102 protein-coding genes, 4 tRNA genes and 3 pseudogenes (2 of these 109 cut by a window edge) are annotated in these 115,343 nt (G+C 62.2%); 67 read left to right on the top strand and 42 right to left on the bottom strand.

Features of this window, described 5'->3' with window-relative positions:
• On the bottom strand, positions 1-62 hold the 5' portion of the coding sequence (locus ACTYOL_RS10460; RefSeq protein WP_444757882.1) for an FMN-dependent NADH-azoreductase. It extends 556 nt beyond the left edge of the window; 62 of the gene's 618 nt are visible here — the first part of the coding sequence; its start codon is at positions 60-62; its stop codon lies beyond the left edge, outside the window.
• Positions 63-152: 90 nt separating this feature from the next.
• The gene (locus ACTYOL_RS10455; RefSeq protein WP_444757881.1) at positions 153-584 is read right to left on the bottom strand and encodes a GNAT family N-acetyltransferase; all 432 of its coding nucleotides are present in this window, start codon (positions 582-584) and stop codon (positions 153-155) included.
• 93 nt (positions 585-677) lie between these two features.
• On the opposite strand from ACTYOL_RS10455, the gene pdxR (ACTYOL_RS10450) reads away from it, so the two are divergent.
• Both pdxR (ACTYOL_RS10450) and ACTYOL_RS10445 read left to right on the top strand, forming a co-directional pair.
• Entirely contained in the window at positions 678-2,135 is a 1,458-nt protein-coding gene (gene pdxR, locus ACTYOL_RS10450; protein ID WP_444757880.1) for a MocR-like pyridoxine biosynthesis transcription factor PdxR, read from the top strand.
• A 150-nt stretch (positions 2,136-2,285) separates the two neighbouring features.
• A complete protein-coding gene (locus ACTYOL_RS10445) occupies positions 2,286-2,774 on the top strand; it encodes a DUF1097 domain-containing protein (protein ID WP_112897971.1) in 489 nt (162 codons plus the stop codon).
• 33 nt (positions 2,775-2,807) lie between these two features.
• Here ACTYOL_RS10445 and ACTYOL_RS10440 read toward each other — a convergent pair whose 3' ends face one another.
• The 9 genes from ACTYOL_RS10440 to ACTYOL_RS10400 all read right to left on the bottom strand — a co-directional run bounded on the left by ACTYOL_RS10440 (position 2,808) and on the right by ACTYOL_RS10400 (position 14,267).
• Positions 2,808-5,483, bottom strand: coding sequence for a TonB-dependent receptor domain-containing protein (locus ACTYOL_RS10440; protein WP_444757879.1), 2,676 nt, complete (start codon positions 5,481-5,483; stop codon positions 2,808-2,810).
• A gap of 95 nt (positions 5,484-5,578) precedes the next feature.
• Positions 5,579-6,520, bottom strand: a complete 942-nt coding sequence (locus ACTYOL_RS10435; protein ID WP_444757878.1) for a DUF4880 domain-containing protein — start codon at positions 6,518-6,520, stop codon at positions 5,579-5,581.
• Positions 6,517-7,026, bottom strand: coding sequence for a sigma-70 family RNA polymerase sigma factor (locus ACTYOL_RS10430; RefSeq protein WP_125930204.1), 510 nt, complete (start codon positions 7,024-7,026; stop codon positions 6,517-6,519). The genes ACTYOL_RS10435 and ACTYOL_RS10430 overlap by 4 nt, the downstream gene beginning before the upstream one ends.
• Before the next feature lie 83 nt (positions 7,027-7,109).
• Entirely contained in the window at positions 7,110-7,988 is an 879-nt protein-coding gene (locus ACTYOL_RS10425; protein ID WP_444757877.1) for an alpha/beta fold hydrolase, read from the bottom strand.
• Positions 7,981-9,192, bottom strand: coding sequence for an LLM class flavin-dependent oxidoreductase (locus ACTYOL_RS10420; RefSeq protein ID WP_444757876.1), 1,212 nt, complete (start codon positions 9,190-9,192; stop codon positions 7,981-7,983). The genes ACTYOL_RS10425 and ACTYOL_RS10420 overlap by 8 nt, the downstream gene beginning before the upstream one ends.
• An 8-nt stretch (positions 9,193-9,200) precedes the next feature.
• Positions 9,201-10,820 (bottom strand): dipeptide ABC transporter ATP-binding protein, encoded by a 1,620-nt coding sequence (locus tag ACTYOL_RS10415; RefSeq protein ID WP_444757875.1) that lies wholly within the window; start codon positions 10,818-10,820, stop codon positions 9,201-9,203.
• Positions 10,817-11,665, bottom strand: a complete 849-nt coding sequence (locus ACTYOL_RS10410) for an ABC transporter permease (RefSeq protein ID WP_054892732.1) — start codon at positions 11,663-11,665, stop codon at positions 10,817-10,819. The genes ACTYOL_RS10415 and ACTYOL_RS10410 overlap by 4 nt, the downstream gene beginning before the upstream one ends.
• Positions 11,662-12,654: an ABC transporter permease gene (locus ACTYOL_RS10405; RefSeq protein ID WP_197891476.1), complete on the bottom strand. Its 993-nt coding sequence runs from the start codon at positions 12,652-12,654 to the stop codon at positions 11,662-11,664. The genes ACTYOL_RS10410 and ACTYOL_RS10405 overlap by 4 nt, the downstream gene beginning before the upstream one ends.
• On the bottom strand, positions 12,651-14,267 hold the full coding sequence (locus tag ACTYOL_RS10400) for an ABC transporter substrate-binding protein (RefSeq protein ID WP_197891475.1): 1,617 nt from the start codon (positions 14,265-14,267) through the stop codon (positions 12,651-12,653). The genes ACTYOL_RS10405 and ACTYOL_RS10400 overlap by 4 nt, the downstream gene beginning before the upstream one ends.
• Before the next feature lie 300 nt (positions 14,268-14,567).
• On the opposite strand from ACTYOL_RS10400, the gene ACTYOL_RS10395 reads away from it, so the two are divergent.
• Positions 14,568-15,932, top strand: coding sequence for a tetratricopeptide repeat protein (locus tag ACTYOL_RS10395; RefSeq protein ID WP_444757874.1), 1,365 nt, complete (start codon positions 14,568-14,570; stop codon positions 15,930-15,932).
• A gap of 52 nt (positions 15,933-15,984) precedes the next feature.
• Here the strand turns inward: ACTYOL_RS10395 and ACTYOL_RS10390 are convergent, their stop codons facing one another.
• Entirely contained in the window at positions 15,985-16,983 is a 999-nt protein-coding gene (locus ACTYOL_RS10390) for a P1 family peptidase (RefSeq protein WP_444757873.1), read from the bottom strand.
• A 362-nt stretch (positions 16,984-17,345) separates the two neighbouring features.
• Between ACTYOL_RS10390 and ACTYOL_RS10385 the strand changes: the two genes are divergently transcribed.
• The 7 genes from ACTYOL_RS10385 (at position 17,346) to ACTYOL_RS10355 (ending at position 26,311) form a co-directional block, all read left to right on the top strand.
• Positions 17,346-19,781: a TonB-dependent receptor plug domain-containing protein gene (locus ACTYOL_RS10385; RefSeq protein WP_054892728.1), complete on the top strand. Its 2,436-nt coding sequence runs from the start codon at positions 17,346-17,348 to the stop codon at positions 19,779-19,781.
• A 61-nt stretch (positions 19,782-19,842) separates the two neighbouring features.
• Positions 19,843-21,180, top strand: a complete 1,338-nt coding sequence (locus ACTYOL_RS10380) for an LLM class flavin-dependent oxidoreductase (protein ID WP_054892727.1) — start codon at positions 19,843-19,845, stop codon at positions 21,178-21,180.
• Positions 21,177-22,115, top strand: coding sequence for a 5'/3'-nucleotidase SurE (gene surE, locus ACTYOL_RS10375; RefSeq protein WP_444757872.1), 939 nt, complete (start codon positions 21,177-21,179; stop codon positions 22,113-22,115). Before ACTYOL_RS10380 ends, surE begins: the two co-directional genes overlap by 4 nt.
• Positions 22,112-23,125 (top strand): LLM class flavin-dependent oxidoreductase, encoded by a 1,014-nt coding sequence (locus ACTYOL_RS10370; protein WP_200603619.1) that lies wholly within the window; start codon positions 22,112-22,114, stop codon positions 23,123-23,125. The genes surE and ACTYOL_RS10370 overlap by 4 nt, the downstream gene beginning before the upstream one ends.
• Positions 23,122-24,153: an LLM class flavin-dependent oxidoreductase gene (locus ACTYOL_RS10365; RefSeq protein ID WP_444757871.1), complete on the top strand. Its 1,032-nt coding sequence runs from the start codon at positions 23,122-23,124 to the stop codon at positions 24,151-24,153. The genes ACTYOL_RS10370 and ACTYOL_RS10365 overlap by 4 nt, the downstream gene beginning before the upstream one ends.
• Before the next feature lie 36 nt (positions 24,154-24,189).
• Entirely contained in the window at positions 24,190-25,185 is a 996-nt protein-coding gene (locus ACTYOL_RS10360) for an LLM class flavin-dependent oxidoreductase (protein ID WP_444757870.1), read from the top strand.
• A 1-nt stretch (position 25,186) separates the two neighbouring features.
• Complete coding sequence (locus ACTYOL_RS10355) at positions 25,187-26,311, top strand: LLM class flavin-dependent oxidoreductase (RefSeq protein WP_054892722.1); 1,125 nt, start codon at positions 25,187-25,189, stop codon at positions 26,309-26,311.
• On the opposite strand, the gene ACTYOL_RS10350 is transcribed toward ACTYOL_RS10355, so the two are convergent.
• The gene (locus ACTYOL_RS10350; protein WP_444757869.1) at positions 26,289-27,365 is read right to left on the bottom strand and encodes a sigma-54 interaction domain-containing protein; all 1,077 of its coding nucleotides are present in this window, start codon (positions 27,363-27,365) and stop codon (positions 26,289-26,291) included. The genes ACTYOL_RS10355 and ACTYOL_RS10350 overlap by 23 nt on opposite strands.
• A gap of 146 nt (positions 27,366-27,511) precedes the next feature.
• On the opposite strand from ACTYOL_RS10350, the gene ACTYOL_RS10345 reads away from it, so the two are divergent.
• On the top strand, positions 27,512-27,889 hold the full coding sequence (locus tag ACTYOL_RS10345) for a hypothetical protein (RefSeq protein ID WP_444757868.1): 378 nt from the start codon (positions 27,512-27,514) through the stop codon (positions 27,887-27,889).
• On the opposite strand, the gene tssM is transcribed toward ACTYOL_RS10345, so the two are convergent.
• From tssM to vasI, 3 genes are read right to left on the bottom strand one after another with little or no spacing between them, the layout of a single operon-like run.
• Positions 27,813-31,421: a type VI secretion system membrane subunit TssM gene (gene tssM / locus ACTYOL_RS10340; RefSeq protein ID WP_444757867.1), complete on the bottom strand. Its 3,609-nt coding sequence runs from the start codon at positions 31,419-31,421 to the stop codon at positions 27,813-27,815. The genes ACTYOL_RS10345 and tssM overlap by 77 nt on opposite strands.
• Complete coding sequence (gene tssA / locus ACTYOL_RS10335) at positions 31,421-32,884, bottom strand: type VI secretion system protein TssA (RefSeq protein ID WP_153773058.1); 1,464 nt, start codon at positions 32,882-32,884, stop codon at positions 31,421-31,423. The genes tssM and tssA overlap by 1 nt, the downstream gene beginning before the upstream one ends.
• Entirely contained in the window at positions 32,872-33,447 is a 576-nt protein-coding gene (vasI, locus tag ACTYOL_RS10330; RefSeq protein WP_232233457.1) for a type VI secretion system-associated protein VasI, read from the bottom strand. Before vasI ends, tssA begins: the two co-directional genes overlap by 13 nt.
• 360 nt (positions 33,448-33,807) lie before the next feature.
• On the opposite strand from vasI, the gene tssB reads away from it, so the two are divergent.
• From tssB to ACTYOL_RS10200, 26 genes and pseudogenes are all read left to right on the top strand, one after another.
• Positions 33,808-34,311: a type VI secretion system contractile sheath small subunit gene (gene tssB / locus ACTYOL_RS10325; protein WP_197891451.1), complete on the top strand. Its 504-nt coding sequence runs from the start codon at positions 33,808-33,810 to the stop codon at positions 34,309-34,311.
• 16 nt (positions 34,312-34,327) lie between these two features.
• Positions 34,328-35,818 (top strand): type VI secretion system contractile sheath large subunit, encoded by a 1,491-nt coding sequence (gene tssC / locus ACTYOL_RS10320; RefSeq protein ID WP_153773055.1) that lies wholly within the window; start codon positions 34,328-34,330, stop codon positions 35,816-35,818.
• Positions 35,815-36,225 (top strand): type VI secretion system baseplate subunit TssE, encoded by a 411-nt coding sequence (gene tssE, locus ACTYOL_RS10315; RefSeq protein ID WP_153773054.1) that lies wholly within the window; start codon positions 35,815-35,817, stop codon positions 36,223-36,225. Before tssC ends, tssE begins: the two co-directional genes overlap by 4 nt.
• Positions 36,226-36,228: 3 nt before the next feature.
• Positions 36,229-37,995, top strand: coding sequence for a type VI secretion system baseplate subunit TssF (tssF, locus tag ACTYOL_RS10310; RefSeq protein WP_444757866.1), 1,767 nt, complete (start codon positions 36,229-36,231; stop codon positions 37,993-37,995).
• Entirely contained in the window at positions 37,959-38,975 is a 1,017-nt protein-coding gene (tssG, locus tag ACTYOL_RS10305) for a type VI secretion system baseplate subunit TssG (RefSeq protein ID WP_153773052.1), read from the top strand. Before tssF ends, tssG begins: the two co-directional genes overlap by 37 nt.
• Positions 38,972-39,529, top strand: coding sequence for an FHA domain-containing protein (locus ACTYOL_RS10300; RefSeq protein ID WP_153773051.1), 558 nt, complete (start codon positions 38,972-38,974; stop codon positions 39,527-39,529). The genes tssG and ACTYOL_RS10300 overlap by 4 nt, the downstream gene beginning before the upstream one ends.
• On the top strand, positions 39,526-40,320 hold the full coding sequence (gene tssJ / locus ACTYOL_RS10295) for a type VI secretion system lipoprotein TssJ (protein WP_444757865.1): 795 nt from the start codon (positions 39,526-39,528) through the stop codon (positions 40,318-40,320). The genes ACTYOL_RS10300 and tssJ overlap by 4 nt, the downstream gene beginning before the upstream one ends.
• Before the next feature lie 46 nt (positions 40,321-40,366).
• Positions 40,367-41,704 carry a type VI secretion system baseplate subunit TssK gene (tssK, locus tag ACTYOL_RS10290; protein WP_200603615.1) on the top strand — a complete coding sequence of 446 codons (1,338 nt, stop codon included), beginning with the start codon at positions 40,367-40,369 and terminating at the stop codon, positions 41,702-41,704.
• 1 nt (position 41,705) lies between these two features.
• Positions 41,706-42,554: a type IVB secretion system protein IcmH/DotU gene (gene icmH / locus ACTYOL_RS10285; protein WP_197891441.1), complete on the top strand. Its 849-nt coding sequence runs from the start codon at positions 41,706-41,708 to the stop codon at positions 42,552-42,554.
• 132 nt (positions 42,555-42,686) lie between these two features.
• Positions 42,687-43,202: an Hcp family type VI secretion system effector gene (locus ACTYOL_RS10280; RefSeq protein WP_153773047.1), complete on the top strand. Its 516-nt coding sequence runs from the start codon at positions 42,687-42,689 to the stop codon at positions 43,200-43,202.
• Between the two features lie 74 nt (positions 43,203-43,276).
• Positions 43,277-45,463 (top strand): type VI secretion system Vgr family protein, encoded by a 2,187-nt coding sequence (locus tag ACTYOL_RS10275; protein ID WP_444757864.1) that lies wholly within the window; start codon positions 43,277-43,279, stop codon positions 45,461-45,463.
• The gene (locus tag ACTYOL_RS10270) at positions 45,460-46,341 is read left to right on the top strand and encodes a DUF4123 domain-containing protein (protein ID WP_444757863.1); all 882 of its coding nucleotides are present in this window, start codon (positions 45,460-45,462) and stop codon (positions 46,339-46,341) included. The genes ACTYOL_RS10275 and ACTYOL_RS10270 overlap by 4 nt, the downstream gene beginning before the upstream one ends.
• A 9-nt stretch (positions 46,342-46,350) precedes the next feature.
• Complete coding sequence (locus ACTYOL_RS10265) at positions 46,351-48,960, top strand: T6SS effector BTH_I2691 family protein (RefSeq protein WP_444757862.1); 2,610 nt, start codon at positions 46,351-46,353, stop codon at positions 48,958-48,960.
• Complete coding sequence (locus ACTYOL_RS10260; protein ID WP_444757861.1) at positions 48,960-50,156, top strand: DUF6708 domain-containing protein; 1,197 nt, start codon at positions 48,960-48,962, stop codon at positions 50,154-50,156. Before ACTYOL_RS10265 ends, ACTYOL_RS10260 begins: the two co-directional genes overlap by 1 nt.
• The gene (locus ACTYOL_RS10255) at positions 50,128-50,385 is read left to right on the top strand and encodes a PAAR domain-containing protein (protein ID WP_444757860.1); all 258 of its coding nucleotides are present in this window, start codon (positions 50,128-50,130) and stop codon (positions 50,383-50,385) included. Before ACTYOL_RS10260 ends, ACTYOL_RS10255 begins: the two co-directional genes overlap by 29 nt.
• A 68-nt stretch (positions 50,386-50,453) precedes the next feature.
• A pseudogene (locus ACTYOL_RS10250) lies at positions 50,454-50,663 on the top strand (type VI secretion system Vgr family protein); the annotation flags it as partial.
• Between the two features lie 306 nt (positions 50,664-50,969).
• Positions 50,970-51,905, top strand: a complete 936-nt coding sequence (locus tag ACTYOL_RS10245; protein ID WP_444757859.1) for a DUF6708 domain-containing protein — start codon at positions 50,970-50,972, stop codon at positions 51,903-51,905.
• Positions 51,906-51,996: 91 nt separating this feature from the next.
• Positions 51,997-52,260: a PAAR domain-containing protein gene (locus ACTYOL_RS10240; RefSeq protein ID WP_444757858.1), complete on the top strand. Its 264-nt coding sequence runs from the start codon at positions 51,997-51,999 to the stop codon at positions 52,258-52,260.
• A 17-nt stretch (positions 52,261-52,277) separates the two neighbouring features.
• Positions 52,278-53,846: pseudogene (locus tag ACTYOL_RS10235) on the top strand (type VI secretion system Vgr family protein); the annotation flags it as partial.
• Positions 53,843-54,766: a DUF4123 domain-containing protein gene (locus ACTYOL_RS10230; protein WP_232233456.1), complete on the top strand. Its 924-nt coding sequence runs from the start codon at positions 53,843-53,845 to the stop codon at positions 54,764-54,766. The pseudogene ACTYOL_RS10235 and the gene ACTYOL_RS10230, both read left to right, overlap by 4 nt.
• Positions 54,759-57,749, top strand: a complete 2,991-nt coding sequence (locus ACTYOL_RS10225; RefSeq protein WP_444757857.1) for a T6SS effector BTH_I2691 family protein — start codon at positions 54,759-54,761, stop codon at positions 57,747-57,749. The genes ACTYOL_RS10230 and ACTYOL_RS10225 overlap by 8 nt, the downstream gene beginning before the upstream one ends.
• Position 57,750: 1 nt before the next feature.
• Positions 57,751-58,644, top strand: a complete 894-nt coding sequence (locus ACTYOL_RS10220) for a hypothetical protein (RefSeq protein WP_200603612.1) — start codon at positions 57,751-57,753, stop codon at positions 58,642-58,644.
• Positions 58,641-58,898 carry a PAAR domain-containing protein gene (locus ACTYOL_RS10215; protein ID WP_153773043.1) on the top strand — a complete coding sequence of 86 codons (258 nt, stop codon included), beginning with the start codon at positions 58,641-58,643 and terminating at the stop codon, positions 58,896-58,898. Before ACTYOL_RS10220 ends, ACTYOL_RS10215 begins: the two co-directional genes overlap by 4 nt.
• 608 nt (positions 58,899-59,506) lie before the next feature.
• Positions 59,507-59,992, top strand: coding sequence for an autoinducer binding domain-containing protein (locus ACTYOL_RS10210; protein ID WP_444757856.1), 486 nt, complete (start codon positions 59,507-59,509; stop codon positions 59,990-59,992).
• A gap of 269 nt (positions 59,993-60,261) precedes the next feature.
• Positions 60,262-60,563 (top strand): annotated as a pseudogene (locus ACTYOL_RS10205) (conjugative transfer ATPase); the annotation flags it as partial.
• A 248-nt stretch (positions 60,564-60,811) separates the two neighbouring features.
• Positions 60,812-61,498 (top strand): DsbA family protein, encoded by a 687-nt coding sequence (locus ACTYOL_RS10200; protein ID WP_444757855.1) that lies wholly within the window; start codon positions 60,812-60,814, stop codon positions 61,496-61,498.
• Between the two features lie 288 nt (positions 61,499-61,786).
• Here ACTYOL_RS10200 and ACTYOL_RS10195 read toward each other — a convergent pair.
• The 14 genes from ACTYOL_RS10195 to ACTYOL_RS10130 all read right to left on the bottom strand — a co-directional run bounded on the left by ACTYOL_RS10195 (position 61,787) and on the right by ACTYOL_RS10130 (position 71,114).
• Positions 61,787-61,862, bottom strand: a tRNA-Gly gene (locus tag ACTYOL_RS10195).
• A gap of 4 nt (positions 61,863-61,866) precedes the next feature.
• Positions 61,867-61,942, bottom strand: a tRNA-Glu gene (locus ACTYOL_RS10190).
• 92 nt (positions 61,943-62,034) lie between these two features.
• Positions 62,035-62,110: transfer RNA gene (locus ACTYOL_RS10185), tRNA-Gly, on the bottom strand.
• Positions 62,111-62,174: 64 nt separating this feature from the next.
• Positions 62,175-62,735, bottom strand: a complete 561-nt coding sequence (gene pgsA / locus ACTYOL_RS10180; RefSeq protein ID WP_054892720.1) for a CDP-diacylglycerol--glycerol-3-phosphate 3-phosphatidyltransferase — start codon at positions 62,733-62,735, stop codon at positions 62,175-62,177.
• Between the two features lie 33 nt (positions 62,736-62,768).
• The gene (gene uvrC / locus ACTYOL_RS10175) at positions 62,769-64,592 is read right to left on the bottom strand and encodes an excinuclease ABC subunit UvrC (protein WP_444757854.1); all 1,824 of its coding nucleotides are present in this window, start codon (positions 64,590-64,592) and stop codon (positions 62,769-62,771) included.
• 6 nt (positions 64,593-64,598) lie between these two features.
• The gene (gacA, locus tag ACTYOL_RS10170; protein ID WP_444757853.1) at positions 64,599-65,237 is read right to left on the bottom strand and encodes a response regulator transcription factor GacA; all 639 of its coding nucleotides are present in this window, start codon (positions 65,235-65,237) and stop codon (positions 64,599-64,601) included.
• Positions 65,238-65,300: 63 nt separating this feature from the next.
• Complete coding sequence (locus ACTYOL_RS10165; RefSeq protein WP_054892717.1) at positions 65,301-65,690, bottom strand: helix-turn-helix domain-containing protein; 390 nt, start codon at positions 65,688-65,690, stop codon at positions 65,301-65,303.
• Between the two features lie 143 nt (positions 65,691-65,833).
• Positions 65,834-66,292 (bottom strand): GNAT family N-acetyltransferase, encoded by a 459-nt coding sequence (locus tag ACTYOL_RS10160; protein WP_444757852.1) that lies wholly within the window; start codon positions 66,290-66,292, stop codon positions 65,834-65,836.
• Between the two features lie 7 nt (positions 66,293-66,299).
• Positions 66,300-66,698 carry a DUF488 domain-containing protein gene (locus ACTYOL_RS10155; protein ID WP_063544348.1) on the bottom strand — a complete coding sequence of 133 codons (399 nt, stop codon included), beginning with the start codon at positions 66,696-66,698 and terminating at the stop codon, positions 66,300-66,302.
• A 145-nt stretch (positions 66,699-66,843) separates the two neighbouring features.
• Complete coding sequence (locus tag ACTYOL_RS10150; protein WP_153773037.1) at positions 66,844-67,539, bottom strand: glutathione S-transferase N-terminal domain-containing protein; 696 nt, start codon at positions 67,537-67,539, stop codon at positions 66,844-66,846.
• A 112-nt stretch (positions 67,540-67,651) separates the two neighbouring features.
• The gene (locus ACTYOL_RS10145; RefSeq protein WP_153773036.1) at positions 67,652-68,425 is read right to left on the bottom strand and encodes an OmpA family protein; all 774 of its coding nucleotides are present in this window, start codon (positions 68,423-68,425) and stop codon (positions 67,652-67,654) included.
• A gap of 11 nt (positions 68,426-68,436) precedes the next feature.
• Positions 68,437-68,826: a DUF4398 domain-containing protein gene (locus ACTYOL_RS10140; RefSeq protein WP_063544344.1), complete on the bottom strand. Its 390-nt coding sequence runs from the start codon at positions 68,824-68,826 to the stop codon at positions 68,437-68,439.
• Positions 68,827-69,125: 299 nt separating this feature from the next.
• Positions 69,126-69,623, bottom strand: a complete 498-nt coding sequence (locus ACTYOL_RS10135) for a PaaI family thioesterase (protein WP_063544342.1) — start codon at positions 69,621-69,623, stop codon at positions 69,126-69,128.
• A 105-nt stretch (positions 69,624-69,728) separates the two neighbouring features.
• The gene (locus ACTYOL_RS10130; protein WP_112897967.1) at positions 69,729-71,114 is read right to left on the bottom strand and encodes an amino acid permease; all 1,386 of its coding nucleotides are present in this window, start codon (positions 71,112-71,114) and stop codon (positions 69,729-69,731) included.
• Between the two features lie 289 nt (positions 71,115-71,403).
• Between ACTYOL_RS10130 and gcvA the strand changes: the two genes are divergently transcribed.
• Positions 71,404-72,300, top strand: a complete 897-nt coding sequence (gene gcvA, locus ACTYOL_RS10125) for a transcriptional regulator GcvA (RefSeq protein WP_063544338.1) — start codon at positions 71,404-71,406, stop codon at positions 72,298-72,300.
• A 110-nt stretch (positions 72,301-72,410) separates the two neighbouring features.
• The gene (locus ACTYOL_RS10120; RefSeq protein WP_200603748.1) at positions 72,411-73,661 is read left to right on the top strand and encodes a 2-aminoadipate transaminase; all 1,251 of its coding nucleotides are present in this window, start codon (positions 72,411-72,413) and stop codon (positions 73,659-73,661) included.
• A 3-nt stretch (positions 73,662-73,664) separates the two neighbouring features.
• Here ACTYOL_RS10120 and ACTYOL_RS10115 read toward each other — a convergent pair whose 3' ends face one another.
• Positions 73,665-73,967 carry a hypothetical protein gene (locus ACTYOL_RS10115; protein ID WP_151923980.1) on the bottom strand — a complete coding sequence of 101 codons (303 nt, stop codon included), beginning with the start codon at positions 73,965-73,967 and terminating at the stop codon, positions 73,665-73,667.
• Between the two features lie 206 nt (positions 73,968-74,173).
• Between ACTYOL_RS10115 and ACTYOL_RS10110 the strand changes: the two genes are divergently transcribed.
• Both ACTYOL_RS10110 and fusA read left to right on the top strand, forming a co-directional pair.
• A complete protein-coding gene (locus ACTYOL_RS10110) occupies positions 74,174-74,602 on the top strand; it encodes a hypothetical protein (RefSeq protein ID WP_200603747.1) in 429 nt (142 codons plus the stop codon).
• Positions 74,603-74,673: 71 nt separating this feature from the next.
• Positions 74,674-76,785, top strand: a complete 2,112-nt coding sequence (gene fusA / locus ACTYOL_RS10105; protein WP_054892708.1) for an elongation factor G — start codon at positions 74,674-74,676, stop codon at positions 76,783-76,785.
• A 66-nt stretch (positions 76,786-76,851) separates the two neighbouring features.
• Here fusA and ACTYOL_RS10100 read toward each other — a convergent pair whose 3' ends face one another.
• Both ACTYOL_RS10100 and ACTYOL_RS10095 read right to left on the bottom strand, forming a co-directional pair.
• Positions 76,852-78,294: a SulP family inorganic anion transporter gene (locus ACTYOL_RS10100; RefSeq protein WP_153773032.1), complete on the bottom strand. Its 1,443-nt coding sequence runs from the start codon at positions 78,292-78,294 to the stop codon at positions 76,852-76,854.
• Between the two features lie 133 nt (positions 78,295-78,427).
• Positions 78,428-80,137, bottom strand: coding sequence for a S8/S53 family peptidase (locus ACTYOL_RS10095; RefSeq protein WP_444757851.1), 1,710 nt, complete (start codon positions 80,135-80,137; stop codon positions 78,428-78,430).
• A gap of 181 nt (positions 80,138-80,318) precedes the next feature.
• On the opposite strand from ACTYOL_RS10095, the gene ACTYOL_RS10090 reads away from it, so the two are divergent.
• The 15 genes from ACTYOL_RS10090 (at position 80,319) to nuoN (ending at position 98,557) form a co-directional block, all read left to right on the top strand.
• Positions 80,319-81,053: a secretin N-terminal domain-containing protein gene (locus ACTYOL_RS10090; RefSeq protein WP_153773030.1), complete on the top strand. Its 735-nt coding sequence runs from the start codon at positions 80,319-80,321 to the stop codon at positions 81,051-81,053.
• A 495-nt stretch (positions 81,054-81,548) separates the two neighbouring features.
• Positions 81,549-82,874 (top strand): isocitrate lyase, encoded by a 1,326-nt coding sequence (gene aceA / locus ACTYOL_RS10085; RefSeq protein ID WP_054892704.1) that lies wholly within the window; start codon positions 81,549-81,551, stop codon positions 82,872-82,874.
• A 707-nt stretch (positions 82,875-83,581) separates the two neighbouring features.
• The gene (locus ACTYOL_RS10080; protein ID WP_003251427.1) at positions 83,582-83,995 is read left to right on the top strand and encodes an NADH-quinone oxidoreductase subunit A; all 414 of its coding nucleotides are present in this window, start codon (positions 83,582-83,584) and stop codon (positions 83,993-83,995) included.
• A 10-nt stretch (positions 83,996-84,005) separates the two neighbouring features.
• Complete coding sequence (locus tag ACTYOL_RS10075; RefSeq protein WP_029614113.1) at positions 84,006-84,683, top strand: NuoB/complex I 20 kDa subunit family protein; 678 nt, start codon at positions 84,006-84,008, stop codon at positions 84,681-84,683.
• A gap of 79 nt (positions 84,684-84,762) precedes the next feature.
• Positions 84,763-86,544: an NADH-quinone oxidoreductase subunit C/D gene (nuoC, locus tag ACTYOL_RS10070; protein ID WP_054892703.1), complete on the top strand. Its 1,782-nt coding sequence runs from the start codon at positions 84,763-84,765 to the stop codon at positions 86,542-86,544.
• A 2-nt stretch (positions 86,545-86,546) separates the two neighbouring features.
• Entirely contained in the window at positions 86,547-87,044 is a 498-nt protein-coding gene (nuoE, locus tag ACTYOL_RS10065; RefSeq protein ID WP_012313767.1) for an NADH-quinone oxidoreductase subunit NuoE, read from the top strand.
• Entirely contained in the window at positions 87,041-88,405 is a 1,365-nt protein-coding gene (gene nuoF, locus ACTYOL_RS10060) for an NADH-quinone oxidoreductase subunit NuoF (RefSeq protein WP_054892702.1), read from the top strand. Before nuoE ends, nuoF begins: the two co-directional genes overlap by 4 nt.
• A gap of 132 nt (positions 88,406-88,537) precedes the next feature.
• On the top strand, positions 88,538-91,252 hold the full coding sequence (gene nuoG, locus ACTYOL_RS10055) for an NADH-quinone oxidoreductase subunit NuoG (RefSeq protein ID WP_200603745.1): 2,715 nt from the start codon (positions 88,538-88,540) through the stop codon (positions 91,250-91,252).
• A complete protein-coding gene (gene nuoH / locus ACTYOL_RS10050; RefSeq protein ID WP_016488222.1) occupies positions 91,249-92,256 on the top strand; it encodes an NADH-quinone oxidoreductase subunit NuoH in 1,008 nt (335 codons plus the stop codon). The genes nuoG and nuoH overlap by 4 nt, the downstream gene beginning before the upstream one ends.
• 11 nt (positions 92,257-92,267) lie before the next feature.
• On the top strand, positions 92,268-92,816 hold the full coding sequence (gene nuoI, locus ACTYOL_RS10045) for an NADH-quinone oxidoreductase subunit NuoI (protein WP_011534620.1): 549 nt from the start codon (positions 92,268-92,270) through the stop codon (positions 92,814-92,816).
• Between the two features lie 10 nt (positions 92,817-92,826).
• Positions 92,827-93,327 (top strand): NADH-quinone oxidoreductase subunit J, encoded by a 501-nt coding sequence (nuoJ, locus tag ACTYOL_RS10040; RefSeq protein ID WP_054892700.1) that lies wholly within the window; start codon positions 92,827-92,829, stop codon positions 93,325-93,327.
• Positions 93,328-93,330: 3 nt separating this feature from the next.
• Complete coding sequence (gene nuoK, locus ACTYOL_RS10035; RefSeq protein ID WP_023631349.1) at positions 93,331-93,639, top strand: NADH-quinone oxidoreductase subunit NuoK; 309 nt, start codon at positions 93,331-93,333, stop codon at positions 93,637-93,639.
• Positions 93,636-95,489: an NADH-quinone oxidoreductase subunit L gene (nuoL, locus tag ACTYOL_RS10030; RefSeq protein WP_054892699.1), complete on the top strand. Its 1,854-nt coding sequence runs from the start codon at positions 93,636-93,638 to the stop codon at positions 95,487-95,489. The genes nuoK and nuoL overlap by 4 nt, the downstream gene beginning before the upstream one ends.
• A gap of 58 nt (positions 95,490-95,547) precedes the next feature.
• Positions 95,548-97,080, top strand: coding sequence for an NADH-quinone oxidoreductase subunit M (gene nuoM / locus ACTYOL_RS10025; protein WP_054892698.1), 1,533 nt, complete (start codon positions 95,548-95,550; stop codon positions 97,078-97,080).
• A gap of 7 nt (positions 97,081-97,087) precedes the next feature.
• Complete coding sequence (gene nuoN / locus ACTYOL_RS10020) at positions 97,088-98,557, top strand: NADH-quinone oxidoreductase subunit NuoN (protein WP_054892697.1); 1,470 nt, start codon at positions 97,088-97,090, stop codon at positions 98,555-98,557.
• Positions 98,558-98,635: 78 nt separating this feature from the next.
• Here nuoN and ACTYOL_RS10015 read toward each other — a convergent pair whose 3' ends face one another.
• Complete coding sequence (locus ACTYOL_RS10015) at positions 98,636-100,432, bottom strand: glycoside hydrolase family 15 protein (protein ID WP_444757850.1); 1,797 nt, start codon at positions 100,430-100,432, stop codon at positions 98,636-98,638.
• A gap of 162 nt (positions 100,433-100,594) precedes the next feature.
• On the opposite strand from ACTYOL_RS10015, the gene ACTYOL_RS10010 reads away from it, so the two are divergent.
• Complete coding sequence (locus ACTYOL_RS10010) at positions 100,595-102,427, top strand: SLC13 family permease (RefSeq protein ID WP_054892695.1); 1,833 nt, start codon at positions 100,595-100,597, stop codon at positions 102,425-102,427.
• Positions 102,428-102,573: 146 nt separating this feature from the next.
• Complete coding sequence (locus ACTYOL_RS10005; protein ID WP_444757849.1) at positions 102,574-103,992, top strand: diguanylate cyclase; 1,419 nt, start codon at positions 102,574-102,576, stop codon at positions 103,990-103,992.
• A gap of 1 nt (position 103,993) precedes the next feature.
• Here the strand turns inward: ACTYOL_RS10005 and ACTYOL_RS10000 are convergent, their stop codons facing one another.
• Positions 103,994-104,752: a sulfite exporter TauE/SafE family protein gene (locus ACTYOL_RS10000; protein ID WP_054892693.1), complete on the bottom strand. Its 759-nt coding sequence runs from the start codon at positions 104,750-104,752 to the stop codon at positions 103,994-103,996.
• 100 nt (positions 104,753-104,852) lie between these two features.
• Between ACTYOL_RS10000 and ACTYOL_RS09995 the strand changes: the two genes are divergently transcribed.
• A complete protein-coding gene (locus ACTYOL_RS09995; RefSeq protein ID WP_054892692.1) occupies positions 104,853-105,752 on the top strand; it encodes a LysR family transcriptional regulator in 900 nt (299 codons plus the stop codon).
• Positions 105,753-105,878: 126 nt separating this feature from the next.
• Here ACTYOL_RS09995 and ACTYOL_RS09990 read toward each other — a convergent pair whose 3' ends face one another.
• From ACTYOL_RS09990 to ACTYOL_RS09980, 3 genes are all read right to left on the bottom strand, one after another.
• Positions 105,879-106,073: a hypothetical protein gene (locus tag ACTYOL_RS09990; protein ID WP_063544312.1), complete on the bottom strand. Its 195-nt coding sequence runs from the start codon at positions 106,071-106,073 to the stop codon at positions 105,879-105,881.
• A gap of 466 nt (positions 106,074-106,539) precedes the next feature.
• Positions 106,540-106,905: an SH3 domain-containing protein gene (locus tag ACTYOL_RS09985; RefSeq protein WP_200603743.1), complete on the bottom strand. Its 366-nt coding sequence runs from the start codon at positions 106,903-106,905 to the stop codon at positions 106,540-106,542.
• 42 nt (positions 106,906-106,947) lie between these two features.
• Positions 106,948-107,439: a GNAT family N-acetyltransferase gene (locus tag ACTYOL_RS09980; protein WP_200603742.1), complete on the bottom strand. Its 492-nt coding sequence runs from the start codon at positions 107,437-107,439 to the stop codon at positions 106,948-106,950.
• 251 nt (positions 107,440-107,690) lie between these two features.
• Between ACTYOL_RS09980 and ACTYOL_RS09975 the strand changes: the two genes are divergently transcribed.
• Positions 107,691-108,722 carry an alpha/beta fold hydrolase gene (locus ACTYOL_RS09975; RefSeq protein ID WP_444757848.1) on the top strand — a complete coding sequence of 344 codons (1,032 nt, stop codon included), beginning with the start codon at positions 107,691-107,693 and terminating at the stop codon, positions 108,720-108,722.
• Positions 108,723-108,874: 152 nt separating this feature from the next.
• Here the strand turns inward: ACTYOL_RS09975 and ACTYOL_RS09970 are convergent, their stop codons facing one another.
• The 3 genes from ACTYOL_RS09970 to ACTYOL_RS09960 are packed head-to-tail and all read right to left on the bottom strand — an operon-like array spanning position 108,875 to position 109,867.
• The gene (locus ACTYOL_RS09970) at positions 108,875-108,976 is read right to left on the bottom strand and encodes an NAD-dependent epimerase/dehydratase family protein (protein WP_444757847.1); all 102 of its coding nucleotides are present in this window, start codon (positions 108,974-108,976) and stop codon (positions 108,875-108,877) included.
• Positions 108,973-109,434: a carboxymuconolactone decarboxylase family protein gene (locus ACTYOL_RS09965; protein ID WP_444757846.1), complete on the bottom strand. Its 462-nt coding sequence runs from the start codon at positions 109,432-109,434 to the stop codon at positions 108,973-108,975. The genes ACTYOL_RS09970 and ACTYOL_RS09965 overlap by 4 nt, the downstream gene beginning before the upstream one ends.
• Position 109,435: 1 nt before the next feature.
• Complete coding sequence (locus ACTYOL_RS09960) at positions 109,436-109,867, bottom strand: cupin domain-containing protein (RefSeq protein WP_197891406.1); 432 nt, start codon at positions 109,865-109,867, stop codon at positions 109,436-109,438.
• Positions 109,868-109,992: 125 nt separating this feature from the next.
• Between ACTYOL_RS09960 and pdxR (ACTYOL_RS09955) the strand changes: the two genes are divergently transcribed.
• Both pdxR (ACTYOL_RS09955) and ACTYOL_RS09950 read left to right on the top strand, forming a co-directional pair.
• A complete protein-coding gene (gene pdxR, locus ACTYOL_RS09955) occupies positions 109,993-111,420 on the top strand; it encodes a MocR-like pyridoxine biosynthesis transcription factor PdxR (RefSeq protein WP_444757845.1) in 1,428 nt (475 codons plus the stop codon).
• A gap of 98 nt (positions 111,421-111,518) precedes the next feature.
• Entirely contained in the window at positions 111,519-111,755 is a 237-nt protein-coding gene (locus tag ACTYOL_RS09950) for a hypothetical protein (RefSeq protein ID WP_232233450.1), read from the top strand.
• Between the two features lie 285 nt (positions 111,756-112,040).
• Here ACTYOL_RS09950 and ACTYOL_RS09945 read toward each other — a convergent pair.
• Positions 112,041-112,128: transfer RNA gene (locus ACTYOL_RS09945), tRNA-Ser, on the bottom strand.
• 124 nt (positions 112,129-112,252) lie between these two features.
• On the opposite strand from ACTYOL_RS09945, the gene ACTYOL_RS09940 reads away from it, so the two are divergent.
• From ACTYOL_RS09940 to tusB, 5 genes are all read left to right on the top strand, one after another.
• Positions 112,253-112,924 carry a Bax inhibitor-1/YccA family protein gene (locus tag ACTYOL_RS09940; RefSeq protein WP_054892316.1) on the top strand — a complete coding sequence of 224 codons (672 nt, stop codon included), beginning with the start codon at positions 112,253-112,255 and terminating at the stop codon, positions 112,922-112,924.
• Between the two features lie 186 nt (positions 112,925-113,110).
• Positions 113,111-114,490, top strand: a complete 1,380-nt coding sequence (locus ACTYOL_RS09935; RefSeq protein WP_197891402.1) for a nucleobase:cation symporter-2 family protein — start codon at positions 113,111-113,113, stop codon at positions 114,488-114,490.
• 86 nt (positions 114,491-114,576) lie between these two features.
• Entirely contained in the window at positions 114,577-114,969 is a 393-nt protein-coding gene (gene tusD / locus ACTYOL_RS09930; protein ID WP_200603739.1) for a sulfurtransferase complex subunit TusD, read from the top strand.
• 1 nt (position 114,970) lies between these two features.
• Positions 114,971-115,330 (top strand): sulfurtransferase complex subunit TusC, encoded by a 360-nt coding sequence (tusC, locus tag ACTYOL_RS09925; RefSeq protein ID WP_065864358.1) that lies wholly within the window; start codon positions 114,971-114,973, stop codon positions 115,328-115,330.
• A protein-coding gene (gene tusB, locus ACTYOL_RS09920; RefSeq protein ID WP_153773019.1) for a sulfurtransferase complex subunit TusB crosses the window boundary here: on the top strand, positions 115,330-115,343 show its 5' portion. The gene runs 283 nt beyond the window's last position; only the first 14 of its 297 coding nucleotides appear in the window; the start codon lies at positions 115,330-115,332; its stop codon lies beyond the right edge, outside the window. Before tusC ends, tusB begins: the two co-directional genes overlap by 1 nt.

Raw genomic sequence — 115,343 nt, 5'->3', positions numbered from 1 at the left:
GCCGAAAGCGCCCGGCTGTAGGAGCCGGCCCTGGTGCTGCAATCGATATGCAGAATATTCATGCGAGGGTTCCGAACAGGGGCTTGCGGATGCAGGCCAGTGGACACGGGCTCATCGGTAGTCTCCGGGAGAGGGAAAAGCGAAACGCCGGGCTACAGGGCCTGGCTGAAGTGCAAGGCCTTGGCCAGCAGGCCCTGGCGGAAATAGAAACGCTGACCCAGGGCGTTGCCCAGCGCGGTATCGAGCACCAGGTGCGCGCAGCCCTGTGCCCGGCCCTCCTCGCGCAAGGCATCGATCAGGGCCGCGCCCAGGCCGTGGCAGCGGGCCTCGGCGCTGGCGACCAGGTCATCGACATACAGGAAGCGTCCGTAGAGCAGGTTCTCCTGCAACCGGTAACCGGCCAGCGCCTTGGCCTCCTCGCCCTGCCAGGCCGCCAGCAGGCGATAGTTCTGGCCGGCCTGGCGGCGCACCTGGTCGATGAACGCGGCGGTATCGACAAGATGAGGTCGCAGTTCGCTCATCACTGCAAAGCAGGCTTGCAACTGCGCGTCGGTTTCAGCGTGGGCCAGGCGAAAGGTGTTCATGGCATGTGTCTCTTGAGGTCTGGCCGCCACTCTAGGAAGATCATGACCTACCTCACAGGTGCAAGAATCGCTCAATTGAATGGGACATGCCCCATGGACCTGCAACAGCTCAAACCCAGCCGCGAACACACCGCGCCCATCTACCTGCAGCTCTACCAGCGCTATCGCGAAGCGATTGCCAAAGGCAAGCTGCGAGCGGGTGACCGGGTGCCCTCGGTGCGCAGCCTGGCCAGTGAGCTGAATCTGGCCCGGGGCACGGTGGAGATGGCTTACCAGATGCTGGTCGGCGAAGGCTATTTCATCACCCGCGGAGCGGCGGGCACGGTGGTTGCGCCAGGGCTATGCAAACTGTCCGGCGGCGCCCAGGTCAACCTCGAGCAGGCTGCACCCTCGCCGCAGCAGAAACAGGACCCACGCACCGAGCTGCCGCCCTTTCGCCTCGGGTTGCCAGCCTTGGATGCGTTCCCACGCAAGACCTGGGCACGTCTGGCAGCGCGTCACCTGCGCGGCCTCGACAATCCGGCCATGACCACACCACCGCCCGCCGGCCATACGCACTTGCGGCGTGCCATCGCCACCTACCTGGGCATTTCCCGCGGCATCAACTGCAGCCATGAGCAGGTGTTCGTCACCAATGGCTACCGTGGCGCGCTCGACCTGGTATGCCGAACCCTGCTGCGCCCCGGCGACCTGGGCTGGTACGAAGACCCAGGCTACCTGCACGCGCGCCAGTGTCTGGAGCACCTCGGCATGCGCCTGCAACCGGTGGCGGTGGACCGCGACGGCCTGGATGTCGCGCAAGGTCGGCGCCTGGCGGCGCAGGCGCGGTTCGCGGTGGTCACACCGACCCACCAGAGCCCGATGGGCGTGGCACTCAGCCTGCAGCGGCGACTGGACCTGCTGGACTGGGCCATGGGCGCCGATGCCTGGATCGTGGAGGACGACTACGACAGTGAATTCCGCTATCACGGCCGCCCCCTGCCTGCGCTCAAGAGCCTGGACCGCGAAGGGCGCGTGCTCTACACCGGCACCTTCAGCAAAGTGCTGTATCCCGGCCTTCGCCTGGCCTATCTGGTGGTGCCGATTTCCCAGGTCGAGCGCTTCAACGACAGTGCCTGTCACCTGCCAGGCCCTGGAGCCGTCGCGCCGCAGGCGACCGTGGCGCAGTTCATGGAGCAAGGCCACTTCGCCCGTCACCTGAACAAAATGCGCAAGCTGTACGCCACCCGCCGCGGCTACCTGGTCGATGCCTTGCAGGAACGCCTGGGCACACGCCTGAGCGTGCAACAGCAGGCCGGAGGCATCCATGTGCTGGCGCATATCCTGGATGCAACCGACGAGCGCCTGCTCGCCTCTCGCGCTCGAGCCGAGGGCATGGCGCTGCTTGCGCTGGGCGAATGGCGGGCACAGCCCTCGCCAGAGCAAGGGCTGCTGATGGGCTTTGCTAACTTCATCTGCGCCGAAGACGCGATGGCAGCGGTAAGCCAGCTGGAAGCGGTGTGGAAGGCGCTGGACGACACCGCAACGGCTAAAACACGCGGAAACAAATGAACATCTTTTGTTTCAATTTCAAAACACAAACAAATTATTACAATTACTTTGTTAATTTAAATGGAATTAACAAGCTCTTGCTCAGGTGATTATCCCGCTGGGGAATCGGACCAGAATCCGGCCGTCAACCCACCCCAGAGGAACCACACGATGAGCAACCTTCCCGTTTCCCGCAGCCACTACCTGACCGTCACCCTGGTCGCAGCGGTCACCGCCGCCGCCGCCTCCGCCACAGCCCTGGCCATGCAAGTGCCGGTCTGGGCCATGTTCATCGGCTGGATCGCTTTCTTCACACGCGGCCTGACCACTCGCTCGACATTGGAGAACCTGGGCTGCGTCTGGCTCGGCCTGGTCTTCGGCGCGTTGGCGGCAGCCGGCGTGGGCCTGCTCGCACCCAGTGTCGGTGCATTGCTGGCAATCCCGATGGTGGTGTTCCTGGTGGCAGTCATCGTGGTCAGCCTGCGCGGCCTGCCGGTGATGAACAACCTGCTGTGCTACTTCCTGGGCCTGGTGGCCTGGTTCGCCGCGCACCTTGAGCCTTCGCTGGAGAGCCTGGCGCACATGGCCGGCGCCAGTACCCTCGGTTCGCTGGCAGGCTGGATCTCGCACTACAGCCCACGCAAGATCTTCGTGGCCTGATCTGACCCCGCAGTGGGTTCGTGCTGGCAGGCCTCACCATGCATAGGTCAGGCGCGCATAGTAGAAGGCCCCGCTGTAGCCATACGGCGAGAACGTCGAGTACTTGAGGTTGCCACCCGAGCTGTTGGCGAAATCCAGCTTCTCGGGTACCTGGTTGGTCACGTTGTCGCTGCCCACGGTGAACAGCCAGTTGTCATGGCTGTAGTCCAGCGCCAGGTCCAGCACCCACTGCGCGTCGAAGGTCTGGTCCGGGAAGCTGGTGTCGTTCTGGTAGCTGGTATAGCTGCCATAGCGCACCAGGTTGCTGCGCAATGTCCAGTTGCCAAGGTTGAAGTCGTTGCCCAGGGTCAACTTGTGTTCGGGCGTGGTATCGCCCAGCAGGCCAAGGCGCTCGCGACGCTCCAGCAAGGAGGTGGTCGGCAGCCCCAGTTGGGCGAGGATGGCCGGGTCTTCCTTGGTGTCGGTGACCTTGGTGTGGTTGTAGTTGTAGCCCGCCGTGGTGTTCCAGCGCACACCGTTGTCGAACTGGTAGCGATAGCTGGCCACCAGGTCCACGCCGGTGGTGCGGGTATCCGCGCCATTGGTGAAGTAGCGGGCGCTGGTGTAGTTGATATCGCCCACACCACCGGCCCGTAGGTAGTCGATGGCCGTCTGGTTCAGGCGCAGGTTCGACGACAAGGTGATGCGGTCGCGGATATCGATCCGGTAGACGTCGGCGGTGATCTGCAGGTCGTCGGCCGGGCGCAGGACCAGGCCGAGGCTGTAGTTACGCGACTTTTCCGCCTTCAGTTCGTCTGCCCCGAGCAGGCGCGAAACCGGCGCATCCACCGGGAAGATCCCTGCCTCCTGAATCACCCCGTCGACCAGTTGCGAGGAGGTCGACGCGAAGTGCTGCTGGGCCAGTGACGGTGCGCGAAAGCCCGTGGACAGGCTACCGCGCACCGCCACCGCCGGGGTGAAGTCGTAGCGCGCCGAGAGCGAGCCACTGACGTTCGAGCCGAAGTCACTGTAGTCCTCGTGACGGGCGGCGGCGGAGACACCGAGCTTGTCGCTGAACTTGGTTTCCAGGTCCAGGTACTGGGCGAAGTTCTGCCGGGTCCAGTGCCCGGCATCGGCATCGCGGAAACCGGCGTAGCCCTGGCTGCCGCTCTTGTAGTAGGAGGCCGGCTCCCCGGCGTTGACCTCGTAGCCCTGGTGCAGGTACTCGGCCCCCACCGCCACCGACACCGGATAAGGCAGCCAGCCCAGTTCGACATCGCGGGCCAGGTCCAGGGTCACTTGTTTCTGCTCGCTGGTCAGGCGGCCATTGTCGAAACTCAGCGGGGTGCTGCCGGTGTCGTTGAACAGCGCGCGGTTGAGCGTGCGGGTATTGATGCCGTAGTCGTTGCGACCGTAGCTGGCCGAGAGATCGTAGCGCCAGTCCTGGCCCAGGTCGCCGCGCAGGCCGGTGGTCAGCGAGGAATCCTCCAGCGTGCCGTTGATCAAGGGCAGGAAGCCATTCGGGTAGAGGCTCTGCACGTTGCCGGAGTTGTTGCTGGCGCGGTAGAAGGCCGCCGTCTGGCCGTGGGTCTTGCGGTAGCCGCCAAAGGCATAGAGCTGGGCCTGCTCGTTGAGGTCGAGCTGGCCATTGAGGAAGAACTTGAGGTTGTCGTTGGCCGGCTCGCCCTGGCGGAACACCTGCTGGCCGTAGGTCGTGGAGCCGAGGCTGCCGGGGCGCAGGTCATCACCGGCGCGGTTGGTGTAGTCGTTGTCGCTGCCCTCGGCGGACAGGTTCAGCCAGCCCTTGTCGCCCAGCGCAAGACCGGTGTTGGCCGACGCCTGGCGCTGGATACCATCGCCCTTGTTGTATTGACCGAAGCGGGTACTGACCGAACCTCCGCTGGCATCGTGCTTGAGGATCACGTTGATCACCCCGGCGATGGCGTCGGACCCGTAGCGCGCCGACGCACCGTCGCGCAGCACTTCGATATGGTCGATCGCCGAGATCGGGATGGCGTTGAGGTCCACCGGCGCCGAACCGCGCCCAGCGGCGCCGCCGAGGTTGACGAACGCCCCGCTGTGCCGGCGCTTGCCGTTGACCAGCACCAGCACCTGGTCGGGCGACAGACCGCGCAATTGCGCCGGCCGCGCCAGCTCGGCACCGTCGACCAGGCTCGGCCGCGGGAAGCTGATCGAGGGAATCAACCGCGCCAGCACTGCGCCCAGTTCCTCGGAGCCGGTGGCGCCCAGGCTTTCGGCGGAAATGATGTCGATCGGCGACAGCGACGCGCTGGCCGTGCGCTCCTGGGCACGGGTGCCCGTGACGATCACCTGCTCCAGGCGGACGTCCTGGCTGGCACCCTGAGCGCGGGCTTTACCTGCCGCAGCGGAGGCGGCAGGTGCAGCGGAAATCACCACGCCGTCCTCGCCCTGGCGATATTCCAGGCCACTGCCCTGGAGCACCTGTTCCAGCGCCTGGTCACTGCTGTAGCGCCCTTGCAGTGAGGGTGCGCGCTGGCCGGCGACATGCTGCGGGTCGAAGGCAATCGGTACGCCGCTCTGGCGTGAGATCTGCACCAGGGTCTGGCCCAGGTCGCCAGCCGGCAGGGCGTAGTCGACCAGGGGCTCGGCAGCCAGTGCGTGGCTGCCAGGCGCCAGCAGGCTACTGCCCAAGGCGACGGCGAGGGCAAGGCAGGAGTGGCGGAACGTGGCGTGAATCGGGTTGGGCATGGCGGGCCTTTTCTGCAGTGGGGTTTGCGCTAATGAGCAACCAGCGGGCGAAACCTGCAGAAAAGGCTTGGATCGATTGGTGCTTAGCTTATGCATCACGCGAGGTCGATACTCACCCACAGCGCCCCTACGCTCGCCAGCCGAATCGGCAAGGCGGCGGCGATCAGACGCAGTGCCCGCGCGCTGTCATCCAGTGGAAACAACCCGCTGATCTTCAACTTCGCCGCCTCGGGTGTAATCCTGAGCACGCCGTGCCGGTAGGCACGCAAGGCCTCGACCACCTCACCCAGCGTACTCTCGCGCGCCTCGTACAGCCCGCTGAGCCAGGCACTCGCCGCAGGGTCCGCACGCCCCAGCCAGAGCGCCTGCCCGGCGATCAGCCGTGCCTGTTGCCCCGCCCTCACCCGCAGCGCATCGCCCTGGCGCGTGCGCACCACGCTCTGGCGCGCAAGCACGGTGAGCCTGACCTCGCCGTCGAAACGCTGCGCAAGCAGCAGCGTGCCGCCCTGCTCCACCTCGATGTCGGCACGCGCAGTCTCCAGGGTGAGGGACGGGCCGCTGCACTCGAGTTGCAAGGCGCCCTGGTGCACGTAGAGGGTGCTTGGGGGGCGCGGGCTCACCCGCGTCTGCGCATCGAGGGTAAGGCGGCTGCCGCCGTCGAGTACGAAGCTGCGGCGCTCTGCGGTCAAAGTCAGCAGATCACCCGGCGCCCAGATGCGCTCGCCAACGGTCTTGCCTGCCAGTGCCGCCACACCGAGGCCCCCCAGCGCACCCAGGCTGTTCCTGAGAAACCGGCGGCGCCCGGAGGGAAGCTGCAATGCCGCGATCACCTGCTCTTCGGGCAGGCGCTGCAAGCCTGGCCGCTTGGCCTCGCCCAGCCCCTGGCTCATGCGGCGAAATACCTGGGCATGCATGGCATCGCCGTCGTGCCAACGCTGGAAGGCGGCGGCATCCTCCTCGCTCAGGTGCCCCGAATGCAGCAGCGCCATCCACTGCGCCGCCTCGTCGATCACCTGGGCCATGGGCTGCTCGCTCATGTGTCCAGCGCCTGGTAGCACAGGCGAAACGCTTCGCTCATGTACTGCTGTACGCGGCTGACGGAAATACCCAGCCGATGGGCGATATCGCTGTAGGTCATGCCACCGAGCTGACTGTGGATGAACGCCGCCTTGCCCTGGCCGGGCAAGCCGTCGAGCACACGGTCCAGGTGCAGCAGGCTGTCGATTACCAGGTGCGCCTCTTCCGGAGAAGGCTGCACCTGCGCTGGCAGGTCGCGAACCCAGCGCACATAGGCACGTTCGAGGTCGCGGCGGCGCCAGCTCTCTTGCAGCAGGCGCTGGGCAATGGTCGTGAGCATCGCCCGCGGCTCGCGAATGGCCGCCGGATCCGGCAGGCCGAGGATGCGCACGAAGGCTTCCGAGGCGATGTCTTCGGCGCTGTGCGGGCACGCCATGCGGCTGCGCAGGCGAGCGCAGAGCCAGGTGTAGTTCTGCACGAACAACTGCCCGAGCAGCTGTTGGGTCGATGACGGCCGCAAATCCATATCCAACCTGCCAAGCTAAAGGCTGGCACTGTGCCTCAAAGTGGAAATCCGAAAAAGGAATATAAAATTAGATAAATATTCCTTTATGAAATAACCAGCTTGTCGTCACGCTTCACCTCCCTCAACAGACGCTCAAACGCCTCCAGCACCTGTGCCGGACGCTCCAGCATCAACTGATGGCCGCACTGGGCCAGCACCTGGAACTGTGCGCGCGGCAACTGTCGCGCCAGGGCTTCTCCGCCACTGGCGGGCGTCAGCCCATCACTGTCGCCAGACACCACCTGTACCGGCAGGTCGAGCCCGGCAAGCGCCTCGGGCTCAGGCCAGCTCGCGCTGTTCATCAGCGCCTTGAACACATCCAGGCGGTTGCGCTGGGCCAGGCCCTCCTCGTACTCGATCAGCGCCGGGTCGGCCAGCGGATGCCAGGCCCGCGCACGAAAGTCCTTGGCCAGGATCGGCCGCAACAGCTTCAACAACCAGGTCGGCAGGCCCAGCAAGCCACCGCGCCCCGCAGGCCGCTGCAACAGGCTGCCCAGCAACAACGCGCCGTCGATACGCACGTGCGGCAGCTGACGCGGCAGCTCGAGCAACGTGCTCATGGCCAGGCCGCTGCCATAGGAGTGCCCCACCAACAGGTTGCGCCGCCCGGCATGGCGCTGCAGCAATGCCACCTGGTCGGCCACCAGCGCCTCCCAGGCATAGGCGCTGGTGTCATGCGGCTTGTCGCTGTCGCCGTGGCCGAGCAGGTCCCAGGCCACCAGGGTGTAACCCTGCTCGCGCAGGCTTGGCCACAGCTCGCGCCACTGATCCTTGTTGCCACCACTGCCATGCCCGAGAAAGACCACGGTGTCGGGTTCGTGGCTGCCGGGCTGCACAGCCACGCTCAGCCGTCGTCCGGGGCGCACTTCGATGAGTTGGCCGCGCACCCGCGGCAAGTCGGCGAATCGGTTCGGGTCAGCCATGGGCACCTAGGGCCTCCTTACAGGCAAATGAATCGGGACGGGCCAAGCCCAGGTGGTCGCGCAAGGTGCTGCCCTGATAGGCACGCCGGAACAGCCCTCGGCGCTGCAGCTCAGGTACCACCTTGTCGACGAAGGCCCCCAGGGCATCGGGCAGATACGCCGGCATCACATTGAAACCATCTGCGGCGCCCTCGGTAAACCATTGCTCCATCTGGTCGGCAATCTGCCGGGCGTCGCCTACCAGCACCAGATGGCCACGTGCTGCGGCCATGCGCAAGTACAGTTGACGGATGCTCAGCCCCTCCTCACGGGCCACGCAGATCAACAGCTCACGGCGGCTGACGCCGGACTCGGTGCCCGGCAGATCCGGCAACGGCCCGTCGAGAGGATACGCCGAAAGATCGACACCCCCGGCAATATCGGCCAGCAACGACAAGCCGACTTCAGGCTGCACCAGTGCCTGCAACTGCTCGAACAACGCTTGGGCCTCGGCGCGCGAGTCGGCCACGATCGGCAGCACCCCCGGCATGATTTTCATCTGCTCGGCACTGCGCCCGAAGCGCGGTAGCAGCGCCTTGAGTTCGCGATAGAAACGCTGGGCACCGGCCAGTTCCGGCTGTGCGGTGAACACCACCTCGGCATGGGCTGCCGCCAGCTCGCACCCTGCCCGTGAAGCGCCGGCCAGTACTTGCACGGGCGTCACCCCAGCGCTTGCCCAATGACGCTGCAACTGTTCGAGAAAACGCCGGGCCAGCTCATAGCGCCGGGCGTGTTCGAAGTGCCCGTCACGCCCGAAGTTGAACGCTTCCTGGGCATTGCTCGACGTCACCAGGTTCCAGCCGCTGCGCTGTCCACTCAAGGCCTCGAGCGAAGTGAAGGCCTGCGCCAGGGTCTCGACCTGGTTGTAGGAGGTGGTCACCGTCGCCACCAGGCCGATGCGCTCGGTAACTGCTGCCAGCGCTGCCAGCAGGGTCAGCGGCTCGAAATGCTCGGTGCGTGCCATGCGGCTCAACGCCTCGCGATCGCCGGGCAGCATGGCCAGGGTGTCGGAGAGGAACAGGGCATCGAAGCAGCCGCGCTCGGCGGTACGTGCCAACTGCCTGTAATGGGCAAAGTCCAACCCGCCATCGGCCTGGGCATCAGGGTGACGCCAGCCCGCGACATGGTGCCCGGTGGCCATGAGAAAGGCGTTCAGGCTCATCATCCGCCGGCTCATGGGGTGGCCTCGGCCACTGGCGCCTGCACCGCGAAGTCCTGCAACAGCCTGCGCGTGTAGGGATGCGCTGGCCGTTCGAGCACGTTGCGGGTCGCGCCCTGCTCCACCACTTGGCCAGCCTGCATCACCGCGATGCGGTCGCACAGCCGCGCCGCCACCCGCAGGTCGTGGGTGATGAAGACGATGCTCAGCTTCAGGCGCCGCTGCAGGTCTTCGAGCAGTTCGATGATCTGCACCTGGATCAGCGCATCGAGTGCCGACACACACTCATCGGCAATCAGCACCTTTGGCTCCACCGCCAGCGCCCGGGCAATGCCGATACGCTGGCGCTGACCACCGGAGAATTCATCGGGGTAGCGTGCCAGCGCGGTGGCCGGCAGCCCGACCAGGGCCAACACTTCGCGCGCCTTCTGCGCCGCCTCTGCCTGGCTGCGCCCCTGGGCCAACGGCCCGGTCATCAATTGCGTGCCGATACGCTGGCGTGGATTGAGCGAGGCGAAGGGATCCTGGAAGATCATCTGCACCTGGCCACGCAAAGGCCGTAGCTGCGTCTCGGGCAACCCTGTCACATCACGTCCGTGCCACTGCAGGCTGCCAGCATCGCTGCGCAGCAGGCGCACCAGGCAGCGGCCCAGGGTCGACTTGCCCGAGCCGGACTCGCCGACGATCCCCAGGGTTTCGCCCTCGCCCAATTGCAGGTCGACACCCGCCAACGCCTGGGTCGTGCGTCGGCCCCACCAGCCGATGCGGCGGCTGAAGTGTTTTTCCAGTTGTCGTGCCTGCAACGCCAGCGCCCCTTGCCCCAACGGCGGCCGTGGATGGGCCGGCAGGGCACCGGCGGCAGCGATCAGTTGTCGGGTATAACGCTGCTGCGGCGCGCTCAGCACCTGGGTACAGCTGCCTTGTTCCACCACATGGCCCTGCTGCAGCACCAGCACGCGATCGGCGATGGCCTCGACCACGGCAAAGTCGTGGGTGATGAACAGCATGGCCATGCCGTGCTCGCGCTGGATACGGCGCAGCAGGTCGAGGATCTGCCGTTGCGTGGTCACATCCAGCGCCGAGGTCGGCTCATCGGCGATCAGCAGCTTCGGCGCGAACGCCAGGGCCATGGCAATCACCACTCGCTGGCGCTGCCCGCCAGACAACTCGAAGGGGTAGGCATGACGCAAGCGCGCGGGATCGGGCAGCCCCACATAGCCCAGCAGCTCGATAACCCGCGCGCGACGCTGGGCAGCGTTCTTCATGCCGTGGGCCTGGAGTGTCTCGTCGATCTGTCGGCCCACGCCGAGCAGCGGGTTGAGTGCACTCATCGGCTCCTGGAAGACCATGCTGATGTCGCGCCCGCGCAGCGCGCGCATGGCCGCATCGTCCAGTGTCGCAAGGTCATCGCCGCGCCAGCGCAGCGTGCCCTGCTCCACCTGCACAGGCGTCGGCAGCAGGCGCAGCAGGGCCTTGGCCAGCATCGACTTGCCCGAGCCGGACTCGCCTACCACGCACAGGCACTCGCCTTCGCGCACCTGCAACGACAGGTCGTGAAGCGCATGGCTGCGATCACCGCCTGCTGGCAGTGCGATACGCAGGTGCTCGATATCGAGCAGGATCGGCTGGCTCATGACGACACTCCTGTTCGGCGGGCAGGTTCGAATGCGATACGCAGGCCTTCACCGACGCGGTTGACCGCCAGCACGCTGAGCAGGATCGCCAGCCCCGGCAACAGGCTCATCCACCAGGCCTCGCGCAATACACCACGCGAGGCGTTGATCATGTAGCCCCAGCTCATCGCCTCTGGATCGCCCAGACCGAGAAACGCCAACGCCGCCTCGGTGAGAATCGCCGTGGCCATGACGAAGCTGAGCGTCACCAGCAGCGGCGCCAGGGCATTGGGCAGGATCTGCCGGAACACGATCGCCAGCGGCGACTGCCCCAGCACCCGCGCAGCCTGGACGAACTCACGCTGGCGCAGGCTGAGGAATTCGCTGCGCACCAGGCGCGCCACACCCGGCCAGGCGACCAGGGCGATGGCCAGCACGATGGTGCCCAGCGACGGCTCCAGTACCGCCACCAGGATCACCGCCAGCACCAACTGCGGAATGATCTGGAAGAACTCGGCCACGCGCATCAACAGCGCATCCAGCCAACCGCCGAAGTAACCCGCGAGAGCACCGACCAGCAAGCCGACAAGCAACGTGGCCAGGCTCGCCAGCGCCCCCACCGCCAGTGACACCCGGGCGCCATACAGCAGCCCCGTGGCCAGGTCGCGCCCCAGCAGGTCGCTGCCCAACCAGTGCTGGGCTTGCGTGAAGGGCGCGAGCATCGGCGTGGTGTTCATTTCCCAGGGAGACCCCTGGCCGATCCAGGGTGCCGCCAAGGCCAGCAGCCCCAACAGCAGCAGGAACACCGCGCCAGCCAGTGCCGCGGGTTGCCCGAGAAAACGTTGCCACACGCTTGAATCCCTCATCGTACTGCCCCTCCCGCTGCGATCCGCGGGTCGAGCAGACGGCAGGCCAGGTCAGTGAGCAGGTTGAAGCCGACCACCAGGATCGAGATCAGCAGAAAGCCGCCCAGCAACACGCCGTAGTCGCGCTGGGACAGGGCGTCGTACATCAGTCGGCCGATGCCCGGCCAGGAATACACCACCTCGATCAGCAAGGCGCCGCTTGCCAGTTGCCCCAGTTGCAGCCCGGCGAAGGTCACCACCGGCAGCAGCGCGTTGCGCAGCACATGGGCGAAGACGATGCGCGCCGGATGCAGGCCCTTGGCGCGCGCCGTATAGACATGCTCCTGGCGCAGTGCTTCAAGGGTGGACGCGCGGGTCAGGTGCACGTAGAGGGCGAGGAACAGAAAGCTCAGCGACAGGCATGGCAGCACCAGGTGACGCAGCCGGTCCGCCAGCCAGGGGACGCCATGCAGGTCGCGGGCAACGGTCTGCATGCCGAACGCCGGCAGCCAGTCGAGGTGGACCGAGAACAACAGGATCAGCAGCATCGCCAGCCAGAACGGCGGCGTGGCGAACAACAGCAACGCACCATTGGCGATCAGCCCGTCCAGCCAGGGTCGGCGCTGGCGGTTGAACGCTGCCAGCGCGCCCAGGCCGACCCCGAGCACCGACGAGACGAGAAACGCAGCGCCCATCAGGCTCAGGGTGGCGGGCAGGCGCTCGGCGAGCAGGTCCCACACCGGTGCCTGGTTGCGGTAGGAATAACCCAGGTCCAGGTGCGCCACCTGGCCCAGGTAACGCCACAACTGCTGTGGCAGTGGCTGGTCCAGGCCCATGTCGCTGCGCAGCTTGGCAACGTACTCGACATCGTCGATCCCGGCCTCGCCGGCCATCAGCAATGCCGGGTCGCCAGGCGCCAGGCGCACCAGCAGAAAGCTCAATACCAGCACCCCAAGGATCATCAGCAGCGCACGCCCCAGACGCCCACCGAAAGACCTCAAGCCGCTCATGGCGCCGGGGCGTCCAGGTAGACGCTCTCATAGTCTTCGTTGAGGCTGGTGGCCGTCTGCAGCAGGTTCTTCACCTGGCTGTGGAACAGCGTCGGGTAGCGCATCTCGAAGATCGGCGCGACCGGCAGCTCGTCGTTGAGCAAGTGCTCGAGCTGGCTGTACAGGCGGGTGCGCTCCGCGCCCTCGGGCGTATCGGCGACCTGGTTCCACAAGCGGTCGGCATCGGCATTGCGGTAGCCGCCGACGTTGGCGAAGGGCGACGTCTTGACGATGTAGTCGGAGCGGTACAGGTAGGCATTGACCAGATAGGGATCGCCGATCTGGAAAATGAAATTGTAGGTCAGGTCGAAGTCCCAATCGCTGACACGCTGGAACCAGGTGGCCGCATCGGAGGTCACCACTTGCACCTTGAAGCCCAGCGGCTGCAAGGCCTGACGGGTGTATTCGGCAAGCCGTTCCCAGGCCCCGCCCTTCTCGCCGTTGAGCAGGCGGATCCGCACGGCGCCCACATCCACCCCGGACTCGGCGATCAGCGCCTTGGCCTTGGCAAGGTCGTAGCCGTACTGCGGCAGTTGCGGGTCGTGGTAAGGCGAACTCGAAGCGAAGGCGCCCGGCGCGACCTTGCCGGCACCGAAGAAAATGTTGTCGACGATGAACGGGCGGTTCAAGGCATAGAGGATCGCCTGGCGCACCTTGGGGTTGTCCAGTGGCGCTTTGCGCGTGTTGAACTGCAGGAAGGCCAGGCCCGAATACAGCTCCCAGCCCTGCTCGGAGGCTTGTACCCCCGGTAACGCTGCGAGACGTTTGAGGTCGGCATAGTCGGCATCGCCGCTGCGCAGCACCTGCACGTCATCGCGCTCGAAAGCGGCCGCGCGCGATGAGCCATCGGGGATCACGTGGAAGACGATGGCATCCAGGTGCGGCAGGCCCTTTTTCCAGTAGTCGGGGTTTTTCACCAGCTTGATGTAGGCGCCTCGCTTCCACTCCTGGAACACGAAGGGCCCGGTGCCCACGGGCTTGAGGTTATAAGGGTTGCTGCGAAAGTCGGTGCCGGCATACAGGTGCTCGGGCACCACCGGGCGCAGGCCGCTGCCGAGCAACGAAAGGAACGGAGCGAAAGGCTTCTTCAGGTGAAAGACCACCTGTTGCGGATCACTGGCGTCGATGCTGTCGACGTACTCGGCGAACACGCTGCCGACGCGCTTGTCGACTTCCGGGTAGAAGGTGCCAAAGCTGAACTTCACATCGGCTGCCGTGAAGGGTTGGCCATCATGCCAGTGCACATCGGGTTGCAGCGTGAAGCGGTAGGTCAGGCCATCCGGCGTAACGCTCCAGCTACGCGCCAATACCGGTTGGGGCTTGAGCGTGGTGTCGAAGGTCAACAACCCTTGCAGGATCTTGCCGCTGACGTACTGGGTGGAAACGTGGGTGACCACCCCGTGCATCAGCGACGGCGGCTCAGGTTGGGCGATCAGGTTCAGCACGCCACCGTCGCGCGGCGCGGCATGGACGCTGGCGGCAAGAAGCGCGGCACCGGCCAGCAGGCCCAGGCGTTTCAGGGCAAGACGCAGCGGCCCGGGGTGAGGCGGACGGCGGTGGGCTTGATGGGGCATGCGGACTCCTTGGCGATGATTGCACGGGGCACAGGCCCCTCTGCAGGGCATTTTTGCAAGGGGTGTGCCACTGCGCGCAACGCCTGCCCACGGGCACCGCAGGGGCTCGTGACGCAACTTCACTGATGAAAAATCCACAGCGCGCGGCGTGAGTGTGGAAAAAGCAACAGTGTGCCCGGCGATGCATCGCTTTCCACGGCTGCGTCCAGCCGCGCCGCACCGCGCATGAGGTGCGCGCAAGCCAACTGGCACAGCCCTTGCCCTGCTTGTCAGATCGACAATCCACCGGACACTCGACCCATGTCACAGGACTACCTCGGCAACCCTCTCGATACCGAACACCCCCAGGCCCGCAAGGCACTGGACGATTTCATCGGTGGCTTTCTCGGCTACCACCCGCGCGCCGAAGCCATCCTCGCCAGCGCCGAGCGCCACCCCGAATCAGCGCTGAGCAATGCCCTGGCCGGCATCCTGCTGATGTTCAGCGAATCGCCCGAAGGCCCGGCCCTCGCCGAGCGCTATCGGCAGGTCGCCGCTCGGGTGAACGCACCGCATCCGCGGGCGGCGTTGTACCTGGCGCTGCTGCAGGCCTGGATGGACGAGGACCTGGACCAGGTGCTGCAGCTCAGCGAAACCCTGCTCGAGCACTACCCACGCGACCTGTTCGCCGCCAAGCTCAACCAGTATGTGCAGTTCAATCGCGGCAACTGGCCGGCCTTGCTGCGCATCGCGCTCAAGGCGGTCGATGGCTGCGGGGATGTCGCCCAGAGCCACGGCATGCTGGCCTTCGCCTACGAGCAGTGTCATTTGCTCGAGGAAGCCGAGGCCAGCGCACGCCAGGCCCTGGCACTGCAGCACGACGAACCCTGGGCGCAGCATGCGCTGGCCCATGTGATGCTGACCCAGGGGCGAATCGAGGAAGGTATCGCCTTTCTTGAGCGCGTCAGCCCACATTGGCAAGTGCTCAATTCGTTCATGTACACCCACAACTGGTGGCACCTGGCGCTGTTCTACCTCGGGCGTGGCGACCAGGCGCGGGTGCTGGAGATCTATGACCGGCATGTGTGGGGTGTGCTGCCCGCCTACTCGCAGGACCAGGTCGGCGCCGTGTCGTTGCTGGCCCGGCTGGAACTGGCGGGCGTCGACGTGGGCGAGCGCTGGCAAGCGTTGGCGCCCTACCTGCAACAGCGCCACGACGACACGGTGCAGCCGTTTCTGAGTGTCCAGTACCTGTATGGGCTGGCGCGCGCCGACAAGCCCGAGGCACAAAGGCTGCTGCAGGCACTGCGCGAACGCGCACGCGAGGCACCGCCGTTCAGCCGGGCGGTCTGGGCCGAGGTGACAGTGCCGCTGGCCGAGGGTTTGCTGGCCCATGCCCGTGGCGAACATACGCTGGCGTTGGCGCGGCTTGGCGTGGCCCTGCCACGGCTGAACGAGATTGGTGGGAGCCATGCCCAGCGGGATCTGTTTGCCCAGATCGAGCTGGACGCGCGGCTGGGGGCGCAGGATTGGGCCGGGGCGCAGCAGGTGCTGGAACTGCGACGGCGCTACGACGGGCTGGACGTACCGACCAATCGAGCGCTGGCGCGGGTGTATCGAGCCTTGGGGTTGCCAGGGCTGGCGCAGGCTGCGGTGGCGCGCGTCGAGGAGGTGCTCGGGCGCTAGCCGGGCGACGGCAAGCATGCTCCCCGAACACCGGCAACGCCGGTGTCTGCCTCTACCGCGCGCGCCGCGCCTCGTACACCCCCCGGGCGATTGCGCGGGCCACGCAACTGGCCGCCGCCGCGCCGATGCGGCCGACATCCACCTGCCGCCGCGCCCCACTGCTCAATTCGACCTCGCCGCTGGCCAGGGCGAACACGGTGTCGCCATCGAATGGCAGGTGCGCCGGACGCACCGCCATGGCAATGCCATCCTGCCCCATGATCGCCACACGCTTGCACTCGGCAGTGCTCATCCGTGCAGTGCTCGCGATCACCACCAGCGTGGTATTCGCCCCAGCCTGAAGACGCCCCATCGAGTCCAACCGTGACAGTTCGGGCATCGGGTCGCTGCAATCCTGATCAGCGCGAGGGCGAACACCACCGGCCTCGCCATCGATTTCCCACGGCCAGGCCCAGAAGGTATCGCCATCGGGCATGTACACCGAACCGATAGGGTTCGCTACCACCAGCGCCGCGACCATCACGCCATCGCCCAGGTCCAGCGATGCCGAACCCAGGCCACCCTGGAGCACACCTGCCATCGCGCCACGCCCGGCGCCCGCCGCGCCAAGGGCGAAATCGGCGGTGCAGTTGCCCAACGCCTCGATCCCCAGCCGCCGGTAAGGCGGCTCCATCCCCCAGCGCTTGTCGCCGCCATTGGCCAGGTCATGCAGCACAGCGGCTGGCACGATGGGAATGGCCGGTGCGCCGGCCTTCAGATGCAAGCCCACACCCTGCGCAGACAAAGCGGCAGCCACCCCGTCCGCCGCGCCCAGCCCGAACACCGAGCCGCCGGCAAACACCAGGGCATGCAACTGCCCCACCATGTTTTCCGGTTCCAGCGCCGCGGTTTCACGCCCACCCGGGCCGCCACCCCGAATATCGACGCTCGCCGTCCATGGGCGTTCGGTACGAATCACCGTGACGCCAGTGGCGACACGCTCATCGAGGGCGTGGCCGACCAGCAGGCCAGGGATGTCGGTGAGCAAGTTGCGCGGTCCGGGGCGTGGCATCGAATGAATTCCTTGAAAGAGGGTTCGTGCCCCGGAGCAAGTGGTGTGCCAATGCCGGCGGTGCTGCCTGGCGTCCCATGGCAAGGACGACGTCACTGCGCAAAAACCAACACCTTGGCCAGACACTGCTACAAAAACACCAGTCCACGCCTCGCCCTGATCTCAAACCCTTGTCCAGAAAGGCCTTTTCAGCCTGGCACAGCCCTTGCTCCAGGCTCCGCCACCAGAGCTTGAGACCGGAGCCACGCGCAGTCGGCAACAAGCCGCCTCTGATCTTTTCGCGACGCAGAGACGTCGCCTTACTCGACAAGGTTGGCCACCCAGCAGGGCGCGAACCGGGGAACACACTGGAGCCTTCGTACATGACTTCTTCACGCCTTACCGGTTTGCGCCGGCCGCGCAAGACCTTCGCCCACAGCCTGCTGTTCCTCGCCCTGTGCGAGGCCGCTGGCGCCGGCAGCCCATTGCTGGCCGCCGAGAGCAAGAGCGACAACCCGCTGGACACCGTGGTGGTGGTCGGCAACCGCGGCCAGGCGCGCACCCTGGCCGAAAGCCCGGCACCGGTGGATGTCATCTCGTCCAAGCAACTGCTGGCCACCGGGCAGCCTGACCTGACCCGCGCCCTGAGCCGCGTGCTGCCCTCGCTCAACCAGCCTGCATCGTCCGGCTTCGGCTCCACCTCGGTGGTGCGCCCCATCAGCCTGCGTGGCCTGAACGGCGACCAGGTGCTGGTGCTGGTCAACGGCAAGCGTCGCCACAACAGCGCCTTGCTCAATAACGGGACCTACCTCAACTCTGGCTCGCAGCCGGTCGATCTCGACATGATCCCCACCGCCCTGGTCGACCACGTCGAAATCCTGCGCGACGGTGCCTCGGCGCAATACGGGTCGGACGCTATCGGTGGCGTGGTCAACATCGTGCTCAAGCAGACCGACCACGGCGGCAGCCTGAGCACCAGCTATGGTCAGAACTACGAGAACGGTGACGGCGAAACCGTACGCCAGACCGGCAACGTCGGCCTGGCCCTGCCCAACGACGGCTTCATCAACCTGGGCGTGGACATCAAGCACCAGAAGATTTCCGACCGTTCCGACAATGCGCCCTACACCGACAGCGCCGGCAACACCAGCCTGCAGCACACCTACTACGGCACGGGGTTGCCCGAAGCGCGCAACTTCAGCCTGGGCTACAACGCCGAACTCCCCGTGAGCGATGCGCTGACGCTGTACTCGTTCTCCACCTACACCCGGCGCAACTCGGAAAAGCCCCTGGCCTTCCACCAGCCATCGACCTTCGACGGCATCGCCACGCCCTTCCCCGAAGGCATCGAAGACACCCTGCGCTTCATCGAAAACGACTTCCAGGTGGCCTTCGGCGGCAAGGGCAACGTCGCCGGCTGGGACTACGACCTGTCGAGCACCTACGGCCAGGACCACGCCGAAGCGACCCTGCGCCATACCTACAACCTGAGCTACGGCCTCGACTCGCCCACCTCGGTGGACACTGGCGTGAAGACCTTCAGCCAGTGGACCAACAACCTCGACCTGACCCGCGCCTTCGACCTCGGCCTGGCCAAGCCGACGCAGATTTCCTGGGGGCTTGAACAGCGCTACGAGAACTACAAGATCGGCAAGGGCGACTACGCCTCCTACGCCAGCGGCCCGTTCACCACCGGCGCCAGTGGCAACCCGATCGCACCGGGCACCATTTCCGGTGCTGGCACCACACCCGCCGACGCCGCCGAAAAAGGCCGCACCAGCCTGGCCGGCTACGGCGAGATCGGCCAGGACCTGACCGACAAATGGCATGTCGATCTGGCGGGGCGCTACGAGCACTACAACGACGGTTCAGGCACCACCACCAACGGCAAGTTCGCCACCCGCTACCAGCTGACGCCGATTCTCGCTGTGCGCGGCAGTTTCAGCACCGGTTTCCGCGCGCCCTCGCTGGCCCAGCAGATCTACAGCTCGACTTCGCAGAGCAACGTCAACGGCAACCTGTTCGACTACCGCAACGTAGCGGTCGATTCGGCCGTGGCCAAGGCGCTGGGGGCCAGCACCCTCAAGCCCGAGAAATCCACGAACTTCGGCCTGGGCCTGACCCTGCAGCCGACCGATGCCACCAGCATCACCCTCGATGCCTACCAGATCAAGATCAAGGACCGCATCGCCCAGACCGGCTACCTTGGCGGCACCCCGCAGATCACCGCGATCCTCGCCGCGGCCGGGCTGCCCACCAACCAGTCGGTGACCTACTTCACCAACGCCCTGGACACCACTACCCGCGGCATCGACCTGGTCGGCGACTACCGTCAGGCGCTGGGCGCCTACGGCAGTGTGCGCTACACCCTGGGCTTCAACTGGAACACCACCGAGATCGACGATATCCACGCCTCGCCGGTGGCCCAGCAGGCCCTCGGGCCTACCGGTGGCTATGACCGTCAGCGTCAGGGCAACCTCAAGCACGGCCTGCCCGAATCCAAGCTGCTGCTGGGCGCCACCTGGACCATCGATAAGTTCGAGATCGGCCTGAACCTGACCCGCTACGGCGAGTACACCCAGTACGGGACTACCGAAGCCTTCGACCGCACCTTCTCGCCGACCTGGATCACCGACCTGAACCTGGACTATCACCTCACCTCCAGCCTGACCCTGACCGCAGGCGCCAACAACCTGTTCAACGTCTACCCGGAACGTACCCACCTGCCCAGCAGCTCCGGCGCCTTCCCCTATGGCAACTTCTCGCCCTATGGCACCACCGGCGGCTACTGGTACACCGGCCTGACCTACAACTTCTGACCCACCGCCCTGTCGCCCCGCAGGCGGCAGGGCCCTGCCGAACGCTTGCACGGAGGCTGTCATGACCCGTCGCACCGACCAGCTCAAGCTGGGCGCATTTCTCGCCAACAGCGGTCACCATGTGGCCGCCTGGCGCCACCCCCTGGCCCAGGCCGACGCCAGCCAGGACTTCGAACATTTCAAGGCCATCGCCCGCAGCGCCGAACGGGGCAAGTTCGATGCACTGTTCATTGCCGATGTGGTGGCGCTCTGGGGCCATCACCTCGATGCCCTGAGCCGCACCGCGCGTGCCGAGCACTTCGAGCCGCTGACGTTGATGTCGGCACTGGCGGCGGTCACCGAGCGCATCGGCCTGATCGCCACCGCCACGACCAGCTACAACGAGCCGTACCATATCGCCCGCAAGTTCGCCTCCCTCGATCACCTGTCCAAGGGGCGCGCCGCCTGGAACCTGGTGACTTCGGTGGTTGCCGACGAGGCCTGGAACTTCGGCCGCGAGCAGCACATCGACCACACTGACCGCTACCAGCGCGCCGAAGAGTTCCATGACGTGGTCAAGGGCCTGTGGGACAGTTGGGACGACGATGCCTTCGTCCGCGACAAGGCCAGCGGCCGCTACTTCGACCCGGACAAGCTGCACACCCTGAACCACAAGGGCGCGCACTTCTCGGTGCGTGGCCCACTGAACGTGGCTCGCCCACCCCAGGGGCACCCGGTCCTGGTGCAGGCCGGCGCCTCGGAAGCCGGCAAGGCCCTGGCGGCGCGGGTGGCCGAAGTGATCTTCGCCGCACACCACGAGTTGCCCGCCGCCCAGGCCTTCTACCAGGACATCAAGCAGCGTGCTGCAGCTTTGGGCCGCGATCCCGAGCACATCAAGATCCTGCCTGGCGTCACCCCTTTCATCGCCGATACCCGCGAACAGGCCCAGCAGTTGTTCGAACAGTTCCAGGCCCTGATCGACCCGGTGCTGGGCCTGCGCCTGCTGGCCGACACCCTGGGTGAAGACATCGACCTCTCCGGCCACGACCTCGACGGCCCGTTGCCCGACACCCCGCCCGGCCAGCGCGGCAGCCGCCGCGACCAGGTGCTGCAACTGGCCCGGCGCGACAATCTCAGCATCCGCCAGCTGTACCTGCGCCTGGCTGGTGGCAACCCGGTGATCGGCACGCCGAGCGATATCGCCGACAGCTTCGAGCAGTGGTTCCAGGCCCGCGCCTGCGACGGTTTCAATGTGTTCTTCCCCTACTTTCCCGGCGCCATCGACACCTTCGTCGACCAGGTGATCCCGGTGCTGCAGCAACGCGGACTGTTCCGCCTCGACTATGCCGGCAGCACCCTGCGCGAACACCTGGGCCTGCCGCGCCCGGCCAACCGCTTCAGCACGCGGGCCCCGGCATGAAGGCCCTGGCCGGCCTGGTGCTGGCGGCGGGCGTGATCAGTGCATCGCCTGCCCTGGCCCTGAATATCCTGCTGAGCAACGACGACGGCTACCAGCATCCGAACATCCGCGCGCTGTACAGCGCCCTCAAGGCCGCCGGACACACCGTGCGCATCGCCGCTCCCAAGAGCGAGCAAAGTGCGCGCGGCGGTGCCTTCTACTACGGACGCGAAGTCAGTATCGGGCGCGACGACGACCCCGCCTACCCCAACAGCTACTTTCTCGCCACCCACGAGCAAGGCCCCTGCACCAGCCCGATCTGTGCCGGCCAGAGCGTCAGCATCGAGATCAGCGCAACACCGGTGATGGCCGTGCTCATGGGTCTGAAGAAGGTCATGCCCGACCCGGACTTGGTGATCGTCGGCCCCAACCCCGGCAACAATGTCGGCGCGATCAACCTCGCCTCGGGCACCTTCAACGCCGCCAGTGCGGCGCTGCAGACCGGCGTGCCGACCCTGGCGGTAAGTACCGACCTCAAGGATCACGACCCTCAGCGCACCGCACGCTTCGTGCAGCGCCTGGTGCAGGCGCTGGAGCAACAGCGCCCGGCCGACGGCAAGCTGCTGCCCGCTGGCATCGGCCTCAACATCAATCTGCCCGCCGGCAGCGAGGTCAAGGGCATTCGCCTGACTCGCATCGGCCGCTACGTGGGTTTCGACACGCAATACACCGACGACCTGGGCAGTTTCGGCGCAGCGCTTTCCGGCAAACCCGGCATCGGCTTTTCCCGCAGTGCACCTGCCAGCGACACCGAGCAGGACGACGAAGCCGTGTGGCTGGCCAAAGGTTACCTGACCATCAGCCCCTTCAGCGGCCTGCTGCAGTCACCTGCCGCCACACCCGCCCTGCAACGGCTCAGCGCCCTGCCCGCCCCCGACCGAGGACAGACACCATGAGCGGTGGTTTTTCACTGGGTTTTCTCACCCGCGTCTACCAGCCGCAGTTCGACGCCAAGGTCTACCGCGAGACCCTGGAGCTGTTTCGCGTTGCCGAAGAGCTCGGCTTCGACAGTGGCTGGGTGGCCCAGCACCATTTCGCCAGCGAACAGGGGCGCCTGCCCTCTCCGCTGGTGCTGCTGTCGGCCATCGCCCAGCGCACCCGGAGAATCCGGCTGGGCACGGCGATCATCGTCCTGCCCCAGGAGCCGCCGCTGCGCCTGGCCGAAGATGCCGCCGTACTCGACCTGCTGGCCGACGGGCGCGTGGAATTGGGCCTGGGTGCCGGCTTTGACCCAGACACGTTCAGCGCCTTCGGGCTGAACCCCGAGCAGCGCCACGGGCGCTACGAAGACCACCTGCAACGCTTGCACGATGCCCTCGGCAACGCCGCGCTCAACGACCAAGGGCTGCAACTGCGTCCTGCGGCTCGCGGGCTTGGCCAGCGCCTGTGGGAGGCCACTTCACGGGTGGAGCAGGTGGCCGCACGTGGCAACGGCCTGATCATGGCGCCCAACCCGCACCTGCCGGTCGAGGCCGGCGTGGAGCTGGTGCAGCGCTATCGCCAGGGCTGGCGCAGTGATCACCTCACAGCGCCGCGCGTGGTGCGGGTGCAAGCGGTGTTCCCAGAGGGTGGCGACGACACCGCGCTGCGCCAGGACATCCAGGCCTATGTGCGCCGCCAGCAGGCCATCGGTGTGCTCGACGCCTCCCTGGGCGGCGATCTGGGTGCAGTGCTCGAACGCCTCGGCGTGCTGCATGGCAGCTCGACGCAGATCGTCGAGGGGCTGCGCCGTGGCCCACAGCTGGGTGTGCACGACCAACTGGTGGTGCAGGTGCAGACCACCAGTACACCGCTGCGCGAAGCGATCCGGGCCCTGGAAATCCTGCGCCAGCACATCGCACCGGCGCTCGGCTGGCGCCCTGGCGTCGCCATTAACCGACCTCTCGTGGAGCCCGTGCAAGCATGACCTTATCCCCGCAAAAACCCTTCAAGCTGGGCTTTCTCAGCCACGCCTTCGGCGAGGACCCACGGCAGGCCTATCGTGACCTGCTGGAGCAATTCGAAGTGGCCGAGGCCCTGGGCTTCGACGGCGGCTGGATCGCCCAGCACCACCTGAGCAGCGGCTTCGGGCAACTGCCTTCGCCCCTGGTGTTGCTGGCCGCGGTAGCCGAGCGCACGCGACAGATCGAGCTGGGCACCGGCGTCATCGTGCTGCCCTTCGAAGACCCGATCCGCCTGGCCGAAGACGCCAGCGTGCTGGACAGCCTCAGCGGCCAGCGGGTGCAACTGGGGCTGGGCAGCGGCGGCGCCAACCTCGACAACTTCACCGCCTTCGGGCTGGATCCAGCACAACGCCAGGCGCACTTCGAAGCCCAGCAACAGCAGTTGCAGCAACTGCTCGAAGGCGCGACCCTGCACGCCGACCTAAGCCTGCAACCGCCCGCCTGCGGCTTGCGCCAGCGCCTCTGGCACTCCCACGGCAGCGTCGCGGGTGCCGCGTATGCCGCCCGGCAAGGCAACGGCCTGCTGCTCGGCACCGCCACCCACGACCCGCTGACCGTGCAGAAACCCCTGGCCGACGCCTACCTGCATGCCTGGCGCGATACAACCCGAGCGCCACGTATCGGCGTGGTCCGTGCGGTGTTTCCCGCACACGACCGGGCCAGTGCCCAGGCGGAACTGGCCATCGACATCGAACGGCATGTACCGCGCCTGCGCCGTGAGGGGTTGATCGACGAGGCGCTGGACCTGGACGCGCACCTGCGCCTGATGAACGTGCACCACGGTGCCCCCGACGACATCGTCCACAGCCTGTGCCAGGACCCGGCGCTGCTGGGCTACGTCGACTACCTGATCGTGGTCACCCAGGCCGAAAGCTCGACCCAGGCCCAGGTGCTCGAACGCCTGCGCATCATCGCCGAAGACATCGCACCCGCGCTCGGCTGGCGAGCGAAGCACGGGCTGGCTACTCAGCCGCAGGCGACGGTGGGATGATGGTGACCTCTTTCTGCCGCCCGACGGAGCGTGGTCATGGCCCTTGAATTCAGCTGGCAACTGCCGCTCTGCGGCCCGGCTGCGGCGCACGGCGGCGTGACAGGCCCTGGGCACTGGATTCAACTGGCCCAGGCGGTCGAATATGCCGGGCTCGATGGCCTGTGGATTCCCGGTGGCGCGCAGTGCCTCGACAGCCTGGGCATAGCCGCAGCGCTGTGTGCACACACCCGCCATGTGCGCTTGACCGTCAGCATACCGCCGCAAGTGATGCTGCCAGCAGCGCTGGCCAGTACAGTGCAGAGCCTGCAGTCGATCAGCGCCAACCGCGTGCGCCTGCACCTGCCAGACGGCGAACAGAACAGCCTGCGCCAGGCGTTCGGCGACTGGCTCAACCGCGACCAGCGCAACGAGCGTATTGGCGAATACCTGGAAATCCTCGGGCGCCTGCTGCGCGGCAGCGACCCGGGCTTCACCTACAACGGTCGCTATTTTCAGCTGGAGAACGCAGGCTTCGCCTGGCGCGACCTGCCCGCACCGCCCATCGTCCTCGACGACAGCCAAAGCCCTGCGCTGATCGCCAGCCACGCCCAGGCCTGCCTGCTGCGCCCGGCGCCACCCGCCTGGCTGCGCCAGGCCATTGCCCGACAGCGCAACGCCAGCCCCGAACCGGCGTTGGCACCGACGTTCGCCTGCACCCTCGGCCTGATACTCGCCGACACCGAGGCGCAAGCCTGGGAAGCCGCCGCCCGCCAACTGCCTGCACCACCCGCCGACCGCGCTGACAGCGTGACGCGGTTGCAACGCGATGGCCACCCGCTACGCCGCTTCGAGGTGCACCCCAACCTGCTGCAGCAGGCCCCCGATCAACCGCTGTACCTGGTCGGCACCGCGCAGCAACTCGCCACCCGCCTGCAAGAGCTGCACGGCGTAGGGATCGAGCATATCGTCATCCAGGGCCAGCCGACGGTCAGCGAGGTGCTGCGCTTCGGCGAGCAAGTCCTGCCCCTGCTGACCCGCAAGGAGAGCGTCTGAGATGTACAAGCCCGCGCACAGGCCGATCGAGATCGACTGGTTCCTGCCCACCAATGGCGACGGCCGTCACCTGACCAGCAGCGGCCTGCCCAAGGTCGGCCTGTTCCAGCAGGGTGAACGCGCGCCGACCCTCGACTATTTGCGCCAGGTGGTACGCGCCGCCGAGCTCGGCAACTTCGATGGCATCATGGTGCCCACCGCCAGCGGTTTCGAAGACCCCTGGCTGATCACGGCCGTGCTGGCCCAGGAGGTACAGCGCCTGCGCTTCCTGCTGACGGTGCGTCCGGGGCTCGAACTGCCCGCCTACAGCGCCCACCGCGCCGCGACCCTGCAGTTGCTCAGCAACGGGCGCCTGGACTTGCATGTGGTCAGCGGATCGAGCCGCTTCGAGCAACGCTCGCTGGGGGATTTTCTCGAGCATGACGAGCGTTATGCACGCACTGCCGAGTTCCTCCAGGTGTTCCAGGCCGTCTGGAGCGGACACGGTCAACCCCATCACGGACGCTACTACCGCAGCGGGGGCGGCAGCCCGATCGCACCTCAGGCAGCAGCACCGGCGATCTATTTCGGCGGCGCATCCAACGCCGCCGAACAGGTCGGCGCAGCCCATGCGCAGACCTACCTGATGTGGTGCGAACCGCCGCAGATGATCGCCGAACGCATCCTGCGCATGCGCGAGCTGGCCGCAACTCGCGGACGCACCTTGCGCTTCGGCTTGCGTTTGCACGTGTTCGCCGCGCCCACCGATGAGCAAGCCTGGGCGCATGTGGAGCGGTTGCTGGAGGAGATCCCCAAGGAAGCCATCGAACAGGCGCAACTGCAGATGGCCGCCTACGAGTCGGTCGGCCAGTCGCGCCAGACCGGGCTGGTCAAGGGGCGTGGACGACGGGCGCGTGAGCTGGAGGTTTCACCCAACCTCTGGGCCGGGGTCGGGCTGGTGCGGGGGGGCGCCGGCACTGCGCTGGTGGGCAGCTACCAGCAGGTCGCCGACCGGATCGAAGCCTACAGCCAACTGGGCGTGGAGTGTTTCGTGCTGTCGGGCTTCCCGCATCTGGAAGAGGCGATTCACCTGGGGGCCGAGCTGGTGCCGTTGTTGCGGCGGATCAGCCCGGCGTGCGGCCCTTGAGCATGCCGTGATTGACCAGCAAGGTGCGCATGGCATTGCGGGTGATGCCCAGCAACGCCGCCGTGCGCAGCTGGTTGAAGCCGCAATAGGCAAACGCTTCGCGCACGATCAGGTCTTCGATGTCGTGCAGCAACGCCTCTCCAGGGACCTCGAACAAGCGCAGCAACTGTTCGCGCATCACCTCCTGGGGCAGCGTGTGCACGTTGCCCGCACTGGCCCTGGCCACACTCAGCCCAGCGGAAAACTTCAGGTGCTCCGGGCGAATCGGCTTGTCGCCGGCCACCAGCAATGCCAGGTGCACAACGTTTTCCAGCTCACGGATATTGCCCGGCCAGGGATAGTCAAGCAGTGCCTGGGTCGCCGACTCGGAGAGCATCGGTTCACTGATGTTCAAGCGCGCGCTGTAGATTCGCCGAAAGTGCTCCACCAACGGCAGGATGTCGAGGGGCCTTTCGCGCAATGGCAACACGGCGACCTGGGCGACGTTGATGCGATAGAAGAGGTCCAGGCGAAAGTTGCCCGCCTCCACCGCCTGCTCCAGGTCGACGTTGGTGGCGGTTACCAGGCGGATGTCGATCTTCACGGGCTTTCGCGAGCCGACCCGCACCACCTCCTGCTCCTGCAGCACGCGCAACAGCTTGACCTGCAGCGCGAGCGGCAGATCGCCAATCTCGTCGAGAAACAAGGTGCCGCCGTCAGCCTCCTCGAACCAGCCGGCACGACGGCCCGCGGCGCCGGAAAAGGCCCCGGCCTCATGGCCGAAGAATTCGCTTTCGGCGAGCGTTTCGCTGATCGCCCCGCAATTGACCGCCACGAAGGCGCCACGACGGCCGCTGGCCGCATGCAGGTAACGGGCGACCAGCTCCTTGCCGGTGCCGGTCTCACCGTTGATCAGCACGGGCACGTCACTGGGCCCGACCCTTTGCAGAAACTCCAGCAGTTGGCGCGAACGCGGATCGGCGAAGACCAGGGCCTTGGCCCGAATCGACAGGGGATCCTTTTCCCCTTGGGGGAAGGTCAGGATCGGGCTCGAATGTCCCTGGGGGCCGCTCATGGCAAGGAGTTCCAGCGTAGGTGGCGATCGGAAAGTGACGCTACTTTAGCGAGCCGCGGTTATAACCAGAAATATTTAAAAAGCATTACCACAAAACTTTTATTTCTGAGCGTCGAGTCCCGGCTGTCTTGGACACATGATTTTTGGTGCACACCGCCGACTCGGACCACCTTGCCAGCGTCGAGATCTTCATCAACGCCCTGCGCGGCAGTGGTAAAGCGTTCATCCACACCTCCGGCTCCAGCGTGGTCGGCGACGACGCGTGGGGTGCCTATGAACGGGAGGCGATCTTCACCGACGAGACGCCGTTCGAGCCGATGGACATTCGTCGCGACCGTGTCGCGATCAACCAACGCGTGCGCAATGCCGACGTGGAGCTGGCCTGCGCACAGCATTTCAAAGGTCTCACTCGCTCATGCATTTGCATGAGCGAGTCCCTTACATCGCTTATAGGCCAGCCTGCGTGGTTGGCGCCAACCTGGGCGATTGCTGCAACAGTCCACGCGGCAGCCGGAAACCTTTGAACGGCTGTTGAGTAATGGGATTGAAAGCCTTCTCAGCGCTTAGCCGATAACGCATCACGCCATCGCCGGTCCTGAAGCTCAGGTCCACACTGGTCGCCGTGCGCCCATTGAGCGATCCGCGGCTGAGCAAACGAAACATCGACCAGGGGCCGCGGTATTCCAAACTACTGCTATTGCCGTTCTGTCTGAGCAAAGTCAGGTTGCTACGCACGTGCTGCCCCAAGGTGTTGGGCCAGACGATACCGGTGATCTGGCGTGGACCATGGGTGTATGAAATAAGCTGCCCATCAAGATCCAGCAGACTGGTGCGCTGGTTGGCGCTGAGCCCCAGCGGCTCGATGCTGAACTGCACGCTCAGGTTGCCGCGCTGATCGAAGAAGGTTTCACGGATGCGATCTGCCAACTCCAGCTGTTCAATCACGTCGCTGCGAATCAGCGGGTGCCCTTGCTCGCCGGCCTGCAAGGCTTCGAGGTTATCCTTCAGGAAGACCTTGAGATATTGATCATTGAACTGCTGCAGCCGCCCCTTCGGTCCGAAGAACGCTTCGAAGTCGTCCAGGGAAGCATCGGGCGCTCGTACCACGAAGGGATAGCGTCCGGCCAGACGCTGCTGGAAGAAGCTATACACTTCGGTATCCCAGCGCCGCTCCAATTCGCGCAGCGCTTCGACGTTCAGCACCTGTGCCGTTTGATCGGCCACTTTCCTGACCTGGTGGTTGATCGGCTCGGGCAAGCCGGTGGCGACTCGTTGCAAGGTGCTGATTGGATCTTGCCCTGTCATTGCGAAACGTTGATGCACGGCCCGAAGTGCAGCCTTACCTCTGTCCGGACTGTCCTGCACCGCCTTGGCATAGTCATGGACAGCCGCAATGGCGCCCAGGGTTTCATCGTAGTAGCTGGGCTTATCGCCCGATGCCCGCAGCAGGGTGCTCAGCCCTGCAAAAGTACGCTGGATTGCCCACGCCTGTTGTTGCTCTGGTTTGCCGACTCTCGGCCGCAACGCCTCAGCATCCTCAGAGATCTCAATGCCCACAGCGGCTGAAAGCGAAGTGTTGTCCTTTACAGTCTCCAACAGTCGATGCAGGGGTGCGGCTGGACCGATGAACTGCTGCAGCACCTCAACCCCATGATCCAGATCGCGGAAGTCAGCCACCGAGAAGGCATTCAAGGCCCGCCGCCAACTGTCGATGAAATCAGCGCTGTACAAGCTGCGCAGCCTTTCTCCCAGCGCCTCTCGGTCGGCATCCGAGTAATCAAGCTGGCCGCGCTCACCCAGCGCCCATTCGTCGACCATCGCCAATTCGGCGAAGCGCTGGCTGCGCGGCTCGAAGTATTCCTTGAAGCCCTTGGCGGTAAGCATTGGTGCCAGCAACAGCCCTTCACCCTGCCTGGCACCGACAGCGGGCTGATACACCACATCGAACGCTGGCCCAACCTGATGACGCAGGTCCAGACCTGCATGCAACTGCTCCCCTGCCTGCTGCTTGAGGCTCGCATAGACTCGCTCTGGCAGTGGCACCCTGCGCAAGGTCTGCTGCACCTCGGCGATACGCTGTTTGTACTGCGGCAGTTCGGTATCGGCATAGGCCATGGCGTACTTCAGGTGCCGCATAAGGTCACGTTGCAGTTGCCCTTGGCCGGGAAACTTTTGCTGCCACTGGCGGGCCATCCAGTCCTCGACCCATTCGGGTCGGCGATTGCGCCGGTCCTCTAGCATCCGGTAAACCCTGAGCGCTGCCATTTGCTGCTCACTGCCTGGGGACGCTGCATCCATGGCCTCAATTACCCCACTGGCCAAGGCCGGCAGAAAACGTTTCGAGAGCAAACTGAGGTAGGCCTCATCGACGCGGGGTCCGATAGCACGTCCCTGATACAAACCTAGATCAGCCACACCCGGCCACGCGGCACGATAGTCGCCAAACACCGACACAGCGTCGCGAATCTGGTCCAGCGGTTCCAATAGGTTGCGCCCGGTCGGATCCAGGCGCTGATCCACTTGGTGATGACTGTATTCCTGGCTTTTGGCGAGCACGTTGGCAGCCTTGGCGCCATTGATATCGAAGTAGCGTTGCCAGCTGGCGATTGAGACGAAAACAGCCAGTGCACCGACACCCGTTCCAACCCAGAGCAACTGCCGCTTGCCGCGCGCCACTCTGATGTTGTCGCCGGCAAGCCCGGCCTCCTGATAGATGACCCGCCTGAACGCGTGCTGGATGAAATAGGCCAGCGCCTTGCCCTGGGTCTTGCCTTCAAGTAGCGGAGGCGTCGTTTTGTAGGGCTGTGCCGCCTCACGAACGAACGCATTGAGCATGTCGCCTTGTTGTACGACCGAAGACCAGTACACGCCGCGCACCAGGGCCGGCGTGGTGAAGCGATCGCTTGCCAGCGTTTCTTTCAGGAAGCCCAGCAGTATGGGACGCAGCCCGACCAACTGAGCGTGCAATGAGAACAGACGCGCGCGCAGTGACGCGCCGCCCAACGTATCGAGGCGATCCACCACCTGCTCGAACAATTGGCTGATCAATTGATCGTAGTAGTCGCCATACTCGTCCAACCAGGCGTCGAAGGTCGTAGCCGCATCGAGCTTGAAGGTGAAGCCCAGCATCTTTTCCCGGGAGGCAGCGGGAACCCCTGCGTAAAGCTGGTCAAAACCATCCAACAGATCGAACTTGCTCAGCACCACATACAGCGGCAGGCGCGAGCCCAATTGGCTACTCAACTCATACAAGCGGGTGCGCAAGACATGTGCCAGTGCAACGCGCTGCTCTGGCGTGCCGTGCAGTAGCGCAGGCAGGTCGACAACCAGCACCACGCCGTTGAGAGCTCTCTGGCTGCGGTTGCGTACCAGCCAACCCAATAGGTGCTGCCACAACCTGGCCGGGGTACCAGGCGGTACTGCCGGTGCCTCTGCCGCTTCGCCCGGCGAAACCGATCGCGACTCTTGACTGATGAAGGCGCCCGGCGGATCAATGATCACCGCATCGTTGCTCACCCACCAACCGATCGGGTACGCCAGCGCTTGCACTTGTCGGCCACGCGCCTGCGCCTTGTCGATGCGAGTCAGAGAGAAACTCTGTTCGGTACGGTCGATGAAGCTGGTTTTACCCGCGTGCTGGTCACCCACCACCAGGTACCAGGGCAATCGGTACAAGGCGCGTCGCCCACCGGCATTGTGCAGAAATCGCGAAAGCCCTTGGTCCAATGCCTTCTCTTGCGCTTGAACGAACGGCAACGTTTGATCCAGCTCCGCGGCCACAGCCTGATTGCGCTCTGCCTGCAGGCGGCGATTACGCCCGCGCAGCACAACCAGCCAGCACAGCAGTGGCACCAGCACAAGCACCAGGCTTGCCAGCCCTCGATGAGCCACACTGGCCAACGGTTGCTGTTCACGCCACGTCCATTGCGGACCGAGCCACCAGATGGTAACGAGCATCAGCACAGCACCCAGCGCAAGCAGCAACGGCATCGCCAGACCAATACGCGTTACCAGCGGCAAGCCCCAGCGTTTGAGTTGCGTCCATAATTGCTTCATCAAGACTCCTGTTCCTTGCTCCGTTCAACCAGCAACTGGGGAGCGGCATACTGCTGAAGCCGCTGAAAGACCTCTGGCTCCCATGCGCTGGCGGTGGTGTGCTGCATCGTCCGGGCAACGCTTGCGCACAGGTCCTGCGCCAGCCAGGACACTCCCCGCGCCGCCAGCAAGTCAGCAGCGATCACCGTGGTATGGCAGCGCTCCCGAGGCGTTCGCAAATCCGCCTGCATTCCCTGCAGTCTGAGCAGAACCGGTTCGACGCCAGCGGTTTCCAGTTGGCCGGTCAACTCTTCGCGCAGGCTTGCAAACTCCTGCGCGCCTGCGTCCTGATCGGATTGCCCCTGGGAGCCCTTGAGCCAGGCCAGGCATTGGTCATCCACGAATACCCGGCCGTCGCTGAAGCACAATTGCTGCAACGCTGGCATGCGCAGCACGAACCGTGCGGTGGCAGCGCGAATGGCCTCCGCCACTTCGCCCATCGCCAACCGGGTTGCGGCAGTCGCCGCGAGGAAGCTGCCGCGAATCCAGTAAGGGCAAGCCGTTACGCTCTTTTCGATCCGCTGCAGCAACGCCGCGTCAATCGTCGTACCCGCGATAGCCTCTTCATAATCACCGGCGATATCCTGCGGAACGGCCATCAGCTCCGTCCGATTGCCCTGCCTGGTCTGCGGCGCAACCTGAATGTGTGCCCACAGGCCGAATCTGCGTAACTGGTAGCCGGTAGGGTCATAGGGGTCCTGTTGATTGATGAGCTCGGCCATGCTCAATACCGCACGCCGCGTTTCTCGCTCATTGCCCAGCGACACCCGCGGCACTGGCGTGGCGATGACTTGCGCCAGGGATGCAGGTTTGGTGCTGGGTGTAGAAGCCGCAGGCGCGATAGGCTCGCCAGCCCCGATGGCCAGCTCCAGGTGTTTGCGTAACAAGCACTCGAGCTCGTCCAGAGCAGCGGCATCCAGCAGCGCGGTGTGTTGTTGCTGCTGCAGACGCTTCAATCCGTCCTCAGCCATTGCGGCATGAGAGGCGTTGTAGGTAAAGCGGTCCAGCTGCGGCAGCGCCTCGATCAAGCGGGTGACCATCATCCCGACCAACTTGCGCTTGCCCAGGTAGCCCTTGGGGCCGGGCTTTGGATGAGCGGTTTCCCAATAGCGCTCAACAACGCCCGCCAACAATGCCAAGGTGAACCCCCAGCGCTCCCAGCAACCATTGCGCAGCCATGCCGCACTCAGGTGGGCAACGATCCGCAAGTGCTTGCACTGCTCGCTCAGGTACTGCCGGGACGCCTCTTCGATGTAGACCCAGTCGATCGAGGTTTCCTGCAGCCCACCCAGCTTGACCATCTCCTGGTCTATGGCCTGGTACGTCTCGTCCTCCACATCAAACAGGCCAGCGGGTGTCTGTGGGTCGATCGGCGCAAGCAGCCGGGCGATCTCTTCAGCCGAAACCTGTGCTACCAGCGACATGTCTTGCGCGCCTCATTGATGAGCGGGTCAAGTCCCTGGGCGTCAAAGATCAAGCCATCGACGGCCGGGTTGTCGCTCTGGACGTGGATGCGGTGAGCGCCGATCAGTTGCTTGATCTGCTCGATTCCCGGTAAACCTCGACCAGCGTCGAGTACCTGACCGTTTTCCATCACCTGCCATGGCGTCGCTTGGGTCGCGCGCTGCTCACCCTGCAACCGCACGTTCACCCGTCCCACATCGACAGGGCGGCCGAGCACCAACTGCAACCTGGAGATGTTCTGCACACAGCTGATGACCAGGTACGGAGCCGGCGTTGCCGATGCGATGGCGGGCGCGGAAATCAGCAAGCCCTCCGCTTGAGCGTTGAGGCGAAACGTCAGGTCCTCTGGCGGCCGGCTTGCTTCGTGAGTCAACACGCGGCGTACCGTGGGTGAGTCCTGCTCTGGCGCGGACCACTCCACCGGCTCAACGCGAGGCGGTGTTCCGGCGGACTTGTCAAAGCATGCCAGGCGCTCGAGGTTAGACACGATCCGCGGGCAATCTTGATCAGCGTATGCGTCCATCGGCATACAACCAAACAGCAGGAATACTCCTACACCGCATGTAATCCGGTTAATCACTGCAAGCAACTTCTCGCGCTAGATTCTTAATTATCCAAAACCAGGCTTACGCACAACTCAATATTTAAACCCACCTGGAAACTGGCGAAATCGTAGGCCATAAGCACGACAAATAACAAACAAATATTATGTTACAAATTCTCGCTCGACCAAATAACTCCATGCGATGCAAGGTTTTTATAGATGGAATCCCCTCCTAACAACACAGTAAAAATCCGCGCATTCCAGAAAGAACTTTCCTACAAGACAATGTAGGAAATTTCAGTAATCACGGAAACTTCCTACAGACTAAGGACAGATCATATGGCTAAAAATATTGGTTCAGTCGCGCCCAAGGAACGTATAAATATCAAATATGTTCCGGCCACTGGAGATGAACAGGCCGAAATAGAGCTTCCCCACAAGATGTTGGTCATGGGCGATTTCGGCTTGGATGACAACCGTGCGCTGGAAGACCGTCCAGTCATGCGCATCGATAAACACACCTTCAACAACGTGCTGAACGACGCCGACGTAAGCCTGGGCATGTCCGTACCTTCCATGCTCAACGCAGCACCAGGCACAGAGCTCGCCGTGCAGTTGCAGTTTCGGTCGATCAACGACTTCGGGCCAGACCGGATCGCCCGCCAGGTACCGGAGCTGAACAAGCTGCTGGAGCTGCGCGAAGCCTTGGTTGCCCTCAAAGGGCCGTTGGGCAATGTGCCTGCGTTTCGCAAGCAACTACAGCACCTGCTGAGCAACGAGCACGCCCGAAAGCAGCTCGCCCAGGAACTGGATCTGGTGCTCGAAGCACCAAAAGAAGACTGAGACAGCGGAGCGTCCCATGCCTAAGCAAAACAGTACTACCGTGACCGTTGAGGCAACTATCGACACATTGGGCACAGCCAGTTTGCTCGACCAGATCATGGCAGAGACTCAACTGGTTCCGGCACAAGAGGGTTATCAAGTCGCCAAACAAGGGGTCTCGGCTTTTATTGCTGAAATCCTTAAAAGCAATGACCCAGATCAATTAATCAACAAACACCGTGTCGATCAGATGATTGCCGAAGTGGATCGGGTACTCAGCAAACAGATGGATGCGATCCTGCACCAGCCTGAATTCCAGCAACTTGAGTCTTCGTGGCGGAGCCTCAAACTTCTGGTTGATCGCACAGACTTCCGCGAGAACATCAAGCTCGAAGTCCTGCATGTCAGCAAGGAAGACTTGCTCGATGATTTCGAGAATGCTGCCGATATCACCTGCAGCGGAATGTACAAACACGTTTACACCGCGGGTTACGGTCAGTTTGGCGGCGAGCCGGTTGCAGCGATGGTGGGCAACTACAACTTCGGCCCCTCTTCCCCCGATATCAAACTGCTGAGCTACATGGCCTCCGTCGGTGCCATGTCGCACGCCCCTTTCCTCGCAGCCCCGTCCCCCGACTTCTTCAACCTGAGCAGCTTCGAAGAGCTACCCAACCTGAAAGAGATCAAGGACATTTTCGCCGGCCCGCGGCATGCCAAGTGGCGTGCGTTCCGTGAAAGCGAAGATGCCCGCCACACGGCGCTGACCGGTCCGCGCTTCATGCTCCGCTCGGCCTATCATCCGCAGGAAAACCCCGTCCAGAGCTATCACTACCACGAGAATATCGACGGGAAGCACGACAACTACCTGTGGGGCAATTCGGCGTTCCTACTGGCCAGTTGCATCAACGACAGCTTTGCCCGCTACCGCTGGTGCCCGAACATCATCGGCCCGCAGTCGGGCGGCGCCGTCGAGGACCTGCCGGTGCACCTGTACGAGTCCCTGGGCCAACTGCAGGCCAAGATCCCCACCGAAGTGCTGATTTCCGACCGCAAGGAGTTCGAGCTGGCCGAAGAAGGCTTCATCGCCTTGACCATGCGCAAGGACAGCGACAACGCAGCATTCTTCTCCGCCAACTCGGTACAAAAGCCGAAGAACTTCCCCAAGACCCCGGAAGGGCAGCAAGCGCAGACCAACTACAAGCTCGGTACCCAACTGCCCTATCTGTTCATCGTCAACCGCCTGGCCCATTACATCAAAGTATTGCAGCGCGAGCAGATCGGTAGCTGGAAGGAGCGCCGTGACCTTGAGTCCGAGCTCAACAAGTGGATCAAGCAGTACGTCGCCGACCAGGAGAATCCCTCGGCCGATGTGCGCAGCCGTCGGCCTCTGCGAGCCGCTAGAGTCGAGGTATCGGACGTCCCCGGTGATCCGGGTTGGTACCAGGTGTCGCTCGCCGTGCGCCCGCACTTCAAGTACATGGGGGCGAACTTCGAAATCTCCCTGGTCGGACGGCTTGATACCCAATGAGCGGATTTTTTGACCGACTGGTGGCCGATCAGCTCGCAAACCGCAAGCCCTCCAGGCAAGAAAACGCGACCCAGAAGTTCGCGGCCATCAAGCGTCACTTGGAAACACTGCTCAACGCTCGCCAGGGTTGCTCACAGAGCAGCCCTGAGCTGGGCCTGCGTGACTTCAATGGGCACGACGCAAGTAGTGGCGACCTGCTGCAGCAAGTGAGCGCAGACATCCGCCGCACCATCCAGCGCTTCGAGCCACGCGTGCAAGTGCGCTCGCTCAAAGCCGTGCCCGATTGTCACGCCCCGCTGGAGCTGCATTTCAGGCTGGACTGTCACGTGCAGGTCAACAACCACACGGAACAGCTGCAACTGGAACTGCTGGTCAACGGCCATAACCGCCACACCCGAGTGAGGTGACCTATGTCGCTCAAGGAAAGATTCAGCGAAGAGCTGCGTTACCTGCATGAGCTGGGGAACGACTTCGCCGAAGACAACCCACAGCTTGCCCGACTGCTCGGCAAGGGTGGTAGCGACCCGGATGTCGAGCGTTTGATGGAGGCCTTTGCCTTCCTCACCGCCAAGCTGCGGCTCAAGCTGGAAGACGACCTCCCTGAACTGACGCACCCCATGCTGCAACTGCTGTGGCCCAATTACCTGCGGCCGCTGCCGAGCGCCACGATCATCCAATTCACGCCACGCAAGCAGGCACTGAGTCAGTCCCAGCGGATCCCGAGGAGCTCGCGGCTGTTTTCCAGAGCTGTGGATGGGGTGTCCTGCGAATTTCGCACCTGCATGGCGGTGGACATCCATCCCTTCGAGATCGAAGCAGTGAACGCCACCCAGACGCTCGACAGTTCGGTGGTGCGCATCGACCTAAGCGCCTTGGTCGAGCGACCGTTGAGTACTCTCGGCTGCGACAGCCTGGACTTCCACCTGAGCGGCGACACCGAAACTGCCCGCATGCTGTACCTCTGGATCGCGCAGTACCTCAAGCATGCCGCAGTGACGATCAATGGCGAGGTCCGTCGGCTGCCAGCCAGCAGCATCATCTTCCCAGGCTTCAGCTCAAACGAAGGGTTGCTGCCTTACCCGCAGAACGTTTTCGACGGCTATCGGATCTTGCAGGAGTACTTTGTATTTCCCAAGCGCTTCCACTTTTTCAGCATAACCGGGCTGGAAAAGGTCTGGCCCGATCAAGCCACTCGGCAGGTGGGCCTTGAACTTCATTTCACCCGCCAGCTACCTGACTCGTTGCGCATCGGCAAAGGGGATTTCAGCCTATTCTGCACCCCCGCTGTAAACCTGTTCAGCCACAGCGCCGAACCTATCGACCTATCCAACCAGCACGCCCCTTCTGATCTCATTCCCAAAGGTGAAGAGCGGCACGCCTATGAAATATTCAGTGTCGATCGGGTGATCAGCACTCGCACGACCACCGACGGAAGTACCGGCGAACACCTACGTACCTTCCGTCCCTTCGAGTCGTTCGCCCACGAGATCGAGCATGTTCAAGGGCGCACAGCGCTGTACTACCGCTACACACTTGAAGAGTCCCTGCTGGGCGACGGCGTGACTCATCGCATCGCCTTCGTGCGAGCGGATGCCAACGCTTACATCGGTGAGCTGGAAACTGCATCCATCGACCTGACTTGCACCAACCGCAACCTGCCACTGGCGCTAGGCATCGATGACATCAATGCCCTCACTGAAGCAACACCACCGCTGGCGACGTACACCAATATCTGCGTGCCCACCCGCCCCTATCGACCGGTACTGGACGGCCAGCTGCAGTGGGCTCTGATTTCCAACATGTCGCTCAACTACCTGTCGCTGCTTTCATCCGAACCGCTGAAAGCGGTCATTCGCGCCTATGACTTCGTGGCCTTGCACGACCTGCAGCAGACGCGCACCACCCACAAGCGCCTCGAAGGGATTCGGGATGTTCAGACGCAACCTCTGGACTGGCTGATCAAGGGCCAACCCATTCGAGGGCTACGCACACGGCTGAAGCTGGATCAGGCGGCATTTCTCTGCGAGGGCGACCTGTATCTGTTCGGTTGCGTGCTCGCGCACTTCTTCGCCCTGTACGCCAGCATCAATTCCTTCCATCAACTGGAAGTGATCAACACCACCAACAACGAGCACTACACATGGCCAATCCAGACCGGCAAGCAACCGCTGATCTAGCCGACAAGTTGCTCGCCGATGCGCACCAATACAACTTCTTCCAGCTGCTGGAGCGCCTGCATGGCCTGCACGGGGATGACCTGGAACCGCGTTGGCCGGACGAAGCCACTCGGCTACGTGTGCGGCTGGGTTGTGATCCACGGCTGACCTTTCCGCTATCCGATGTGTACAAAGCTGAACGCATCCCTGGAGAAGCAGACCGCTATCGTGTGTGCACCACGTTCATGGGGCTGCATGGCACCGACTCACCCCTGCCCTCCTACTACCTGGAGCAAGTGGCGTATGAGCATGCGCACGGCATCGGTGTGCGGCCTGCGTTCTTCGATTTCTTCAACCACTACCTGCTCAGCCTGCTGCACCGCATCTGGCGCAAGTACCGCTATTACATTCGTTTCCAGCCGGGTGCCAGCGATGGCTTCTCCCAGTACATCTTTGCCCTGCTCGGGTTGAATGACAAACAACTGCGCGGCGACACGGCGCTGCCCTGGAGCCGGCTGCTCAGCTTCGCCGGCGTCATCGCCAGCCGCAGCCGTGCGCCCGGTACCGTCGCCGGCATCATCGCCCACTGCTTCGACCTCAAGCAGGTGCAGATCCGCGAGTTCGAAACCCGCCTGGTTCCCACCACGGCCCAGCAACTGGTGAGCCTGGGCCGCAGCAATGGCGAGCTCGGCAGCTCCTTTATGGTCGGCAGCCGCACGCGTACTCGCAGCAGCAAGTTCACCATCGTGATCAGTGAACTCGACCAGGATCAGCTGCGCGACCTGTTGCCCAGCGGCATCAACTTCAATCGCCTGCGTGCACTGATCGACTTCCTGCTGCGCGACGGCCTGGCCTACGACCTGGAGCTGCGCCTCAAGCAGAACGCCCTATCGCCCTTTTGCCTGCACGCCAGCCAAGGCGCCTACCTGGGCTGGACCAGTTTCGTCGATGATCGCCACGGTCAGATCGCCCCGGTTGTGCGGTTTCGGGGGCGCTCATGAGCACCTTGACCTTGAGCATCATCAACCTTGAACAGTTGCCGCACGACGTCACGGTTCGACACCAGTTCGATTGCGCTGGCGGCACCATCGGCAGCGCAGAGGCCACCTGGCGGATCAATGATCGCGAAGGGAGCGTCGCACCAATCCACTGCGAGATTCGCTGGCTCGAAGGTAGCTTCTGTGTCATCGACCTCTGTCAGCGCACCTATCTGAACGACAGTCTCGACAGCCTGGAATCGCTCACCGCCAGGCGACTGCTCGACGATGACCGACTGCGCATTGGCGCTCTCAGACTGCTGGCTCAGCTTTCGCATACGGATGTGCGCTCTTTGGAGGATCTGTTCAGCCCTGAGCAGAGAACCCTTGATCAATGGCTGCTCGATGTACCCGCTCAGAGCTGGCAATCGGTTTGCGCCACGCGCGAGGCCGCCATTGAAATCTGCTCGGCCTTCGAACCAGGGGTTGGCAGCGACCCCTTGGCGGCGCTGGACACTGTGACAGGACCTGCGCAGCAGAACCCGTTGGAAAGCCTGATTGCAGGAAAACACCCATGACCCGTTACTCATTCGCAGCCGCTGTGCTGATGGCAGTGATCGGACTCTCAGGCTGCACGTCTCTGAGCAAGATCGGCCAAGTCATCGTGGACCCCTCGGTGCCCGTCGGCCCGCCCAAGGAACACCCCACCCAAGTCGCGTTCAGCATCAACGCCAGCCCAACGCTCAACGGCAACGCCCACAGCGTCGAAGTACCCGTCGAGCAGCCTGGCGCCCTGGAACCGAGCCCCTACGCCGTCAGCTTGAGCGCGGGTGACCCTTACGCCTTGACCGAAAAAGTCGGGACCCTGCTCGAATACCTCCAGCAACAGTTCCCCGCCATGTCGCCGGTCGCGATGCCAGAGGACGAGGACGATGACCTACTGCGCTCGCCCATGGAAGAGAGCACCCCCGGCAGCTATGACGACCCGACCGTGATCCTCACCTTACCCCACACCACCACCGTGGCCGCCAAGCCTGTCGCTACGCCCATGGCGATCAAGATCCTGCAGCTGCGTGATGACTCGCTACTGCGCAACAGCGTTTACGAACTGCTGGACAAAGACCCGCCCAAGGCATTGCGCAGCACCTACATCCGCGATGACGACTACCTGCTGCGACCTGGCCAGTTCAAGTTCATTCCCTTTGCGCCCATCGATCCCGAAACCCGCTTCATCGCGGTGATCGGCGACTACCGCAATCAGGAAAACGCCACCTGGAGCCAAGTGCTGCGCATTCCCCCTCGCGGCCACCAGGTCATCCTGTCGGTGTTGCTCAACGACACACAGGTCCAGCTCAAGGAGGAAGACTGATGCCACGCCAGACTACCTCACCTACTCACGCTGACACGGAGCGCTCATGAGTTCACGCAACCCCGTCCTCTGGCCTGAAGGCCTGTTCGTCAAACCGCAGCATTTTCAACAGGCGGCCCGAGCCAGCGAAGCAGCCCTGCACCAACGCCTGGGCAGCCTCAATGCGGCGTTCTATGGGTTCAGCGAACTGCAGTTGAACGACGAGTACTTGAGCCTGGGCAAGATCGCCATCACCCGTGCGCGAGGCATCATGCCAGATGGCACAGTGTTCGATATCCCCGCCGACCTGCCGCCACCTCCACCACTGGAGATCGAGGACGACGGGACGAAAGACAGCGAGATCTACCTGTGCCTGCCACTGCGCACCGAAGGCGGCCGGGAGGTGAGTTGGCCCGACAACGCCGCCAACTTCCGTTACAGCGCCCAGGCCGAGGAAATCAAGGACACCCACAGCGCAGACGGTGACCTGGTACAGGTCGACCTGGCAGTACCCAACCTGCAGCTCAAGCGCAAGGCCGAAGACAGCAGCGCCTACACCCGCCTGGCCGTTACTCGTATTCTGGAACGGCGCCCCGATGGCAGCCTGCAACTGGACGAAGGGTTCTACCCCACCAGCGTTTCGGTGCGCGCCGTACCGGCGCTGCAGCGCTTCCTTGAAGAGATCACCAACACCCTGCGCGAACGCGCACGCAACTTGGCCGCCCGCATCGGTGCCTCTGGGCAGTCGGGCATCGCCGACATCCGCGACTTCAACCTGCTGCAGGCCATGAACCGCTGGTGGCCGTGCTTCCAGCATCTGGCCAGGCAAGGCCAGACCCATCCCGAGCAGTTGTACCTGTGCATGAGCCAGGCCTGTGGCGAGTTCGTCACCTTCACCGACGAGACGCGGCTGCCACAGGAGTACCCCGCCTATCACCACACCGCGCTGCGCACGTCGTTCAAACCGCTGGAAGACACCCTGCGCCGGGCACTGAGCACGGTGCTGCAACCCCGAGCCGTCTCGTTGCCATTGCAAATGCTGGAGTACGGCGTGATGACGACCACCCTGGAAGACCGACGCCTGATCGACCAGGCCGACTTCATCCTGGCGGTACGCGCCAATCTGCCACCGCACACGTTGCGCCAGATGTTCGTGCAGAAGGCCAAAGTCGTCTCGCTGGAATCGTTGAACGAAGCTGTGCCATTGCAACTTCCGGGTATTCCACTGGTGCCGCTGCCCGTGGCGCCCCGAGACCTGCCCTTCCACGCAGGGTTCACCTACTTCGAACTGGACCGTCGAGCCCCATCCTGGGCTGGCATGAAGACGTCCAGTGGCTTCGGCATTCATGTCGCCGGCGAGTTCCCAGGGCTTGAACTGCAGTTCTGGGCAATCAGGAGTGAATGAGATGAAGGATGCTATTCACGACAGTCAGGATGGCAACGGGGGCCTCTTCGACACGATAGCCACGGCAGGTAAGGAAGCTAAAAAATCCTCCGCCGACACCGCCACGCATGCGCAGGCACAACCTGCTTTTCAAGGCTACCTCGCCGACCCTGACTTCCAACTGCGGGGCGGCTTCTCAAACTTGATGCTGGATGCCGCCGCCCCCCTGTTCGGCCTGGTGATGCGCCTGCGCACGCTGGATTCATTGCCCAACATCAAGGAAGTGCATCAACAGGTACGCAACCAGATCGACAACATCAGGGAAGAGATGCGTCAGCACGGCTACGAGCATGCCCAGTTGCTCGCGTACTCCTACGGGCTGTGCCTTTACATCGATGAAGCGGTCATGGAGCGGCCTTGGGGCAAAGCCAGCTGCTGGAGCCAGGAACCCCTGCTCAGCATCTTCCACGACGAAACCTGGGGTGGGGAAAAGTTCTTCACCGTGCTCTCGCGCCTTATGCAGGAACCCAAGCGTTATCAGGACGCACTGGAGTTCATGTACTTCGCGCTGTCCCTGGGCCTGAAAGGCAAGTACGCCGTCGCGCCCAAAGGCGAAGAATCGCTCAACGGGCTCATTCACCAGCTTCACGGAATCATCCGCGAGCTGCGCGGCCCCGTACCGGAATCGATCAGTGATCCCTACACCAACGTCGCCCCGCGAAATTTCCGCATGAACCGGCAATGGCCGTGGTGGAGCCCGTTGGTGATTTGCGCCGCAGTCATGGCGGTGGCCTACGGCATCTACAGCTACCGCCTGCACCTGATTACCACCGAGGTGCTGGCGTCGCTCAACGGCATCTTGCAGCAGTAGATCGCCGACACCCGTGGCAACGGAATTCAACGAATTGACGAGGCATCTGCCTCGTTGACAAGCCCATCGTACCCGATGGCCACGCCACCTAGGTGCGCGTGCTTTATCCACATGGATGCAGGAGATACTGCCATGCCAACACCCGCTTACATCAAGATCATTGGTAAAACCCAAGGCAACATCACCGCTGGCGCATTCACCGCTGATTCAGTCGGCAACGTTTTCCAGCAAGGCCATGAAGATGAAATTCTGGTGCAGGAAATCAAGCACGAGGTAACCACGCCTACCGATCCCCAGAGCGGCCAACCCAGCGGGCAACGAGTACACAAGCCGCTGATTTTCACCAGCGCGCTGAACAAGGCCACGCCGCTGATGTATCAGGCGCTGGCCACCGGTGAGATGCTGACCACCGTTGAGATCAACTGGTATCGCACCTCGGTGGAGGGCAAACAGGAGCACTTCTTCACCACCAAACTCGAAGACGCGACCATCGTCAGTATCAACACGGAGCTCCCGCACGCCCAGGACAAGGAGAACGAAAACTATACGCAGCTGATCGAGGTTGCGCTGGCCTACCGGAAAATCACCTGGTCACACGATGTGGCCAATACCGAAGGCTCTGATGACTGGCGTGCGCCTGCCGCCTGATCCATGCGAATGCTCCGGGCAGGTGATGCCTGTCCGGGCTTTGCGTTCATTCAGACGGCGGACAAGGATTTTCTATGCCTAGCCAATCTGACTTGCGTTACAGCTTCCAGCCACTCGTGGGCAAAGCAGAATTCGAAGTGGTTTCGTTCACACTCAAGGAAGGTATCAGCCAGCCGTTCACGCTCGAACTTCAGCTGATCAGCTACGAAAACGACATTGACTTCGGCCAGTTGCTCGACAAGCCGGTGCTGTTCACCATCTGGAATGGCGAACGTCCCGTGCGCTACGTGCACGGCCTGGTCAGCCGTTTCAGCCAAGCTGAAAGCGGCTTCTACCGCACTTACTATCACGCGCTGGTCGAGCCACAACTGGCCCGCGCCGACTTGCGTTCGAACTGGCGTATCTTCCAACAAAAGACCGTGCCGCAAATTCTTGAACTGATGCTCAAGCGTCAGGGCATCGCCCAGTACGAACTGCGCAGCAGCATGGACCACCAGGTCCGTGAATTCTGTGTTCAGGCCGGCGAGACAGACCTCGCGTTCATCGCTCGCCTTGCTGCTGAAGAAGGCTTCGTCTATCGCTTCGCCCACAGTGAAAAGCTGCACAAGCTGATCATCACTGATCGGTTGCAATCGCTGGGGTTGATCAGTCATGGCGCCATCAAGGCCGAGGATGAAGACGAAGGTTTCTACGAAGACGATGAGCCGGTAGATCCCAACACCGTCCTCTATCAATCCAGCAGCGGTGGCGACCAGCCAATTCCCTGTCTGCGCCGTTTGAACTACAGCGAACAGGTGCGTACGGCACGCCAGGTGCAACGCGACCACACCTTCACCAACCCGGCCTACCGCCAGGAACACCGCGCCTCCGGCTCCTTCCTGGAGCATCAATCCAGCGAGTACGAGTACTTCGACTATCCAGGCCGCTACAAGCGCGATGTCGTAGGTAAACCGTTCACTGAAAACCGCATCACGGCCCTGCGTCACGATGTACGACTGGCGCAAGTCGAAGGTGATGACGTACGCCTGCAACCGGGCTTGAGCTTCACGCTGACCGGACACCCACGAGCCGACCTCAATGCGCACTGGCGAGTGAATACGGTCATTCACGGAGGCACCCAGCTCACCAGCCTGCAGGAAGAGGCCACCAGTATCAATCAAAGCACACGGTACGAGCAGACCGCCGTGCTGATCCCCGGCCGCACCGAATGGCGCCCTGCCCCTCTGGCAAAGCCGCGGATCGACGGCCCGCATATGGCTACCGTGGTCGGGCCGAAAGGCGAAGAGATCTATTGCGATGAGTGGGGGCGGGTCAAGGTCAGTTTCCCTTGGGATCGCGAGAGCGAGAACAACGAGTTCAGCTCCTGCTGGGTACGCGTCTCTCAGGGATGGGCCGGTGGTAGTTGGGGCTCGATGGCCATTCCGCGGATCGGTCAGGATGTGATCATCCAGTACGTCAACGGTGACCCCGACCAACCCATGATTACCGGGCGCACTTACTGTGGCGATCAACTGCCACCGTACGACCTGCCCGACCACAAGACCCGCATGACCATCAAGAGCCAGACTCACAAAGGGGATGGTTTCAATGAACTGCGCTTCGAGGATGAGTTGGGGCGGCAGGAGGTGTTCATTCATGCCGAGCGGGATCAGAACAATGTGGTCAAGCATGATGAGACGACACAGATTGGAAATGACCGGTCTGAACGTGTAGCGCGGGATGAGCAGATCAACATTGGTCATGACCGACACGAGGAAGTGGGTAACGACCAAGGTCTGAAAGTTGGGAGAGACCATCATCGTCAAACAGGTCGGGATGACCTGCTTCAAATTGGCCGCCATCGCATGATCACTACAGCAGAAGATCGTACGGAGCAGGTGGGTAACAACAGATATGACAAAACCACAGCGAATCACTCGATAGAGATTGGAGGCCATCTGGAGCAACACGTGGTCGGAAATGTTGAGCTACGGGCAGGACAAGCAATTCGCCAAGAAACGCAAGTGCTAGAGATTCAAGTGTCACAAAGTCTAACCATCAAGGCGCCGGGGGCAACAGTAACGCTTGACGGCAGCGGCATCACACTTGACGCCATTGCAATCAAAATCAAAGGCCCCGTGGCACAAAGTCCAACAGGAAGCACGCATAACCTCGCCATCAGTTCCACTCCAGCGCCTGGGGAAGCAATCTGCGTCAGCTGTTTACTAAAAGCCATCGCAGAAGGTCGCAATGTCATTCGCATGGAGGGTGAGAACGAATGAAAGACCTCTTCGTCGAAAAGCTACTCCTTCCTCTACGACAAGCAGAAGGCTATCGACTTTCCGCTGTTCTCGAACTTTCCCAGCTAAGCGCTGAACAGTTGGAAAGCCTCGCACAGCGGGAGCACGGAATATTGTATCCACTGATGCAACAGGATGAACTCAGCAACCTGCGTCCGTTCGGCACTGGTCTATATGCGGCCAACACCAGTACCACCTTGCAGAACCAATCCGACTTCTTCTGGCAGTTGAGCGAGTTCGCAGCCGATGCAATCTGCGGCTGGATCATCAGCTCGTTGCCTACTGCTGCATTAGCTACGCACCTGGCGCAAGCCAATACAGTTCTGGCACCTGACGGCCAACGCTACTTACTGCGCTATCACACCGAACAATGCCTGCGGGTGCTGCATGCCCGAAAGGATCTGCCCAAAATCGTCGAATGGTTCGCTCCCATCCATAGTTGGTGGGTGCCTTATCCAGATGCCAGTGAAGAAACCTGGGGCTGTTTGATGGGGGGTGACAGGTCTGCAACCGAAGAACTCAACGACCTAACACTAGACCACGCGTGCTGGGAGGCACTGGCAGGAGACCCACTTGAACATCGACTCGCCGATCAATTGAAAAGCTCGCTGGCCGCGAGTGGGCAAACTAAACAATGCCACAGCGTGCGCCTGGGCCGGGTACGCAAGTACCTCGCTGCCGCGCGAGAAGCAGGACTCATCGAGCAACAAGACCTGATCACCTACGTCACCTATCTAGCGCTGCTCGGCGACAGAGTGACGCTCGATCCCATTTGGCAGGCTGCCATGAAGGAATCACTCGAGCAAAGACAGCCACTTGCTCAACGCCTTCAAACACACCTGCGCCGCTTACTTCACTAGGGACCTCTCATGCTCGATCTGAAGACGCTGCTTGAAATCAATCGGCAGAACTGCGAGGCACTACAAGATCCTTTTTCAATTGGGCCGGATGTCACCTGCACACGGACCTTCACTGTGCTGCCATTACGCTATGCCGCCGTTGGCGGTAGTGCCCACCAGCGCCAACGATTACCTACCCTGCCTGAGCACCTGCGCCACCCTCATCGCATCAGTTCGCTGCGTCATGCCGACTACGCCATTCGCCCACTTCGTGAAGGCTTCCTGTATGTCATGGAAAAGCGCAAACGCAGCGGGCGATACAGTCTGCACCTACCCTATCGAATCGCCGCGAACGGGGCCCTGTCGCTCATCGACCCTGAACACGCCGAGCCTCAACCATCAGGTACCCACACCCTCCAGGATGTCGTCCGCAATATGACCTGGGCGTTCAAGGTTCAGGATCTCGACGATTTACTTGAGCTTCGCCTGTTCTACAGCCCTGACCCTTTGACCCTCGCGACACAGCAACAATTGCTGCGTCGACGCGACACGCTACCGGCCTTGGATATAGCACCCTTCGCCGGTCCCAGCTGTCCGACGCCCAGGCCTTACACGATACGTCATGACCAATTGGAGCTGGTCGCCGACTTTGCCGCCGAATCCAACGACGCGTTGCGCACGCTATTGGACTCCCAGGTATTCAGTGCACCCAGCATCAGCTCGCTGGCCGCGGCGCGGCAAGCACTGGCGCCTTTGGGCGACAGACCTGAAGCTCGGGGCGTCGCCCTCGTGGTGGAGGACGCCATCGGTATTACTCAAGAACTCAATGCCTGGCGCAACGCCGGCATGGAACACCTCAAGCAATGGTTGGAGACCAGCACCGAGAAAGCCGGCCCTAGTAACGAGCGCAAGGTTTTGGTCGCCCAGACATTCAGCGAACTGCATCAGCAATTCACTGAGCGCAAAGTCGCCGCGCTGGTCGATCACCATAAAGAGGCGATGCGCGCCTATCTCGCCCACAGCGAACAGGCCGTTCACCCGCAGATGGCCGAATGGTGGGCGCAGACCCAAGAGGCCATCCTCGACAGCGCCAGTGAATTAAAAAGGCAGAATCTTGAGACCCGTGCGAGAAACGGTGAATTCGCAAGGCATTTCGAAGAGCGCTACCTGTCACAGGTCAACCTGCAAGGCATGCACCAACACCTTGACTTGTTCGATGCGCAGAGCCTTGAAGCACAAAGTCTTGCCGAGTCCAGAGCGGCAGATCACCTCGCGTGGTTGAAGTCCTCCGATCTGTTGAACGCACTTGCCCACTACGACGAGAACGACGTCGCCAATGGCCTATGCTTTGCGCACCAGACAGGGTTGTGCGTGGTCGGCCTCGAAGGCGTGCCCGCCGGCGCAGAGTTACTTGCCCAATGGTGGCGCGCCGACAATATCTCCCCCGATAACTTGGCGCTGCGCTCGTTTGTCTTCAACCAGCGCGCGATCGCAGAGGTGCTTGCGCAAACACGCATAACGCTGGATGCACTGCCGCAGGGTGGCGATCCTTGGCAGCAACTGGATACGGCGCTCAAACAAGCCAAGGAACTCGCCGCACACTTCAGCCAGGTGGACAGCCATCTGGACCAACTAGCGCAACACAGCCCCGCCAACACGGCCGGCGCGCTGGCCTGGCTCGGGCAATTGGGGCGCCAGAGCTTGTCAGTGGGTGCACCTGGCAGCGCCGATCGCTTGCTGTACCGACGCCTGAGCACCTACCTCATCGCCTCACTGGGTGAGCAAGCAGTGAACCTGCGGTTGAGTGAGCAGGCACTGGAAGGCCAAACCCCGTCGCCCGGCCGCGTCGCGGCACCTGTCGTGCGCCGTCTCGATCGAGCTTATGTCGAGACATTGCAAGGCGTACACGGCAATCAGTTCTATCGCTTGCGGGTGGCCAGTGCGCTACTCCTGCTGGAGGCCGGACTGCTGCTGTTACAAGGAAGGAAAGATGACAAGAACCGACGCTTCTGGAGTGAAGTGACTGCGGCCGCATTGACCAGTGCGGCCGCAGGGATGGAATTACTTGCAGTAGGTACTGAACTGACGCTCAGAGGTGTTGGTGAGAACAGCGTTACTGCGCGAGGTGCGCAAGTTAGCTTGGGACGTTATCGACTGTGGGGGGCCGGGTTGGCGGCGGTGGGGGGGATTGTCAGTATTACGTGGGACATCTCCGACGCTATAGAGGCAAAGAATAAATCCAAACCAACATTAGCATTAGCTTATGAAGTTAGAACAGGTGCTACTTTCGCGCTACTCGTAGGGCAAGGAGGAATAGCATTTTCACAGGCTAGTGCGCTTTTTCACTTGCTGTCGATTAGTGTCCCCAATATATTCAGAAGTAGCTTAGGTGCGACCTTTTCAAAATTATCTACACGATTGGCGGCGAACAGAGTTGCCATGCTTTGGCTCAGTCGTTTGAGCTGGATTGGAGGCGCCATCGTGCTCGCTACCAGTATTGCTTTACTGGTCCTCGATGAAAACGCGCTAGAAAAATGGTGCAGCAAATGCTGCTTCCGCCTTCAACTATCTCACAAAGGCTACCAAAAGGATGCAGAAGAACTTGAGTCTTTGTTCAGTGCAATTAGCGAGGTCATATAATGTATTTTGTTGAGTGGCTCTCATGGCTTGCCTACATTGATCCAAAAGAAGAGCGCGATGCTTTTGAAAAACAGCACAAGAAAGCGAACCGGAAAATCATATATGAAAGCGACGAGCAGGAGATGATTGAATTTGCGAAAAAGTCAGCTTGCAACACACCTAAAAGTCGAGGGCCAGTCTATATTTACAATGAGCGCATATTGGAAATGCGTTGCGGCACGTGGGAGGATAAACGGGGACTGATAAGCATACTATCCCTTACGGCTATAGCTTACTCATTAGCAAATATAGCGATTGTTTTAGAGGACATAAAATTTCTTTTAAACCTAGCACTCAACTATAATGGCGAGCCCTATGGCGAGCAGCTTCTCATGGCGTCATTCTTCCTCACCATGGGCTTAGGTACATTATGGCTTTACTTAAAATTCGGGCTCCGCTTCACGCGATTCGAGATGTTCACATCCCGCCACTTACTAATACGTTTCAACCGCACTACCCAACAAGTCTACCTGCACCGTCCAACATACTGTGGCGGTATCGTCACACTCCCTTGGCACGGCGTCATGTGCAGTGGCTCGGATAAAAAATACGCCGCTGCCGGTAGCTTAGGCCTTCCTTTGGATCTTATATGGCCACCCTCGTACGCCGGCGCTCTACATCCTGAACTCGTCCACGTAGGCAAAGCCGCCAACAACTTCGCGGAACTACAAGCCGAATGGGAGTTCATCCGCCGCTTCATGGATGAGGGGCCAGAGGGTTTGCCGCGTCCCCACATCACCTCGCACTTTCCCTGGCCCTGGCAAGCCTTCACACCTCAATTCGAAGGGCTGACCCGCTACTTTCGTACCTCCTCTCGAATCACCAAGATCGGCCTCGTCTTGATCTCGCCCGCCTTCCTGATCATCGGAACCGGTCACTGGCTGAGCCTCATGCTGTGCTGGAAACCGCGCTGGCCCAAGATCATTCGCGAAGCCGGACTACCCGGAAAGCCCGTTCCGCCATTCACCACGCTTGACGACTATCCACCGGCTATCCAGGAGCGGTTGCGCGAGAACGCTTACCTCTGGGCCGCCCGCCCAGGCAAGCGTCCGGAGAGAAAGAAACGCACCGCTACGCGTCAGCCAAAGACCGAAGTAGAAACCTCGACCGTCGAAAAGGATATCCCCTGTGAAACCCATCGTGCTGATCGGCCATAAACATGATTGCCCCCTTCATGGTGAGGGCGAAGTGATCTCCGGCACCTCCGGCCTCACAGTGAAAGGCCGAGCGGCTGCGCTTGCGGGGGACCGCATCAGTTGCGGAGCCATCATCGAAGCCGGGGCTTCGAGCTTTCACATAGAGGGCAAAACGGTTGCCCGACAAGGCGACCGCACCGACCATGGTGGCGTGCTGATCGAAGGTGACCCTGATTGGCAAATCGCATGAAAAATGCCCCAGCTAGCCACCGCTGCCTTGGGGTATTTCGAATCTCGAACGGCGAACAAGGATTGCTTATGCCTAGCCAATCTGAATTGCGTTACAGCTTCCAGCCACTCGTTGGCAAAGCAGAATTCGAAGTGGTTTCGTTCACCCTCAAGGAGGGCATCAGCCAGCAGTTCACGCTCGAACTTCAGCTGGTCAGCTACGAAAACGACATAGACTTCGGCCAGTTGCTCGACAAGCCCGTGCTATTCAGCATCTGGAATGGCAAACGTCCCGTGCGCTTGTCGAGCCACAGCACCCGCGTAGAACAAGCGCTCGATACCTACGACGATGTTGTCTGGGGCCAGGCGTTTGCGTCGCAGGTCGCCTAAAGAAATATTAAAACCATTCAAAGACACAGACACAGAGCTGGAAAAATTATACCAAGCCGTCCAAGCGGAAAATCAAATGTACTTCATAGAATGGATATTGTGGCTCATGCAGACTTCGCCTACACACAGCGAAGTCTGGAAAACAAAACTTGAGAACCACCTAAACCACCCAAACACAAAAGTTCGAAACTCCAAACGAACTCGTCCAATCTCCCTATGAGTTCGACCCCATCCGCTAGCGCAGAAGGCTCCCTCTATAGCTACAACAATATATATATCGAACTGGCCGCAGGTGCCTCTCACGCACGCCGCGGGCTGATTACTTACCTCACCCTTATGACGATCTATCTTGCATCCGGACTAACATACGTGACAGTGCTCTCAAATACAGTATGGATCACGGGGGCTTTTTACTGGGGAGCCAAACAAGCCAATACTGACGATTACATTTTCGGGATCTTCATGATCTCCCTAACATTAATTTCAATTCATCTAATTCTTAAATACTCAAAAAAAATCATAAGGTTAGAAAATTTCGTCCAACGCCGACTCCTAATTAGATTCAATCGGATAACGCGCCAAGTATACCTTCACCGTCCGAAGTTCGCTGGTGGAATCACGGTCTTAGACTGGGACCAAATTACACCTCCAGCGGGGCTGGACCAAGAAGAATCAACTAATACGGGCCGTCAACTTACCCTACTCTGGGAACCCTCCACTACCGGACTCCCCAACCTCCACTTTATGTTTGTGGGCAAAATTGCTGACGGCACCAGCGATATTGCCAACCTGTGGGAATTCATTCGTCTCTATATGGAGGAAGGTCCGCTATCGGTACCCCCACCAAAGAAGCTGCTGAGCAAGATTCCCTGGCCCTGGCAATCGGTAATGGCATCCTTTAGCTTCTTCAGACCTTTATGGCGCAACGGACTGCGTAAACAGGTCGCCTGCTGGGTCATATTGACGTCCCCTGCATTGGCAATACATGCCTTTGGCCATTGGTTATCTCTGTTGCCATGTTGGGAGCCACGCTGGCCGCGCATCATCCGCGAAGCTGGCTTACCCGGAAAACCTGTTCCCCCGTTCTCCACCGCGGCTGACTGGCCACCTCTGCCACAAGTAGACCCCAAACAGAAAGCGCACAAGAACTGAATGCCTTAGCAAGGCTGGGCTACAAGCGCATAAATCCGTAGAGGCACAAACACTCCCCCCAAAAGCCACTTACTCAAGAACAGGAGCCATCATGGCCAAGCCCTTCATCACCGTCGGCGATAGCAGTGACCACGGCGGTACTGTCCAGACCGCAACGACGGGTTTCAATGTCAACGGTAAACCCATAGCAGGACACGGTGACACGCTTTTGTGTCCCACTCATGGCGCTGTAACCATTCAGGCTCAAGGAAACGGTATGAAAGGCAACGGCAAGACATCTGCTCGCGATGGCGATGTTGCGACGTGCGGAGCACGCCTGCAGGCATCAGAGAAGTGGGTGACCTGGCAGTGCTGAAGCACTTGGCACGTGCCGAAGACGAAGGTTTCTACGAAGACGATGAGCCGGTAGATCCCAACACCGTCCTCTATCAATCCAGCAGCGGTGGCGACCAGCCAATTCCCTGTCTGCGCCGCTTGAACTACAGCGAACAGGTGCGCACGGCACGCCAGGTGCAACGCGACCACACCTTCACCAACCCGGCCTACCGCCAGGAACACCGCGCCTCTGGCCCCTTCCTGGAGCATCAGTCCAGCGAGTACGAGTACTTCGACTATCCAGGCCGCTACAAGCGCGATGTCGTAGGTAAACCGTTCACTGAAAACCGCATCACGGCCCTGCGTCACGATGTCCGACTGGCGCAAGTCGAAGGTGATGACGTACGCCTGCAACCGGGCTTGAGCTTCACGCTGACCGGACACCCACGAGCCGACCTCAATGCGCACTGGCGAGTGAATACGGTCATTCACGAAGGCACCCAGCTCACCAGCCTGCAGGAAGAGGCCACCAGTATCGATCAAAGCACACGGTACGAGCAGACCGCCGTGCTGATCCCCGGCCGCACCGAATGGCGCCCTGCCCCTCTGGCAAAGCCGCGGATCGACGGCCCGCATATGGCTACCGTGGTCGGGCCGAAAGGCGAAGAGATCTATTGCGATGAGTGGGGGCGGGTCAAGGTCAGTTTCCCTTGGGATCGCGAGAGCGAGAACAACGAGTTCAGCTCCTGCTGGGTACGCGTCTCTCAGGGATGGGCCGGTGGTAGTTGGGGCTCGATGGCCATTCCGCGGATCGGTCAGGATGTGATCATCCAGTACGTCAACGGTGACCCCGACCAACCCATGATTACCGGGCGCACTTACTGTGGCGATCAACTGCCACCGTACGACCTGCCCGACCACAAGACCCGCATGACCATCAAGAGCCAGACTCACAAAGGGGATGGTTTCAATGAACTGCGCTTCGAGGATGAGTTGGGGCGGCAGGAGGTGTTCATTCATGCCGAGCGGGATCAGAACAATGTGGTCAAGCATGATGAGACGACACAGATTGGAAATGATCGCAAGGAGCAGGTCGAAAACGACGAGTCCATCCTGATCGGCAACCATCGCGACAAGACCGTCGGTAACGACGAGCGAGCCACAATTGGCAATGACGCTTTTCTGAAAGTCGGTCGTAACCAGACAATCACCGTTGCCAAGGACCGTGTTGAAACCATCGGTAATCATTGCCACCAACAGATCACTGCCAATCATCACACCCGCATCGGCGGCAACCTGGAGCAGCAAGTTGAAGGGCACGCCGAGCTGGAGGCCAGTCTTGAAATCCGCAGACGCACCCGTCGCTACGATCTGCGTTCAACGGAAACTGTGCTCATTCAAGGGCCTGGTGGCTCCATCCGAATTGACGAGACAGGCATCACCCTGGACGGCTCGACCATCCATATCAACGGACAACTAATCAAATCGCCAGGCGGCAACACAAATCCCTTCTCCATCGCCAGCGACTTCGTCAGCGGCAAACCGCTCGAGCGCCTATGCGGACGCCGCGCAGATGGCACGTGCCCCTTGCCCGATTGCCGCTGCATCAAAAGGCCAAGCCAATGAGCACCGCGCTTCTGCAGCCACACGGCAACGGCAATGTCGCCTGCGACTGCCAATTTTTGCTGCTCATGACCAGTACACTCGAAGACTGGGCGTATCGCCCCATTCCCCAGGAAGGCGAATGGATGCCCGCCTATGCCCCTTCGGTACTCGACCTCATCCATAACATCAGCCGAAATACCCCGCACGCATGGCCATGGAAGCGCAGCGCGCTGGATAACCAGCACGATTTCGGCCCTCTGCTGGTAAACACCTCAAAAGCACCTGAGCTCCGCACCTATGCCATGGAGACCTGGATGCCCATCGGCGGTGCCATCGCGCTGGACGCTGAAGTTGACCTCGAAGTGCTGATTGGCCACCTCACCAGCCTTGTGCAAGTCACGCTCCCGGACCAGGGCGCCGCCCTGTTTCATCTCAAACCCGATCATCTCTCAGCCTGGCTGGGTGCGCTGGATGAACGCAACCGCGAGCTCTGGCTGGGGCCCATCTCTCGGCTGGCATGGCGAACCAACTGGGGCCCCGCCCACCAGTGGCAGGCGCTCGAACGCCGACCGACGGCTGCACGCTCGATATCCGACCCGGCATTGACCCTTGGCGCACATGAACTGGAGCGGCTGCAGGCAGGCCTGCACGAGCACTTCGTCCTCTCATTGGCACACGAGGTATTGGCCATGCCGACCTACACGACCCGTACCTTGCCCGAAATCCGCCGCTGGATAGAAACCCTGCTCCCGCAACTCAAAGCGCTCAATTTTCGTGACGAGGACGTTGCCGGCCAGTTCATCCGGATGACGGCCAAACACATGTCCATCATCAGCGATGACCAGGCCGGGGAGATCTACACCAACCTCGAAGAATCGCCCCAAGGGCGCCTTCGGCAACTGCAAGCGCTGATTGACAGCAAGGAGCCCCTTCATGACTGACGCTTCGGTTAGCAGTGCCACTGCCGGCCCCGCCTGCAGCCCGCGCGTTCCAATCCTGCCGGTGCGCTACGCGATCGTGCCCCGTGCCGCCGACACTCCTGCCTACCTGTATACCGATGCAGGCTTCAAGCTGGAGCAGGGCCTGCCCCCGCTACGGCATTGCGCCTATACGCTGCGGGCCCTGCGCCCAGGATACGTCTACGTGTTCATGAAAGGCTCTCTGGGCGAAAAGCTTGTCATTCATGAATACGACGGAGAAGGGAATTACAAAGAGTTGGGCTACCAGGGATTAGAGAAATACCACCGCCGCAACCGCTATCGTTCCGGCAAAACCATGGCTTGGGTTTGGGCAGATACCTGCCAGGAGTCAGCCAGGGAAGTGTGGATCGGTTACAGCCCCCACTTGTGGACCAACGCTACCACCGCCCGCATCAGCGCTTCGCCCGCCCTGCGTAAACGGCACATGCGCCTGCTGGACATGGCCGAGCTGGTGGCCGGCAATCAGGCCCCCTCCTCCCAGCCCCATATATTGCCCCTCAGCGCATTGCAGAACTGGGTCGAAGACTTCAAACAGGCCAATCGGCGCATGCCCCTGACCTGGAGCAGCCACCCAGTCGCCGATACCTTGCCGGTCGGCACGCTCAGCGCAGCGGCTCGGTATTATCCGTGGTCGCAGCCAAAAGTACCGGTGGTGGTGGCACTCGCTGACGCCGAAGGCATGGCCCTGGACCTGAGCCTGTCGGTTTCGGCGTACCAGCACCAACTGCGCGACCTGATGCCTGCCGAGCAACTGGAACACACACAACCCGCGCAAAGCCCAGAGCAACAGCGGTTACCGTCCTGCTTCAAGCTGGACGTGGAGCAAGTGAGCCCTCAGAGCCGCGACTTTCACCATCGCAACTTGGTGGCCATGCTGCTGAACAAGACGTTGGAGAGCCTGTACCCGGCAGATGCGCCTTCGCCGCAGTTGGTCGGTTTTAGGTTGAAGCCAACCCGCGACAACCCTGCCCACTCACCCGCCGCGGCACGCTACCTGGCCCTCACCCACGAAGATTACTCCGCCAACGGGGCACGCCTGGGCCTGCGCATCGATACTGAAAAATACCTGCGGTTCCTCGACGAGCGCGATGCGCTTGATCAGCGCATGGCGCACCTGCGTGACCTGGCACTGCAAGCCAGCCATGATCACGACACCTGGCTGGCCACTGCAGAGGCTGAGCACATCGATGACCCTTATAGCCTGGCTGCCGCCCTGGCCTGCTATGACCGCGACGATCGCACTTCCGCCCGCGGGCTGGAAATCATCCTGGCGTTGCTGATTCTGCCCATGAGCCAGCCAACCCCCGGGAGCGAAGATCAGGACCCACGGTTCAGGCGCCTGGAGCAGTGGCTCGATCAGCACGACAGCCCGCTGTACACCGCCCTGGCACCGTTCAACCCGTTCAAGGACAAAGCCGATGCGGTCGGCGGCCTGTTGGGCGCCGCCGACAACGTAATCGAAGGATTGGCCGACCGCTTCCCGGCAAGCGCCGGCATCACCGAACTCACCGCACAGTCGGTCAGCACCGTGGTTCTCAAGCGGCTGCGTGGCACTACCCGCTGGGACACCAGCCATGGTCTGCGCCAGCAAGTGCTGGCGGCAGCGCGTGAGGCCAATGCCGAGAAGGTATTGGGATTGTTGGCGGCGCGCTACCAGATCACCGATCAGGCCATTCGGGATAACCCGTTCAGCCAAGCCGTAGAACAGTACTTGAACAAGGGCATGGCCCAGGTTGAAGAGATGAAGCAACTTCGCATCTCGGGCAGCCGCACGGTAGCGATCGAGTTGACCACCACTGCGCACATGAAACCCAACTTTATTGGGTTGCTTACATCGGGTAGTGGCGGAGCTTTGAACGCGGGGATGCTGTGGTTCAACGTGATTTCACTGAAAGCAGCTTATAACAGCCTACAGAAGAGTTCTGCCCCGGAATACACACTGGGGTTTGCGTCGTCAATATTTGGTGTGATCGGTGCGGCTGCAGCGACGTTGGTTAGCGTCCGGGCCACCCAAAAGGCAGTGATGATGAGATTGCGTCCGACAGCGCCGGGAATGGCATTTGGCAACGGAATTACAAGTTTCTTGAGCAGCAAACTCTTTGCGCGATTAGCAGGATATCCTGCAATAGGTTTTGGCTTTTTCTCTGATAGCGCCAAGGCGTGGCGGCAAAACGAAAATGGAAACTCTTCTGCCGCAGCGTATTCATTCACTGGTGGAGTAAGCATGGCTGTCGGCGCTGCTGTCATCCTTGACGCAGGCCTTGCAGCTTCGATGGTTGCGTCGTCAGTCCCGTATGTAGGATGGATCACTGCTGCTTTTGTACTTTTAGGAACAGCGATAATCGGAGGGGGGCTCTACCTCCATGCCAAAGCACAGGAGCATTTACATAGCCCCATTGAGCTATGGGCTGCACGCAGCATGTTCGGAAACAGGATAAATGATGGTGAAATTCATGCCGATATTATTTTAGATAACAATAAAAAACTGCCAGCATTTAAATCTATATTTACAGAAATCAAAGCTTGGTACGACGAGCATTATACACCCAAGCTTCTTTCATCTGAGCAGGCCACATCGCTCGGCGTAAATAACATGGACAGCAAGTGGCATGAAAACAGTCATTGGACGCCACCTGACTGGGCAGCGATCACACAAAATAAAGTAACAACACCGCAGCCAACCGCGGAGTTCACAGTATTTTTACCGGGCTTCGTAATAGGTGTCAGTGAATGGTCGGCGAGCTTAAACAGCTTTGGTGAGGGCGAAGAAACGTATGTATTCCCAGTCGACCCCACCTGCCACATCATAGACGCCGGTTTGATATTGCATTTCAAAAAAACTCTTTCTACCCAGAATCATGCCTCGCTACACCTGACCTACCGCGTCAATCAAGGAGTATACGAAGGCACTGAGATCAATAAAATTTTCCGACTTGAGCGCTGATATGACAACTCTATGGGCATTTAAATACAACTCAAATTCAGGATACGAACCCACCATTCGCGGACAGTTCGCAAGCGTGTCAAACAGCACGTTATGCCTGCGCAACCCGTGGGTTGCAGACTGTGTATTCATGGGAAAACTATTCTGCGCAATCATCATCGCAAGCATAATCAGTCTATATCCTATTCTTCTATCCATCGAAACATGGAACCCCCACACACTTAATCCTCCATTGATAATCGGAACAGCACTTGCCCCCTTTGTATTCCTACCATTTATTTTTTTTCGAATATACCTAATTAAAGGCCTATCCAATTTTTACCTCAACCGAACAACTCAAAAAATACACTATCGACGCTTGAGCAAGATATTAGTTTTCGAGTGGTGCAACACTGAAGGTGGCCTTATGAAGCGCACCGAGTTCGGCGGCTCATCCTTCACCACCAGCTATGCACTCGCCTTCGCCCCCCGCCGTGCAGACGGCAGCCTCCACCAGAAGGACTGTCTGTGGGTCGACAGCAATGAACCCACCGAACCCGACATCAGACACGTCGCCGAAGTCTGGGAATACCTGCGCCATTTCATGGACCACGGCCCAGACAAACTACCGCCACCTGGTGAACCTAACTGGTGGCACCGGCCACTGCACGCCATCTGCCTGACCCCGGCAGAAGCCTGGCGTCATTACGCCCCTTGGCGAACCGGGGAGCCCGGTGAACTCCAAGGCAAGAAAAACTGGCAACTGCCATTCTGGGCCGTGCTGTTCCCCTACAACCTTACAGTCGCCATCTGCTGGTATGGCGTCTGCCGGCTGTTCAACGTCCGGGCTGCGCCGCCACCGCCAGAGGCGTTCGAGGAAGCACCTGCGCAGCCATACAAAAGGAAGCGTAAATGAAACCCATCGTCCTCGTCGGCCACGCTCATGACTGCCCACTTCATGGCGCAGGGACGGTAGAAACCGGCGCAAGCGCAACATTCGTGGATGGCAGAGCCGTCGCACGCGTAGGCGACCGGATCAGTTGCGGGGCTGTGATCGAAAGCGGCGCAAACTGCACGCTCATCGAGGGCCAACCAGCAGCCAGGGAAGGAGACACTACCAGTCACGGTGGGACTCTGGTCGAGGGGGATTCAAGTTGGCTTGTTGACTAGCTTTAGGGAGCGGATATCAGGCCAATCGGCCCTGCATTTGGCCTGCCCATCGGATTGAATGCCACACCCGCGCCGTGTCGCCGATGCTCGAGGCATCCGCACCCACTCGTGGGGAGTTTTCACAGGCTAGGCTCTGTATGAAAAACCTTGATACTCGGTGATGCTGCGTTGAAAACAGCCTGGTGCGCCAGCCCGGTCGGAATGCTCATTTACAGCCCGTGAAGTCGAGCGCGACCCCGGCCGTTCCTCGGCTGTTTTCGCCTTGCCTGACCTTCGTCTCAAGGCTTTTCATACAGAGCCTAGTGTCAGAGGACTCGGCTTCTGCGGACATTCATCCATGCGCTCAAGCAAACAAGACTGGGAGACCAACGAAGACGCGCCGCTGTTTTATGCACCAAAGGTCTACCGCTTGCGAGGCACCGAGACGCCCCAATGCCGAGCCGTCAAAAAAGAAATCAGGAAAAACCGAAAAACGGAAGTAAACGTTATGTTTACTTCGCAGCGCATGTTTCCACACTATAGTTGAGCGATACCCTAGCAATTTGGGCTGCGGTTCCGCCCACTGCCCGCAGTAGCGCCAATCAGGAGCAATCCTACAAGGAGGTTCGATGCTCGACCGAACAGCGGAGGACTGGCAACGCCTGGGCCACCTCCCGACGCTACTCGAAGCGCTGCCCGCGCTCGTTGGCCAACTGGGATTCCGCTACTACAGTTTCAGCTTTGCAAGCTGCACGCATGCGGTCACCGCAGGCAATTTGTTATCGGGCTCGGAAGCGATTATTCAGGCCGCGCTGGATTTGCGACCCCATCACCTGCAGGGCTCAAACATCCCGTTGATATGGGAGCCCAAGGCCTTCGCTGCAGCGCCCTCGCTGTGGGCCCAGGCCCAGCGTCTCGGTCTTCGTCACGGTTGGCTACAGCCTTTGCATGAAGGCGCTGCCCACAGCTGCCTGGCGCTATTGCGGCCTCACGTCAGCGTGTCTACTGCAGAGCATTATCAGAACGCAGCAACAGCGCTCTGGCTAGGTGAATTCCTCCACCGCACGGCATCGCAAAGCGATGCAGCACTCAAGCCCAATCGCGGGTGCGTTTGAACACCACGCATACACAAGCAAGGTAACGGCGACAGGAAACCACGTCTCCCAAGGCAGGCAACGACGCTCGTCACCTGGACTTGAGATGAGGGGCGAACACGAAGCCCTATTGCTATGTGCAATCCTCATCAACGTGCCGAGCAGCTCAGGAACGCAAGAAACTCGTTGTAAGCTTCTTACCCAACGCTCCGGCGGCGGCCTCTCCGAGCAACGCTGCGTTCTCTGTTTCAAGCGCCGTAATAAGGTGCCTGGCCTCACCGCGATCTATCCCCCGGCTGTTCATCGTCGAAGCAGGCAACTCGTTCGGCCTGTTCGGCGACTTCACTGGCGTCTGGGCTTGAGCATGAGCGGGTCAAACTGTCAGCAGGTGCCGGCGCCTCCCTGGCCTCTTCGCCGACGCCCGACGAATGGTCGCCCACCCGTGGTCAAGTGCAGACCCTCGACGCCGATAGCTTGGTTGGACTGGCCGAGGCCGGCAAGCAGCGCAATCTTCTCGGCGAACTGAAACCGGACCGACCGCAGTCTGATTCGACAGTGCATCCTCGATGCCGCTCATAGCTGTTCAGTCGAGTAGCGCAGCGTGCTGACCGGGGACGTTCGCAATGCGCTGCGTAAGTCGATGGAGCTGCTGTTGCGCACCTCTTCACCCAGCCTTTATCTCGCCCTCGCAACTACGGAACCCAAGGAAAAAGCCACACGTCATACCTTGATGCAGCAACACGGGCTCTGTGAGCTGGACGCGGCTATACGCATGACCCAGCAGATCGATCAGGCCCGCGGCACCGAACCTCTGCACTTCGACGTGCCAGGAGAGGCACCGTGCTCAAACGGATGAGCAAGACCAACACCCAATGGGCACTGAGCTGGTGTGCCCTGATCGTCCTTGTCGTACTGCTGTGGCAGCCGTTTCACGCGCAGATGACCGACAAGCCCGGCGGCCCACCCTGGATCTACGGCAATCCCGAGGCCCGGTTTACCGTGGCGCTCTACGCCGACCTGGAGTGCCCACATTGCCAGGTGTACCTGCCCCAGTTGCAACGCTGGGTCGTCACCAACGATCACGTCAACCTGGCCTGGCATCATCTGCCACTACCCCAGCACGAGCCCGCCGCCAGCCGCGAGGCCGCGCTAGCCGAGTGCGCAGGTCAGCTGGAAGGACGCGAAGCGTTCTGGGGCGAGGTGCCGTGGGTATTCCTGCACACCCAGGGCAATGGCCTTGGACTGCCCAGCGACACGAAGTACCCCAAGCACTCCCCCGCCCTGCAGACCTGTCTTGAAGGTCAGGAAATAGCTCAGGTGGTGCAGGCGCATCAAAGGGATGCGCAGCGCTACGGATTGAATGTCACCCCTGCCCTGCGCCTGATCGACAATCACAGCCAGCAGATCCTGACCTTGCGCGGTACCGTCGAGCCCGATGCCCTGCTTTCGGCAATCGACCTGCTGGTCCCGCCCGAAAGCCCAAACACCGAAATGCCTGCTAACACAGTCAGCGAAATGCCCAGGTAACTCATCGAGGGACGAAACCGGGCTCTTCTCCAGCTCGGGCGCCTTGAGCAAGGCACGGTATAGCCGCGTCCCCGCTCGATTCTGGCAAGCATGTCGAGCAGATAGTGGCGCTTGATGGTGTAGATCGACAAACAGCGACGGCGCAAACCCGGATTTCATGGCTAATCTCTGGACTAAAAAGTCCGGATGCCCATGGATGGGAGTGGCTTTGACTGAAACGAAAAAAGACGCCGAAGCGTCTTTTTTCAAGGACCTACAGACTTCCATGGAACTCTGTAGATCGATATTTGGAGCGGGAAACGAGACTCGAACTCGCGACCCCGACCTTGGCAAGGTCGTGCTCTACCAACTGAGCTATTCCCGCAAAATGGCGTCCCCTAGGGGACTCGAACCCCTGTTACCGCCGTGAAAGGGCGGTGTCCTAGGCCACTAGACGAAGGGGACATACCCAGCGCTTTTCAGCGCACCAGCTATAAAGCCTTGCGGCTTGCACTGGATTTATTTCCCAGCCCTGCCTCAGGCAGCACCGTGAAAATTGGAGCGGGAAACGAGACTCGAACTCGCGACCCCGACCTTGGCAAGGTCGTGCTCTACCAACTGAGCTATTCCCGCGTCGTGATGGGTGCCATTCTAGCGAACTGCCAGGGAAGGTCAACCCCTTGATTCAAAAAAAGTTTTACTTCTGCTCGGAGCCTTCGCGCAGGTGCGGCCAGGCCGCCAGCAGGTAATGCACCATCGACACCAAAGTCAGGCCTGCGGCCACCAGCAACAGCCCGTAACCGAGTGCGACCCAGAAGGTCAGCACCGGCGGATTGCCCAGCAGAATGACCAGCGCCAGCATCTGCGCGGCGGTCTTCCACTTGCCCAGGTTCGACACCGCCACATGCGCCCTCGCCCCCAGCTCGGCCATCCACTCGCGCAGAGCGGATACCACGATCTCACGCCCGATGATCACTGCTGCGGGCAGCGTCAGCCAGAAGTTGGCGTGCACCTGCACCAACAGCACCAGCGCCACGGCAACCATCAGTTTGTCGGCGACAGGATCCAGAAACGCCCCGAACGGCGTGCTCTGCTGAAGACGACGGGCCAGATAGCCATCGAGCCAGTCAGTTGCGGCGGCGATGGCGAACACGCTGCTGGCGGCTACGTAACTCCAGTGATAAGGCACGTAGAACAGCAGAATGAAGATCGGGATGAGCAGGACGCGTAGAACGGTGAGCAGGTTTGGAATATTCATCGGTACGACTGGCTGCGAGTTGAACCCGGCATTCTACTCGCTATGCAGGCTCGCATAAATCGACTCGGCAAGCTTTTTACTGATGCCGGGTGCCTTTGCAATCTCGTCGACACTGGCGCGGTTGAGCTCCTGCAGGCCGCCGAAATGTTTCAGCAACTCTCGACGGCGCTTCGGCCCGACCCCTGCAACGTCTTCGAGGCTGGACGTACGGCGAGCCTTGCCGCGACGTGCGCGGTGGCCAGTGATGGCAAAACGGTGCGCCTCATCACGAATCTGTTGAATCAGGTGCAGTGCCGGTGAATCGCCCTTGAGGGTGAATTCGTGGGCCACATCGTTGAGATACAACGTTTCGAAACCGGCCTTGCGGGTCACCCCCTTGGCCACCCCGAGCAAGGTAAGGTCACTCAGTGCCAGCTCCTGCATGACTTCACGGGCCATGTTCAGCTGTCCCTTGCCGCCGTCGACCAACAGCACATCGGGCAACTTGCCCTCGCCGTCCTTGATCCGCCCGAAACGGCGAGTCAGGGCCTGGTGCATGGCAGCATAATCATCACCGGCGGTGACCCCTTCGATATTGAAACGGCGGTAGTCGGACTTGAGCGGGCCTTCAGGGCCGAACACCACGCACGAGGCCACCGTAGCCTCGCCGCTGGAGTGACTGATGTCGTAGCACTCCAGGCGCTGCGGCACCTCCGGCAGGTTGAGCACCTGAGCCAAGGCCTCGAAACGTGCGGCCATGTGCTGGCGGTTGGCCAGACGAGCGTTGAGCGCCTGCTCGGCGTTGGTCACGGCCAGTTGCTGCCAGCGTGCCCGAGTCCCTCGGACTCGGTGACTGATGGCCAGGTCGCGACCGCGCAAGGTCTGTACCGCTTCAGTGATGGCTTGGAAGTCCTCGTGGACCACATTGACGATCAACTCCCCTGGCAGTTCTCGCTCGGCGTTGCCCAGGTAGTACTGGGAAAGGAAGGCCGCCATCACTTCGGACACCTCCTCCTCGATACCCACCTGCGGGAAGAAGTTCTTGCTCCCCAGCACGCGCCCGCTGCGGACGCTGATCAGGTGCACACAGGCCCCGCCCGGGTTGACGAAGGCGGCGATGACATCGACGTCACCGGAGCCGCCCTCCATGTACTGCTGGTCCTGGACGCGACGCAACAAGGCGATCTGGTCGCGCAGCTCGGCGGCCTTCTCGAAATTCAGCGCCATGGCGGCCTGCTCCATCTCGGCGTTGAGCTCATTGCCCAGCTGCTGGCTACGCCCCTCGAGGAACATCACCGAATGCCGTACGTCTTCGGCATACTCCTCGGGCGTGACCAGGCCGACGCACGGTCCCTTGCAGCGCTTGATCTGGTATTGCAGGCACGGCCGGGTGCGGTTGGCGTAATAACTGTCCTCGCACTGACGCACCGAGAAAGCTTTCTGCAGCAGGCTCAGGCTTTCACGGATCGCCCCGGCGCTGGGATAAGGGCCGAAGTAGCGGCCCTTGGCTTTTTTCGCGCCACGATGTATGCCCAGGCGTGGGAAATCGCCGTCGGAAAGAAAGACGTAAGGGTAGGATTTGTCGTCCCGCAACAAAATGTTGTAGGGCGGACGCCACTCCTTGATCAGCGTCTGCTCGAGCAGCAGCGCCTCGGTCTCGTTCGCGGTAATGGTGGTTTCGACCTGAGCGATGCGCCCCACCAGGGCGGCCGTTTTCGGCGCCAGGCCAGTCTTGCGGAAGTAGCTGGCCAGACGCTTCTTGAGGTTCTTGGCCTTGCCTACGTAAAGCAGCCGGGACTCGGCATCGAACATCCGGTACACGCCTGGGCGACCGCTGCAGGTCGCCAGGAACGCGCTGGCATCAAAGAGTTGGGACATGGGGGATTACAGGCTTGCGTCAACCATACCGTGGCGAACGGCCAGCAATGTCAGTTCGACGTCGCTGGTGACCGAGAGTTTTTCGAAGATCCGATAACGGTAAGTATTGACGGTCTTGGGGGACAGACACAACTTGTCTGAGATGATCTGCACTTTCTGGCAGCCGACAATCATCAGAGCAATCTGGATTTCCCGCTCAGACAGCGCATCGAACGGTGACCCCTGGGGCTGGAACGATTTGAGCGCCAGCTGCTGGGCGATCTGCGGGCTGATGTAGCGCTGCCCCGCGAAGGCCAGACGGATAGCCTGGACCATTTCGTCGAGGCCCGCGCCCTTGGTCAGGTATCCTGCGGCGCCTGCCTGCAGCAAGCGCGTGGGGAACGGGTCTTCCTCGCACACGGTGACGGCCACAACTTTGATATCCGGGTGACTGCGAAGCAATTTGCGCGTGGCTTCCAGGCCACCGATTCCGGGCATCTTGACGTCCATGAGGACTACGTCGGGTTCCAGCTCGCGGGCAAGCTTGAGGGCGGCTTCGCCCGAATCCGCCTCGCCGACCACTTGCAGCCCATCGATATCGGCCAGCATGCGCGTGATACCGGTACGCACCAGATCGTGATCATCGACCACAAGTACCCTAATCAAGCAGACACCTCGTCATGGGGGCGATTGGATCCGGCCACCTTAACAAAAAATTTCATCACGAACCTAGCGCAAAGCGTCATTGGCATATGCCTGGCGGTCTGCCCTTCGCAGGCGAGTCTTTTCGTAGCTTTCGTTATCTGCCGCCAAACGCCCGAGCAGGTGCCAGATCGCCGCCCGATCGGCTGAAGTCAGCCGTCGCAACATACCCAGCACGCGGCTCTCATCGCCACTGAGGCATTCCAATGGCGCCGGCGTGCGCAGGCCGCTGAGTACGTACGCAGCATCGACGCCCTTTGCGGCGAGCGCCGCCAGATAATCGATGCGCGGCGTGCGCTCCCCACTTTCGTACTTGCCTTGGGCGTTTGGCTCGACACCCCCGATGTCGCCGAACACTCGCTGGGTCAATCCCAACCGCTCGCGCTCTTCCCTCAAACGCAGACCGAATCCTTTCATTCGACTCCCTTCCTCTCTCGATCAGATAGCCCTGGGCGCGTCCGGCCCCCAGGCGAATAGCCACGAATCCAGTTGGCACTATGCACATTGGATCCAACCAATACAAGCTACTATTACGGCACTTGTCTAAACCTGTACCGACATCAAGACCTCACGCCCGTGACCATGACATTGCGCTGCATACGAACGAAACAGTCGTCTTCCCCTATTTCGACAAAGCCCGACCGTGCGTAGAGTCGCCTGGCCGGGTTACTGCGGAACACCATCAGGCGCAGTAACGGCAAACGACGTTGCGCTGCCCATCCGGCCAGATGCCCCAGCACCCAGGATCCAACGCCGTGCCCGCGGTACTCGGGCAGCAGGTGCAGTTCGCGGATGAACAAGGCCTGGCGGTCCTGACTGAGGCTGCAGAAACCCAGCACTTGCTCTCCCGCCTTCACCAGCCACTGCTCGCGCCAGCTCCAAGCTTCGTCAAATGCCTCTTCGATCCACAACAGGTCGAACTCGCGGTAGTACGGGAGCATGGCGCGTCGCGTCAGGTTGCGGGCGAAGGTACGACAGCCTGCGGTGGCCGGAACGAGTTGAAGTGATAGTTGAGTCATTGCATCGCTATCCGCCTGGCTCCTGGGCATAACACACCGGCGAACTGCCCGGCCCCCTTCGCTCGAGCTCTTCTTCCAGCCAGTCGGCGAGCACCCGGGCATTGTTGTGCGCAGTATCCTTGCCTGCGAACAACAGGGTCAGGGTCCCCTTGGCCGCCAGATCCAACAGCGGATACCAATGCTCAGGATGGGCCGCCAGTTCGGCACGGTAGTGCTCGGAAAAACCGGCAAAGTCCATATCCCCGGCATGAAACGCCCTGCGCAGCGCATCCGACGGTGCAACGTCGCGCAACCACTGGCCGTGCAAGGCATCCTTGCGCATATTGCGTGGCCACAAGCGATCGACCAGCACGCGCTGTCCGTCCTCAGGCGAAACCGATTGATACACGCGCTTGCAACAGATCATCGAATTTTCCGGCGCTATTTTCACCCTCAGCCTACGACTTACATTGACCAAGGTCACGCGACAGCCATTCGATCAACACCAGACAGCCGCTGCGCAACCCTCGCCCGGGGTAAAAAAAGAGGCCGCGCGGGCGGCCTCGATCAAGTCAGCCCGGAATTTTCAGCCCACGCTGCACCGCAGGACGTTCCAGGAATTTCGCCAGCACTCGCTGCACTTCCTTGAACGTCTCAAAGCCCACCAGATCACGGGCGTCGTAGCGATCCACCAGATTGCGCACCCAGGGGAAAATGGCGATGTCGGCGATGCTGTACTCATCGACCATCCACTCACGGCCCTTCAGGTGACGATCGAGCACACCGAGCAGACGCTTGGATTCGTTGACGTAGCGATCACGCGGACGCTTGTCCTCGTAATCCTTGCCAGCGAAGAAATGGAAGAACCCCACCTGGCCAAACATTGGCCCGATGCCGCCCATCTGGAACATCAGCCACTGCAAGGTCTGATAGCGCTGCGCGGGGTCCTGGCTGAGCAACTGGCCAGTCTTCTCCGCCAGGTACTGGAGGATCGCCCCTGACTCGAACAGCGGCAATGCCTGCCCGCCGGGACCGTCGGGATCGAGAATCGCAGGGATCTTGTTGTTGACGCTGAGCGAGATGAACTCGGGCGTCAGCTGATCGTTGGTCTCGAAGCTGACCTTGTGTACCTCATAGGGCAGGCCGATCTCTTCGAGCATGATCGAGACCTTGACGCCATTGGGTGTGGCCAGCGAGTAGAGTTGCAGGCGCTCGGGGTGCTGCGCCGGCCACTTCTGTGTGATGGGAAAAGCGGACAGATCGGTCATGGTCGATTCCGAATGCGAAGGGATCATCACTCTAGAACCAACGTCAAGGTTTGACCATGGCCTTCCAGAGATCGAAAGTGACGCCCACACGGGTGCGCCACTTGTCGCTGGATCAATAGCGTGGCAGGACAGGCTGGGCGTCGTTGGAGATGACCACTTCGACGCGCCGGTTGAGCTGGCGCGACTGTGCATCGTTATTGCCTGCCACCGGATACTCCTTGCCGTAGCCGGCAGTGACCATACGATCGCCGGCCACGCCTTGGCGACGCAGGGCATTGGCCACCGCCGCCGCGCGCTGCTCGGACAGTCGCTGGTTGAGGGCATCGCTGCCAGTCGAGTCGGTGAAGCCTTCGATCAACACCTTGCGCTCTGGATTTTGCTGCAGGTAGTGCGCGAGTTGCTGAATGTTACGATAGCTGCCGCCACGCAGTTCGGCACGCCCGGTGTCGAACAGAACATCGCCGAAGGTGATGACCGTGCCACGGTCGCTGGGTTTGGCATTGAGGCTCTGCAACGCCTTGAGCTGTGCGGTCCGCACATCCAGACGCGCCAGGGTGCGCTGAGCTTCGATGCCCTGCAGGCCAGTTTCGGCCTGACGCAGCAAGATGGTCTGCTCGGCAGTTTCGATCCTGCGGTTGGCCAGATAGGCGAGCTGAGTCACCTCGGCGCTCTTGCGGTCCTTGAGCGAAGCTTGCTCGGCTCGTCCCAGAGCGCTGAAGGCCTCACGGGTTTCCAGCGCAGCAACACGACTCGACTCAGGCTTTGCCTGGAGCACCGAATATGCCTCCCGCGCTTCGAGCAACCCAGGGTTTTCCGGGGTGGTGCCACAACCGGCCAGCATCAGAGCAACAACCGATACACCCGGCAGCAGATGGAATTTCGACATGATGGTTCTCCTCAGCGGGGGGTAGCGATGGCTTGGGGGGCGTCGAGCAATTCCTGCTTGAGCACCTCGATGCCTTGGCGCGCAGTGTCAAGCTGCGCCTGGGTCTTGCGAGCAGCAGCCTTGCGCTCGGCCAAACGGGCATCGGCCTCGGCCTGCTCGGCGAGTATCTTCACCTGAGCGGCATCCTTCTCACCCAGTGCGCGCTCCATGGCGTTGAGTTTGTCCTGGGCGGCACGCATCTCCGCCGGCGCGTACTGCGTGGCGTCGGCAGAGACCGCCCGGTTGACCGCGCTACGGGTCAGCTCGATCTGCTCGCTGGGCATGAGCGAACTGGCGCAGCCACCCAGCGCCAGGAGCAGGCCGGCAGCAGGCAGGAAATTGATATTGAATCGGGCAGGCATTGAACAACTCCTCGTGAGTTGACGACACACGAACACAGGGCTCCCGCCGTGTTCGCGCGGTGATGGTCGAAAGGTCCAGAGGGTACGGTCGATGTTCGCGGTGCGGGCTGGTTCAGCCGCCACGAGAGGGGAGCAATCAGTGAGAAACGTAGAACATCTTTGACGGTCTCTTGGAAAAGCCTTGCAAGACTATTCCGCAGATATTGAACGCCACATAGGAACTATCCGAACCAACCACGGGTAATTTTCGACAACCCGCAAGCTGCATCGGGTAGCCGATGGCTACCCGCCCCTAGGGTTCAGCTACGCTCGTGCGCCTGCCGCTTGAGCTTTTCGGTGTCGACACGCACGAACACCGAATCGGCGCGGACGGTCAGCACGTCCCCGGCCCAGACCTCGCAGATGACCCGGCTCTTGCGCCCGACCTCACCTTCAACCCTGGCCTTGAGCAGCAACTCGACACCCATGGGCGTAGGTTTGAGGTAGGTCAGGCTGAGGGTGCCGGTGACACAGTCAATACGCGGCAAGCTGCCCGGCTCGCGCCCTTCGGCCCGGTAGTGGTAGGCCATTGCGGTCCAGTTGGAATGGCAGTCCACCAGCATCGCCAGCAGGCCACCGTAGACCAATCCGGGCCAGCCGATGAAGCCGCTGTCAGGTGAGTGCCGGCACAGCAGGTGCACGCCGTCGCTGTCCCAGTGGCTCTGGATATGCAGGCCACTGGGATGGGAACAACCGCAGCCATAGCAGGAGCCTTCGGGCGCCGCCAGTTGCTGGAGGGAGAGTGCTTTCTCGTTCATACGCTTCCTGTGCTTGTTGGAATGGGAAGGATGGCGGAAAGATGGTAGCGCTCCCCCCTTCCTTGTGCACTCACCTGCAGCGGCAACACAGGATGAGCGCAAGCCTCAAACGACTTGCACCCGACCAGCCCTCTCTCGCCGCCGTGTCACGGAAATCAGCAGGATCACCGCCGTAACCCCGGCCGTCATAAGGGTTTCGTAGCGATAGGCATCGCTGAACAGCATGTACCCCAGCACCAGTACGATAGTCCCGATCACCAGCCAGGTGAGCCATGGGAACAACCACATCTTCAATGCAAGCTCCGTCCCCTCACGCTCAGCCCGCGCACGCATGCGCAGTTGCGAAACAGCAATCACCAGGTACACCAGCAGGGCGATGGCCCCCGTGGTCGACAACAGGAAACCGAATACCTTGCCCGGGAACACATAGTTGACGAAGCAGCCGGCGAAACCCGCCAACGTCGAAAGGATCACTGCTACGGTCGGCACACCAGCCCCGGAAATCCGCCGGGTCATGCTCGGCGCCTCACCGCGAGCGCCCAACGAATAGAGCATCCGCGAGGCCGTGTAGAGCCCGGAGTTCATGCAACTGGTCACCGCCACCAACACCACCAGATCGACCACCAGCTTGGCGCCCGGCACATTGAGCACCTCCAGCACGCGCTGGAACGAGCCCACGGCCTTGAGCCCCGGATCGTTCCAAGCTACCAGCGACACCACCAGGAAGATCGACGCCAGGTAGAAGATAGCGATGCGATACACCACAAGGTTGGTGGCACGACGGATCTTCTCCTTGGGGTTGGCGGTTTCATCGGCGGCAATGGTGACGATCTCGGCACCGAAGAAGGAGAAGATAGTGATCAGCACGCCCCCCAGCACCGTGCCAAAGCCATTGGGCATGAAGCCTCCGTTGGCCCACAGCTGGCTGACGCCGGAGACCTTGGCCAACGGCCAGACGCCGAACAGTGCCAGGCTGCAAATGATGATGAAGGCGAGAATGGCGACCACCTTGATCAACGCGAACCAGTACTCGAAGGCGCCGAAGTTCTTCACGCTGACCAGGTTGGTCCCCGACAGCAGCACCATGATCAGGAAGGCGAATAGCCAGGACGGCACATCGGGAAAATAGGCATGGAGGATATCGGCGCCAGCGATCGCCTCGACCGGGATGATCAATACCCAGAACCACCAGTACAGCCAGCCGATGGTGAAACCGGCCCAAGGTCCGATGGCCTCGGTGGCGTAGGTGGAAAACGAACCGCTGTTGGGGTTGGCGATGGCCATTTCGCCAAGCATGCGCATCACCAGCAGCACCAGCAGGCCGGTCATGGCATAGGAAATGAGGATCGCCGGGCCTGCCGTGGCGATGGCGTTGGAGGAGCCGATGAACAGGCCGGCACCAATGATGCCTGCGATGGAAATCATGGACACCTGGCGCGAAGTCAGGCCGTGCTGCAGCGAACGCTGTTTCTTTTGTTGTGACGATGCCATGGGGAACCCTCTGATGGGTCGGCCGCCGCAAAAGGCGGCGATGAGTCTGAGCAGATTTTGTTGTAGGTCTGTGCTGTTGTTTCTTGTTGTTGTGCAGTTTTCGCTGTCACTGCGCACAGGACAGGAAGTTGGAGTAAGGGGTGTTTTTTCTCTTGCCTCTCCATCGGGTTGTAATCGTTGATCCAGGTCAGTATTAATCTATAGGCGTGGCTCAACAAACGACCTTTTAGAAACACATGATTCCGTTTTGGAATGCATTTCTTATTTTTCCTGCCTGGTAACGCCTGTCATGTCCAAACGCCTGATGCCCTCCACCACCGCCCTGCAATGCTTCGAGGCAGCCGCCCGCCACCTGAGCTTTACCCGTGCGGCGCAGGAGTTGCACCTCACCCAGAGCGCGGTGAGCAAACAGGTCGCACAGCTCGAGGACATGTTGTCCCACCCGCTGTTCCAGCGTATTCGCCGACGCCTGCACCTGACCCCGGCAGGCGCGCTGTACCTCACCGAAGTGAACAAGATCCTCACCCAGATCGACATCTCCAGCCGCTACATCCTCAGCTACGGCGACGAGACGGAAGTCCTGCGCATCGCCACCCAACCCACCTTCGGCGCGCGCTGGTTGGTGCCACACCTCAAAGGTTTCGGCGAACGCCATCCGCGCATCCACCTGGACGTGCGTAACGAACTGGAGCCATTCGACCTCGTGCAGGCCAAGGTCGATATCGCGTTCTTCTTTGGCCAGGGCACCTGGCCCGGCGCCACCTGCCTGGAGCTGTTCAGCGAGGAGGTGGTGCCGGTGTGCGCACCACAACTGTTGCAGGCACATGCGTTCGGCAGTGCCCAGTCGCTGACCGAGCACCGTCTGCTGCAATGCGCATCGAGGCCCGAAGCCTGGCACGAGTGGTTCCTTGGGCTGGGGCTGCACAGCCAGAACAGCTACCACGGACCACGCTTCGACACCTTCTACCTGTGCATCCGCGCAGCCATCGCAGGCTGCGGAATTGCCCTGATTCCGCGTTATCTGGTGGCCGAGGAACTGAGCGAAGGCAAGCTGGTGGTGCCGTGGAATCATCCGGTGGCGAGCAATGGCCGGCACTTCATGGCCCATGCCGAGCATGCGGCCGAAGTGCCCAAGGTGAAGGCCTTCGTGGAGTGGATCCTGGAACGGGCAGCTGAAGAGGGTTAAAAGTCGAACTTCGAGAATCCAAGGAATGATCCCAATCGAATAATTCGTTTGCCGAACACACATTCATCGCGCTTGGATAATAAGAAATTCGAACAAGGTTCCGTGCGTCCATGAATCAGGAAAGTATCAGCCAGTCCATCGCCATCGTTCACCCGATCACACTTTCCCATGGCCGCAACGCCGAAGTCTGGGATACCGACGGCAAGCGCTATATCGACTTCGTCGGCGGTATCGGCGTGCTCAACCTGGGCCACTGCAACCCGGCAGTGGTTGAGGCCATTCAGCACCAGGCCGCTCGCCTAACCCACTACGCTTTCAATGCAGCGCCCCATGCGCCTTATCTTGACCTCATGGAGCAACTGAGAGGGTTCGTTCCAGTGAACTACCCGCTCGCCGGCATGCTCACCAACAGCGGCGCCGAAGCCGCAGAGAACGCGTTGAAGGTGGCCCGTGGCGCCACCGGCAAGCGCGCCGTCATCGCCTTCGACGGCGGCTTCCATGGCCGCACCCTGGCCACCCTCAACCTCAACGGCAAGGTCGCCCCCTACAAGCAACGCGTGGGTGAGCTGCCGGGGCCGGTCTATCACCTGCCCTACCCCAGTGCCGATACCGGCGTGACCTGCGAACAGGCACTCAAGGCCATGGAACGGCTGTTCAGCGTCGAGCTTGCGGTCGAGGATGTGGCAGCCTTCATCCTCGAACCGGTGCAAGGCGAAGGCGGCTTCCTCGCGCTGGACCCCACCTTCGCCCAAGCCCTGCGCCGCTTCTGCGACCAGCATGGCATTCTCATCATCATCGACGAGATCCAGTCCGGTTTCGGACGTACCGGCCAGCGCTTCGCCTTCCCACGCCTGGGCATCGAACCGGATCTTCTGTTGCTGGCCAAGAGCATCGCCGGCGGCATGCCGCTGGGTGCAGTGGTCGGCCGACGTGAACTGCTGGATGCCCTGCCCAAGGGCGGGCTTGGCGGCACCTATTCGGGTAATCCCATCGCCTGTGCCGCGGCCCTGGCCAGCCTGGCGCAGATGAGCGACGAGAACCTCGCCACCTGGGGCGAGCGCCAGGAGCAGGCCATCGTGAGACGCTTCGAACACTGGAAGGCCAGTGGCCTGTGCCGTTACCTGGGGCGCCTGACCGGCGTTGGCGCGATGCGAGGGATCGAATTCGTCAACCCCGACGGCAGCCCGGCGCCTGCGCAACTGGCCAAGGTAATGGACGCTGCACGAGCCAAGGGGTTGCTGCTGATGCCCAGTGGCAAGGCCCGCCACATCATTCGCCTGCTGGCACCGCTGACCATCGAGGAGGATGTACTCGAGGAAGGGCTGGATATCCTCGAGCAGTGCCTGGCCGCACTGGGCTGAGACTCAGAGCCCCAGTTCTTCTGGCGTAAGCATGTCGGATTCGAAGGCGATCCAGCCGCCTTCGAGCTCGGCATGGCCGTTGACGATCGGGCCGTAATAGGTCAGGCCGTTCTCTAGCGTGACACAGATGTGCGTGGCCTGTTTTTCAGGAGCCGCGAGCGTACCGACGAAATGCACCTTCTTCAGCGTTTCGGTCACCGCCTCAAGACCAACTCGCATGCCTGGGTTTTCCGAGGCTTCGGTATCGCCTCCGCGGTCTTCGGCGCTGACGGTCACGGTGGCGGTGTAGGGGTACTTGGTGCTCAAGCGGGGTTACCTCGGCAGGATGGTCGTATGGGCGCGTAGAGTACGGCAGGTGATCCCTGTTGTCTCTAATGGCCTGTTCGCGGGTCAACCGCAGCGACGAAGCGCGGTGGACTCGCCTGCGACGCGCCGGCCTGCAACAGGTGATCTGGCCCCGTCGATCTGTTAGGGTGCCGGGCGATGCACGCCATACCAGAGGAGGACACCACGTGAGCGCCGAAGAACCCCTGATCGCCGACCTGTTCGAGGTCGACAAACGCCTGACCCTCAAGCCCGTCGTGGACTTCAACACCTACCTGCGCAACGCCTTCGGCGACGGCGGCTGCCGCTGTCATCGCTGCGTCGAGCTGAACGGCGACGAAAGCAGCTACAGCCACCGCCACACCTTCGAGTTCGATGGCCGCCCGATGCATCGGCGCTTCGCCAACACCGCAGGCAGCGATGTGCTGCAAGCCTTGAAAAAAGCCTGGCTGTCATACACCAAGAACGACCTGCCTCTGCTCGGCCAGCTCGATCTGAACACCCTGCGCACTTTCACCGAAACGAACCTGCATGAGCGGCTGCTGGCCCTGCTCCCGGCCAGCGGCCTGGCGCGCGAGGTCGATGGCACTTGGATACTGCAAGCCCAGGCCGACTGACAGCCCGGCGGCGCAGCAGGATTCTCCCGGTCTGCTACCGTGGGAGAATCCTCACCTGCAGGTGACCTGCCATGGCCCGCACAACCCCCATCGAGCTGTACCGCAATATCGGCATCGTCGCCCACGTCGATGCCGGCAAGACCACCACAACGGAACGCATCCTGTTCTACACCGGGGTCAACCACAAGATGGGCGAGGTCCACGATGGCGCCGCGACCATGGACTGGATGGCCCAGGAGCAGGAGCGCGGCATCACCATCACCTCGGCGGCGACCACGGCGTTCTGGCAAGGCTCAACCAAGCAGTTCGCCGACAAGTACCGTTTCAACATCATCGATACGCCCGGCCACGTCGACTTCACCATCGAGGTGGAGCGCTCGCTGCGCGTGCTCGATGGCGCGGTGGTGGTGTTCAGCGGCGCCGACGGGGTCGAGCCGCAGTCCGAGACGGTGTGGCGCCAGGCCAACAAGTACCACGTGCCACGCTTGGCCTACATCAACAAGATGGATCGCCAGGGGGCAGACTTCCTGCGCGTGGTGAAGCAGATCGACCAGCGTCTGGGCCACCACCCGGTGCCCATCCAGCTGGCCATCGGCAGCGAAGAAAACTTCATCGGCCAGATCGACCTGGTGAAGATGAAGGCCATCTACTGGAACGACGCCGACCAGGGCACCAGCTACCGCGAAGAACCGATTCCCGCCGAACTGCAGGCCCTGGCCGACGAATGGCGCGCGCACATGGTCGAGGCCGCGGCCGAAGCCAATGACGAACTGACCCTCAAGTTTCTTGAAGGCGAAGAGCTGAGCATCGACGAGATCAAGGCCGCCCTGCGCCAACGCACCATCGCCAACGAGATCGTACCGACCATTCTTGGCTCCTCGTTCAAGAACAAGGGCGTGCCACTGATGCTGGACGCTGTGATCGACTACCTCCCCGCCCCCAGCGAAATCCCTGCAATCAAGGGCACCGACCCGGACGACGAGGAAAAGCACCTCGAGCGCCATGCCGACGACAAGGAACCGTTCTCCGCACTCGCCTTCAAGATCGCCACCGACCCCTTCGTCGGCACCCTGACCTTCGCTCGCGTCTACTCCGGCGTGCTCAGTTCCGGCAATGCGGTGCTCAACTCGGTCAAGGGCAAGAAGGAACGCATCGGCCGCATGGTCCAGATGCACGCCAACCAGCGTGCCGAAATCAAAGACGTGTGCGCGGGCGACATCGCCGCGCTGATCGGCATGAAGGACGTGACCACCGGCGACACCCTGTGCGACATCGACAAGCCGATCATCCTCGAGCGCATGGACTTCCCGGACCCGGTGATCTCGGTCGCGGTCGAGCCGAAAACCAAGGCCGACCAGGAGAAGATGGGGATCGCCCTGGGCAAGCTCGCCCAGGAAGACCCCTCGTTCCGCGTGCGCACCGACGAAGAGACCGGGCAGACCATCATCTCGGGCATGGGCGAGCTGCACCTGGACATCATCGTCGACCGCATGCGCCGGGAGTTCAACGTCGAAGCCAACATCGGCAAACCACAGGTCGCCTACCGCGAAAAAATCCGCAACACCTGCGAGATCGAAGGCCGCTTCGTCCGACAGTCTGGCGGACGCGGTCAGTATGGCCATTGCTGGATCCGCTTCGCCCCGGGCGACGAAGGCAAGGAAGGCCTGGAGTTCATCAATGAGATCGTCGGCGGCGTGGTGCCACGCGAGTACATCCCGGCGATCCAGAAAGGCATCGAGGAACAGATGAAGAACGGCGTGCTCGCCGGGTATCCGCTGATCAACCTCAAGGCCGCAGTGTTCGACGGCTCCTACCACGACGTCGACTCCAACGAAATGGCCTACAAGATCGCCGCATCCATGGCGACCAAGCAGCTGTCTCAAAAAGGCGGCGCGGTGTTGCTGGAGCCGGTGATGAAGGTCGAGGTGGTAACGCCCGAAGAGTACCAGGGCGACATCCTGGGCGACCTGAGCCGTCGCCGCGGGATGATCCAGGATGGTGACGAGACGCCCGCCGGCAAGGTGATTCGCGCCGAGGTGCCGCTGGGCGAGATGTTCGGCTACGCCACCTCGATGCGCTCGATGACCCAAGGCCGGGCCAGCTTCTCAATGGAGTTCACGCGCTATGCAGAGGCGCCGGCGAGTATCGCCGATGGCATCGTGAAGAAGAACCGGGGGGAATAGCCCTGGCGAGCTCATCGCGGGGCCCCGATTGCTCCGCGATGGCGTCGACCCCGCCGACTCGGAACCTCAATGCTGCTCGCCTGCCCGCCGCAACAGCTTCTTGCACCGCTCCGACAGATGCACCACGCGCAGGTGCTTGCCCGCGCGGGAATACCGCTCGCGCAGGGTCTTCAACGCGGCGATCGCCGAGTAGTCGACGAAGCTCAGGTGCTTGCAGTCCAGCGTCACGCTCTGCGGATCCTGCGCCGGATCGAACTGCTCGAGAAACGGTGTGGTCGAGGCAAAGAACAAGGTGCCATGCACCTGGTAAATCTTGCCGCCCTGGCCATCCTCGTGGCTATCGGCATACAGCTCACGAGCATGCTGCCAGGCGAAGTTGATGGCCGCGATGACGATCCCGAACAGCACCGCGGCGGCCAGGTCCGTCAGTACCGTGACCACCGTCACGGCAATGATCGCCAACACATCGCTTTTCGGCACCTTGTGCAGTACTCGCAGCGACGCCCAGGCGAAGGTCTGCTGCGCCACGACGAACATCACCCCGACCAGTGCCGCCAGCGGAATACGCTCGATCAGCGGCGACAGGAACAACACGAACAGCAGGATCATCACTCCCGCCACCACGCCCGATAGCCGACCGCGGCCATTGGAACTGAGGTTGATCACGGTCTGGCCGATCATCGCGCAGCCGCCCATGCCACCGCACAGCCCCGACACCATGTTGGCCGCGCCCAGGGCCACACATTCGCGGTCAGGGAAACCGCGGCTCTCGGTAATCTCATCGGTGAGATTGAGGGTCAGCAGGGTTTCCAGCAGACCGACCATGGCCATCACCAGCGCATAGGGGGCGATGATCTTCAGCGTCTCAAGGTTCCAGGGCACCTCCGGCCAGGCCAGTTGCGGCAGGCCGCCGGCGATGTGCGCCATGTCGCCGAGGGTGCGGGTCGGCAGCTCGAGCAGGTAGACCAGCAGGCCCACACCGACAATCGCCACCAGCGCTGGCGGCACCGCGCGCGTCAGCTTCGGCAGTACGTAGACCACCAGCATCGTCAGGGCTACCAGGCCGACCATCAGCAGCAGCGGCTTCCCGCCGAGCCAGTGTTCGCCGTCCTTGAAATGCTCGAGCTGGGCCATGGCGATGACGATGGCCAGGCCATTGACGAAGCCAAGCATCACCGGGTAAGGCACCAGACGCACCAGCTTGCCAAGGCGCAGCACGCCGAACAGGATCATCACGATCCCGCCAAGCAGCACCGTGGCCAGCAGATACTGGGCACCGTGCTGCACGACCAGGGCGACGATCACCACCGCCATCGACCCGGCGGCGCCGGAGATCATCCCTGGGCGACCGCCGAACAACGCGGTCAGCGTGCAAATGATGAAGGCACCGTAGAGCCCCATCAGCGGATTGAGGTGCGCCACCAGGGCGAAGGCGATGCACTCGGGCACCAGGGCGAAGGAAGTGGTCAGGCCAGCGAGGACGTCGGCGCGAAGTCGGGCGGGTTTCATGTAGATCCTGTGAAGTGTCCAGTCTGGGCGACAGCGCGCGGGTGCACTGGGTGACCCCAATCACACGAGCGGAAGCAAAATCGAGGGGCGCGATGTTACGGAATTTGTCTGACAGCGGCCACCGCCGCTCTGCTCAGCGCACACGCTCCCGGCTCTGCACCGCGAGATCCAGCGCGCGCTGCATGTCCAGCCGTGCCGAGCGGCCCAGGTCCGGGTCATTGAGACGACCATTGCGCTCCGACGGCAGGATCGGCGCAGTCAGGTCCTCGGCATCCATCGCCTCGAAGTCCTGTTCAGAGCCCATGGTCAGGGCACTGCGGCGCAGCAACATACGCACCTGCTCGGGCGTAAGCTGCGGATTGATCGACAACATCGCCGCCACCGTCGAGGCCACCAATGGCGTTGCATAGGACGTACCGCAGTGCGGCTTGCCAGCATCGGCAGGTTGCAGGCAGGCTGCTGCACTGACATCCACACGCATGTCGACGTTGGAGCTGCGGCGCTTGACCACATGTTGCGGATCGTCAACCGCGGTGTCGCGCTCGCTGCGTTGATGCCCGCCCACCACCAGCAATTGCTCGGTCACGAACGACGATGGCAAACGGTATTCATCGGTGCCAGACCATGACGAGCCATTGCCCGCGGAATTGACCACCACCACATCCGGGTGCTCGCTGCGCAGCCACAGGAAGAATTCCTCGAGCAACTCCTCGTAGCCACTCATGGCCAACCCCGAGCGCACCAGCGAATCGACCTCGTCGCCCTCCACGCTTCTGGCGCCGACGCGGTGGATACCCCAACTCCAGTTGAGCACCCGTACGCCGTCCTCGACCAGGTTGACCGACGCGGCGATGTTGGCGGTGATACCTGCATCCGAGTTGCGCTCGACGATCACCTCGAACCCGGGGCTGGCCTTGCCCAGGCCGCTGAGAAAGCCACCTGCCACCCCCTCCCCATGCCCGGCCAGGATACCGGCGACGTGGCTGCCGTGGCTCTGCGCACGTGCGCCGTCGCGGCCATAAAGGCAGGCCTGTCTTGGCACGCAGGCGCCGCGATAAGCCTGAAAGGGCGCAGCGTCGAAATCCAGCTCGCGCTCGATCACGCCCACACGTATCGGCTGTACAGGCACGTTCGAGGCCGGGACCCGGCGCTGGTAGTAGTACAGGGCATCCGTGAAACGATTGGCCGCCCACTCATCGGCCTGGTCGATGACCGTAGCCTTGCCGCCCTCGCCTTCCTCACCTCGCTCCGGCGCCGACTCTTCGACGATCACCGCGTCCACGCTGAGCTCGCTGCCCATGCGCAGGATCATCGCATCGCGCTGTACAAGATCACGTACCGGCAGGCGCAGTTGGTAGACGTTCAACGGCGGGATCGCCCCCACCACCTGCGCACCATATTTGTCGGCGATACGTTGCGCCTCCTCGCGCCCGTTGTGCTTTTCCTCGATCAGCAGGCTGACCAGGTCGAGGTAGGTGGTCAGGCCGTCCATGTTCCTGGCCACCTCGTGCGGGCCTGCGGCGACCACATGGCTGCGCTGGCGAGTGAGCCAGACCGGATTGCTTTTCTGCCCGCCGACCTGCAGCCACAAAGGAGCGCTCGGACCGGGCTGGTCGAGCGTGAACTCGAGCCTGTCGCCCTCGCGCAGCACGGCACTGGCAGGCAAGGCCCGGTCGCCCAGCCACACCTGTGGAGCCTGGTGCTCCAGACCTTGCGCGCGCAGGCACCAGTGCTGCGGGGCCTCGGACAGCAAATCGCCGCAGCGCTGCAACTGCTGGATGCGCGGTTCGGCGATGGCACTCTGTCCAAGAACAAGCAACAACAAAGGTAGGTAGCGCTTCATGCTGAGGGTCTGCCGTGGTCTTTTTGCTGCGACCCCAGCGCTCAGGCGATGGTTCAGCTGTTGACGATAGCCCGCGAAAGCTCCGTAGCCGCACTGCAAATTTCAAATCCCTGTGATCCAGACACGGCACAATGCTGGCAAATTTGCCATCATGTCTATTCAACCTGCGGAGACCACCAACATGCCGCTACGCCCCCTTGTCACCGCCCTGCTGCTGGCGGCCAGCCTCACCGCGCAGGCGGCCACCGAAGTCGTGCCGCTGCAGCACCGCAGCAGCGCCGAGCTGTTGCCGACCGCCCAGTCCTTTCTTGGAAAGGACGGAACCGTCAGCGCCTTCGAGAACAAATTGATCGTCAATGCCAGCCCGGAACGCATCGACGACCTGCGCGCCTTGCTACAGCAGTTGGACACTGCGCCCAAACGCCTGCTGATCAGCGTCGATAACAACGACAGCAACTACCAGGACAACCGCGGCAACGCCCGGGTCATCCAGTACGGCACCAGCAACCGCGAAGGCGGCCTGCAGCAGATCCAGGCCAGCGAAGGCCAGCCGGCGCTGATCCAGATCGGCCAGAGCATCCCCATCACCAGCACCTCGACCGATGGTTATGGACGCATCCAGAGCGACACCCAATACCGCAATGTGACCCAGGGTTTCTACGTCACGCCGAGCGTCAGCGGTGAAACGGTTCGTCTGCAAATCAGCACCAATAATGATCGAATGAGCCAGGAACGCCAGGATGTAGTGAAGGTGCAGAGTACCGACACAACTGTCTCTGGAAGGCTCGGCGAGTGGATCACCCTGGCGGGGTACAACCAGCAGAGTCAGGCCGACAATAGTCCTTCGGCCCTTACTTACAGCACCCAGCGCGGTGAAAACATGACGCTACGCGTCAAAGTCGACCTTCTCGACTGATCCCAGGCCGTTCAAGGCCTCGACCAAGGGCCTTGAAACTGACTGCAGAGTCGCATTAGACCAAAGATGTAGTAAGCCAAAAAAAGCACTACAAAACATTTGACAGGCTCTTTTCGCCAAGGGCATGATGGCCTCGCTCCCGCTAATCAGGGGCCCTGGCAAGGGCCTTCGGGACGCCCTCCCGACACCCCTGGAGGCGTCCTGTGTCTATACGGCCCACAAGGCGGTTCGACGGGATTGCGACTGCAACGAAGAAGTTGTCCCGAGGGACGGAAGCGCATCACCGCAGAACCGGCAATCGACGTCGCACCGCAGCAAGGCATCCACGAGCCAACCTGCTGGGGACACTTTCGCCTGAACTGCACCCCCTTCCCCTTCGAGCCTTCCCCGTTCGCCGCCGCACTCCCCCGGACAGGACAGCCGCCAGGCCTCTGATTCCGCGCCCTGAGCATCCGCACAACTACACTCAAGATCGATGCGACGAGGTTTATTTCCATGGCACTGACACGCGAACAGCAAATTGCAGCCCTCGAGAAAGACTGGGCCGAAAACCCGCGCTGGAAAGGCGTGACCCGTACCTACACCGCCGCCGATGTCGTTCGCCTGCGTGGCTCCCTGCAGCCGGAGCACACTTTTGCTCGTCAAGGCGCAGAAAAACTGTGGAAGCTGGTCACCCAAGGTGCCCACCCGTCCTTCCGGCCCGAAAAAGATTTCGTCAACTGCATGGGCGCCCTCACCGGCGGCCAGGCCGTGCAGCAGGTAAAAGCCGGCATTCAGGCCATCTACCTGTCCGGCTGGCAGGTAGCCGCCGACAACAACTCGGCAGAGTCCATGTACCCTGACCAGTCGCTGTACCCGGTCGACTCGGTACCGACCGTGGTCAAGCGCATCAACAACGCCTTCCGCCGCGCCGACCAGATCCAGTGGAAAGCTGGCAAGAACCCGGGCGACGATGGCTACATCGACTACTTCGCACCGATCGTGGCTGACGCCGAAGCCGGTTTCGGCGGCGTGCTGAACGCCTACGAGCTGATGAAGAACATGATCGAGGCAGGCGCCGCTGGCGTGCACTTCGAAGACCAGCTGGCCTCGGTGAAAAAATGCGGCCACATGGGTGGCAAGGTACTGGTGCCAACTCAGGAAGCCGTACAGAAGCTGGTGGCCGCGCGTCTGGCCGCTGACGTTGCGGGCGTACCGACCATCATCCTCGCTCGCACTGACGCCAACGCTGCCGACCTGCTGACCAGCGACTGCGACCCTTACGACCAGCCGTTCGTGATCGGCGAGCGTACCCGTGAAGGCTTCTACAAGGTACGTGCCGGCCTCGACCAGGCCATCGCCCGCGGCCTGGCCTACGCCCCGTACGCCGACCTGATCTGGTGTGAAACCGCCAAGCCGGACCTGGACGAAGCCCGTCGCTTCGCCGAAGCGATCAAGAAGGAGTACCCGGACCAACTGCTGTCGTACAACTGCTCGCCATCCTTCAACTGGAAGAAGAACCTGGACGATGCCACCATCGCCAAGTTCCAGCGCGAACTGTCGGCGATGGGCTACAAGCACCAGTTCATTACCCTGGCCGGCATCCACAACATGTGGCACGGCATGTTCAACCTGGCGCACGACTACGCCCGCAACGACATGACCGCCTACGTGAAACTGCAGGAGCAGGAATTCGCCGACGCCAGCAAGGGCTACACCTTCGTGGCGCACCAGCAGGAAGTGGGCACCGGCTATTTCGACGACATGACCACCGTGATCCAGGGTGGCGCTTCGTCGGTGACGGCACTGACCGGTTCGACCGAGGAAGAGCAGTTCCACTGATAGTGGATTGCTGACAGAGGCCCGGGGCTTGAGAAAGCCCCGGGCTTTCTTTTGCCTGCTGCCCCACCACTGCCTGCCCCTGCAGGCGCCTGATGTCCTGACGACGAGGCAAACCCCGAGATCAGGTCTATGCTTGAGGCAGCACAGCAAGCAAGGACTGCCACATGCCTCGTCCAAGCCAACGCCTGGATGCCCCCTATATAAAGAAGCACAGCCCGTACCCGGCTTGCTCGATTGCGCTTCCTTGCCATTGCCGCCCGCCCCCGCCGCCCCGTCATTCGCCGAAACATTGACCCAGAGCGGTACACGAAAACGCTGCAACTGCTAGAACGAGAGTTTTTCTCATTTGCAAGTGACAAGATTGCGAATTGAACTAGACAGGTATCAGATGGCTCGGCAAACAGCGGCTCAGCCAAATGATATTAATTATCATTATTAAATTGAAGACTCGTTACGCCAACCAAGAAACATAATTAACAAATCTGATTGGAATGCCCGAAAATCAAGGCTTTCAGCGATTTACGAAAGATTTTTGTTCTTAATCCTACGAATAATTTTGCACTGGAAATTTTACTTGCCGTGGGTTTACCCATAAAATCAGCGCGATTGATTCAGCTGCGACATTTGGTCACTGCATCAGCGACACCGCGTCGCCGCTCTACTTATTTCAGACTGCAGAGCTGGGTCTCTGTATAAGGATTTCAAGCATGTCCGATTCGGCAGGACTCATCGCCCACAACTGGGGCTTTGCCATCTTCCTCCTGGGTGTCGTCGGCCTGTGTGCCTTCATGCTCGGCCTGTCCAGCCTGCTCGGCAGCAAGGCCTGGGGCCGCGCCAAGAACGAACCCTTCGAATCCGGCATGCTGCCCGTTGGCAGCGCCCGCCTGCGCCTGTCCGCCAAATTCTATCTGGTCGCGATGCTGTTCGTGATCTTCGATATCGAAGCCCTCTTTCTCTTTGCATGGTCTGTGTCCGTCCGCGAAAGCGGCTGGACCGGATTCGTCGAAGCTCTCGTTTTCATAGCAATTCTGTTGGCAGGTCTTGTCTACCTATGGCGCGTCGGTGCTCTTGATTGGGCTCCCGAAGGTCGCCGCAAGCGGCAAGCGAAGCTGAAACAATGAGGCTTTGGCAATGCAATACAATCTCACCAGAATCGATCCGGATGCGCCCAACGAGCAGTACCCGGTAGGTGATCGGGAAACCGTCACCGACCAACTGCTCGAAGACCAGGTCCACAAGAACATCTACATGGGGAAACTCGAAGATGTGCTGCGTGGCGCGGTCAACTGGGGTCGCAAGAACTCCCTCTGGCCGTACAACTTCGGCCTGTCCTGCTGCTACGTGGAAATGACCACGGCCTTCACGGCACCCCACGACATCGCCCGCTTCGGCGCCGAAGTCATCCGGGCCTCGCCGCGCCAGGCCGACTTCATGGTCATCGCCGGTACCTGCTTCGTCAAAATGGCGCCGATCATCCAGCGCCTCTACGAGCAGATGCTCGAGCCCAAGTGGGTCATCTCCATGGGTTCGTGCGCCAACTCCGGTGGCATGTACGACATCTACTCGGTCGTTCAGGGGGTCGACAAGTTCCTCCCCGTGGACGTCTATGTGCCTGGCTGCCCGCCGCGCCCCGAGGCTTTCCTGCAAGGTTTGATGCTGTTGCAGGAATCGATCGGCCAAGAACGACGCCCGCTCTCCTGGGTGGTTGGTGATCAAGGTATTTATCGTGCCGAGATGCCTGCCCAGAAAGACCTGCGTCGTGAACAGCGCATTGCGGTAACCAATCTGCGCAGCCCCGACGAAGTCTGATCCAGCGACCTGCCGCCCGCTCCCCAAGGAGCCGGCGGCCTGGCTTCATTCTCAACGTTGACCCAAAGCGACCGAGACCATGACAGCGGACACCGCTATTTTCATTCCGCCCTACAAGGCTGACGACCAAGATGTGGTCGTCGAACTGAACAACCGCTTTGGCGCCGAAGCATTCGTCGCCCAGGAAACCCGCACCGGCATGCCCGTACTGTGGGTCAAGCGCGCCCAGCTCAAGGAAGTGCTCAGCTTCCTGCGTGGCGTGGCCAAGCCCTACAGCATGCTGTACGACCTGCATGGCGTCGACGAGCGCCTGCGCACCCAACGCCGCGGCCTGCCTGCCGCCGACTTCAGCGTGTTCTACCACCTGTTGTCGGTCGAGCGTAACAGCGACGTGATGATCAAGGTGTCGCTCAGCGAGGGCGACCTGAACCTGCCGACCGTGACCGGTATCTGGCCGAACGCCAACTGGTACGAACGCGAAGTCTGGGACATGTTCGGCATCGACTTTGCCGGCCACCCGCACCTCAGCCGGATCATGATGCCGCCGACCTGGGAAGGTCACCCGCTGCGCAAGGACTATCCTGCCCGCGCCACCGAATTCGATCCCTACAGCCTCACGCTCGCCAAGCAGCAGCTTGAAGAGGAATCGGCGCGCTTCAACCCCGAGGCCTGGGGCATGAAACGCCAGGGCGCCAACGAGGACTACATGTTCCTCAACCTCGGCCCCAACCACCCTTCTGCCCACGGTGCCTTCCGTATCGTCCTGCAGTTGGACGGCGAAGAGATCGTCGACTGCGTCCCGGACATCGGCTACCACCACCGTGGTGCCGAGAAGATGGCCGAGCGTCAGTCCTGGCACAGCTTCATCCCCTATACCGACCGTATCGACTACCTCGGTGGGGTAATGAACAACCTGCCGTACGTCCTCGCGGTCGAGAAGCTGGCCGGTATCCAGGTGCCGCAGAAAGTCGACGTGATTCGCATCATGCTCGCCGAGTTCTTCCGGATCACCAGCCACCTGCTGTTCCTGGGTACCTATATCCAGGACGTCGGCGCCATGACCCCGGTGTTCTTCACCTTCACCGACCGCCAGCGCGCCTACACCGTGATCGAGGCGATCACCGGTTTCCGTCTGCACCCGGCCTGGTACCGCATCGGCGGCGTTGCCCACGACCTGCCACGCGGCTGGGACAAGCTGGTCAAGGATTTCGTCGAATGGCTGCCCAAGCGCCTGGACGAATACACCAAGGCCGCCTTGCAGAACAGCATCCTCAAGGGCCGTACCATCGGCGTTGCCGCATACAACACCAAGGAAGCGCTGGAGTGGGGTACCACCGGTGCCGGCCTGCGCGCCACCGGTTGCGACTTCGACCTGCGCAAAGCCCGTCCCTACTCCGGCTACGAGAACTTCGAGTTCGAAGTACCGCTGGCCCACAACGGCGATGCCTATGATCGCTGCATGGTCCGTGTCGAGGAGATGCGCCAGAGTATCCGCATCATCGACCAGTGCCTGCGCAACATGCCGGAAGGCCCGTACAAGGCGGATCACCCGCTGACCACGCCGCCACCGAAAGAGCGCACCCTGCAGCACATCGAGACCCTGATCACCCACTTCCTGCAAGTCTCGTGGGGCCCGGTCATGCCGGCCAACGAGTCGTTCCAGATGATCGAGGCGACCAAGGGCATCAACAGTTACTACCTGACGAGCGATGGCGGCACCATGAGCTACCGCACCCGGATCCGTACCCCGAGCTACCCGCACCTGCAGCAGATCCCTTCGGTGATCAAGGGCAGCATGGTCGCGGACCTGATCGCGTACCTGGGCAGTATCGACTTCGTTATGGCTGACGTGGACCGCTAAGCATGAACAGCACGCTTATCCAAACCGACCGTTTCGCCCTGAGCGAAACCGAGCGCTCGGCCATCGAGCACGAGATGCACCACTACGAGGACCCGCGCGCGGCGTCCATCGAAGCCTTGAAAATCGTGCAGAAGGAACGCGGCTGGGTGCCGGACGGCGCCATCTACGCGATCGGCGAAGTGCTGGGCATCCCTGCCAGCGACGTCGAGGGCGTGGCCACCTTCTACAGCCAGATCTTCCGCCAGCCGGTCGGTCGCCACATCATTCGCGTGTGCGACAGCATGGTCTGCTACATCGGCGGCCATGAATCGGTCGTCAGCCAGATCCAGAGCGAACTGGGCATCGGCCTGGGCCAGACCACCGCCGATGGCCGCTTCACCCTGCTGCCGGTGTGCTGCCTGGGCAACTGCGACAAGGCCCCCGCGCTGATGATCGACGATGACACCTTTGGCGACGTGCAGCCTGCAGGCGTCTCCAAACTGCTGGAGGGTTACGTATGACCATCACTTCCTTCGGCCCGGCCAACCGCATCGCGCGCTCGGCTGAAACCCACCCGCTGACCTGGCGCCTGCGTGATGACGGCGAGCCGGTCTGGCTGGCCGAGTACGAGTCCAAGAACGGCTACGCTGCGGCCCGCAAGGCCCTGGCCGACATGTCCGCCGACGACATCGTGCAAAGCGTCAAGGACTCCGGCCTCAAGGGTCGCGGCGGCGCAGGCTTCCCCACTGGCGTGAAGTGGGGCCTGATGCCCAAAGACGAATCCATGAACATCCGCTACCTGCTATGCAACGCGGATGAAATGGAGCCCAACACCTGGAAAGACCGCATGCTGATGGAGCAACAGCCCCATCTGCTGGTCGAGGGCATGCTGATCAGCGCCCGCGCGCTGAAGGCGTACCGTGGCTACATTTTCCTGCGCGGCGAGTACACCACGGCAGCGAAGAACCTCAACCGCGCCATCGATGAAGCCAAGGCCGCAGGCCTGCTGGGCAAGAACATCCTGGGCTCCGGTTTTGACTTCGAGCTGTTCGTGCACACCGGTGCCGGCCGCTACATCTGCGGTGAAGAAACGGCACTGATCAACTCGCTCGAAGGCCGCCGCGCCAACCCACGCTCCAAGCCGCCCTTCCCTGCCGCTGTCGGCGTGTGGGGCAAGCCGACCTGCGTGAACAACGTCGAAACCCTGTGCAACGTCCCGGCCATCGTCGCCAACGGCAACGACTGGTACAAGTCGCTGGCCCGTGAAGGCAGCGAAGACCATGGCACAAAACTGATGGGCTTCTCCGGCAAGGTGAAGAACCCGGGTCTGTGGGAACTGCCATTCGGCGTGACCGCCCGCGAGCTGTTCGAAGACTACGCCGGTGGCATGCGCGACGGCTTCAAGCTCAAGTGCTGGCAGCCAGGCGGTGCCGGTACCGGCTTCCTGCTGCCAGAACACCTGGATGCACAGATGTACGCCGGTGGCATCGCCAAGGTCGGCACCCGCATGGGTACGGGCCTGGCCATGGCGGTCGACGACAGCATCAACATGGTCTCGCTGCTGCGCAACATGGAAGAGTTCTTCGCCCGCGAGTCGTGCGGCTGGTGCACACCATGCCGTGACGGCCTGCCATGGAGCGTGAAGATGTTGCGCGCCCTGGAGAAAGGCCAAGGCCGCGCCGAAGACATCGAGACCCTGCTGGGTCTGGTCAACTTCCTCGGCCCAGGCCGCACCTTCTGTGCTCACGCACCGGGTGCCGTGGAGCCGCTGGGCAGTGCCATCAAATACTTCCGGTCCGAGTTCGAGGCCGGTGTCGCGCCCGCTAGCGCTGCCGACACCCTGCGCCCGAACCTGGCCAAGCCGATTGTGGTCGGCGCATAACAAGATGAATCGCGGGTGGTCCGTGCCACCCGCCAGCTTGCAGGCCGGCCCGAACGATTCGCGGCCGGCCGCAAGCTCACCGATTTCCATTAGCCACGCCTGCTCACGCGGGCCAACGAAGAACTTTGAACCATGGCCACTATCCACGTAGACGGCAAAGCGCTCGAAGTCAACGGTGCAGACAACCTGTTACAGGCCTGTCTGTCGCTCGGCCTCGACATCCCTTATTTCTGCTGGCACCCGGCGCTCGGTAGCGTCGGCGCCTGCCGGCAATGTGCGGTCAAGCAGTACACCGACGAGAACGACACCCGTGGTCGTATCGTCATGTCCTGCATGACCCCTGCCTCCGACGGCACCTGGATCTCCATCGACGATGACGAGTCGAAGGCGTTCCGTGCCAGCGTCGTCGAGTGGCTGATGACCAACCACCCGCACGACTGCCCGGTGTGCGAGGAAGGCGGTCACTGCCACCTGCAGGACATGACGGTAATGACCGGGCACAATGAGCGCCGCTACCGTTTCACCAAGCGTACCCACCAGAACCAGGACCTCGGCCCGTTCATCGCCCACGAGATGAACCGCTGCATCGCCTGCTACCGCTGCGTGCGCTACTACAAGGACTACGCAGGCGGTACCGACCTGGGTGTCTATGGCGCCCACGACAACGTGTACTTCGGTCGCGTTGAAGACGGCGTGCTGGAGAGCGAGTTCTCTGGCAACCTGACCGAGGTCTGCCCGACCGGCGTGTTCACCGACAAGACCCACTCCGAGCGCTATAACCGCAAGTGGGACATGCAGTTCGCCCCGAGCATCTGCCACGGCTGCTCCAGCGGCTGCAACATCAGCCCTGGTGAGCGCTACGGCGAACTGCGCCGTATCGAGAACCGCTTCAACGGCTCGGTGAACCAGTACTTCCTGTGCGACCGTGGCCGCTTCGGCTACGGCTACGTCAACCGCAGCGACCGTCCACGCCAGCCGCTGCTGGCCGATGGCAGCAAGCTGGGCCTCGACGCCGCGCTGGACAAGGCCGCTGACCTGCTGCGCGGTCGTACCATCGTCGGCATCGGCTCGCCGCGCGCCAGCCTCGAGAGCAACTACGGCCTGCGCGAGCTGGTCGGCGCCGACTACTTCTACTCGGGTATGGAAGCCGGTGAGCTGAGCCGCGTGCGCCTGGTGCTGGAGGTGCTGAACAACAGCCCGCTGCCGGTGCCGACCCTGCGCGACATCGAAGATCACGATGCCGTGTTCGTACTCGGCGAAGACCTCACGCAAACCGCCGCCCGCGTCGCCCTGGCTGTTCGCCAGGCCACCAAGGGCAAGGCCGAGGCCATGGCCGAAGGCATGAAGGTCCAGCCATGGCTCGACGCCGCGGTGAAGAACATCGGCCAGCACGCGCTGTACCCGCTGTTCATTGCTTCGCTGGCCGAGACCAAGCTCGATGACGTCGCCGAGGAATGCGTACACGCAGCCCCTGCCGACCTCGCCCGCCTGGGCTTCGCCGTGGCCCACGCCATCGACCCGAGCGCACCCGCCGTCGAAGGCCTGGACGCCGAAGCGAAGGCGCTGGCCCAGCGCATCGCCGACGCCCTGGTCGCCGCCAAGCGCCCACTGGTAGTTGCCGGTACTTCGCTGGCTGATGCCGCACTGATCGAAGCCGCAGCCAACATCGCCAAAGCGCTCAAGCTGCGCGAGAAGAACGGTTCGCTGAGCCTGGTCGTGCCTGAGGCAAACAGCCTCGGCATGGCCATGATGGGTGGCGATTCGGTCGATGCTGCACTGGACGCCGTCATCACCGGCAAGGCCGACGCCATCGTCGTGCTGGAGAACGACCTGTACACCCGCGTGCCGGCCGCCAAGGTCGATGCTGCGCTCGCCGCTGCAAAAGTGGTGATCGTCGCCGACCACTCCAAGACCGCCACCAGCGACCGCGCCGACCTGGTCCTGCCCGCAGCGTCCTTCGCCGAAGGCGACGGCACCCTGGTCAGCCAGGAAGGCCGCGCCCAGCGCTTCTTCCAGGTGTTCGACCCGCAGTACCTGGACAGCAGCATCCAGATCCACGAAGGCTGGCGCTGGATGCACGCCCTGCGTGCCACCCTGCTGAACAAGCCGGTCGACTGGACCCAACTGGACCACGTCACCAGCGCCTGCGCCAACGCCGCACCGCAACTGGCCGGCATCGTCAACGCAGCGCCAAGCGCCGCGTTCCGCATCAAGGGCATGAAGCTTGCCCGTGAGCCGCTGCGCTACTCGGGCCGTACCGCCATGCGCGCCAACATCAGCGTTCACGAGCCGCGCACACCGCAGGACAAGGACACCGCGTTCGCCTTCTCGATGGAAGGCTACTCGGGCTCGGCCGAACCGCGCCAGCAAGTGCCATTCGCCTGGTCGCCGGGCTGGAACTCGCCGCAAGCCTGGAACAAGTTCCAGGATGAAGTCGGTGGCCACCTGCGTGCCGGTGACCCTGGCGTGCGCTTGATCGAATCGCAAGGCGATCGTCTGAACTGGTTCAACACCATCCCGGCTGCCTTCAACCCGGCGCGCGGGACCTGGACTGCCGTGCCGTTCTTCCACCTGTTCGGCAGCGAGGAGAACTCTTCGCGTGCTGCACCGGTACAGGAACGCATCCCGGCGGCCTACGTGGGCCTTGCCAAGTCCGAAGCCGACCGCCTGGGCGTCAACGACGGCGCACTGCTGAGCCTGAACGTCGCGGGCGTTTCGCTGCGCCTTCCGCTGCGCATCAATGAAGAACTGGGCGCTGGCCTGGTGGCGTTGCCCAAAGGCCTGGCCGGCATTCCGCCCGCCATCTTCGGTGCATCCGTCGAAGGCCTGCAGGAGGCAGCACAATGAGCTGGTTCACCCCCGAAGTGATCGATGTGATCATCCAGGTCGTCAAGGCTATCGTGGTGCTGCTCGCCGTGGTGGTCTGCGGCGCCCTGCTCAGCTTCGTCGAGCGCCGCCTGCTGGGCTGGTGGCAGGACCGCTACGGTCCGAACCGTGTCGGCCCGTTCGGCATGTTCCAGATCGCCGCCGACATGCTGAAGATGTTCTTCAAGGAAGACTGGAACCCGCCCTTCGTCGACAAGATGATCTTCACCCTGGCGCCGGTCGTGGCCATGAGCGCCCTGTTGATCGGCTTCTCGATCATCCCGATCACACCGGGCTGGGGCGTTGCCGACCTGAACATCGGCCTGCTGTTCTTCTTCGCCATGGCCGGCCTGTCGGTCTACGCGGTGCTGTTCGCCGGCTGGTCGTCGAACAACAAGTACGCCCTGCTGGGCAGCTTGCGGGCCTCGGCGCAGACCGTGTCGTACGAAGTGTTCCTGGGCCTGGCGCTGATGGGCGTGGTGGTACAAGTGGGCTCGTTCAACATGCGCGACATCGTTGAATACCAGGCCCAGAACCTGTGGTTCATCATTCCGCAGTTCTTCGGCTTCTGCACCTTCTTCATCGCTGGCGTCGCCGTGACTCACCGTCACCCGTTCGACCAGCCAGAAGCGGAACAGGAACTGGCCGACGGCTACCACATCGAGTATGCCGGCATGAAATGGGGCATGTTCTTCGTCGGTGAGTACATCGGCATCATCCTCATCTCGGCGCTGCTGGTCACCCTGTTCTTCGGCGGCTGGCACGGCCCGTTCGGCATCCTGCCGCAACTGCCGTTCCTGTGGTTCGCGTTGAAGACCGCGTTCTTCATCATGCTGTTCATCCTGCTGCGCGCCTCGATCCCGCGCCCGCGCTATGACCAGGTGATGGACTTCAGCTGGAAGTTCTGCCTGCCGCTGACCCTGATCAATTTGCTGGTGACCGCTGCGATCGTGCTCTACAACACGCCAGCCGTCGCGGCCCAGTGAGGATTTGACCCATGTTCAAATATATCGGCGACATCGTTAAGGGCACCGGCACTCAGCTGCGCAGCCTGGTGATGGTGTTCTCCCACGGGTTCCGCAAGCGCGACACCCTGCAATACCCCGAAGAGCCCGTGTACCTGCCGCCACGCTATCGTGGCCGCATCGTCCTCACCCGCGATCCCGACGGCGAGGAGCGCTGCGTAGCGTGCAACCTTTGCGCGGTGGCCTGCCCGGTCGGCTGCATCTCGTTGCAGAAAGCCGAGACCGAGGATGGCCGTTGGTATCCCGAATTCTTCCGCATCAACTTCTCGCGTTGCATCTTCTGCGGCCTGTGTGAAGAGGCGTGCCCGACCACCGCGATCCAGTTGACCCCGGATTTCGAAATGGCCGAGTTCAAGCGTCAGGACCTGGTGTACGAGAAAGAAGATCTGCTGATCTCCGGCCCCGGCAAGAACCCTGACTACAACTTCTACCGTGTTGCGGGTATGGCCATCGCTGGCAAGCCGAAAGGCTCTGCGCAGAACGAAGCCGAGCCGATCAACGTGAAGAGCTTGCTCCCATAAGGACAGAAAGATGGAATTCGCTTTCTACTTCGCATCCGGGATCGCCGTGGTCTCCACCCTTCGGGTGGTGACCGGCACAAACCCCGTGCACGCCCTGCTCTACCTGATCATTTCGCTGATCTCCGTGGCGATGATCTTCTTCTCCCTGGGTGCGCCGTTCGCCGGCGCCCTGGAAGTGATCGCCTACGCTGGCGCCATCATGGTGCTGTTCGTCTTCGTGGTGATGATGCTCAACCTGGGGCCGGCTTCGGTCGCCCAGGAGCGTGGCTGGCTCAAGCCGGGCATCTGGGCAGGGCCGGTGATCCTCGCCGCCCTGCTGCTGCTGGAGCTGCTGTACGTGCTGTTCGCCAATCCGAGCGGCGCTGCCATCAGCGGTACCACGGTTGACGCCAAGGCCGTCGGCATCAGCCTGTTCGGCCCCTACCTGCTGGTGGTCGAACTGGCCTCGATGCTGCTGCTGGCCGCGGCCGTCACCGCCTTCCACCTGGGCCGCAACGAGGCGAAGGAGTAAATCATGGGTGCTATCCCTCTCGAGCATGGTCTGGCGGTTGCCGGCATCCTGTTCTGCTTAGGTCTGGTCGGCCTGATGGTCCGCCGCAACATCCTCTTCGTGCTCATGAGCCTGGAAGTCATGATGAACGCCGCAGCCCTGGCGTTCATCGTCGCCGGTGCCCGTTGGGTCCAGCCCGACGGTCAGGTGATGTTCATTCTGGTGATCAGCCTGGCAGCCGCCGAGGCCAGCATTGGCCTGGCAATCCTGCTGCAGCTGTATCGCCGCTTCCACACTCTCGACATCGATGCTGCCAGTGAGATGCGCGGATGAACCTTCTCTTCCTGACTTTCGTCTTTCCCCTGATCGGCTTCCTGCTGCTGTCGTTCTCGCGCGGGCGGTTCTCGGAGAACCTGTCCGCCCTGATCGGCGTCGGTTCGGTCGGCCTCTCGGCCGCGACCGCCGCCTACGTGATCTGGCAGTTCAACGTCGCGCCGCCTGAAGGCGGTGCGTACAGCCAGCTGCTGTGGCAGTGGATGTCGGTGGACGGCTTCGCGCCGAACTTCACCCTGTACCTGGACGGCCTGTCGGTCACCATGCTCGGCGTGGTCACCGGCGTGGGCTTCCTGATCCACCTGTTCGCCTCCTGGTACATGCGTGGCGAAGCCGGTTACTCGCGCTTCTTCTCGTACACCAACCTGTTCATCGCCAGCATGCTGTTCCTGATCCTGGGCGATAACCTGCTGTTCATCTACTTCGGCTGGGAAGGTGTGGGCCTGTGCTCCTACCTGTTGATCGGTTTCTACTACAGCAACCGCAACAACGGTAACGCGGCACTGAAGGCCTTCATCGTCACCCGCATCGGCGACGTGTTCATGGCCATCGGCCTGTTCATCCTGTTCGCCCAACTGGGTACGCTGAACGTCCAGGAACTGCTGGTGCTGGCACCGCAGAAATTCCAGGCGGGCGACACCTGGATGGTCCTGGCCACCCTGATGCTGCTCGGTGGTGCGGTCGGTAAGTCGGCCCAGCTCCCGCTGCAGACCTGGCTGGCCGACGCGATGGCTGGCCCGACCCCGGTTTCGGCACTGATCCACGCCGCGACCATGGTCACCGCAGGCGTCTACCTGATCGCCCGTACCCACGGCCTGTTCACCCTGGCGCCGGACATCCTGCACCTGGTTGGCGTAGTGGGTGGCATCACCCTGGTACTGGCCGGCTTCGCCGCGCTGGTGCAGACCGACATCAAGCGTATCCTCGCCTACTCCACCATGAGCCAGATCGGCTACATGTTCCTCGCCCTGGGCGTTGGCGCATGGGATGCGGCGATCTTCCACCTGATGACCCACGCCTTCTTCAAGGCCCTGCTGTTCCTTGCCTCCGGTGCGGTGATCGTTGCCTGCCACCACGAGCAGAACATCTTCAAGATGGGCGGCCTGTGGAAGAAGCTGCCACTGGCTTACGCCAGCTTCGTGGTCGGTGGTGCTGCGCTGGCCGCCCTGCCGATCCTGACCGTGGGCTTCTATTCCAAGGACGAGATCCTCTGGGAAGCCTTCGCCAGCGGCAACACCAACCTGCTGTACGCAGGCCTGGTCGGCGCGTTCATGACCTCGCTGTACACCTTCCGCCTGATCTTCATCGCCTTCCACGGCGAAGCGAAGACCGAAGCCCACGCTGGCCACGGCATCAGCCACTGGCTGCCGCTGGGCGTGCTGATCGTGCTGTCGACCTTCGTCGGCGCCTGGATCCACCCGCCGCTGGCAGGCGTGCTGCCTGAGAGCGCCGGTCACGCCGGTGGCGAAGCCAAGCACTCGCTGGAGATCGCCTCGGGCGCCATCGCCATCGCCGGTATCCTGCTGGCTGCGGTGCTGTTCCTGGGCAAACGTCGCCTGGTCACCGCGATCGCCAACAGCAGCATCGGTCGCGTCCTGTCCGCCTGGTGGTTCGCCGCCTGGGGCTTCGACTGGATCTACGACAAGCTGTTCGTCAAACCTTACCTGCTGATCAGCCACATCCTGCGCAAGGACCCGGTTGACCGCGGTATCGGCCTGATTCCTCGCATGGCTCGCGGCGGCCACGTCGCCATGAGCAAGACCGAGACCGGTCAGCTGCGCTGGTACACCGCCTCTATCGCCGTAGGTGCCGTGCTCGTGCTCGGCGCCGTGGTAGTGGCCGCGGTATGACCATGAATATTGCGAACCTCGCGAACCTTGCGACTCTGCGAAAGGAAACGAACCCGTCATGATTCTGCCTTGGCTGATCCTGATCCCCTTCATCGGCGGCTTCCTGTGCTGGCTGGGTGAGCGCTTCGGCGCCACCCTGCCGCGCTGGATCGCGCTGCTGACCATGTCCCTGCTGCTCGGTATCGGCCTGTGGCTGTGGGGCACCGGTGACTACACCCTCGCCCCCGCCCCGGGCGCCGAACCTGCCTGGGCTGTGGAATACAAAGTCCAGTGGATCCAGCGCTTCGGCATCAGCATCCACCTGGCCCTGGACGGCCTGTCGCTGCTGATGATCCTGCTCACCGGCCTGCTCGGTGTGCTGTCGGTGCTGTGCTCGTGGAAAGAGATCCAGCGCCACGTCGGCTTCTTCCACCTCAACCTGATGTGGATCCTCGGCGGCGTGGTCGGTGTGTTCCTGGCGCTGGACCTGTTCCTGTTCTTCTTCTTCTGGGAAATGATGCTGGTGCCGATGTACTTCCTCATCGCGCTCTGGGGTCACAGCTCGGCAGATGGCAAGAAGACGCGGATCTACGCGGCGACCAAGTTCTTCATCTTCACCCAGGCCAGCGGCCTGATCATGCTGGTGGCGATCCTTGGCCTGGTGCTGGTCAACTACAACGCCACCGGGGTGATCACCTTCAACTACAGCGACCTGCTCAAGGCACAGCTGCCGCCAGGTGTCGAATACCTGCTGATGCTGGGCTTCTTCATCGCCTTCGCGGTCAAGCTGCCAGTGGTTCCGTTCCACTCCTGGCTGCCTGACGCCCACGCCCAGGCGCCGACTGCAGGCTCCGTCGACCTCGCCGGCATCCTGCTGAAGACTGCCGCCTACGGCCTGCTGCGCTTCGCCCTGCCGCTGTTCCCGAACGCCTCGGCCGAGTTCGCGCCGATCGCCATGACACTGGGCCTGATCGGTATTTTCTACGGCGCCTTCCTGGCCTTCGCCCAAACCGACATCAAGCGCCTGATCGCCTTCTCCAGCGTCTCGCACATGGGCTTCGTGCTGATCGGTATCTATTCCGGCAGCCAGCAGGCCCTGCAGGGTGCGGTGATCCAGATGCTGGCCCACGGCCTGTCGGCTGCGGCGCTGTTCATCCTGTCCGGCCAGCTGTACGAGCGTCTGCACACCCGTGACATGCGCCAGATGGGCGGCCTGTGGCACCGCATCGCGTATCTACCAGCCATCAGCCTGTTCTTCGCCGCCGCGTCGCTGGGCCTTCCGGGCACCGGCAACTTCGTCGGCGAGTTCCTGATCCTGATCGGCAGCTTCGCCCACGTGCCATGGATCACCGTGATCGCCACCACCGGCCTCGTGTTCGGCTCGGTCTACTCGCTGATCATGATCCACCGCGCCTACTTCGGTCCGGCCAAAGCCGACACCGTGCTGGCCGGCATGGACGGACGCGAGCTGATCATGGTGCTGGGCCTGGCGGTGCTGCTGATCGTGCTGGGCGTCTACCCGCAGCCGTTCCTCGACACCTCTGCCGCCACCATGAGCGGTGTGCAGCAGTGGCTCGGTTCCGCTTTCACTCAACTCGCTTCGGCCCGGTAAGAGCGCTATGGAATTCACCACTCAACACTTCATCGCATTGGCGCCGATGCTGATCACCACCATCACCACGGTGGTGGTGATGCTGGCGATCGCCTGGAAGCGCAACCACTCGCAGACCTTCCTGCTGTCCACCGTGGGCCTGAACCTGGCCCTGCTGTCGATCCTGCCGGCACTGAAAGTCGCACCGCTGGCGGTCACCTCGCTGGTGACCATCGACAAGTTCGCCTGCCTGTACATGGCGATCATCCTGGTGGCCACTCTGGCATGCGTTACCCTCGCCCACGCCTACCTGGGCGAGGGCTCCAAGGGCTTCCCGGGCAACCGTGAAGAACTCTACCTGCTGCTGCTGATGTCAGCGCTGGGGGGCCTGGTGCTGGTCAGCGCCAACCACCTGGCAGGCCTGTTCATCGGCCTGGAGCTGCTGTCGGTGCCGGTCTATGGCCTGGTAGCCTATGCGTTCTTCAACAAGCGCTCGCTGGAAGCCGGCATCAAGTACATGGTGCTCTCGGCTGCAGGTTCGGCCTTCCTGCTGTTCGGCATGGCCCTGCTCTACGCCGATGCCGGCGCCCTGACCTTCGACCAGCTGGGCAAGGCCCTGGCCGCCACCAGCATGCCAAGCCTGCTGGCCCAGCTGGGCCTGGGCATGATGCTGGTAGGCCTGGCCTTCAAGCTGTCGCTCGTGCCTTTCCACCTGTGGACGCCGGACGTGTACGAAGGTGCTCCGGCACCGGTCGCCGCCTTCCTGGCCACCGCCAGCAAGGTTGCGGTATTCGCCGTGGTCGTACGCCTGTTCATGCTCTCCCCTGCCGCCAGCAGTGGCGTGCTGAGCACCGTACTGGCAGTGATCGCCGTCGCCTCGATCCTGGTCGGTAACCTGCTGGCGCTGACCCAGAGCAACCTCAAGCGTCTGCTGGGTTACTCGTCCATCGCCCACTTCGGTTACCTGGTCATCGCCCTGGTGGCGAGCAAGGGCCTGGCACTGGAGGCCATGGGCGTGTACCTGGTCACCTACGTGATCACCAGCCTGGGCGCCTTTGGCGTGATCACCCTGATGTCCTCGCCGTACGCCGGCCGTGACGCCGACGCGCTCTACGAATACCGCGGCCTGTTCTGGCGTCGTCCGTACCTGACCGCGGTACTGACCGTGATGATGCTGTCGCTGGCCGGTATCCCGCTGACTGCAGGCTTCATCGGCAAGTTCTACATCATCGCCACCGGCGTCGAATCGCACCTGTGGTGGCTGGTCGGTGCTCTGGTGATCGGCAGCGCCATCGGCGTGTACTACTACCTGCGGGTCATGGTGACCCTGTACCTGGTAGAGCCGAACCTGCGTCGTCACGATGCGCCGCTGAAGTGGGAACAGCGTACCGGCGGCGTCATGCTGCTGGCCGTTGCGATCCTGGCCTTCGTGCTGGGTGTATACCCGCAGCCGTTGCTGGAACTGGTTCAGCAGGCTGGCCTGCACCTGGTGGGCTGATCCGTTCTGCGTTGTATCAAGACACCCCGCCTCGGCGGGGTGTCTTGTTTCAGGGTCCGGCAAAACCGGCCACCGCCTTCAACCACAGCGAGCACGGTCACGCGCCGGGCATTCAGCTCGGTGCAGATTCAATGCGGTATTGATAATGCCGATGTGACTGAACGCCTGGGGAAAATTCCCCAGCATTCGCTGCCCGAGCGGATCGTACTGCTCGGCCAGCAGGCCCACGTCGTTGCACAACCCGGTCAGGCGGTCATACAAGGCCTGCGCCTGGGCCTGACGCCCCAGCAGCACATACACGTCAGCCAACCAGAACGAACACACCAGGAAGGTCCCCTCCCCAGGCGCAAGGCCGTCGCTGCAACTGTCGCTGTCGTAGCGCAGCAACAAACCATTCTTCAGCAGACGATGCTCGATCTGTTCCAGCGTCCGCAAGAAGCGCGGATCTTCCGCTGGCAGAAAACCGGTCAGGGCAATCTGCAGCAGGCTGGCATCGAGCTCGTTCGAACCATAGGCCTGCACGAAGTACTGCCCACCAGCGTCCAGCCCCTGCTCGCACACCTCTCGGTGAATCTGCTCGGCTACCTGACGATAATGCGTGCCCCGTTCGCGATCCTCCTCGGTGGTTTCAGCCAGACTCGCCGCACGGTCGAACGCAACCCAGGCCATCACCTTCGAATGCACGAACTGTTGGCGTCCGCCACGCACCTCCCAGATTCCTTCGTCGGGCTCGCGCCAGATGCGCTCCACATACGGCATGATCAACCGGGCGATTGCGGCACTGCGAGGGTGGCGGGGCAGCCCGCCCTTGATCGCCTGGGCCATGGCATCGGCCACCTCACCATAGATATCCAGCTGGCGCTGCCCGGAGGCTGCGTTGCCGATGCGCACCGGGCTTGAGCGTTCATAGCCGGCCAGCCAGGGCAAGGTGAATTCGGCCAGGTCGCGCTCGCCTGCCAGGCCATACATGATCTGCATCTGCTCCGGGTTACCGGCCACCGAACGCAGCAGCCATTCGCGCCAGGCCTGCGCTTCATCGAAGTACCCCAGGTTCATGAACGCCAGCAGGGTCATGGTGGCGTCCCGTAACCAGCAATAGCGATAGTCCCAGTTACGCTCGCCACCAATGCGCTCGGGCAGCGAGGTGGTGGCCGCAGCGACGATCCCGCCGGTGGGCGCATAGGTCAGCGCCTTGAGGGTCAACAGCGAGCGACGCACCAGAGCGCTGTGCGGCCCCATGTCAGGGCAGCGGGCAGCGAAGTCCTGCCAGAGCTCCAAGGTGCGTGCGAGCGCCTGATCGGCGTCGAAATCCGGCGTGTCGGGCAGGTGCGAGGGTTGATGACGCAAGGCGAACACCTGCCGCTCGCCCGCGCCCACATGAAAGCGGCAGACGCTGTGATGGTCCATTGCATGCAACCCGACCGTGCTACGCAGGATCAGCCGGTCGGGGCCGGCAACGGCACTGAGGGTCAGTGGATCGAGCCGCTCCACCCAGGGAACACTGCGGCCATAGTCGAAGCGCAGCACCAGATCGAGCTCGAATCGGGTCTGCCCCGAAAGACCTTCGACGATGCGTAGCACGGCGTTGTCTTCACCCAGGGGCATGCAGTCGAGTACCCGGGCACGGCCGCTGGCAGTGGTCCAGGTGGTTTCCAGTACCAGGGTATCGCCCAGGTACTGCCGGCTGCACTGCTCCACCGGGTCACTGGGCGCCAGGCGCCAGCGACCATTTTCTTCATTGCCGAGCAAGGCGGCGAACACCGCCGGGGCGTCGAAACGGGGCAGGCACAGCCAGTCGATCGAACCATCGCGGCTGACCAGGGCTGCGCTACGGCAGTTGCCAAGCAGGGCATAGTCTTCGATGTGCGCGGGCATTGGAGCTCCTTGGATTGAGGCTTGGGTTCGCTCTGTTGTTTGTGACCACAACCGAGCACGCTTTGCGCCCCTCGCCCGAATCCTGCAGTACATCAACGACGTCGCCCCCCTGGCCTGCTACTGTTCTCCCCAGCCCCAACCCGTGAAGGATCACCCTGCCCCATGTCTTCCGACCTGCTCCTGGTCCTCGGCCTGCTGGCCATCGTCGTCACCCTGTTCATCCTCAACCGCCCGCGCATGGATGTGGTTGCCCTGTTGGTGATCCTGTTTCTGCCGCTGTCCGGTATCCTCACCGTCGAGCAGGCCCTGGCCGGCTTCAGCGATCCCAACGTGGTGCTGATCGCCGCGCTGTTCGTGATCGGCGAAGGCCTGGTGCGCACCGGCATCGCCTACCGCATCGGCGACTGGATGAGCGAACGCGCCGGCAACAGCGAGGCACGCTTGCTGGTGCTGTTGATGGTCGCAGTCGCCGGGCTTGGCTCGGTAATGAGTTCGACCGGGGTGGTGGCGATTTTCATCCCGGTGGTGCTGAGCATCGCTGCGCGTCAAAAGCGCTCGCCAAGCCGCCTGATGATGCCGCTGAGCTTCGCCGGCCTGATCAGCGGCATGCTCAGCCTGGTGGCGACGCCACCGAACGTGGTGGTGCACAGCGAGCTGGTACGCCATGGGCTGGAGGGCTTCAACTTCTTCAGTTTCACCCCGTTCGGCCTGGTCATCCTGGTGCTGGGTGTGGGCTACATGTTGCTGACCCGCCGCTGGCTCAACGGCGAGGTGCGCAAGGACGGCCGCAGCGAAAGCCGTCGCACCCTGCTCGACCTGGTGCTGGACTACAAACTCAGCGGCCGCGAGCGGCGGCTGCGCATTCGTCCACATTCGCCGCTGATCGGCCATACCCTTGGCGAACTCGAATTACGTACCCGCCATGGCGCCAATGTGGTCGGCATCGAGCGCCAGCACAAATTCACCACCCGGGTGATCGCCGCCGACTCCGGCACCTTGCTGCAACAGGGCGATGTGCTGCTGCTCGACCTCTTCGCCAATCGCGACGATCTGCGCAGCCTGTGCCAGACCATGCAACTGGAACCCCTGCACTTCAAGGCCGCCTACTTCATCGATCAATCGCAGGAAGTGGGCATGGCCGAGGTCTCGCTGCCGCCCGGTTCGCAACTGATCGGCAAGACGATCCTGGAGCTGGCCTTTCGCAGTCGCTACGGCCTCAATGTGGTCGGCCTGCGCCGCGAGCAGAACGCGGTCGATGAGCAACTGGTGGAAGAGAAACTGCGCCTGGGCGATACCCTGCTGGTCATCGGCCCCTGGAAGGCCGTGCGCCAGCTGCAAAGTCAGCCGCGCGATTTCCTGGTACTCAGCCTGCCAGCCGAAGTCGATCAGGTGGCGCCTGCGCGCGCCCGTGCTCCGCACGCCTTGCTGAGCCTGGCGGTGATGGTCGGACTGATGGTCAGCGGCCTGGTACCCAATGTCCTCGCTGCGCTGATCGGCTGCCTGTTGATGGGCGCCGGGCGCTGTATCGACATGAACAGCGCCTACCGCGCGATCCATTGGCAAAGCCTGGTACTGATCGTCGGCATGCTGCCCTTCGCCCTGGCCCTGCAGAAGACCGGCGGCATCGACCTGGCCGTCACCGGGCTGGTCGGCCTGCTCGGCGGCGCCGGCCCGCTGGCCATCCTGGCCTGCCTGTTCGCCCTCACCGCAGTGATCGGGCTGTTCATCTCCAATACGGCTACGGCAGTGCTCATGGCTCCGGTTGCAATCAGCACGGCGCAACAGCTGGGGATGTCACCGTACCCCTTCGCCATGACCGTGGCCCTGGCCGCCTCGGCAGCCTTCATGACGCCGGTGTCCTCGCCGGTCAATACCCTGGTGCTCGGCCCAGGCCAGTACCGCTTCGCCGACTTCGTCAAGATCGGTGTGCCCTTCACCCTGCTGGTGATGGGAGTGACCGTGGTGATGGTGCCCTGGTTCTTCGGGTTGCAGTGAGCCGGCTGAAAACCTGTACCAAACCTGAAATATCAGGGAGGATCGGCACAAACTAATATCCAATTGACATCAATTCGTTTCATGAACCACACTGCAAGCCATGTGTCCCAGGTGTTCGCTGTAGTCGTCCTGGATTACGTTTCCGCTTGTCGGTCGAGCCCATGGTGTTTTCAGCCCAGTCGCGCCTGCTGCCTCCGTTGATCCTGTTTGGCCTGACCTTCGCCCTGACGCTGGGCGGCATCCTGGCCAGGCCGATCGAATCCCTGTCGCTGTTCTGGCCGGTCAATGCGGTGTTGGCCGGGGTGCTGCTGCGCCATCCCCGCCAGGGCAGTATCCTGGGCGTGGCCCTGATGTACGTGGCGATGGTCAGTGCCGACCTGATCTGTGGCAGCGAGTGGCGCCCGGCCCTGTGGTTCAACCTGTGCAACGTCGGTGCGATCGTCACCTTCTGGCGTTTGTTGGCGCACTTGCCCCGCTCCCACCGGCGCCTGCGTACACCTCACGGCGTACTGCGCGTGTTCGCTGCCTGTGCCGCAGGGGCCGTGGTGGCTGCGAGCCTCGCCTGCGTGATGGCCGCGCCCTGGTTCGATCAGTCATTGCGCGCCACCTGGCTGGCCTGGTTCAGCGAACAGTTCTCCACCAGCGTACTCGTGCTGCCGATCATGCTCACTGCGCCGTCGCTACCGGCTCTGGTGCGCAGCGGAGGGCTGCCTGTGCGACTGGCACCCTTGCTGGTGCTGCTGGCGTCGCTGGTGCTCAGTATCGTTTTCGGCGGCCCTGGCGCAATCGCCTTCCCCATTTCTGCGCTGCTGTGGTGCGCCCTGAGCTACTCCCCCTTCATGCTTTCGTTGCTGACCCTGACAGCGGGCAGCACCCTCATCGTTGCCGTAGCCCAGAACCTGATGCATTTCAGCGTGCCGCAGAGCGAGCCTGGCGTCACTGCGCTGATGTCGGCTCGCCTGGGCATCGCCATGCTGGTGCTCGGGCCGCTGGTGGTGGCCTGCGTGAGTAATGCCAACCGCGCCCTGCTGTCGCGCCTGGCGCACCAGGCGACCATCGATCACCTGACCGGCGCCCTGACGCGCAGCGCCTTCACTCGCCAGGCCAACGCCCTGCTCGAAGGCCGGCAGCAGCATGCCCAGGCGCTGCCGCTGACCTTGATGATGCTCGATATCGACTACTTCAAGGCCATCAATGATCGCCATGGCCACGCTGTCGGCGACCACGTCCTGCGCCAATGCGCCAGGGCACTGCAGGACCAGCTGCACGACGGCGAGCTGTTCGCTCGCCTGGGTGGCGAGGAGTTCGTCATCGTCGTTCCGGGGCTGGCTCCTGAACAGGCCGCGTTCACTGCCGAGCGTCTGCGCCGGGCCGTGCAGGACCTGCAGATGGTGCAAGGCGAGGTGCCACTGCGTATCACCGTGAGCATCGGTGTCAGTGGCTGCAACGATAGCCAACCGATAGCCGACCTTGATGCCTTGCTGGCCGACGCCGACCAGGCGCTGTATCGCGCCAAGGCCCATGGCCGCAACCGTGTCGAGCAGGCCCAGCGCCAGGTCGTCTGAATCAGCCGATCAGGTCCCACGAAAGCTTGCCGATCAGCACGCACAGCAGCACCAGGAACAGCCCGCGCACGAACCCTGCCCCCTTGCGTACCGCCAGCCAGGTACCCGTCAAAGCCCCCAGGATGTTGAACACCGCCATCGGCAATGCAATGGCCCACAGCACGTTACCCGAGGGAACGAAGAACACCAGCGCTGCGAGATTGGTGGCGATGTTCACAAGCTTGGCCGACGCCGAGGCGTGGAGAAAATCCAGGGCGAAAAAGCGGATGAACAGGAAGATCAGGAAGCTGCCCGTGCCAGGGCCGAACAGACCGTCATAGAAACCGATGGCACCGCCGATCAGTACCGCCAGGCACTGTTCCCTGCGGCCGATGCGCGTCGGTGTGTGCACGGCACCGAAGTCCTTCTTGCAGAACGTGTAGATCGCCATCAATACGATCAGCACCAGCACCGCTGGGCGCATCACGCTGGGAGGGACCAACGATACGGTCGCAGCCCCGACGAACGACATCACAAAGGCACTGGCCATCGCCGGCACGATCAGCCCCCAGTCGAGACTGACCTTGCGAATGAACGAGCGCGCAGCGAAAGCCGTGCCGCACACCGACGCGAACTTGTTGGTGCCCAGCAGCGCTGCCGGTTGAGCACCGGGCAATACATTGAACAATGCAGGAATCTGGATCAGCCCGCCGCCGCCGACCGCAGCATCGATCAATCCGGCAGCGAAAGCGAACAGGGACAACAGGACGATATCCGTCATTTGAAAGGTTCCAGGCAGGGAGAGCGTGCGGAAAGCCTAATCAAATGGCCGCACCTGTGTTGAAATGCCATATTGCACAAACCGCAATGAGGAACTCGCCATGGCATTGGACATGCTGCGCGAAATACAAGCCTTCGTCAGCGTCGCCCACAAGCGCAGCTTCGTTGCCGCCGCCCGCGCGCTGGGGCGCTCCCCCAGCGCCGTAACCCGCGCGGTGCAAGCACTGGAGGACAACGCTGGCACCCGCCTGCTCAATCGCAGTGCCAATGCCGTTACCCTGACCGAAGCCGGTGAACACCTGCTGCCACATGCACAACGCTTGCTGGAGGTGCAACGTGATGCCGCCGATGAGCTGGCGGCGCTGAGCGGTTCGGCACAAGGCTGGATCCGCTTCGCAGTGCCCGAGCTGTTAGGCCAGAAAGTACTGCCAGCGGTACTCGCCGACTTTTCCCAGCGTCACCCCCAGGTAACCCTGGACGTACAGTTCGTCGACCAGGCTCTGGACCCGGTGCAAGGCAAGTTCGATTTCGTCGTGCGCGGCGCCTTTCCCCAGTCAAGCGAACTGATCGGCTACCCACTGTGGAACTACCGCCGCCACCTGTACGCCAGCCCGGCGTACCTGCAGCAACACGGCTTGCCACTGGAACCCGAGGAGTTGAGCGGCCATGCGCTGATCCTGCACACCGCTCCGCGCATCCTCAAGGCTTGGCATTTCTGCCGCGACGGCCAGATCACCAGCCTGCGACCACGTCCGCGCCTGCGTCTGTCCGCTGGCACTGCGGTGTATCAAAGCGCGCTGGCAGGCGCCGGCATCGCCCGCCTCGCCGACTGGCTGGGCGAACCACAAGTGCAGGCCGGGCGCTTGCTGCGGGTATGTCCGGCGTATCACCTGACCTCCAGCAGCGGCCAGGATCCACAGATGCATGCGCTCTATCCGCCAGGCGAACAACCGGCTCGGGTCCGTGAACTGCTGCAGGCGCTGCGGCGTGCGCGTCCCTGACCCTCAGATGGTGCTGTACAAATTCTGCTCAATTTAACAAAGGCCGCTTCACTCCTGGCTTGTAGCGTTTTATCCACAGACCTACCCACGTTTTTTGTGGACAGAATTCCGAGGCCAGATAACGACTTATCGCACACGCACCAGTGCAGCATTTGCCAGCTTGACCAATTCGATCCACTCGCCAACGTTGATCGCCCCGGCCTGCTCGAGTTGTTCGGCACAGACCAGTGCCTGCTCGTAATCCCGTTCGCTGGCGATACCTGTGCCAACGAACCGCTCCCGCCACTCCAGCATCGCTGCAGTGCCCTTCTTGCTTTCCATGTACGACTCCGAGACAGGTGGGCTGCCGTCAAGCCAAAACTCCAGACGCCCCCACGCTCAGGGGCCGAAAACGGCCGCGGGAGATTACACGAGCGGTCATCAAACAAGAATAAATATCAACAAGAAGCCGACGGAAAGTCGATGAGAGGCGTAGCAGGAGGTAAAACGCATCGAGCCCATCTCACGGGTAGACGGGCTCGGAGAAGTTGGACGGGCATTTCAGCCCGGCGGGATGGTACCCAGCAAGCCGATCAGGATCGTCAGCATCAGGAAACCACCCAGGAACAACGCAAGCTTGCCCATTGGAACCTCGACAAAGTGGGGACTGAACGGCAGAGCTGCCCGTCAGGGATACGGTGCAGCCGCGCTCGCCCAGCGCATACCGCTTCGTACGGCTGGGCTTGAGGGGCATTGTCAGGCCTTGGCTGATACGGTTACAGATTCAGGTTGCTGGAAAAAAAGCATATCAGATTGATCGTTCAGTCCACTGTCGCAACTTTTCCAACGGCAACCACCCCAGCTCACCGTTGCGCTGGCGCCGACACCAGAGCCAGCCGTTCAAGCGCCGCAGCCCCACCATCACCTGCCCGGGATCAGCGTCCAGCTCATAGGCCGAGTACGACTCCAGTGCCCGCCCCTGGCCAACACCCAGCCGCTCGATCAGTTGCCCCGGTACCCAGCCTGGCTCTTGCCCCTCACAACTGCACAGGTACCAGTCCTGCCAGTCTTCCTCGCCCTCGTAACGCTGCCCGATCTGCAACAACGTCCCTCGGGCGAAGCTGATGGGTCGAGGGTATTCACTGCGATGGCTTTCGATCACCACGTATTTCATATGCCGCTCCCTGGCTATAGAAGAATCAGTCCTGGCAGTCGTTCAGAGGCTCATGACCATTTCATGCCAAGCCATGCCACCGTGATCGGAACTGGAGGGTTTTACGTACTCGTATCCCATCTTTTCGTACAACCCTACATGCTGGTCTTTGCACATCAGGTGAATGGTCGCCTTGCCACGTTCACGCATCTGCGTGATGAAGCGCGTCATCAGTTGCCCGGCGAAACCACGCCCCTGAAACGACGGATCGACCACCACCGACATGATCACCACATTGGGCGCCTGAGCATCGTGCCCGACCAGTTCCTTGAACGCCTCATCGGACATCACCACCTCGTGGGCACAACCACCGTTGATGAAACCCACCACTTGGCCGTCCAGTTCCAGCACCAGGAAACCCTCCGGGTACTGGTCGATGCGCGTGGCAATCTTCTCCCGCGTGGCCGCTTCGTCGCCCTCGTAGGCGGTGGTTTCGATGTGATAGCAGCGGTCCACATCCGAAGGCGTGGCGGGGCGGAAAACAGGCGTATTCATGGGGTAGGTCCGCGTCTCGATAAGCAGAGGACGACATCCTAACCGCAGCGGCTCAGCTTCGCACCGCGATCACACGTCACACCCCGCTTAACCGAGCATTACCTGTGCACCACGCCTTTGTATGTTTACGTATCAAAACCCAGCGCAGATACGTAGGAAAACCACACCCAACATCATCAGACACATCCTTGATACACCCCGACATTTTACTGGTGCCACCCCCGCACCACGGCCAAGCCAAGGAAATGTCCATGTCCAGCCCTCACCGTTTCAGATACCCCGCCCTGCTCGCCGCCGTACTGATGCCGCTGAGCCTCGTTGCCACAGGCGCAGCCTTCGCCGCAGACCCAACGCCTGCTGCCCCAAGCACGCAAACCGCACACGACAGCTTTGGCCCGCTCAAGCACATCAAGGCCGGCGTGCTGGATGTCGCCTACGTCGAACAGGGTCCCGCCGACGGTCCTGTAGTCATCCTCCTGCACGGCTGGCCCTATGACATCCACAGCTTCGAAACCGTGACGCCCCTGCTCGCCGCCAAGGGCTATCGCGTCCTGGTGCCCTATGTTCGTGGCTACGGCGACACCCGCTTCCTCTCCGACAAGACGCCCCGCAACGCTCAACCCTCGGCCCTGGCCAGCGATGTGATCGCCTTCATGGACGCTCTGCACGTACAAAAGGCCGTGCTCGCAGGCTTCGACTGGGGTGCACGTAGCGCCGACATCGTCTCGGCCCTGTGGCCCGAGCGGGTCAAGGCGCTGGTCTCGGTCAGCGGCTACCTCATCAGCAGCCAGGAGGCCGCCAAGGCCCCGCTGCCGCCCAGTGCCGAGCTGCAATGGTGGTACCAGTTCTACTTCGCCACCGAACGCGGCCGCGCCGGGTATGAAAAGAATCGTCATGACTTCGCCAAGCTGATCTGGCAGCTCGCCTCGCCGAAGTGGGCATTCGACGATGCCACCTTCGATCGCAGTGCCAAGGCGCTGGACAACCCTGATCAGGTGGCGATCACAGTCAACAACTACCGTTGGCGCCTGGGCCTGGCGCAGGGCGAGACTCAATACGACCCGCTGGAAGCGAAACTGGCCAAGTTCCCCGCAATCACGGTACCGACCATCACCCTCGAAGGCGACGCCAACGGCGCACCACATCCGCCGGCAGACGGCTATCGGCAACGTTTTACCGGGAAGTACGAGCATCGCCTGCTGACCGGCGGGATCGGCCATAACCCACCGCAGGAGGCACCTGCCGCCTTCGCACAGGCGGTGGTGGATGCCGACCACCTTTGACCGGCCCTGGCACATCCGCACAAAGCCCTGGCATGCCAGGGCTTTGTGCGCAGGACAACAGGTCATTTGGCCAGGAGCAGGGGCAACTGGTCGATGATCCCATCGGCCACCGCTGGCCTGGCACCAATGCCACGCAGCGTGTCCACACCGACTCAGGCGCGGGTGATCCCCGTCACTTCGTGACCTGCCGTGCACAACGCCCGTACCAGCGGAATCCCCACCGCACCGGTAGCGCCGGCAATCAACACTTTCATCGCGCCAGCTCCTCGACGGCCTTGGGCGTGTTGCGGAAACTGATGGCCATACGGTTGTAGGCGTTCATCAGGCTGATGGCGATCGTCAGGTCGATCAGCTCACGCTCGGCAAACACCCCGCGAGCGGCCTCATAGGCGTCATCCGGCACACCGGTCTGGGCCACTCGCGTGACCTGCTCGGCCCAGGCAAGTGCCGCCCGCTCGCGCGCATCGAACAGATCGCCCGCTTCTGCCCAGGCCTGGACCAGAGCGATCTTCTCGATCTTCTGGCCTTTCTTGATCAGGTCGCGGGTATGCATGTCCAGGCAATAGGCGCAGTTGTTGATCTGCGAGACCCGCAGGTAGACCAGTTCTACCAGCGTTGCATCGAGGCCGCTCTGCATGACATAGGCGTAGACCCCTCCCAGGGCCTTTGCCCCACCGGGTGCCAGTTGGTTGTAATCGAGTCGGTTGGTCATCTTACTTCTCCCCGGCGTGTGCGACAGGTGTGGTGAGGGCTTTGTCATCGCTATCGACAATGAAGACCGCGAGCAACTTCGCAGGCGCTGTCTTGCTGGCATTGCGGCTCACGGTATGACGCGCGCCGGGGTTCTCGTACCAGCTTTCGCCGGCCTTGAAGACCTGCTTGGGGCCATCATCGACCTGGGACTCGATGGCCCCCGATACGACATAGGCGTAGATGAATGCCGATTGGGCATGCACATGCGAAGGCGACTGAGCACCCGGCGCATAGTCCACCTCGACCGCAACCAGCGATTTGCCCGGAACGTTGGGAATGGCATGTTCGAAGTTGGGCGTCACTACCTCGCCAACACCATGCGCCTGGGCCGTCAGCGAAGCGCCCAACAGGACGCCGGCAAAAAGGGTAGCCGTGAGCGAAAAACGCTTCATCGAGAGTTCCTCGTGGAATGAATGGCAACGTCAGTCTCGGTGCTATCTGGTACATTAAAAAGCACCAAAAATACCTTTTTTACATGTACCAGGCGGCTACCTCGTCGCGTCCAGGCCTAATACTCATGCCGCTCAACGTCAGCATCGACCGCGCTGCAAAAACACCCTTGACCGAGCAGATCCGCGCCAGCATCGGTGCCGCGATCGAATCCGGCGTACTCAAGCCTGGCGCACGCCTCCCCTCCTGGCTGGACCTCGCCGCCCAGTTGGGCGTATCGCGCGGCACCGTGCGCGCCGCCTACGAGATGCTCGTGGACGCCCAGCTCGTGGTCGCCTCACGGGCGGATGGCACACGCGTCTGCGACCGGCCAGCACTCCCCGCGCGCGAAGAAACACCCCCGCGCGAAACCCCGTTCATGGAGTTGTACCGCGAGTTCACCGCAGGCCCCGCAATCTTCCAGCTCGGTGTTCCGGCCCATGAAAGCTTGCCTGCGAGGCTGTTCAGCCAAATCCGCTCACATGCCATGCGCTCGGAGATGCGCGGCTCGATCCAGTACCCCGACCCACGGGGCGAACTGGAACTGCGTCGGGTGGTGGCCGCCTATGTGGCCATCGCCCGAGGTATCGAGTGCCTGCCCTCACAGGTGATCATCACCAGTGGTTTTGCCGGCGGGCTCGGCCTGCTTCTGCAGACACTGGGCATCGGCGGCCGCAAGGCCTGGATCGAAGACCCCGGTTTTCCGTTCTCCCGAAAAGGCCTGGAGCTCGCCGGGCTGGTGCCGGTTCCCGTCCCGGTGGACGCATCGGGCATGGACGTCGAACAAGGCCGACGCCTGGCGCCGGATGCCGCCGTCGCCCTGGTCACCCCCGGACAGCACGCTCCACTGGGCGTCACGATGTCCCTGCCCAGACGCCTGAACCTGCTCGACTGGGCCGCGCAGAACAACGCCTGGATCATCGAAGACGACTACCTCAGCGAGCTGCAACTGGAGTCCAGGGCCGCACCCGCCCTAGCCTCCCTCGACCGCAATGGCCGCGTGGTGCACATCGGCTCATTCAGCAAGACCATCAGCCCCGCGCTGCGCCTGGGCTTCCTCATCGCCCCACCGGCACTGGCCCCCAGGCTCGGCGAAGTCGCCGCCTGCCTGAGCCCCGCGCCGGGCCCGGCCGTGCAACTGGCCACAGCGGAATTCATGCAGCAGGGGCATTACCTGCGCCATCTTCGACGGGCGAAACGCCTATACCGCAGCCAGCGTGACGAACTGCTCAGCGCCTTGAAAGAAAGGCCACTGGGCGCCGACATTTGCACCGCCGGGCTGGCGGTACTGCTGCGACTGCCGGCTGGGACGCCGGATGTGAGTATTGTCAGAGAGGCGTCGATGTTCAGCATGTCGCCTGGGGCATTGTCGCCGTGGTATCTGGACCAGGCGCGGGCCAGCAGCGGGATTCTGCTTGGTATTGCGACCAGCTCGGGGCGAGAGCTGGAGCGGTGCTGTGATCGGCTGGATGAGATTGTTGGGCGGTTTGTGGAGGGTGATGGGGGTGGGCTATAGACCCTGGCCCTGGCCATCAGCCGTCTACACTGGCAAGATCAACTGCAGCGTTCACGAAGGGCCTTGGCGTTGTCACACGGCTACTCCAAGGAGAGGTCATGACCCTACGCAGCTTGGCAAAAAATCTTCCACCCGATCCTCACAATGAGGGCTGGGTGCTTGGCTGGGGAGTGCTGAGGGATCGACATCCCTGGCACTTTGTCGACGTCTTCGCCGACAGAAATACCGCCAGGATGGAGGCGCAACGCCGGGGAGATGACTACGTCGTGGAGTATGGCGCACACCGACTAGGATCGGATGATTTCATATGCGGTGTGAGCTTGCCTGAAGGGTAGACAAGCGTCGACTGACCGCGAAGACTCCGGCGAAGCGGCTCTCGCGTAGCCGCTCCAAGCTTCGCCACATGTATAAATTTACTGACCAGCCGCAGCTTCGGACATCCATCGATCTGGACCATGCAACTGCTGCTGGGGCAAACCAAAGAACAGATAACGTGCGGGGAGCGCCACCTAGCGGGCTCTTGGCGAAACCTGCCGACAAAGTAACGTGTCGGAAGCGCTTCGGAAAGTTTTTTCTACCCCAGAAACGCAAAAAGCCCTGAATAATCAGGGCTTTGAATATGGCGGAAGCGTAGAGATTCGAACTCTAGGATAGTTGCCCATCGACGGTTTTCAAGACCGTTGCCTTAAACCACTCGGCCACGCTTCCAGCTTGTTTTGCGGCGGCAATCATACCGTAATGAAACACGCTGTCAAACTCTCTCTGTCGCCCGTTGCAGAGGCTCTGTTATGATCTTTGCATCTGAACGTTTCAAACCCACAGGAGTGTCGCCATGCGCGAACAGGATTACGCCGTACAACACGGCCAGCAGGTCGAGCAGCAGGAGGTCAGCAAGGTCCTGCGCAACACGTACAGCCTGCTGGCGCTCACGCTTGCCTTCAGCGGCGTGATGGCTTTCGTCGCTCAACAGATGCGCGTCGGTTACCCGAACATCTTCGTGGTGCTGATCGGCTTCTACGGGCTGTTCTTCCTCACCGCCAAGCTGCGTGACTCGGTCTGGGGCCTGGTTTCGACCTTCGCCCTCACCGGCTTCATGGGCTTCATCCTCGGCCCGATCCTCAACCGCTACCTCGGCATGGCCGGTGGCGCTGAAGTGGTCAGCTCGGCCTTCGCCATGACCGCTCTGGTGTTCGGCGGCCTGTCGGCCTACGTGCTGATCACCCGCCGCGACATGAGCTTCCTCAGCGGCTTCATCACCGCGGGCTTCTTCGTGTTGCTGGGTGCCGTGGTCGCGAGCTTCTTCTTCCAGATCAGCGGCCTGCAACTGGCGATCAGCGCTGGCTTCGTGCTGTTCTCGTCGGTCTGCATCCTGTTCCAGACCAGCGCCATCATCCATGGCGGCGAGCGCAACTACATCATGGCGACCATCAGCCTGTATGTATCGATCTACAACCTGTTCGTCAGCCTGCTACAGCTGTTCGGCATCATGGGTCGTGACGACTGATCGTTAGCGATTGGACGATTCAGGAAAGCCCGCTTCGGCGGGCTTTTTTGTGGGCGGGTGCTTTTAGGGTTGCACGCCCCCCCACCTCCACAAAGAAACAAAGAGCAGCCCGGCCAAGACGTACCTCTACCCCTTCGCCGTCGGGCCCCGTAGAATGCGCTCCTTTTTTCTTCGGGGCGGTTTCCCATGAGTTCACTCGAACACGAGCCGGGCGCGACGGCGCCTGCCAACGAACTGGTCCTTGGCCTCGAGGACAAGCCGCGGCCACTGATCGGCCTGCTGGCAGCACTGCAGCACTTGTTGGCGATCATCGTGCCAATCGTCACTCCCGGCCTGTTGATCTGCCAGGCGCTGGGCGTTTCGCCGCGGGACACCAACCTGATCGTGTCGATGTCGTTGGTGATCTCGGGCATCGCCACCTTCGTTCAGTGCAAGCGCTTCGGGCCATTCGGCGCGGGATTGCTGATCGTCCAGGGCACCAGCTTCAACTTCGTCGGGCCGCTGATTGCCGGTGGCGCGCTGATGGTCAAGCAGGGTACGCCAGTCGAAGGCGTGATGGCGGCGATCTTCGGTGTAGTGATCGCCGGCTCGTTCGTGGAGATGGGCGTTTCGCGCATCCTGCCATTCATCAAGCGCCTGATCACCCCGCTGGTGACAGGCATCGTGGTGCTGATGATCGGCCTCACCCTGATCAAGGTTGGCCTGATCAGCATGGGCGGTGGCTTCGCGGCCATGGGCAACGGCACCTTCGCCAATGGCGAGAACCTGCTGCTGTCGGGCGTGGTGCTGGCGATCATCGTGCTCCTCAACCGGATTCCGGTGGTGTGGATGCGCAGTTGCGCCATCGTCATCGCGCTGGCGGTGGGCTATGCGCTGGCAGGCTACCTGGGGCGCCTGGACTTCACTGGCATGCACGAGGCCGCGCTGTTCCAGGTGCCGGTCCCGCTGCACTTCGGCCTGGGCTTCTCCTGGGCGCTGTTCATTCCGATGCTGGTGATCTACCTGGTGACCTCGCTGGAAGCCATCGGCGATGTGACAGCCACCAGCAAAGTGTCGCGCCAGCCGGTCGAAGGGCCGGTGTGGATGCAACGGATCAAGGGCGGGGTGCTGGTCAACGGTGCCAACTCGCTGCTGGCGGGCCTGTTCAACACCTTCCCTAGCTCGATCTTTGCGCAGAACAATGGGGTGATCCAGCTGACGGGCATCGCCAGCCGTCATATCGGTGTCTGGATCGCGCTCATGCTGGTACTGCTGGGGCTGTTTCCGAGCGTAGCCGGGGTGATCCAGGCCGTGCCGGAGCCTGTGCTGGGTGGCGCTGCGATGGTGATGTTCGGTGCGGTGGCGGCATCAGGGATCAACATCCTGGCCAGCACCCGCCTGGACCGGCGGGCGCTGCTGATCATCGCCGTGTCGCTGGCCCTGGGGCTGGGCGTGGCGCAGGTGCCGGAGTTCCTGGCGCACATGCCGGCGGCGCTGCGTAACGTACTGGAGTCGGGCGTTGCCACCGGCGGCATCTGCGCCCTGGTGCTGAACTGGTTCCTGCCAGAGAGCCAGGAACGCGCCTGACCATCGTTGCAGGCAGACAAAAGCCCGCGCCTACAGGTGCGGGCTTTTTGCTTTATCATGACGGCATTTCTTTGCACGAGCCTTCCATGAAATTCGCCATCGCGGTGTTTTCTCCGGCCCATGCGCCCTCCTCGCGCCGCGCGCTGCGCTTCGCCGAGGCGGCCGTGGCCGGCGGACACGAGATTACCCGACTGTTCTTCTATCAGGATGGGGTGCACAGCGCCTCGGCCAACGTCGTCGCGCCGCAGGATGAACAGGATGTGGCGGCGCAATGGCGCAGCTTCGTCAGCGACCATCAGCTCGATGCCGTGGTCTGCATCGCCGCAGCATTGCGCCGTGGCGTGCTCGACGAGGCCGAAGCCAACCGCTACCAGCGCCCTGCCGTGAACCTGCCCAAACCCTGGGAGCTGTCCGGCCTTGGGCAACTGCACGAAGCTGCGCAAATGGCAGACCGCCTGGTCTGCTTCGGAGGCGATTGAAATGGCCAGATCCTTGTTGATCATCAGCCGTCAGGCGCCTTGGAATGGGCCATCCGCCCGCGAAGCGCTGGATATCGCGCTTGCCGGTGGCGCCTTCGACCTGCCGCTGGGCATGCTGTTTCTCGACGACGGTGTCTTCCAGCTCGCCAGCAGCCAACAACCGGCGCTGCTGCAGCAGAAGAACCTTGCCGCCAACCTGCAGGCGCTTCCGATGTTCGGGGTCGAGGAACTGTTCGCCTGCGCGCACAGCCTCCAGCAGCGCGGGCTGGACGGCAGCACGCTGGAACTGCCAGTACAGGTTCTCGACGATGCAGCGCTGCGCGCACTGATCGCCCGTTTCGACCAGGTGGTGACCCTCTGATGATGACCTTGCA

This window comes from Pseudomonas sp. A014 (assembly GCF_052378495.1).
Lineage (GTDB): Bacteria > Pseudomonadota > Gammaproteobacteria > Pseudomonadales > Pseudomonadaceae > Aquipseudomonas > Aquipseudomonas machongensis.
The sequence above is the reverse complement of the archived record's forward strand: the minus strand, read 5'-3'. Positions and strand labels throughout refer to the sequence as shown.

Coding starts and splice junctions, on each gene's coding strand:
- ACTYOL_RS10435 (WP_444757878.1), bottom strand. CDS start 6,520: ATGAGCGAGCAGCCCATGGCCCAGGTGATCGACGAGGCGGCGCAGTGG.
- ACTYOL_RS10275 (WP_444757864.1), top strand. CDS start 43,277: ATGCCTAGCCAATCTGACTTGCGTTACAGCTTCCAGCCACTCGTGGGC.
- ACTYOL_RS10370 (WP_200603619.1), top strand. CDS start 22,112: ATGAGCGGTGGTTTTTCACTGGGTTTTCTCACCCGCGTCTACCAGCCG.
- ACTYOL_RS10395 (WP_444757874.1), top strand. CDS start 14,568: ATGTCACAGGACTACCTCGGCAACCCTCTCGATACCGAACACCCCCAG.
- tssC (WP_153773055.1), top strand. CDS start 34,328: ATGCCTAAGCAAAACAGTACTACCGTGACCGTTGAGGCAACTATCGAC.
- nuoF (WP_054892702.1), top strand. CDS start 87,041: ATGACCATCACTTCCTTCGGCCCGGCCAACCGCATCGCGCGCTCGGCT.
- ACTYOL_RS09960 (WP_197891406.1), bottom strand. CDS start 109,867: ATGAAGCGTTTTTCGCTCACGGCTACCCTTTTTGCCGGCGTCCTGTTG.
- tssA (WP_153773058.1), bottom strand. CDS start 32,884: ATGTCGCTGGTAGCACAGGTTTCGGCTGAAGAGATCGCCCGGCTGCTT.
- ACTYOL_RS10270 (WP_444757863.1), top strand. CDS start 45,460: ATGAAAGACCTCTTCGTCGAAAAGCTACTCCTTCCTCTACGACAAGCA.
- ACTYOL_RS10440 (WP_444757879.1), bottom strand. CDS start 5,483: ATGCCCAACCCGATTCACGCCACGTTCCGCCACTCCTGCCTTGCCCTC.
- tssM (WP_444757867.1), bottom strand. CDS start 31,421: ATGAAGCAATTATGGACGCAACTCAAACGCTGGGGCTTGCCGCTGGTA.
- tssF (WP_444757866.1), top strand. CDS start 36,229: ATGTCGCTCAAGGAAAGATTCAGCGAAGAGCTGCGTTACCTGCATGAG.
- ACTYOL_RS09975 (WP_444757848.1), top strand. CDS start 107,691: ATGTCCAGCCCTCACCGTTTCAGATACCCCGCCCTGCTCGCCGCCGTA.
- ACTYOL_RS10160 (WP_444757852.1), bottom strand. CDS start 66,292: ATGACTCAACTATCACTTCAACTCGTTCCGGCCACCGCAGGCTGTCGT.
- fusA (WP_054892708.1), top strand. CDS start 74,674: ATGGCCCGCACAACCCCCATCGAGCTGTACCGCAATATCGGCATCGTC.
- ACTYOL_RS10225 (WP_444757857.1), top strand. CDS start 54,759: ATGACTGACGCTTCGGTTAGCAGTGCCACTGCCGGCCCCGCCTGCAGC.
- ACTYOL_RS10240 (WP_444757858.1), top strand. CDS start 51,997: ATGGCCAAGCCCTTCATCACCGTCGGCGATAGCAGTGACCACGGCGGT.
- ACTYOL_RS10425 (WP_444757877.1), bottom strand. CDS start 7,988: ATGGCTGACCCGAACCGATTCGCCGACTTGCCGCGGGTGCGCGGCCAA.
- aceA (WP_054892704.1), top strand. CDS start 81,549: ATGGCACTGACACGCGAACAGCAAATTGCAGCCCTCGAGAAAGACTGG.
- ACTYOL_RS10400 (WP_197891475.1), bottom strand. CDS start 14,267: ATGCCCCATCAAGCCCACCGCCGTCCGCCTCACCCCGGGCCGCTGCGT.
- ACTYOL_RS09985 (WP_200603743.1), bottom strand. CDS start 106,905: ATGAAATACGTGGTGATCGAAAGCCATCGCAGTGAATACCCTCGACCC.
- pgsA (WP_054892720.1), bottom strand. CDS start 62,735: ATGAATATTCCAAACCTGCTCACCGTTCTACGCGTCCTGCTCATCCCG.
- ACTYOL_RS10430 (WP_125930204.1), bottom strand. CDS start 7,026: ATGGATTTGCGGCCGTCATCGACCCAACAGCTGCTCGGGCAGTTGTTC.
- ACTYOL_RS10300 (WP_153773051.1), top strand. CDS start 38,972: ATGAGCACCTTGACCTTGAGCATCATCAACCTTGAACAGTTGCCGCAC.
- ACTYOL_RS10150 (WP_153773037.1), bottom strand. CDS start 67,539: ATGACCGATCTGTCCGCTTTTCCCATCACACAGAAGTGGCCGGCGCAG.
- ACTYOL_RS09935 (WP_197891402.1), top strand. CDS start 113,111: ATGAGTTCACTCGAACACGAGCCGGGCGCGACGGCGCCTGCCAACGAA.
- ACTYOL_RS09940 (WP_054892316.1), top strand. CDS start 112,253: ATGCGCGAACAGGATTACGCCGTACAACACGGCCAGCAGGTCGAGCAG.
- ACTYOL_RS09950 (WP_232233450.1), top strand. CDS start 111,519: ATGACCCTACGCAGCTTGGCAAAAAATCTTCCACCCGATCCTCACAAT.
- ACTYOL_RS10360 (WP_444757870.1), top strand. CDS start 24,190: ATGGCCCTTGAATTCAGCTGGCAACTGCCGCTCTGCGGCCCGGCTGCG.
- ACTYOL_RS10260 (WP_444757861.1), top strand. CDS start 48,960: ATGTATTTTGTTGAGTGGCTCTCATGGCTTGCCTACATTGATCCAAAA.
- ACTYOL_RS09980 (WP_200603742.1), bottom strand. CDS start 107,439: ATGAATACGCCTGTTTTCCGCCCCGCCACGCCTTCGGATGTGGACCGC.
- ACTYOL_RS10155 (WP_063544348.1), bottom strand. CDS start 66,698: ATGATCTGTTGCAAGCGCGTGTATCAATCGGTTTCGCCTGAGGACGGA.
- ACTYOL_RS09995 (WP_054892692.1), top strand. CDS start 104,853: ATGGCATTGGACATGCTGCGCGAAATACAAGCCTTCGTCAGCGTCGCC.
- ACTYOL_RS10000 (WP_054892693.1), bottom strand. CDS start 104,752: ATGACGGATATCGTCCTGTTGTCCCTGTTCGCTTTCGCTGCCGGATTG.
- nuoN (WP_054892697.1), top strand. CDS start 97,088: ATGGAATTCACCACTCAACACTTCATCGCATTGGCGCCGATGCTGATC.
- ACTYOL_RS10410 (WP_054892732.1), bottom strand. CDS start 11,665: ATGAGGGATTCAAGCGTGTGGCAACGTTTTCTCGGGCAACCCGCGGCA.
- ACTYOL_RS10455 (WP_444757881.1), bottom strand. CDS start 584: ATGAACACCTTTCGCCTGGCCCACGCTGAAACCGACGCGCAGTTGCAA.
- tssB (WP_197891451.1), top strand. CDS start 33,808: ATGGCTAAAAATATTGGTTCAGTCGCGCCCAAGGAACGTATAAATATC.
- nuoH (WP_016488222.1), top strand. CDS start 91,249: ATGAGCTGGTTCACCCCCGAAGTGATCGATGTGATCATCCAGGTCGTC.
- uvrC (WP_444757854.1), bottom strand. CDS start 64,592: ATGTCCCAACTCTTTGATGCCAGCGCGTTCCTGGCGACCTGCAGCGGT.
- ACTYOL_RS10165 (WP_054892717.1), bottom strand. CDS start 65,690: ATGAAAGGATTCGGTCTGCGTTTGAGGGAAGAGCGCGAGCGGTTGGGA.
- ACTYOL_RS10080 (WP_003251427.1), top strand. CDS start 83,582: ATGTCCGATTCGGCAGGACTCATCGCCCACAACTGGGGCTTTGCCATC.
- nuoE (WP_012313767.1), top strand. CDS start 86,547: ATGAACAGCACGCTTATCCAAACCGACCGTTTCGCCCTGAGCGAAACC.
- vasI (WP_232233457.1), bottom strand. CDS start 33,447: ATGGACGCATACGCTGATCAAGATTGCCCGCGGATCGTGTCTAACCTC.
- tssJ (WP_444757865.1), top strand. CDS start 39,526: ATGACCCGTTACTCATTCGCAGCCGCTGTGCTGATGGCAGTGATCGGA.
- ACTYOL_RS10135 (WP_063544342.1), bottom strand. CDS start 69,623: ATGAACGAGAAAGCACTCTCCCTCCAGCAACTGGCGGCGCCCGAAGGC.
- ACTYOL_RS10445 (WP_112897971.1), top strand. CDS start 2,286: ATGAGCAACCTTCCCGTTTCCCGCAGCCACTACCTGACCGTCACCCTG.
- tssK (WP_200603615.1), top strand. CDS start 40,367: ATGAGTTCACGCAACCCCGTCCTCTGGCCTGAAGGCCTGTTCGTCAAA.
- icmH (WP_197891441.1), top strand. CDS start 41,706: ATGAAGGATGCTATTCACGACAGTCAGGATGGCAACGGGGGCCTCTTC.
- ACTYOL_RS10100 (WP_153773032.1), bottom strand. CDS start 78,294: ATGAAACCCGCCCGACTTCGCGCCGACGTCCTCGCTGGCCTGACCACT.
- ACTYOL_RS10145 (WP_153773036.1), bottom strand. CDS start 68,425: ATGTCGAAATTCCATCTGCTGCCGGGTGTATCGGTTGTTGCTCTGATG.
- pdxR (WP_444757880.1), top strand. CDS start 678: ATGGACCTGCAACAGCTCAAACCCAGCCGCGAACACACCGCGCCCATC.
- gcvA (WP_063544338.1), top strand. CDS start 71,404: ATGTCCAAACGCCTGATGCCCTCCACCACCGCCCTGCAATGCTTCGAG.
- ACTYOL_RS10095 (WP_444757851.1), bottom strand. CDS start 80,137: ATGAAGCGCTACCTACCTTTGTTGTTGCTTGTTCTTGGACAGAGTGCC.
- ACTYOL_RS10365 (WP_444757871.1), top strand. CDS start 23,122: ATGACCTTATCCCCGCAAAAACCCTTCAAGCTGGGCTTTCTCAGCCAC.
- nuoK (WP_023631349.1), top strand. CDS start 93,331: ATGGGTGCTATCCCTCTCGAGCATGGTCTGGCGGTTGCCGGCATCCTG.
- ACTYOL_RS10015 (WP_444757850.1), bottom strand. CDS start 100,432: ATGCCCGCGCACATCGAAGACTATGCCCTGCTTGGCAACTGCCGTAGC.
- ACTYOL_RS10010 (WP_054892695.1), top strand. CDS start 100,595: ATGTCTTCCGACCTGCTCCTGGTCCTCGGCCTGCTGGCCATCGTCGTC.
- tssG (WP_153773052.1), top strand. CDS start 37,959: ATGGCCAATCCAGACCGGCAAGCAACCGCTGATCTAGCCGACAAGTTG.
- pdxR (WP_444757845.1), top strand. CDS start 109,993: ATGCCGCTCAACGTCAGCATCGACCGCGCTGCAAAAACACCCTTGACC.
- ACTYOL_RS10075 (WP_029614113.1), top strand. CDS start 84,006: ATGCAATACAATCTCACCAGAATCGATCCGGATGCGCCCAACGAGCAG.
- ACTYOL_RS10210 (WP_444757856.1), top strand. CDS start 59,507: ATGCTCGACCGAACAGCGGAGGACTGGCAACGCCTGGGCCACCTCCCG.
- ACTYOL_RS10415 (WP_444757875.1), bottom strand. CDS start 10,820: ATGAGCCAGCCGATCCTGCTCGATATCGAGCACCTGCGTATCGCACTG.
- tusC (WP_065864358.1), top strand. CDS start 114,971: ATGGCCAGATCCTTGTTGATCATCAGCCGTCAGGCGCCTTGGAATGGG.
- nuoJ (WP_054892700.1), top strand. CDS start 92,827: ATGGAATTCGCTTTCTACTTCGCATCCGGGATCGCCGTGGTCTCCACC.
- ACTYOL_RS10230 (WP_232233456.1), top strand. CDS start 53,843: ATGAGCACCGCGCTTCTGCAGCCACACGGCAACGGCAATGTCGCCTGC.
- ACTYOL_RS10380 (WP_054892727.1), top strand. CDS start 19,843: ATGACCCGTCGCACCGACCAGCTCAAGCTGGGCGCATTTCTCGCCAAC.
- ACTYOL_RS10245 (WP_444757859.1), top strand. CDS start 50,970: ATGAGTTCGACCCCATCCGCTAGCGCAGAAGGCTCCCTCTATAGCTAC.
- ACTYOL_RS10355 (WP_054892722.1), top strand. CDS start 25,187: ATGTACAAGCCCGCGCACAGGCCGATCGAGATCGACTGGTTCCTGCCC.
- ACTYOL_RS09990 (WP_063544312.1), bottom strand. CDS start 106,073: ATGGAAAGCAAGAAGGGCACTGCAGCGATGCTGGAGTGGCGGGAGCGG.
- nuoL (WP_054892699.1), top strand. CDS start 93,636: ATGAACCTTCTCTTCCTGACTTTCGTCTTTCCCCTGATCGGCTTCCTG.
- ACTYOL_RS10120 (WP_200603748.1), top strand. CDS start 72,411: ATGAATCAGGAAAGTATCAGCCAGTCCATCGCCATCGTTCACCCGATC.
- ACTYOL_RS10390 (WP_444757873.1), bottom strand. CDS start 16,983: ATGCCACGCCCCGGACCGCGCAACTTGCTCACCGACATCCCTGGCCTG.
- ACTYOL_RS10385 (WP_054892728.1), top strand. CDS start 17,346: ATGACTTCTTCACGCCTTACCGGTTTGCGCCGGCCGCGCAAGACCTTC.
- ACTYOL_RS09965 (WP_444757846.1), bottom strand. CDS start 109,434: ATGACCAACCGACTCGATTACAACCAACTGGCACCCGGTGGGGCAAAG.
- ACTYOL_RS10420 (WP_444757876.1), bottom strand. CDS start 9,192: ATGATGAGCCTGAACGCCTTTCTCATGGCCACCGGGCACCATGTCGCG.
- ACTYOL_RS10130 (WP_112897967.1), bottom strand. CDS start 71,114: ATGGCATCGTCACAACAAAAGAAACAGCGTTCGCTGCAGCACGGCCTG.
- ACTYOL_RS10220 (WP_200603612.1), top strand. CDS start 57,751: ATGACAACTCTATGGGCATTTAAATACAACTCAAATTCAGGATACGAA.
- ACTYOL_RS10090 (WP_153773030.1), top strand. CDS start 80,319: ATGCCGCTACGCCCCCTTGTCACCGCCCTGCTGCTGGCGGCCAGCCTC.
- ACTYOL_RS10405 (WP_197891476.1), bottom strand. CDS start 12,654: ATGAGCGGCTTGAGGTCTTTCGGTGGGCGTCTGGGGCGTGCGCTGCTG.
- ACTYOL_RS10215 (WP_153773043.1), top strand. CDS start 58,641: ATGAAACCCATCGTCCTCGTCGGCCACGCTCATGACTGCCCACTTCAT.
- ACTYOL_RS09970 (WP_444757847.1), bottom strand. CDS start 108,976: ATGAAAGTGTTGATTGCCGGCGCTACCGGTGCGGTGGGGATTCCGCTG.
- ACTYOL_RS10265 (WP_444757862.1), top strand. CDS start 46,351: ATGCTCGATCTGAAGACGCTGCTTGAAATCAATCGGCAGAACTGCGAG.
- nuoI (WP_011534620.1), top strand. CDS start 92,268: ATGTTCAAATATATCGGCGACATCGTTAAGGGCACCGGCACTCAGCTG.
- ACTYOL_RS10280 (WP_153773047.1), top strand. CDS start 42,687: ATGCCAACACCCGCTTACATCAAGATCATTGGTAAAACCCAAGGCAAC.
- nuoG (WP_200603745.1), top strand. CDS start 88,538: ATGGCCACTATCCACGTAGACGGCAAAGCGCTCGAAGTCAACGGTGCA.
- ACTYOL_RS10140 (WP_063544344.1), bottom strand. CDS start 68,826: ATGCCTGCCCGATTCAATATCAATTTCCTGCCTGCTGCCGGCCTGCTC.
- nuoM (WP_054892698.1), top strand. CDS start 95,548: ATGATTCTGCCTTGGCTGATCCTGATCCCCTTCATCGGCGGCTTCCTG.
- ACTYOL_RS10350 (WP_444757869.1), bottom strand. CDS start 27,365: ATGAGCGGCCCCCAGGGACATTCGAGCCCGATCCTGACCTTCCCCCAA.
- tssE (WP_153773054.1), top strand. CDS start 35,815: ATGAGCGGATTTTTTGACCGACTGGTGGCCGATCAGCTCGCAAACCGC.
- nuoC (WP_054892703.1), top strand. CDS start 84,763: ATGACAGCGGACACCGCTATTTTCATTCCGCCCTACAAGGCTGACGAC.
- surE (WP_444757872.1), top strand. CDS start 21,177: ATGAAGGCCCTGGCCGGCCTGGTGCTGGCGGCGGGCGTGATCAGTGCA.
- tusD (WP_200603739.1), top strand. CDS start 114,577: ATGAAATTCGCCATCGCGGTGTTTTCTCCGGCCCATGCGCCCTCCTCG.